Source organism: Pseudomonas sp. SA195, assembly GCF_054131565.1.
The window spans coordinates 4,080,520-4,191,778 of the sequence record NZ_CP096392.1 but is presented as its reverse complement, the minus strand read 5'-3'; the positions used below and the strand labels follow the sequence as shown (position 1 = coordinate 4,191,778).

Sequence of the window (111,259 nt, the reverse complement as noted above, 5' to 3'; positions counted from 1 at the left end):
CACAGAAGTCACCACCGGCAAGAAAGCCGAGCTGGATTCGACCAAGCAGCGGGCCAACAACTGATGCAGTAGGAAGGATAGGTCCGTCCGCCAGATCTCAATCGCTGGGTGAGCGATGGATCTGGCTGGCGGCGATACACTGGTAAGTGTTATCGAAACTTATTCTCAATAACGGCTTTCTGTTCTGCTGGCTGGCTCCTTATAATACGAACGATTCTCAGAAACGTTCATCGTTATAAGGAAGCCAAGACAGATGTTCTTCTCGCCCCGCCAGCCGGATGCTTCGGCTGTTCGCTCTACATTTACGCTGCGCCCTTTGGTGCTGGTCATTCACCTGCTTTCTGCGGGCGCGCTCGCGACGGGTCTGCCTGCCTATGCGCAAGATGCCGTTGCGACGGATGCTGCCGAAGCGACCACGCTTGAAGCGGTTACGGTAACCGGCGAGGCCGTCACCGACGTGACCGAAGGCACCGGGTCCTACACCACCGGCGCTGCGCGTACCTCCACGCCGCTGAGCATGTCGCTGCGCGAGACGCCGCAGTCGGTCAGCGTGATCACTCAGCAGCGCATGGAAGACCAGGACATGCAAACCATCCTGGATGTGGTCGACAACACCACCGGTGTGTCCGTAACCCGTTACGAAACCGACCGAGCGCAGTTGAATGCCCGCGGCTTTGCGATCAATGCGCTGATGATCGATGGCGTACCGACGATCTGGGAGCAGCCTTGGAGTTCGGGGGAAATCTTCAGCAGCCTGGCGATGTACGACCGCGTCGAAGTGGTGCGCGGCGCCAATGGCTTGATGGCCGGCGCCGGTGACCCCTCGGCCTCGCTCAACCTGGTTCGCAAGCGTGCCAGCAGCCGAGCGTTGACCGGCTCGGTAGAAGTCAGCGGCGGTAGTTGGGATACGTACGGCACCGAAGGCGACCTGTCGTTCGCGGTCAACGAGGCGGGCACGGTTCGGGCGCGGCTGGTGGGCGAGTACAACGAAGGCGACAGCTGGATCGACATGAAGTCAGGGCAGCGCGAAACCTTCTACGGCACCATGGACATCGACCTCACACCCGACACCACACTCTGGTTCGGCTTGAGCCGCCAGGAGAACGACTCCGACTCGCCGATGTGGGGTGGCCTGCCGATCTGGTACGCCGACGGCAGCCGCACAGACTGGAGCCGCTCGAAAACCACCTCTGCCGAGTGGAGCAAGTGGGACAGCAGTTACGAAACCTACTTCGTCAATCTTGATCACCGCTTCGCCAACAGCTGGGAGCTGAACCTCAGCTACAACCGCGGCGAGCGCACCTCGGACTCCTACTTGCTCTACCTTTCCGGCAACCCGGGGCGTGACGGCAGCTCGGCGATGAGCTCCTTCCCCGGCTCTTACAAGACCAAGACCGTGCAGGACGACTACAGCATTCGCCTCGGCGGGCCGGTGATGCTGTTCGGGCGCGAACATGAGGTCGCCTTTGGTTACATCTATAGCCAGCAGGACTTCGAGGCCGACAGACGCCTAGCGCAGGGCGGTTCTGGCGGCGTTGCCAATTTCGATGCGTACGACGGCGATTTCCCGGCTCCGGTCTGGGGGGCGTTGACGCCTTACAGCTACGGCGACCTGACGCAGAAAGGCCTGTACGCAGTGACCCGCCTGAGTGTGACGGATGAACTCAAGGTCATCCTCGGTGCGCGAGACAACCGCTACGAGAAGACCAGCGACGACACGCCGTTCAACACGCCATCGCGAATCGATGAGCACGAACTGACGCCGTACGCCGGTATCGTCTACGACCTCACCGAAAACCTGTCGGCCTATGCCAGCTATACCGACATCTTCCAGCCCCAGGCCCGCAGGGACATTACCGGGCAGCAGCTGGCATCGATCATTGGTGAAAGCTACGAAACGGGCCTCAAGGCTGAATTTTTCGAAGGCCGGCTAAATGCCTCCGCCGCGATCTTCAAGATCAAGCAGGACGGCCTTGGCGAGAGCACAGGTGTACAGGTTCCCGGCGGGATAGCGGGTGAATTTGCCTACGAGGCCATCGACGTGACCAGCGAAGGCTTCGAGCTGGAGGTGTCCGGTGAGCTGGCCCCAGGCTGGAACCTCATGGCTGGGTATACCCAGTTCGAGGTCGAAGACCCGGACGGCAACGCCCGCAGCACGCGCTACCCGACCAAGCTGCTTCGCACCTTCACCACTTATCGTCTGCCGGGCGCGTTCAACAAGCTCACCGTTGGCGGCGGGGTGAACTGGCAGGACAGCATCTACACCTACGCCACGAATCCGGCCGGTAACCGCGAAAAAGTCGAGCAGGAGGCCTATGCGCTGGTCAACCTGATGGCGCGCTACGAGGTCACCGAGAACCTCAGCGCGCAGCTGAACGTCGACAACCTGACGGACAAGAAATACTTCGACATGTTCGAAGCTTATGGCGCGCTGACCTATGGCGCTCCGCGCAGCGTGACGGCGTCTGCCAAGTACCGCTTCTGACGGGATCGCGAGGCAGAAACAGAAAAGCCCCGGCTGCATAGGCCGGGGCTTTTGCGTTCAGATACGCAGGGCTCAGGTAAAGAACACCGGTACCACCACGCTGGAGATCAGCAGGATCAGCGCGCCACCCAGGCGCGAGGAGATCTGTGCGAAGGGCATCAACGACATGCGGCGCGCGGCGGAGAGCACGGCGACATCGCCCGTGCCGCCCATGTTGGCCATGCACAGGCCTGCAGTGATCGCCGATTCGATCGGGTAGAAGCCCACCAGCTTACCCACCAACCCCGCACCGAAAGCCGCCCCGGCAACCACCGCGAAGACGATCAGGACGTAGGTCAGCGAGATGGCGTCGATCACCTGGCCTAGGTCGGTGAAGGCCACGCCGATGCCGAACAGCAAGGCGAAGGTCCAGTTGCGGGCGACGAAGCGGAACCACTGTGAGGCCGCATCATTGATCGACTCCGGCACCAGGTTAGTCACCTTGAGTACCGCCACCAGCACGATCATCAGCGCGTAGGGATGCAGCGGCACGACCTCACCGAGGATCTGACCTGCAACGAAGAAGCTCAGCGCTGCGACCAGGCCGATGCCCAGCGCTGGCAGGGTGACAGGGCCTTCCTTCTCGGCGACGTCCACGCCCGGCATCATTTGGCCGTTGCCAGTCAGCGACGGGTAGCGGTTACCCAGCCCGTTGAGCAGCCCGGCAATGATGATGGCGAAGACGTTGCCCAGCGCCAGCGCCGGCACCAGGATGGAGATGTAGTAGCTGGCCGGCTGGCCGAGCAATTGTTCGTAGATCTGGCTCATCGGCACCGCACCGGCGCCCATGCCGCCGCCCATGATGGGCATGGCGATGACGACCACCGCATCCTGCGCCGAGAAGCCGAGCAAGGCGCCGACTGCCATTGCAAAGAGCGCGGCGAACAGCACGGAACACAGCAGCGGCAACGCGTAGCGCGAGCCGACCTTGACCAGCACCTTGGCGTCCATGCCGAGGATGCTGCCGGTGATCAGCGCGGCGATGTAGAAATCGAGGAAGCCACCGCCTTTCATGAAGGTCGCCACGTCGTCCGCAACGGCCGTGGGCAACCAGCCGAAATAGACCATCGCCGCGGCGCCGAACAGCGCCAGGATCGCACCGCCGCCAAGGTAGGTTTTGACGATGGGCAGGCGGTCACCTGCGAACCCGAGTAGCTCGCCGAGCAGCATCATGACCATCAGCGCACCGATCATGCCGGTCGGCAGGGTGTCGGTAGCGATGGCGCCCGCCATCACGATCAGCGCAATGGCGAATAGCGGCAGCGGCAGGTTGAAGATGCGCTGGGAAAGCAGCGAAGGGTGCGTGCTGCCGTCAGGCAGGGCAGCGCTCAGCGTGGTCCGGCTCATTGTTGTACTCCTTCGAACGTGGCGCCCCGGGGGCGCACGTACGGGTATTGTTTCGCGGAATAGCCCTGTTTCGGGCGCTGTGCCCGGCGGTGCGCGTCGTGAACGAGGCGGGGCCGGGTGCCGGGCGAGCTTAAGCACAGACGCTTCGCGGCCAATGTTTGGCGAAGTTTAAAAAGCGTTACGAAACTAAAAAAAGCGGGTGGGCGCTTGACCCGGCGCGGCCGCGCTGGCTCGATCCGGCCATTGCGGCGGCCAGCCGCGCGTCCCCTGTTTCTGGAGAACAGCCTTGCGCTTGCGCCTCAACACCCTGATCTCGCTGCTGGTCGCCGTCATGGTGGTGCTGGCGCTCGCGCTTGCGCTCTGGCTGTTCAACGTCCAGCTGCGCGCCACGCTCGAAGAAGGCCAGACCTTGCGCGTGACCAACCTTGCGCAGACGGTGGCCCTGCGCGCCGACGTGCAGCGCGCCCTGACCGAGCCGTCTACCGGTGCACGGTTGCAGCAGGCGATCGACCCTTTGCGCCAGCGCCTCGGGGTCGACTTCATCGTGGTCATGGACCTGGATTCCAAGCGTCTTACCCATCCCGACCCTGCGCGCATCGGGCGGGCGTTCCGGGGCGATGATGAGGGCCCAGCACTGGCCGGCGAGACCTACGCGTCGCGCGCGGCCGGCAGCCTGGGCACGAGCATCCGCGGTTTCGCCCCGGTGTTCGATCAGCAGGGCGTAGTAGTCGGCGCGGTCTCGGTCGGCGTGACCCTGGCCTCGCTGGGCGAGTTGCTCGCCGAGCATCGCCGCGATGTGGTCCTTGGTGTGCTCGCGCTGATGATATTTGCGGCCTTCGCCGCGCACCTGCTGGCGCGCTACATCAAGCGTGTGCTGCTGGGGCTCGAGCCCTACGAGATCACCCGGCTGGTCGAAGAGCGCCAGGCGATGCTGGCCTCGGTACGCGAAGGGGTGCTGGCCGTGGATGACCAGGCGCGTATCACGCTGGCCAATCCCGCTGCCGAACGCCTGCTCGCGAGCACCGGCCTGGGCACGCCGCCGCTGGGGCGGCCCATCGCTGAATACCTGCCAAACAGCGGCTTGCCTGAAGTGCTTAGCAGCGCTACCGAGCAGCGCGACCGGGAATTCAGCCTCAACGGCCTCGCCATCCTCGCCAACCGTGCACCAATCCGCCACGAAGGGCGGGTCATCGGTGCCATTGCCACTTTTCGCGACAAGAGCGAGGTCAATGCCCTGGCCGAGCAGCTGACCGGCGTGAGCCGCTACGCCGAGGCCCTGCGTGCCGCAACCCACGAGTTCAAGAACAAGCTGCACGTATTGCTGGGCCTTGCCCAGATGGGCGACCTCGATGCGCTGCGCCTTTATCTGCGGGATCTCGCTGACCATCAGTTGGCCCCGGCCACCGCGTTGGTTGAGGGCATCGGCGAGCCGGTCCTGGCGGGTTTCCTGTTGGGCAAACAGAGCGAAGCGCGTGAGCGCGGCATCCTGTTTCAAGTGGTTGTCGAACACCCGGTGCCGGCTGCCGCGCCCGATCAGGTGCATGGCCTGGTGACCGTGCTCGGCAACCTGCTGGAGAATGCTTTCGAAGCTGTGGCCGAGCGCGACGAGCGCCGCGTCAGCCTGACGCTGGACCACGACGAGGCGCTGCTCTCGCTGCATGTGCAGGACAGCGGCGCCGGGATCGAAGCAGCAGTGCGTGAGCAGATCTTCGAGCGCGGCGTGTCCACCAAGGGTGCTCAGCGGGGCATTGGCCTGGCCGCCGTGCAGGAGCAGGTCGAGGCCTGGGGCGGCAGCCTGGCGGTGTATTCCGAGGCCGGACGTGGCAGCCTGTTCGAGGTCGAATTGCCCTACCGGAGCGCCGCGGGAGCCATCCAATCATGAAAGCAGCCATGCGCGTGCTGATCGTCGAAGACGACCCGATGGTCATGCGCCTGAACGTCGATTACCTGTCGCGCCTCGAGGGTGTCGAACTGGTCGGCCAGTGCGACAACGTGGCGTCGGCGCTCGAGTATCTGGCGCAGGCGTCCGTGGACCTGGTATTGCTCGACATCTACCTGCGCAACCGTTCGGGGCTTGAGGTGCTGCGCCAGTTGCGTGCCGAGGACCGCAACACCGACGCCGTGCTGATCACCGCGGCTTCCGAAATCGACACGGTGCGCGCCGCGCAGCGGCTCGGGGCGCGTGATTACCTTGTCAAACCCTTCAGCTTCGAGCGTTTCCGAGATGCCATCGAAGCCTGCCGCCGCGCTCGCGAAGGCTTGTCTCGGATGCCGGACCAGCTTGCTCAGAGCGACATCGATCGCGTCTTCGGCCAGGCTCCGCTCGACGAAACCCGCCGCCCCGGCGACCTGCCCAAAGGCCTTACGCCGGCCTCACTGGCGCAGGTCGCGCAGGCGATCCTGGCGCTTGACGAAGACGGCTTCACCAGCGAGACGCTGCTGCATGCAACTGGCATGTCGCGGGTCTCGGTGCGCAAGTACCTGAAGCATCTGAGCGATGCGCGGGTGCTGGAGGAATCCTTTCATTACGGCCAGATCGGCCGCCCCTCGTTCCGCTACCGCTGCCTGGATCGCGCGGCGCTGGTGCGGCTGGCCAGTCAATAACGCTCTACCGCCTCGATGATCTGCCCGAGCAGCCGATGCAGGGCGTCGCGATGGCCCATGGCGCCGCCTGACGGTTGACGGGTGTCGGAGGTCATCACCACCGTCATGTCCAGCCCGGGCACGACATAGACCATTTGGCCGCCATAGCCCCAGCCGTAGCGCACGGGCTGGCCGCTCAACTCGGTAATGAACCAGCCGTAGCCATAGCCGTGGCCCGTGTAGCGTGAGCGGGTGCGGGGCGTCCAGGAGGTTTCGATCCACGCTTCGGTGAGCAGCCGCTCCCCGGCAGCGTTGAGCCCGCCACGCCGGTAAAGCTCGCCGAAGGCCAGCAGCGAGCGCGGCGTCATCGCCATTTCGTTGCCGCCGAGGTAGATGCCTTGCGGGTCGCGTGTCCAGGCGCTGATGGCGAAGCCGTCGAGCGGCGCCAGCCATTGCCGCGCCAATTGGAGCGTCGAGCGCCCGGCTTTCCGCGTGAGGATCGCCGAAAGCAGGTGGCTGGAACCGGTGGAGTAGATCATCGGTCCGCCGGGATCGCCTTCGAACGGCCGAGCCAGCGCCGCGCGAACCCAGTTGCGGCTCGCCACCCAAGCGCCGTAGTGGCGCCCGGAGGTGGAACCGAGCCCGGCTTGCATGCTGAGCAGGTGGCCGACGGTGACCGCTCGCAGGCGTGGGTCCGGGTTGCTGGGCAGTTCGGCTTCCAGCAGCTCGGCGATCGGCTGATCGACGCTCTGGATGACGCCCTTGTCGATGGCGATGCCGACCAAGGCCGAGATCACCGATTTCGAAGCGGACTTGATGTTGGTCGGCGCGGTGACGCGATGGCCATGAAAGCCGCGCTCGAGCACCGTTTCGCCGCGGCGGGCGATGATCAGCGTCTGTAGCGGCGCCAGCCGTTCAGCCTGGTCGACCACCGCCTGCAGGTGCGCCTCGGCAGCCGCCAGCGAGCCGGAAAACAAGACGAGTGCCAGCGGCAGCAGGTGGCGCAGCGTGGAGGATCGGAAGAAAAGGGTCGAGGCCATAGCGCTTCGACCCCGGTGCTACACGGCCGTGCAGTCGGCGTTTCGCTGCATGCGCTCGCGACTGTGCAGCGGGCCGGTGATTACTGGCGAATCCAGGTCTGGGTGCGGCCCAACGCCTCGATGCCAATGTAGCCACGTACCTCCAGCTTGTTACCACCCTCGAGCAGCTTGGCCTTCGCGCGGTACGTTTTGCCCTTCGAGGGGTCGAGGATGGTGCCGTCGTTCCAGGTTTGCTCGCCATCCGGCTTCAGGTCCCAGAGGATGGTCATGCCGGTGATGGGCTGGTTCTTGCGCTCGCCTTCGCATTCGGTGCACAGCGGATTCGGGCCATGGTCCGACTGCAGAATTTGCGCGACCTTGCCGCTCAGGGTGCCATCGTCAGCCTGCTGGATTTCGACGATCGACTTGGGCTTGCCCGTTTCGTCATCGATGGTCTGCCAGCGCCCGGCGGGCGAATCGGCGGCGAAACCCAACGAGCTGAAAGCCAGGGGGAGGGCGAACATGAGGGCTTGAAGCGTGCGCATGGTATCTCCAGCAAATTAAGGGCCGCGACGACTCTACCACTGGCGCCCGCTGCGGCGATGCCACGAATGCCTGACCGGCCGGTTCTCATCCGCCGCTGTCAGTCGTCTTCTACCGGGCGTGCCATGCGGCCGACGACCGTGGCCAACTCCAGCGCTTCGATGGCGCTATGGAAGCTATTGGTGCCGTGGTTGGCATCGGGGTTGAGCACGAAGCGGACGTCCAGGCCCGGCACCGTGCTCAGGCGCTCGGTCAGGTCACGCGCGTGTCCGATCATCCGCCGCTCGGCCATGTGCTGCTGGCGTGGGTCGGTCAGTGGGTCGTCCACGGGCGGCTCTTCCGCACTGCCGGCCGTGACCAGCAAGCGTGCGGCGAGGCGCCGCTCGGCGGCGTGGCGTTCGAAGCCGGCCAGCGTACGGTCGATGTAGCCCTTGTACCACCAGATCGACGGGCTGGCCGCGACGTAACCCTGAAAGGTCTGTGGCTGGTTGAGCAGCGTATAGAGCGTGAACAGGCCGCCGTAGGAGTGACCGAACAACGTCTGCGCCTGTGCGTTGACCGGGTAGCGCCCGGAGATCAGCGGCTTGAGCTCGGTTTGGATGAAAGCGAGGAAGTCCTCGGCGCCACCCGCCGGCGGCGGCTCACGGCCGGGCAGGCGTTGACGGTCCTCCGCGTCGGGGGTGTAGTCCTCGGCGCGCGCCTTGAATTGATAAAGCGCTTCGCCCGGGTAGCCGATGCCGACCACCAGCACGGAGTCGCGCAGGTTCGGGTCGGGGCGGTCTTCCAAGGCTTGGGCCTGGATTGCCAGGCCGGGGAACAGGGCATTGCCGTCGAGCACGTAGAGCACTGGATAGCCACCCGGTGGCGGCGCCTGGCGCGGCTCGGCGATGTAGATACGGTAGTCGCGGTCCGTGCGCTGCGAGTGGATGTCGTGCTGCACCGCGTGCGGCAGCTGGACCGGCTGCCAGGCGTCATCGGCCGTGGCGTGGGCGGCGAGGCCGACGCAGGCGAGCAGGGCCACGAGCGAGCGCATCATGCGTCCGCCGCGCGCGTGGGGAGCGGCCCGTCCCGCCAATCGATCTGCAGCGCCTCTTCCCCGGAGAAGCGGTAGACGTGATCGGCGAGCACGAAGCGCAGGCGCTTTTGCGCCTCGTCGGTCTCGGCCTGGCAGTCGATCACGAGCTGATCTTCCGTGGCGTGCATGTCGCATTGCCCAAAGGCGAAGCTGCAGTGCGCGTCGGATCCGGTAATGGTGACGTCGGCCTTATGAGCGAAGTGCTTGCACAGCCGCGTCATGTTGCGCAGGGCGCGCGGCGTGGGCACCTGGGCATGGAACTGGGGCATGGGTATCTCCATGACGGGGCCGTCGGCACCCCATCGAGGGCCGACGGCCAGGTGGATCAGAACGCGTAGCGGGCGCCGACGGTAAAGCTGCGCGACGGGCCGTAGAAGTTGAAGGTGCCGACGCTGCCGACGCGCGAATAGTACTTGCGGTCGAGCAGGTTGTTGGCGTCGAGCGTTGCGGTCAGCTTGTCGGTTATCGGGTAGGACAGTTTGGCATCGACCACCGCGTAGCCGGGCGCGCTCAGGGTGATGTCGTTGCGGGTGACGGAGAAGTCGCTCATGGCCGTGACGCCACCACCGATGCCCAGGCCGTTCAGCGCGCCGCCATCAAGGGTGTAAGTGGTCCACAGCGAGGCCTGGTGGCGCGGCATCAGGGTGAAGATCGCGTTCTCGTCGCCCGACAACGTCTCGGTCTTCATGTAGGTGTAGCCGGCCAGCAGTTCCCACTGCGGAGTCAGGTAGCCGCTGACCTCGAATTCGCCCCCGCGGATTCGGGTTTTGCCGGCTGCAACATAGTCGATGGTGGAGGACTGGCCGTCGGCGTCGGTGGCGCGGTTCTTGTCGGTCATCTGAAAAGCGGTCACGCGGGCGTTGAGGTCGCCGCCGAAGTAGCTGCCCTTGATGCCCAGTTCGTACTGCTCGCCTTCGCGCGGATCGATGACCCGGCCATCGGCGCCGACCTCGGTCTGTGGCTTGAATACCTGGGAGTAGCTGGCATACAGCGCATGCCTGTCGTCCAGGTCGTAGACCAAGCCGCCGTACGGTGTAACGCGGCCGTTATCTTCGGATTGCCCGCTATTGACGCTGCCATTGGTCAGGCTGGTCGTGGTGCTTTCGCCCTCGTAGCGGCTCAGCCGCGCGCCACCGATGAGTGCCAGGCGCTCGACTGGGCGGAAGGTCAGCTTGGCGTAGAGGCCGGTTTCCTTTTCATCGGAGTCGACGCGGGTGCTGTAGGCCATGTCCGGTTCGGCGAACCGGCCCGGGTCGTAGGTGGCGACATCGATGTTGCCCAGCACCTGGCTGCCGTTGACGTACTTGCCGTCGTAGTGCTTGTAGTCGGTGCCGATGACAAACTCGCTGACCTGGCCGAGCAACTCGAACGGCTGGCTGTAGCTGGCGTCGATCGACAGGGTGTCCTGCTCGGTCTCGCGGCCGATGGCCACGGCTCGCGAAGTGCCCGTCGCGCTGACGCCGGTGCTGGTGTAGCTGTACAGGTAATCGGTGTCGCGCTTGGACCCACGAACGGCGACGCGGCCATAGCCGCCATTGTCGAAGCGGTGGGTCAGCTCGGCGATGACATCGGTGGTACGGCCGTTGAAGTCGTTCCAGTCCGAGCCGTAGAAGGATGAGCGGCTGTAGCTAAGCAGGTTGCCTTCGGCGTCGGTTGGGTAGCCGTTATGCGGAACGATGTCCTTTGTCTGGTGGATCAGCCCGAAGGACATGACCGTGGCGTCGGTCAGGTCGATGTCCAGGGCGCCGTAGAAGCTTTCGCTTGTATTGGCGTTGTAGTCGACCTCGCCATTGGTGTCGGCACGGGAGATAACGGTACGGCCGCGGATACGGCCTTGCTCGTCCAGCGGGCCCGAGAGATCGGCTTCGAGGTAGTTCGTGTCCCAGCTGCCGTAGCGGCCGGTGACGCTGCCTTGGAATACCTCGGTCGGGCGCTTGCGCACCATGTTGACGATGCCGCCCAGTTCGCTGGTGCTGTTGAACAGCCCAGACGGGCCACGCATCACCTCAACGCGGTCGAACGGCGACAGCGACGGCACGGTGCCGTTGATGCTGGCCATGGGTGCCGGCAGGCCGTCGATATTGAACTCGTCGTATTCGTAGCCGCGGGCGTAGATGGAGGAGCGGCCGCTGTCGTTGGTCAGGGTGCGCAGGCCCGTGGAGTATTTGGCCAGGTCGTCGAGGTTCACGAATTGGCGGTCGCGGATGTAGTCGCTGGTATAGACGCTGATCGACTGCGGGATATCGCGTAGCTCGGCGGGCGTCTTGGTCCCGACGGTGGCGGCCGGCACGGTGTAGCCGCCGCTCTGCTCGGAGGGCGGCATGTCGTAGAGGCGGTTGCCCTCGACAGTGATGCTTTCCAGCTGGACGGGTTCGTCAGCGTCCGCCACGCCTTGCGCTAATGCGCTGAGCGGGAAGGGCGCGAGAAGGCTCACGAGCAGCAGGGGGCGGGCGTGCTGGCCTAGGCGTGATGTGCGGAGGATTCTGTCCATGGGCGGCTCCTGGCGCAGCGGCGAGAACGCGGTTGGCAAGCGTTCCTGTCGCTTAATGATAATGATTTGCATCAAAAGATGTCGGCGCGTAGTCTGCCAGCGTCCGCTTGGCGAAACCTTTGCGTTAGCCAACATTTGCTTTGCGATCCATCGCGTTCGAGGCGCAGCACTGCATGAACCAACCTGATCACATCATCCGTGGCGATGAACTGCCGGCGGCAAGCCGCACGGGGCTTCGCCTGCCTAACAACAACGACGACGATCGATTGTTTTACGGTCGGGTGAAATGGGCGCATCTGCGCGACGGTTTGTCGCTGCACTGGGCCGATTGCGAGGAGCTGCAGGATTTCGTTACGGAGAACACCGTTGGGCCGCGGCTGTCGTTCGTGCTGTTCCTGCAGGGGCAGAGTCAGGTTCATTACGGCGATCTGTCGCTGACGCTCGGGCAGGCGACTGGCCGCCGCGCGCCGGAGGGCGTTGCGGTGTCGATGAACGAGCCGGTGCTGTTTCGCCGTCAGGCGCGGCGCGGCAGCCACATCCGCAAGTTGGTGGTGAGTTTGACACCGGAATGGTTCCAGGGCCGCGGCGAAAGCGGTTGCGCCAGTGACGGTGCGCTACGCCGATTCATGGACAGTCATCTCGCGCCACGCATCTGGAAGCCCTCGCCGCGGCTGCTGTCGCTGGCGGACCAAATGCTCAATCCACCGCGCTACGATGCGTTGCTCGCCGGCCTGTACCTGGAAAGCCGAGCACTGGACATCGCTTGCGAGGCCCTGGTCAGCCTCGGCGATGGCTCCACGGTTGAGCAAGGGCTGCGGCCGCAGGCATTCCGACGGCTGCAAAAACTTGTCGAGCGGCTCGACAGCGGCGAGGCAGACGGTTGGACACTCGATCAGATCGCGCGGGAGGTCGGCGTTAACGCGACGACGCTGCAGCGCGAGTTCCGGCAGTTCAAAGGGATGACCATCTTCGAATACCAGCGAGCGAGGCGCCTGCAGTCGGCACGTGAAGCGCTGGAGCGTGAGGGCGCTACCGTCACCGATGCGGCGTGGCGCGCGGGTTACAACAGTGCGGCTAATTTCGCCACGGCGTTCAAGCGCCAGTTCGGCATCAGCCCGCGGCAGGTGCGCGCCCGGATTTGAACGGCTGCGCCCTTTTTGCCCAACGGAGTGGAGGCGAGGGGGATTCCGACGAAAGGCAGCTCCGCGCATGACCGGCCGTCTGCTGACGCTGAAGAAAGGCAGATGTAACCCGATGTGTTTGGGGACGTCATTCCACCAGGAGCCCGCCCCCATGCAACTCGACGATCTGTTCGCCAATCTTCACCAGCTTCCCAACGTACCCAAGGTCGCCCAAGACCTGATCCAGCAATTCGACAACCCGAACACCTCCGTCGAGTCCGTCGCTCGCAACATTGCCTGCGACCCGGTGATTTCCGCGCGCGTACTGCGCCTGGCGAACTCGTCGCGCTTTCGCGGCGCGCGCGAGTCGACCAGCATCGAGGATGCGGCCATGCGCTTGGGCTTCAACACCCTGCGCACCCTGGTGCTGGCCTCAGCGTTCACCTCGGCATTCAAGCTGCACGCCGGCTTCGATCTCAAGGCGTTCTGGTACCACAGCTTTCTTGTCGCCAGCATCAGCCGGCTGCTGGCCAAGCAGGTGGGAGCCGACGTCGAAACCGCCTTTACCTGCGGCATGTTGCACGACATCGGCGAGCTGCTGATCCAGACCGGCGCGCCGCACCTGGCCGAATCCCTCGAAGGCGGTGCCACCTCCAGCCCGGGTCGCGCTGCCAACGAGACCCTGCAGCTCGGCTTCGGCTACCCGGAAGTGGGCGCCGAGCTGGCACGCCGCTGGCAATTGCCGAAGGTGCTGCAGGAGGCCATCGCCTACCAGGCCCGACCGCTGCAGGCGCCCAACGGCAGCACGCTGCCCTATGTCGTCGCGCAGAGCGTCGCCCTGGCGCAGGCGCTGCAGGCGAGCAACGGTGACATCGGCCTCGCACTTGAATCCGTCAGGGGGCCGCTGGCCGACAGCATGGACCGCACGGCGCTGAACAAGTCCCTGCCAGGCGCTATCGAGACGGCAAAGGCCTTCGTCGAGATGGTCTGACCAGCGAGGTGTCGCACGGCAGACAGGAAAGCGCCCTCGTGACGCTTTGCGTTTGATCTTATTCGGCCACGACCGTACCCAGCAGACGTTCCAGCAGCGGGGAAGTCGTCTGCTCGCCGGTGCGGTGCGCCAGCAGCAGGCGGCTGGCGGCGTCCTGTGTATCCAGGGGGCGGTAGACCACTCCGGGGATGCCCGTCCGTGCGTAGATGTCCGGCAGGATGGACACGCCCATGCCGGCAGCTACCAGGCCGAGGATGGTGGTGCCTTCGCGCACCTCGTGTTGCAGGCGCGGGGCGAAGCCGGCGCGGCTTGCCAGCGCGCTGACATGCTCGAAGAGGCCACAACCCAGTCCTCGCGGGAAGAGGATGAAAGGCGCATCGGCCAGGGCCCCGACGGCAACCGGCGACTGGCTGTCCCGCGCCAGAGGATGGTGTGCCGGCAGTACCGCCACCAGTCGATCCTTCCAGAGTTCATGCACGGTGATGCCCGCTGGCGGCGCGAACAGCATGGAGGGGCGCAGAAAGCCGACGTCCAGAGTCTTGTCTGCCAGGGCGCGTAGCTGTTCCGCCGTGGACAGGTGCGTCAGCAGCGTTCTGACCCCAGGATGTTGCGTCTGGTAGCGGCTGAGCATCGCCGGAAAAGCGTCGTACATGGGAACCGACGCCGTAAAGCCAATGCGGATGGCACCCAGGTCGCCGCGCACGGCCTGCCGAACCACATCGCCCGCGTGATCGAGCTGCGCCAGAGCGCGTCGTGCCTCGTCGAGCAGCAGCTGCCCCGCCTGCGTCAGCTCCACCCGTCGATTGGTGCGCTTGAGCAGGGGCGCGCCAAGCTCGTCCTCCATCGCCTTTATTTGCATGCTCAGCGGCGGCTGGCTGATGTGTAGACGTCTCGCGGCCGCGCTGAAGCTCAGCTCTTCGGCCACGGCGACGAAATAGCGAAGCTGTCGGAAATCCATTTATATGCTCATCGAATAAGTCGAGCCTGAAAAATGTATTGGACCCTATCAATTCGGGTCGCCCATGCTTTTTAGCACGGGGCGCACGTTCCGTCCCGCGTATAGGGAGAAAAATAACAATGCCAAATACCGTGAAAACCGTTCGCTTTCTTTCTCGCTCGCTCGCGGCTGCGCTACTGAGTGCCGCAGCGAGTATCGCGCCAACCTTCGCGGCGGAGCCGGTGCATATCGTCGTGCCCTACGCCGCTGGCGGTGGCGTGGACATCGTCACTCGCATGGTCAGCCCGAAGATGGAGGAGTCGCTCGGTACGTCGATCATTGTCGAGAATCGCCCCGGCGCGGCGACAAACATTGGCTCGGCCGCCGTGGCCACCGCGAAGCCGGACGGCACCATGCTGCTCACCGCTTCAAACACGCTGGCAAGCAATGCGGCGCTATATTCGAACCTGAGCTTCGATCCGGCGAAGGATTTCGTCACCATCGGCCAGATCGGTTACGCGCCGCTTGTCGTGGTGGTGCCGCAGGATTCGCCCTACCAGACTCTCGATGAGCTGATCGAAGCCGGCCGCAAGGATCCGGAAGCACTGACCTACGCCTCGGCCGGCAATGGCAGCTCGGGCCACATGGCAAGCGAGTTGCTCAAGCAGGACGGCGGCTTCGAGGCGCTGCACATTCCTTACAAGGGCGGTTCGCCCGCGATCACCGACCTGATTGGCGGACGGATTTCGTTCATGTCGATCAATCCCACCGAAGTTGTCGGCCACATCAAGGCGGGCAAGCTGCGCGCCCTGGCCGTGCTCGACGACAAGCCGAACGCCCTGCTGCCAGACCTGCCGACGGTGACTTCGCTGGGTCACCCCAACAGCACGGCCGCCGTCTGGTGGGGGCTGGTCGGTCCCAAGGGCATTCCCGTCGAGACCATCGCGCAACAGAACGCCGCGCTGCAGGCCGCCTTGAAGGACGATGCGACGCGCAAACGTCTCGATGAACTGGGCGTGGTCATCGCCTCCGGCTCGCCGGAGGAATTCCAGCAGTTCGTGGAAGCCGAGCGAGACAAGTGGACCGCTGTCATCAAGAAGGCCGGCATCCGCGCGGATTGACCGTCCTGCGGTCGGCCCGTGATGGGCTGGCCGCTGCCATGGCCAGCCGGTCTTCGACCGCTGCGCCCCTCGATGCGAACAGACGAGGCTCCGATGAATCTGCTTTCCAACCGGCGGCAGCTGGCCTCCAGCGGCCTGGTCCTGCTGATCGGGCTGGGCACTCTGCTTGGCTCGCTGAATTATGACGCCGGCTCATCCGCCCGGATGGGCCCTGGCTATTTCCCGATGGTGCTCGGGGCGCTGCTGCTGTTCATCGGCGCGCTGCTGCTGGTAACGCCTGGTACCCAAGAAGATGAAGACACCGGGCCGCCGCAGTATCGGGGTTGGGCCTGTGTAATCGGCGGCATGCTTGCCTTCATCGTGCTGGGCGCCTATGCCGGGCTGGTCCCGGCGACCTTCGCCCTGATCTTCATTTCGGCCCTGGGCGATCGCGACAATTCGCCCCGAGCCGCCGCCGTGCTCGCCCTGTGCATGACGGTCATCGCGGTACTGGTGTTCGCCTACGGGCTGCAGATCCAGTTCCCCTTGCTGCGCGGGTTTTGAGCATGGACATTCTCCAGAGTCTGTTGGGCGGCTTCGGCGTCGCGCTGCAACCCACCAATCTGCTGTACTGCTTCATCGGCGTGTTCATTGGCAACCTGCTGGGTGTGCTGCCCGGTATCGGGGCGCTGGCGGCGATTTCGATGTTGCTGCCGATCACCTACACGCTGGACCCGACCGGCGCACTGATGATGCTCGCCGGCCTTTACTACGGCGCCCAGTATGGCGGCGCGACTACCTCGATCCTGCTGAACTTGCCGGGTGTGGCCTCGCACGCCGTGACCTGTCTCGACGGCCACCCCATGGCCAAGCAGGGCAGGGCAGGGCAGGCCCTGCTGACGGCGATGCTCGCTTCTTTCCTCGGCGCATCCTTCGGCATCGTGCTGATGACGCTGTTCTCGCCCTACCTGGCGCAGGTTGCCTTCGAATTCGGTCCGGCCGAATACTTCGGCCTGATGTTGCTCGGCCTGATCGCGGCGTCGACGCTCTCCAGCGGCTCGCCGCTCAAGGGGATCGCCAGCGTTCTGATTGGCCTGGTGTTCGGTCTGGTGGGCACCGACGTCAATTCCGGCGTGATGCGCTTTACGCTCGGTCTGGAGCATCTGAGTGACGGTATCGCGCTGGTTGCCCTGGCCATGGGGCTATTCGGTATCGCCGACGTGCTGCGCGGCGTGAACCGAATCGGCACGGGCGAAGCGGTGGGCGGAAAAATGTCGATGCGTCTGTCCGGTGCCGAGGTGAAGCAGGCGGCGTTGCCAGTGGTGCGCGGGGCAGGGATCGGCTCGTTCTTCGGCACCCTGCCGGGCACCGGGTCGGCAGTGGCCTCGTTCATTTCCTACGCGGTGGAAAAGAAGCTGGCACGCGACCCATCACGCTTCGGCAAGGGCGCCATCGAAGGTGTGGCAGGCCCGGAGTCCTGTAACAACGCGGCGGCGCAGACGGCCTTCATTCCGACCATGACGCTGGGTATTCCGGGCGACGCGACCATGGCGCTCATGCTCGGCGCATTGATGATCCACAACATCCAGCCCGGCCCACAGCTCATCAGTGAGCACCCGGATGTGTTCTGGGGCCTGATTGCCAGCTTCTGGGTCGGCAACCTGCTCTTGCTGGTACTGAACATCCCGCTCGTCGGTATCTGGACGCGCCTGCTTTCGGTGCCGTACCGCATCGTCTTCCCCTGCGTGCTGTTCTTCATTTCCATCGGCGTGTACAGCACACACAACAGCCTCTTCGATGTCGGCGTGGTGCTGGCGATCGGTTTGTTCGGCTACCTGGCCGTGCGACTCGGCTTCCAGCCCGCGCCGATCCTGCTGGGCTACGTGCTCGGGCCGATGGTGGAAGAGAACTTCCGTCGCGCCATGCTGTTGTCGCGTGGCGACCCGCTGACCTTTTTCGAAAGGCCCATCAGTGCAACCTGCCTGGCCATCACCTTCCTGTTGCTGGCCTGGATCGGCGCCAAGCAACTTCGTCGCCGGACCCGGCGGACGCCGCTGCCCGACCAGGCCTGACGGGCCTCGTGCCTTCCCAGCCCTGCGCGTCGAGCGCGGGGCGAGCCTCCACAACAACAACCACAGGAGCTCATCATGCCCCGCTTTGCCAAGCCGTTCGTTGCCGCTGCCGTGCTGTCGCTACTGCCTTGTCTCACCTACGCCGAGGAGATCAGGGTGATGATCTCCGGTGGGTTCCATGCCCCGCACCAGCAACTCTCGCCTCGTTATGCCGCGCATGAGGGCGACACGATTACCACCGTACGCGGCCCGTCGATGGGCGCGTCCGAACAATCCATTCCCAACCGACTCGCACGTGGCGAACCGGCCGATTTAGTGATCATGGTGGGCTATGCCCTCGACAAGCTGATCGAACAGGGCGTCGTGCGACCAGAATCCCGCGTGGAACTGGCCGATTCGCGGATCGGTGCGGTCGTACGGGACGGTGCGCCCGTTCCTCGGATCGACACCGAGGCGCAACTGCGAGCGGCCTTGCTTCAAGCCGACTCGGTGGCTTATTCGGACAGTGCGAGCGGCGACTATATCGAACGCGAGCTGTTCAAACGGCTTGGTATCGAGGCGCAAATGCAAGGCAAAGGGCACCGCGTACGAAACAAGCCGGTGGCGACCGCGGTGGCCGATGGCGACTACGCACTGGGTTTCCAGCAGGTCAGCGAGTTGCTGGCCGAGCCACGTGCTCATTTCATTGGCAAAATTCCCGAGTCGCTGCAATCGGTGACGCGTTTTGCCGGTGGCGTGGTGAACAGGGCCGAGCACCCGCAGAAGGCGCAGGCGCTATTGGATTATCTGGGTTCGGAGCAGGCACTCGAGACGGTCAAGGCAACGGGCCTCGAAAAGCCGCAGTAAAGTGCGGCTAGCTTGTTCGGTTTCCTTCCTCGCGTCATGCTCGCCGTCTTATCCGAACACGGGAGTGTTGCCATGACGCAGGGAAGATTGGTTGTAGTGCTGCTAGGCCTGTTGGCCACGCAGGCGCAAGCGGGGTTTCAGAAGGATCGGGATGCATTCGACACGCGCCAGGCCGAACTGGATCAGCGCTGCGAGGCCGCTCGGGAGGTCAAGCTGGCACCGCTGCGCGAGGCGGCGTTCGAAGATTGCATGAGGAGTACGCGCAACAGCCGAGCCGATACCGAATGCCAGCGCAAGACAGTTGGCGAAAATGGCAACCGTGCCGGCGGTACGCCTCGCTTCTACGATCTGCCCGCGTGTGTCGAAGCCTTCGAGCACAAGCGTCAGCGCCCCTGAGTCGTTCTGGCCGGCAACGCCCCATCGTGCCAGGGTGCCTTTCCCCTCCTTTCAACCCGTGCGCGAGGTGCCACCGGTACCGCCGGCGTGCCTGAAGACATGCCGTACGTCGGACTGCGGCGAAAGCGGCCGCACCGGGTTCAAGTCCGCATAGGTGGCGCCGAAAAAAGACTGATGAAGCAAATCCGGAGGATGGCAGTATGGTGGCCGGTATCCAGGTTGCACGCCCGGGTTTCGACAAACCCCTCGAGGTTGCCCCATGAGTTCTCGCCTGCTCCGCCGTCTGAGCGTCGCCCTGGCCCTGCTGGCCTCGACGGGCTATGCCACCTTGGCATCCGCCCACACCATCACGGTGGTGACCGAGGAGTTGCCGCCGTACAACATGACGGTCGATGGCAAATTGACCGGTATGGCGACCGAGATTGTAGAGGCGACGCTTGCAGAGGCCGGGGTGCAGGCAACCATTCGCGCGATGCCTTGGGCACGGGCGTATGACCTTGCGCTTCATGGCGAGAACGTTCTGATCTATTCCATCGCTCGCACTCCCGAGCGCGAGGCCTTATTCAAGTGGGTCGGACCCTTCTTCGAAATGAAGATGCACTTGTTCTCGTTACCCGGTACCGACTACCACCTCAAAACACTCGACGACGCTCGCCAGTATCAGATCGCCACCGTGAAAGACGATGTCGGTGAGCAGTACCTGATCGCTCACGGTTTCGCGATCGGCAAGAATCTCCAGTCGAGCAATAAATACGAGCACAACTACGCCAAGCTCAAGGAAGGGCGTGTCCAGCTGTGGATTTCCAATGACCTGAACGCTCACTGGCTCGTTCGGCAGGGCACTGGCGACCCGGAACAGCGGGCCGTGCCGCAACTGGCTGTTGACCTCGGCGGGCAACGGAATTCATTGGGAATGGCCTTCAGCCGCCAGACGGATGATGTGTTGGTGCAACGGATGAGCCAAGCGCTCGAACGAGTGCGGGCTGATGGCCGCTACGAAGCAATCATGCGCAGGTGGCAGTGACGTGGGCACCGCACCCGGGCCGGAGTTGATCGACTCCACGCATGGAAGCCATTCGCTCGGCCGGCGTTTAGTACTCGCGACGCTCGGTTTCTGCTTGTTGTTCACCCTGGTGACCGTCGGGGTGCGCACCTGGTCGGCCTGGCATAAGAGCCTGGCCGCGATGAACGCCGAACTGGTGCTGATCGATCAGGTGTTCCAGAGCAACCTGGCGAAGGCCATCTGGGAAATGGACAGCGACGCGCTGCAGACCCAGCTCGACAGCGTCGCCAGGGCCGCGCCCATTGGGCGTGTGGAGCTGCAGATCATTCGCGCCGGGCGTGCTCCGGAAATCATCGAGCGGCAGCGGGCCGTTCAGCCGGGCGACCATCGCGCGCCGCGGCTGCGGCATCCGCTGACTTATGAACCCTACGCCGGTGCACGCGAAACGGTCGGCAAGCTGACGCTGGAAGGGCACGAAGGCGTGCTCTGGGAGCGGTTGCTCGCGGAAGTCACCGATATCGTCATCACCCAGCTCATCCAGTCACTGTTGCTGGCGGGGCTGATCATGTGGATGTTCAACCGCAGCGTGACGCTGCATGTGCGCCGGATCGCCCGCCACCTGACCGCGCTGGCGCCGGAAAACCTCGACCAGCGCCTGCGGCTGGATCGCTCGCCCAGGCGCCGTGACGAGCTGAGCCTGCTCGAAGAGGGCGTCAACGGCCTGCAGGCCAAGCTGTCAGCGTACCTCGAGCGACAGCATCAGGATGAGCAGGCGCTGGCTGCGCACCGCGACCGGCTGGCCGAGCTGGTGGAAGAACGCACCGCCGAGCTGCGCGCGGCCAATGTACAGCTCGAAGAGCTGTCGCGTAGCGATCCACTTACCGGCCTGGCCAATCGCCGGCATTTCGACGAGATCAAGGAAGTCGAGTTTCGCCGCGCCATGCGCCTCGGCCAGCCGCTGACGGTGCTGATGTGCGACGTGGATTTCTTCAAGCGCTACAACGACCACTACGGCCATGCACAAGGCGACCAGTGCCTGCGCGTGGTCGCTGACACCCTCAAGTCGGTGTTTGCCCGCGCTGGCGAGGTGGTTGCGCGGCTGGGCGGCGAGGAGTTCGTGGTGCTTCTGCCGGGTGTCGATCTTGAGGCTGCGCATCGCGCGTCCTCGCGGCTGCAGCACTGCCTGGCGGAGAGGGACGTGCCGCACGCCGCGTCGGACGTCTCGCCAAATGTGACGCTGAGCGTCGGCCTGGCGGCATTCGATGCCAGCGCCATGGACCAATTCGATCAACTGTTGCGCCAGGCGGACGAGGCCCTTTACCGGGCCAAGGCCGGCGGCCGCAACCGCATTGCTTACTAGCTGCCGAGGACCGCACGATGCACCCGTTCGCCTGGATCGCACTTTCCCTGGGGTTGCTTGGTAGCGCGGCGCAGGCCGGCCCATTGCGCGTGGTCACCGAGGAAACCGCCTACAGCTACCTGCAGAACGGGCAGGTGGCCGGCTCGGCCAGTGCGGTCGTGCGTGCCACGCTGGAGCGCGCAGCCGTTGGTGACTATCAGATGACGGTCTACCCCTGGGCGCGCGCCTATGACATGGCGCTGCGCGAGCCCGGCGTGCTGATCTACCTGATCGCCCGCACCTCCGAGCGCGAGCCGCTGTTTCGCTGGGTCGGCGAGATCATGCGCATCGAATATCACTTCTACAAACTGCGCGACCGCAAAAACATTCAGGTGCCGGACCTAGACGCCGCCAAGGCTTACCGCATCGGCGTATTGCGTGACGACGTTCGCCACCAGTACCTGCAGGCCAATGGCTTCAGCAAGATCGTGGTGACGGCGCACAACAGCGACAACTTCCGGCGCTTGCTCAACGGCCAGGTTGATCTCGTGCCGATGCCCGAGCGAGACATGCTCAGCCTCTGCCAGGAGGCCGGTATCGACCCCGCCAGCGTCGAGAAAGTCTTCACGCCCGACGCCGCGACGCGGCTGTATATGGCTTATAGCCCGAAGACCGACGACGACACCGTGCTACGCACTCAGGCCGCCTTCGAGCACCTGCAGGCCGAAGGCACTGTTGAGAGGCTGATGACCGAGCCGCACTGAACGGCGCGAGAAAGTTTTCGCTCAGTTGCGCTCGAATGCGTTCAGGGCTTTTCGACATCCCATGCCTGAGCCCTCGCCCAAACCGGGCTCGACCCAAGGCAGGATCGCCAAGGGCGGAGTCACTACCGCACCCACGACACTGGCTACGGCCTTGGCAACAAGTTGATCGGTCACGACGCTGACCTGGGGATCGCTGAGCGTGCCCTTCAACTGCACGGGTGCGTTTCCGGATAGCGGGCTGAAATCCTTGGAGTGGGTTTCGAATACGAGGTCCAACGCCTCGGTGCCGAGCTCGATTTCACCTCCTCCGGTGATGTTGCTGTCAGTCGTATTCACGAAGAAATGCGCGAGCTTGGCTATGCCCTGGTTCGCATCGAAGTGCAGGTAGGCACAGTTCATCGCGACCTGGTCAGCATCGACCAGTGCAGCAACCGCCGATTCGCCAGCATCAAGACCGAGTAATTCAACCGCCAGCCAGTCGAGACGGCCACCCGACATCGCTAACTCGAATTTACCGCGCAAATCCGCGGCCATTTCACCCAGGGATGCGCCGGCAAAATCGATATCCAGCCGGCCACCGAGGGTGCCAGCCGAGTCCTGTGCGACCTTTGAAAGATCCACGTGCTTGAGTACTGGAGTGAGATTGACGCTGTCGATCGACAGGTGCAGCTCGCCGGTCGGTTGGTCCGGTCGGGCATCGATACGCAGCCGGCCTTCCGCGGTGCCCTTGCCAATCGCCAGGTGCAAAGGCTCGATCACCAATACGCCGTCGTCTAGTTCGGCCTTCAGCTCCACCGCATCCAGCGGAACGTCTCGGGCTATCACTTCTTCAGCTTTGTAGCGAATGATCGCGTCTCGGCCTCGCAGCGCATCGAGCCCCAGCGGCTTGCTTGAGAACACCTGCCCGTCTGACGACGTTTCCGAGTTGTCGGGCGATTTGAGATCGCGGATGCGCAGGGTGTTGGAGTACAGGTTGGCCCAGAGCATTGGCCGGCCCGCCAGGCTCAGGCGGACATCCCCGCTCAGGTCGCTTCTACCCCAGCGCCCGTCGAGCGACTGTAGGCGCAGCTGGTGATCTTTCCAGCTCAGTTGGCCGTTCAGCGAGTATTGGCCGAGTGAGGGAAGATTCAAGCCGCTCAGCGCATCGAGGCGGGCCAGGTCGGCGCCCTCAAGCGACACCCTGGCCTCTGCAGCCTCGAACTGAAGAGGATCCCGAATATGGCCGTCGAGGCTCAGTTGGCTCTCGCCTGAACGCACCGTGCCTCCGACAGGAAAGGACCCGTCGTCGAAAAGCGTCTGCAGCGCGCCCGTGTTCAATTCGAAATGCAGCGGCACCTGGTTGCGCCAGGCGTCGCCTGTCAGGTGCAGGCCCGAGTCGGTCGACTTGGCGTCGAGTTCGACACCTAGACTTTGCGCGGGGGCGTCGTAGCGCAGATGCGTGTCGCTCAGTTGGGCGGCAGCATCGGCCACGCGGGCATGCAGCTCGCCATCCAGCGTACCGAGCCCCGGATACCCCAGTGGTGCGAGGGCCTGGCCGAGGTCGAACGCTTCCAGGGTTAAATCGATTTCCCCACTGAGCGAGGCCTTACTGGCGTCAAAGGTACCGCTGGCACTGATGGCGCCTTCAGCTTGGGCGGCACGCAGCTGTTTGACGTCCAGCTGTAATTCGGCCAGCGAGCCCTTGAGCGCCAGGCCAGTCAATGAGGTATCGCCATAACGAAGCCGATCCAGGCGGATATCGGCCTCGCCACGGTAGCGGCGCAATGGCTGCAGAAGATCCTGTATCTGCTGCTGCAAGGTTCCATTCGGTTCGGCGGCCGAGCCGTTTCGCTTGGCTTCCAGCAGGCGCATCACGCCCCATCGATTGAGATCCAGTTCATCGCCCTGAAGCTGGACGTTCAGCGCTGGAGGCTCCCCTAGCTCGGCCATTAGGGATCCACGAAGCTGGCTGCCGCCGGTACGCAGATCGATATCATCCAAGGCCCAGCGCTGGTCGTCGTGCCGCAGAGCCGCCGTAAGCTCGAATCCCGGTACGTCAAAAGCGGGGTTGTCGAAGCTGATCAGCTCGGCAGAGTCCGGTGCGCTCAGGCTCAGCGTGCCATTCAGGCCGTCCATCTGCGGAACCTGCTCGGCCTCGCCGTCGAAATGTGCGCGGATCTCACCCAACCGGGCATTCAACGTTACGGCATACGGCCTGCCTTCGGCCAAGGCTTTGGCCGGCGGCGCGCCCGTCAGGCTCAGCTCCAGGGGTTTGCCCTGCACCTCGCCGCTGCCTTCGATCGCCAAGGCCCCTTTGGCACCGTCACCCCGCGTTGAGATATCGAAGGCCAGGTCGGCATTCAGAGCCTCGTCGTCATAGGTCAGCCTGCCGTTGTCGATTTGGATGGTGTCGGGGTGGAGAGTGGTTTGCTGTTCTTTGGAGTCCGTGTTGCTCATCAGCACCGACCAGTTGGACTGGCCGTCGGCTCGCCGGGAGAGGTGGACCTGCGGCCGATTCAGCGCGACCAACTGCAAGCCCAGATTGCCGGTCAACAGCTCGCCTACGGCAAGCTCGGCTCTCAGCGCGTCGAGTTCCAGTAGGTAGCGTTGCTCTGCCCACTCGGGGTTGGCGATCTTGATATCGCTGGCGCGGATGACCAGCGGCGAGCCCCAGCCGATGTCGAGACTGCCGATGTCCACTGACCGACCGTCCAATCGCTGACTCAACTGATCTTCGAGCTGGTTACGGGCCCATTGCGTCTGGATCAGCATGGCCGCCCCAGCCAGAAACAGCACAAACACTGCCAGCACGATCCCGAGGATCTTTGCTGCTTTCGCCACCTTTCGCCTCCCGTTTCGTCTCGTTTCGGCGGTTTGCTGCGGTCCGCCGCGTCGGGAATGTCTATGAAAGGGTCGACATGCCTCGGCCGAAAACGATCACTGTTTTATTTATGGGGCGGATGAGGCGGGGGGCGTTCGAAACCGGAACACGCTGATTTAGCGGTGGAAAAGGCATCGGTCAGAAACGGGCGAAGGGCATCGCCATTCGCCCGTGACGGTCAGGCTTCGAGATCGGCCAGCATCGCCGTGGCGACGGCTTCGGCGACCTTGATCCCGTCGACGCCGGCCGAGAGGATGCCGCCGGCGTATCCGGCTCCCTCTCCGGCTGGGTAAAGGCCGCGGGTGTTGAGGCTCTGTAGCGACTCGTTGTCGCGCTTGATGCGTACCGGCGAAGAGGTGCGCGTCTCGATGCCGGTGAGTACGGCATCGGCGCGATCGAATCCGCGGATCTGTTTGCCGAAGGCCGGCAACGCTTCGCGGATGGCCTCGATCACGTAATCGGGCAGCGACGGCGCCAGGTCGCCCAGCTTCACGCCGGGCTTGTAGGACGGCTCGACGTCGCCGAATGCGCTCGACGGCTTGCCCCGAATGAAGTCGCCCACCAGCTGCCCCGGCGCGCAGTAATCGCGCCCGCCCAGCTCGAAGGCGCGCGATTCCAGCCGTTCCTGCAGCTCGACACCGGCCAGCGGGCCGCCGGGGAAGTCCTCTTCCGGGTTGATGCCGACGACGATGCCGGCGTTGGCATTGCGCTCGTTGCGCGAGTATTGGCTCATGCCGTTGGTCACCACACGCTCCGGCTCGGAGGTCGCCGCCACCACGGTTCCGCCCGGGCACATGCAGAAGCTGTAGACCGCGCGGCCGTTCTTGGCGTGGTAGACCAGCTTGTAGTCGGCGGCGCCCAGTTCCGGGTGGCCGGCGTACTTGCCCAGGCGCGCCTGGTCGATGAGCGATTGCGGGTGCTCGATGCGAAAGCCCACGGCGAAGGGCTTGGCCTCGATATAGACGCCGCGCTCTTGCAGCACGCGGAAGGTGTCACGCGAGCTGTGACCGAGGGCGAGCACCACGTAGCGGCTACGCAGTTCCTGGCCATCGGCCATGCGCACGCCCTGAATGCGGCCGCCCTCGATGATGAAGTCGACCACCCGGCTGTCGAACCGAACCTCACCACCCAGCGCCTTGATCTCTTCGCGCATGGTCGAGACCACGCCGGTCAGGCGGAAGGTGCCGATGTGCGGCTTGCTAACGAACATGATCTCTTCCGGCGCGCCAGCGCGGACGAACTCGTGCATGACCTTGCGGCCGTAGAACTTTGGGTCCTTGATCTGGCTGTAGAGCTTGCCGTCGGAGAACAGCCCCGCACCGCCTTCGCCGAACTGCACGTTGGATTCGGGGCTCAGTACCTTCTTGCGCCACAGCGCCCAGGTGTCCTTGGTGCGGCTGCGCACGTCACGGCCGCGCTCCAGCACGATCGGGCGGAAGCCCATCTGCGCCAGCGTCAATGCGGCGAACAGGCCGCAGGGACCGAAGCCGATCACCAGTGGCCGTTCGCTCAGCCCTTCCGGCGCCCGGCCGACCGGGTAGTAGCCGGTGTCCGGCGCCACGCGGATGTTGCGGTCGTCCGCCAGGCGCGCCAGCACCTTGGCCTCGTCCGCCACGCTGGCGTCGATGATGTAGACGAAGGTGATCTCGCTGTTCTTCTTGCGCGCGTCGTAGCTGCGCTTGAATACGGTGAAGTCGAGCAGCTCGGCATCCTTGATACCCAGGCGCGCGGTGATGGCGTGGCGAAGGGCCTCGGCGGGATGGTCGAGGGGCAGTTGCAGTTCGGTGATGCGAATCATGACAGGTCCTGGCCGGTGGCCCCGGCAGAGGTAAGGTGGCGACGCGGCGAAACCGGGTGGCTCGCGCGGCGCGCAGTGTAGCGGTGGCCGGCGGGGCTGTCATGAAGCCAGGGTGTGCAGGGTACACCGACCGCCGCGGGTGCGACGGCCGGTCGGTTCAGGCCGGTTATTGCAGAATCGGGCGCGCGTTCACAGGTTGCAGTGGGCGATTGTTGGCATGGCCGACGGCCTTGGTCAGGGCGTCGATCTGCTCATGCGAGGCGATGACAGGCTGCTTGAGCACAAGCCAGCGGACACCTTCGGAGCAAGGCGGCGTGGTGAGCGAGCCGTTGAAGCGGTAGTAATCCAGGCTTTTCGGTAACAGATCGCGAATGTTGACGCGGGGCGATACCGGTTGTTTCTGACCTTCGGCAGGCGGTGCTTTCCAGAGGCTGGCCAGCACCGGGTTCAGCTTGCCCTCCTTGAACATCACCGCCAGCACGGCCAGGTTGCCTGACTCGTCTGAATGCACGAGATGCCCTTCCAGCGGATAGGACTGGCCCTTGATCAGGTTTTCGCTGGGCATGTGGAAGTGAAACTGGATCAGCTGATAGGGCTTGCCGTCCAGGGTCAGGGTGCTGCCGGGCTCGTAGGCCACCTGGACGGTATGGCCGTTATTGGCCGCCTCGCTGGCGCCGGCGGTATAGCTGAGCTTCAGCGGTGTGAGCTCGGCTTCGATGAAGCCGTCTAGGTCGACCGGCGACTGGTTCTTGCCGGCACAGGCTTGGAATTCGGGGGTCAGCTTGGCCCAGTTGTCCGGCCCGGCCTCGCCTGAGTAGTCCCAATGCGTGCCCGGGGTTATGGCCCAGGCGTGGCTGCAGGCAAGCAAGGCGCCAACGGCGAGTGTGGTTCTCTTCACGGTCATGTCCTCTTCGGAGCTTGGCGGATCCGGGGTAGATTCCGTCTTGTTGAAATACTTTGAAACACAATCTTGCAAGCTTAGTCGCGTGATTACCGAGGGCCAGTCGCGATTTGCCGAAATCAACGAGCGTGCCCAGCGCCTCTCTCCTCGCTCGTGGTGTCTGGTAAAGCCCAAGGATGACGCTACGCTCAGGGAGGGCTCAGGCTCGTTTGCGCAGCCGCAAAGGCGAGGTCGGGCACAACAACAATAAACGTCGTCCCGCGAGACGACTTCTCATGAGGTCGATACCCATGAAATACGTTCCCTTTGCCTTGAGCGCAGCGAGTGCCCTGATCTTGTCTCTGTCCGGACTTGCCCAGGCCGCGCCGACCAGCGACGAAGCGCTCGAGCGGATGCGCGCGATGAAAACCACCGGTCAGTCGCTGGAAATGGAGACCGTCCCGCAAACCGGCGAGGTCGCTGACGCCATTCGCGCCAATCTTGAACGGATCAAGCTGCCGGAGGGCTTCAAGATCGAGCTGTACGCCGTGGTGCCGGACGCGCGGCACATGGCGGTGGGGCCGTCCAGCGGGGTGGTGTTCGTTGGTACTCGCAAAACCGATCTGTGGGCGGTCACCGATCGCACCAAGAATCGCAAGGCTGATGAAGTGAAGCGTTTCGCGCCGGCCATCGATTTCACCCAGCCAGGCCCGTGCTTCAGCCCTGATGGTTTCCTCTTCGTGGCCGAGCACAATCGAGTGCTGGTCTTCCCGGCTGCCGAGTTCTTTTACGAGGGGCCGGACGTGGCTGCCGATATCGTAGTGCCCACCGGCAAGCTGATCCCGACCGACGAAGAAAGCTACAACCACGGCGCGCGCGTCTGCGCCATCGGCCCGGACAACAAGCTGACCATCTCGCTCGGCCAGCCACACAACGTGCCGCCCAAGGACAAACTGGAGTTGTACGAGAAGCATGGCATCGGCGGCATCGTGCGCATGGAGCGCGACGGCAGCAAACGCGAGGTATACGCCACCGGTGTGCGCAACTCGGTGGGCATCACCTACCACCCGCAGACCAAGGAGCTCTGGTTTACCGACAACCAGGTCGACGGCATGGGCGACGACATCCCGCCTGGTGAGATCAACCATGCGCCCAAGGCGGGCATGCAGTTCGGCATGCCCTGGTACGGTGGCGGCCAGGTGCGTACCAACGAATACGCCGATGACACCCCACCGGAGGGGTTGACCTTCCCGGTGGTCGAAACGGTGGCCCACGCCGCCGACATGGGCCTGACGTTCTACACAGGCAAGCAATTTCCCGAGCAATACCGGGGTGGGCTGTTCAGCGCCCAGCGCGGCAGCTGGAACCGCACCGAGCCAGCCGGCGCACGGGTAATGTTCACGCCCTTCAAGGCCGACGGGAGCGGGCCGAGTGGCGAAACCATCCCCTTCGCTGAAGGCTGGCTGGATGAGGACACCGGCGAATACTACGGGCGCATCGTCGATGTGGCGCAGCTCAAGGACGGGTCGCTGCTGGTCAGTGACGACACCGCCGGCGCCATCTACCGGATTTCCTACCAGGGCGGCGCGGACTGATTGGCCCGTTGGCCGGGCCTCGCCCGGCCTCGATAGCCCTGTCTGCAATCGAGAGGAGTGCTCGCATGCGCAGAGATACCCGCCATCGGCTGATCCCCTGGCTGGCGTTGCTGACCCTGGTCTTCGCGGGCGAGGCCAGAGCCGCGGACCTCGAGGCAGGCCGCACCAAGGCGAAGATGTGCGCGGCCTGCCACGGGCTCGACGGCCTGAGCAAGGTTGCCGATGCGCCGAACCTGGCGGGCAATGGGCAGCTCTATCTGGCCCGCCAGCTCAAGGCGTTCCGCTCCGGCGAGCGCAAGCATCCGCAAATGAGCGTGATCGCCGCCGCCCTCAGCGACGAGGACATCGCCGCGGTGACGAGCTGGTACTCGGCGATCAAGGTGTCGGTCGAACTCCCGCAGTAGGCGGCAGACCGGCTGCTTTTCATGATCAACGCCCAATCCCCTATACTCGCGCGCCACAACCGTGCCCAGGCGCACGGCGCCAATTCCGGCGACACTCGGCAGGCGGTGCCGCAAGGTCGGCCATCAATGAAGGACTGTTCATGCTCAACAACGATGTGATGCGCAGCGTGCGCTACATCCTCAACGTCAACGACGCGAAGATTGCCGAGATCACCCGGCTGACCGGTTGCGAGATTCCGGACGCCGAAGCCTTCGCCTATCTGAAAAAAGATGACGAGGCCGGTTTCAAGCCCTGCCCGGACCGGATCATGGCGCACTTCCTCGATGGGCTGGTGATCTACAAGCGCGGCAAGGATGAAAGCCGGCCGACGCCGCCCATCGAGCTGCCGGTGACCAATAACATGGTGCTGAAAAAGCTGCGTGTGGCCTTCGAGCTCAAGGAAGACGACATGCACGCGATCCTCAACTCAGTCGACTTCCCAGTTTCGAAGCCCGAGCTCAATGCGCTGTTCCGCAAAGCCGGGCACAGCAATTACCGGGTCTGCGGCGATCAGCTGCTGCGTAATTTCCTCAAGGGGCTGGCGCAGCGCAGCCACTGATACGCGCTAGCCAGATATGAAAAAGCCCGGCTGAAGAGCCGGGCTTTTGCGTTTCGACGAGCCTTAGCTCTGGATCATCGAAATGACCTTGTCGCGCAGCTTCGGATCGTTCTGCACGGCCTGGTTGATCGCGTTGTACTCCTCGATGCTCAGGTCGTTGTCCTGCACGGTGTTCATCATCTTCTCGTTGGCTTCCTGCTGCAGCTGCTGCGCTTCGGCCGGGTCACCGGTCTTCTCCAGCTTGGCGGTGAAGTCCTGACGGATCTCCATGATTTCGCCCAGCGAATCGGCGAACTTCTCCAGCTTCTTGTCGCTGATGTCTGCAGCTTGCATCGAGGGCGCCTGCTGCGGTGCCGGGGCCTGGGTGGCTTGCTGAGCCGAAACCTGAGAGGCGCCAGCGGCCATCAGCAGGGCGAAAAGGCTGGCGGAAACGACGCGGGTGTTCAGCTTGGTCATGTTCATATCCTTCGCTTGGAAAATGCATCGAGCGAGTTGCAGTCTCCATGCCAGGACCGTACCGATCCACTAAATAGCTGAAATACGGCCGATTTTGCCGTTTGTCTCGGTAAGGTCGACGCAATGTACCGCTTCTATTAGAGTGCCAAAATGGCACATGTAGCACTTTGGCAGCGGTTGCCCAGCTTGCGCGGCGCGCTGGTACTCAAAGTGGTCGTCCCGCTGGTGGCGATCATGTTCGGTTTCAGTTACCTCATGCTCTGGACCGTCGAGCGCAACAGCGAGCGGCGCCTGCAGGAAGAGGTCGAGCTGGTGGCGCGTGCCGTGCGGCTGCCGCTGAGCGACAGCCTGGAGCGCAAGCACGACCGCACCATGCAACAGGTGCTCGAATCCGTGCTCGGTGTGGGCCGGGTCTACGGCGCCTACCTGTACGACGATGACGGCGAGCTGGTCGCCTATGCCGGTGCGGTGGAGCCCGACCAGGACCAGTCTTCGATCCAGGCACTGACCGCCGACGGACGGCGGCGCGGTGGCTACCAGCGCATCCGTGGGCAGGAGGTGTACTCCTATTTCCTGCCGTTGGAGCAGAGCGGCGGGCGGATCAACGGGCTGTTGCAGGTTACCCGGCGCTGGAGCGACTTCGAGCGCGACACGCGGCGCCTGCGGCTGATCGCCGGATTGTCATCCGCGCTGCTGTCGCTGCTGGCGGTGGGCATCGTGCTGTTCGGCCACTGGTCGGCGGTTGGCCGGCACCTGCAGCGGCTCACGCAGAGCATGGCGCGGGTCGCCCGTGGCGATCGCCAGCACCGCGCGCCGTACACCGGGCCGGCGGAAATCGCCGCGCTCGGCCAGTCACTCAACCAGATGCTCGACAGCATCGCCGAAGCCGAACAGCAGATGGCCGAGCAGAAAGCCCGCGAGGCTGAGCTCGAAGCGCGTTTGCGCCGCTCGCAGCAGTTAGCCGCGGTGGGCCGACTGGCGGCGGGTGTGGCCCATGAACTGGGCAGCCCGCTCAGCGTGATCGACGGCAAGGCCCAGCGCGTATTGCGCAGCGAGACGTTGGACGATGGCCAGCGCAAAGGCCTGCTGCAGATCCGCAGCCAGGTGCAGCGCCTGAGTGGCATCGTGCGCCAGTTGCTCGACTTCGGGCGGGCCGCGGGCCGTCCGGTGCGGCGCATGCCGGCCGAGGTGCTGGCGCATTCGGCGGCCGCCGCGGTTGCCGATGAACTGGCCAGCCTCGAGGTGCGGTTGCAGGTTGAGGCACCCGCCGAGGCGCTGCATTGCGAGGTCGATCCGCCACGCTTCGAGCAGGCGCTGACCAATCTGCTGCGCAACGCGGCGCAGGCCAGCCCCGGCGGGCAGGTCCGGTTGCGCTGGTGGCAGGAGGCCGAATGCCTGCTGTTTCAGGTTGAGGACGATGGCCCCGGCGTCGCCGAAGCGGACCGCGCTGCGCTGTTCGAGCCCTTCTTCACCACCAAGCCGGTAGGCAAGGGTAGCGGGTTGGGTCTGGCGGTAGCACACGGCGTGGTCGCCGAAAGCGGCGGTCGCATCGAACTGGTCGATAGCCCGCTGGGCGGCGCGGCGTTTCGTATTTATCTGGCCTTGGCCAGTGAGGAAGGACCTGATGCAAACGGATGACAGCGCCCCGCAACGGGTGCTCGTGGTGGAGGATGACGACGGGCTGCGGCAGTTGCTGGTCGAGGAGCTGGAAGACCGGGCGCTGCAGGTGCGTGCGGTGCCGAGCGCCGAAGAGGCCGTGCCGCTGCTCGAAGGGTGGGAGCCGGATCTGGTCGTCAGCGACCTGCGCCTGCCGGGCGCTGATGGCATGGCGTTGCTCAGGCGGGTCAAGGCGATGCAGGCGGCACCGGCGTTCCTTGTGGTCACCGCGTTCGGCAGCATTCAACAGGCGGTCGCGGCCCTCAAGGAAGGTGCGGACGAGTTTCTCACCAAGCCGCTAGACCTGGATCATCTCGGCCTGGCCGTCTCGCGTGCGCTCGAAACGCGGCGGCTGCGTGATGAAGTGCGACGCTTTCAACAGCTGCTCAGCGATGACCGCTTCCACGGCATGCTCGGCCGCAGCCGGGTCATGCGCAGCCTGTTCGACCAGATCCGCCAACTGGCGCGTGCTGCCGGCCCGGTTCTGGTGATTGGCGAGAGCGGCACCGGCAAGGAGTTGGTCGCCCGCGCTGTGCACGCCGAGAGCGACCGGGCCGGGCGGCCCTTTCTCGCGATCAACTGCGCAGGGCTCCCGGCGGAGCTGCTGGAAAGCGAGTTCTTCGGTCACACCGCCGGCGCTTTCACCGGTGCCAACCGGGCGCACAAGGGGCTGTTCCAGCAGGCCGACGGCGGCACCCTGTTCCTGGACGAAATCGGCGAAATGCCCATGCCGCTGCAGGCCAAGCTGCTCAGGGTATTGCAGGAGGGCACTATCCGGCCGGTTGGCGGCGAGCGCGAACTGAGCGTCGACGTGCGCATCATCGCTGCTAGCAACCGCCCACTGGAGACTGCCGCTGGGCGTGCTTCCTTCCGCGAGGACCTGTTCTTCCGTCTGGAGACCTTCATCCTGCAGGTGCCCCCACTGCGCGACCGCGAGGAAGACCGCGAGCTGCTCGCCGCCGGCTTCGTCGCGCATTTCGCTGCGCGCGACGGGCGCCCGGTACGTGGCCTGTCGCGCGCGGCCCTGGAGCAACTCAAGCGCTACCCGTTCCCGGGCAATGTGCGTGAATTGCAGAACGCCATGGAGCGCGCCGTGACCTTCTGCCACGGGCGCAGCATCGAGCTGGAACACCTGCCGGCGCGCATCGCCCAGTACCAGGAAAGCCCGCCCGAAGCGCGCGCCGACGCTTTGCTCGAACAGATGATCGACGGCCCGCTGCTGCCCACGCTCGAAGAACTGGAAATGCGCTACCTGCGGCATGTCCTCGAGCGCGTGGATGGCAACAAACGCCGCGCCGCTGCCTTGCTCGGCATCGGCCGTCGCACGCTCTATCGCCGCCTCGGCGAACAAGAGCAGGACGGCGACGAGACCTGACGCGCCCCCCAGCAGGCGAATCAAATGGTGCCGTACACAGGCCGTCAATCTGTCGGGGCGACCTCCATCGCTCCGAAACCGCTCTGCTATTAACAGGACAACGGCTCTACGCGCGGCGGCAATTGCTCCAGGCGCAGCGCGCCGTCGGCACGGGCGCGTACGGCGACCCAGTCGTGCAGGGCCGCAAGCGAGCGCGGCGGGGAGATGAGGTAGCCCTGGAACAGGTCACAGCCGGCTTGCAGCAGGGCGGATTGTTTCTCGAGGCTGTCGACCCCTTCGGCGTTGACCCGCTTGCCCTGTGCCTGGCAGAACGCGACGAGCGCGCCGAGGCTTTCCTGTGTGTCCGGCCGGGTCAGGCGGCGGACAATGGCCATGTCGAGTTTGATGGTGTCGGCCGGGTATTCGAGTAATTGCTGGATCGAGGTATAGCCCACGCCAAAGTCATCGATCGCGACCCGGAAACCCGCCTGGCGGATGGCCTCGACCACCACCATGGTGTCGTTGCAAAGCTCGGCGGCGTAGGTCTCGGTCAGTTCGATCTCGATGCGACCGGTCGGCACGCCATGGTGGCGGGCGCGCTCGACCAGGTAGCGGCAGATGCGATCATCCGCCAGCTGCGCTGACGAGACGTTGATGGCCAGGATCACCTCGTTGCCGAAAAGCTCGACCAGCTTCGGATAGTCAGCCAGGGCATGGTCGATCACCCAGCTGTCGATCTTCGGAAACAGCCCGGCGCGCTCGGCGATCGGGATGAATTCGCCGGGCGAGACGGTCCCGAGCAGCGGTGAGTGCCAGCGCAGCAGAACCTCGCAACTGACCACCGCGCCTTCGCGGTCCAGCGCCGGCATGTAGACGAGCCGCCATTGTTCATCGCCGTCGAGCGCGCGTAGCTCATCCTCGATCAGGCGCATGCGATCGTTGCGCTGTTCGAGCGAGGCGCTGAAGGCGACCGCCGTGCTCTTGCCCTCGGCCTTTGCCTGATACATCGCGGTATCGGCGCGCGTGAGCAGATGGGTGATGGAGTCGGCGTCGTCCGGGCACCAGGCCGTGCCGATGCTGACGGTGATCGGGTAGAGGCGCTCTTCCAGGCGGAAGCCGCCGCGGCACAGATCAAGCAACGCCTCACACAGTGCCGGCAGGCCACCGTCGCCGCTGCCGGTCAGCAGGAGGATGGCGAATTCGTCACCGGAGAGCCGCGCGAAGGCGGTTTCGGTTTGCGGGTGCCCGGCCTGGTGCTGGTGAAGCAAGCCCTGCACGCGCCGGGCGAACATGCGCAGCAGCGCATCACCGGCGTCGTGGCCGTGCTGGTCGTTGACCTGCTTGAAGTTGTCCAGGTCGATGAACAACAGGGCCAACCGCTGGTGCTGCCCCACGGATCGTTCATACATCTCGCTGGCGAGGACGCCGAAATGCGCGCGGTTACTGATCTGCGTGAGGCTGTCCGTCCAGGACATCTCCTGGATTCGCTGCAGCGCCGCGGTGTTGCGCTCGTGCAGGGTCTTCATGTTGGTGGTCAGGCGACCAATCTCGCCGCCGTCACCAGGTTCGTCGAGCGCGTCGCGCCGGCACAGCAGCAGGTCGGTGAGCTGGTTGTCGAGCTGGCTGATGGGGCCGGTCACATAGCGTCGGATCAGCCAGAGCAGCAGGGCAATGGAGATCAGACACATGAGCGAGCCGCCGGCGAGAAACGCCAGCCCGAGGGTGCGCAGGCGGTCGGCAATGTACTGCGGCGCCGGCGTCAGGCGCGCATAGAGCGAGCGTGAGAGCAGGATGTCGGCCGATAGCGCCGGCTCGATGGGAGTCAGTTGCGGGGCGATTTCCACGGGCGCGCCGTATTCGCTTTCCAGGTCGCGCTTGAGGGCGATGAAGCGCTCCGGGCGTACCGCCAGTTGCAAGGTGAATGCGTCTGCGCGCTGGCTTGGCAGCGGCCGGCTGCTGGAGGCAGGCAGGATGAAATCCGTGTCGAGCAACAGTGGCCCGCCTTCGGCCTGCTCGACATACAGCATCTCGCTGGCGGCTGCAGAATGTTTGGCCTCCTGCACGATCCGCTGCTGCGTCGGGCTCATGATGGCGAAGGGCGACAGGCTGCTCTCGAAGTAGTAGGCCGGTGTGCCGTCCGGCTGGATGATCGCGAAGGAAACGAATGACAGCTTGGTGTTCGACAACGAGCGGATGCTCTGCTGGATGCGCAGGCCCAGCGTCTCGTTGCGGAAGGCCGTGTCCGACTCCCGCAGGAACAGCAGCAGCGCCTCGCTATCGATGATCGAGTAGAGCACGCTGCGGTTGAAGGCTTCGTAATCCAGGTAGGCGGACTTTAGCGCTGACAGTTGCTGCGCCAGGCGTGCCTGTTCCAGGCCCAGTAGCGAAGCGCGCTGGGTCAGGTAGGCGGTGGTCGCGGCGGTGAGCTGGACGATCAGGATGACCGGAAAGATCACCAGTAGGGCGCGTTTACCGAGCGTCATGAGCGTTGATCAGTGCGCTGATGATGCGCCGGCGGGTCTGCGTGGCTTGCGACGGCCGCGGCTCGTAGACCTGGCTGCGCGCAAGGACTTCCTCCGGCGGATAGATGGTCGAGTCTTGGCGAATGTCGTCCGGCAGCAGGTCGCGCGCGGCGCGGTTGGGTGTCGCCACGCCCAGGTCGGCAGCGTTCAGTGCCGCAATGTCGGGCTGGTTGAGGAAGTCGAGGAAGCGATACGCCAGCGCCTTGTTCGGCGTGATGCTCGGCACCGACAGGCAGTCGACCCACAGCAATGTGCCTTCCTCCGGCACCACGTAGCGCCAGGGCTCGCCGTCAATGCCCTCCACCTCGTTGAGCACCTGCTGGTCGCCGCTGTAGGCCAGCGCCATGTCGGCCTGGTCCAGGTAACGCTGGCTGCGCAGGGAGGTGATTACGTATTCGTAGGTCAGCACCGCCGGCGCCTGCGCGAGGAGCAGTTCGTAGGCCGCTTTCAGCTCGTTGTTGTCTGAGGTGTTGATCGAATGTTGCTGGAGGATCAGTGGGCTGGCGAGGATGTCTTCGTGATCTTCCATCATGATGATGTGCGGCTCGTCATGCCGTGCCGGCTTCAACAGATCCGCCCAGGAGCGCGGCGGCTGGGCGATGCGGTCGCTGCGGTAGGCGATGCCGAGCGTGCCCCATAGATACGGCACGCTGTAGCGACCGCAGCTGTCGCGCCAGCGCTGCGACAGGTGGCGCAGCTGCGGAAGGGTCTGCTCGTCCAGCGGGTCGACCAGGCCGCGCGTGCCGAAGCGCGATGAACTGATCAGCTCGGTCAATACCACGTCGATCTGGTGGTCGGGCTTGGCGAGGATTTCGTCGCGCTTGTCACCGCTGTCGAAGTAGATCTGTTCGATGCGAACACCCGTTTCCGCCTGCCAGCGTTCAATGACTGCTTCGCTGAGGTATTCCTCCCAGGTCAGCAACGTCAAGACGCGCGCCTCGGCATGCAGGGCCGTGGAGGGAAACAACAGCCCGAGCGTGAGCAGCAGCAGGCTGCACGGGCGCCAGGGGGCGAGAGCGTTCGTTGAGTTCATAGGGGTGTCCATCCGCTGGCAATAACCGACTCGCGACCAGCGCGGCCGTAGTCGAATACGGTCGCGCCTCCGATCAATGATATCGGCGCGCAGAGATGGCACTTTAATGGCGCCATAGGAATGACGGCAACGCTTTTGTCGAGGCTGCCGTCGCCCTTCCGATCAACGGGCAGTAAGTGGCAGCTTCCCAGGGCGGCTGCGGTTGCGCAGCGGGGCATTCAGCCAGCCTGCCAAGAGCCGAGTGGACAGTGGGATGAACAGGTAAGTCATCAGCGGCGTCAGCGCCAGGGTCGAGAGCAGGATGCGCATGACTAGGCTCAGTTCGCTCAGCACGTCCCCAAACAACAGGTTGAACAGCAGCGAGACGGGAAAGAAGGCCAGCCAGATAGCGACGCTCTGCTTCCAGCGCGGCGGTGGTGGGCTGTCGGCGCCACCGAACCAGGCGTCGATGCCGCGCGCTCGGTGCTCATGGGGTTGTCCGCAAAGCTCGCTACCGCGCTGCAGCCAGGCACGTCGGGACGCGGAGTGCGCCCAGGTATCGAGGGTCTGTTCGTCAGCGAAACGGAAGATGATCTGGAATTCGTCGTCGCCAGGTGGAGGCGCCAGGACGCCCGAGCCAAGGTAGCCGGGAAAGTCCGCGGCCAATTGCTCGCCTTCGTGCAGCCAGGCGAGAAGGTCATGGTAGCGGCCGTCGCGCACACGGCGGGCCACCATCAGGGTGACGGGTTCGGTAGACATCGTGTATCTCCAGCATCAGGCCGGCCACCCGGGTAGGGCTTCGGCAAACGCAGCACCGGGGTAATGGGCTGCGGAACAAAGCAGGCAAAAGTCATGCCCTCGCCCCGTGCCGCACCTGACCTGGATAAAGGCGGCGCACGCAGGGCGATGCGCACTATACGGGGATTCGATGCACTTGGAAGGGGCGGCCGCTTGGCGTTAAGCAAACGGTTGCGGTCTAGCGAATGCGGCTTGGTCTAATCCGACACCGTTAGACGGGCTGCCAGAGTGGCCAACGTCACGGCCTGCGGTTGATAACGCAGAACCGCAACGCCAGATCCGCACTCTGTGAACGACGCGCTTGAAACAACCCCGGCGGTCGGCCCTACTAGCGCCCCATGGCGGAGCACCTGTGGAGCACCGGTGCCCACGTTTATGCAGCTACACATTTCCAACCAAGGATGGTGGAACGATGAGCGGTTACGTACCCAATATTCCCAGAGCCAGGCGCGACGCCGAGCTGAAGAACACCGAGCCGGTGGAGGTCCATGCCGAGCGCTGGGCCGAATATGAGCGCCACAGCAGTGAGCCGGCAAAAGCACCTGAGAAGATCAAGCTGGCCTTGCGTATTGGCGTGTTTTTCGATGGCACCCTTAATAACTCCACTAATGCCGCACTAGGCTTGGCATGCGGCGCGCATCATCCAATAGCGGTCGAGGATCTTGATTCCAACTGCAAGCCCTATATGGCCGAGCCGGATAGCAGTTATGGGAATGATCTGACCAATGTGCGGAAGCTGATGGACTTATATTGGGTACCCGCCACGCTCGAAGGAAAAGGTTCAAACAAGCTGGGGTATCGCAAACTATATGTAGATGGAGCGGGCACCCGGGCCGGCATAAAGGACAGCATTTTGGGCGCTGCGGCGGGCCGCGGCGATACAGGCGTCGCGGAACAGGTCCAGGACGCGTTTGACCGGATCAGCGAACTCATCCAAACCACACATCAGGACTATCCGGACCTCGAGATCAGCTCGTTGACCTTCGATACCTTTGGCTTCAGCCGCGGTGCTGCAGCGGCTAGGCACTTCGCCAATGAAGTCGTCAAAGGCAGGCAAGGCCGTCTTGGTGCGTCATTGCAGAGCAACGCGCGCGTCCTCAGCAAACATTTCATCGACCGCTATGGGCGAGATATCAACGTTGGCTTTATCGGTCTGTTCGATACCGTCGCCTCTGTTGGTGGTTTGAAGAACCAAGGCAATATCCGAAGCTCTATCACGCCTTGGCTGAATCTCCATCTACCGCGTAAATACTTCACAAATGTGGTTCAGTTGGTTGCGCGCGATGAAATACGCGCCAACTTTCCACTGAGCGAAGTCCGTCCGGAGCATCCTGAGGTTGTCCTGCCGGGCGTGCATTCGGACATCGGCGGAGGCTATCTGGATGAGGCGGAAGAGCGTGTGTTGGTCAGTCCGATGCAGGCGCTAGTAGTTGGTCAGCGCGTCGATGTCACGACGACGTCTATTTTTAAGGACGCAGCGAAGACCAGGCAAAAGATGATCGCAGAGGGTTGGCCGGCAGACATGCTTGAGCTCGTTACCCCAGCGGCACAGCTGCTGCCCGCCGACCCGCAGGATCGCTTGGCACCGCGGCAAAAACGTGTATATGCCGGCCTACAACTTAAGCGCCGCGTCAACAACGGGCTATCGATTGTGTGCTTTCGTGTTATGTACGAACTAGCAAGAAAGAATGGCGTAAGGTTTGAAGATATACCTGACGTGTCAGGCTATGCAGTCCCGGATGAACTCACCGATTTGTGTGAGCGATTTATTCAGGGTGACTACAGCTTGAGCGATGATGAAGAAGCTCTGTTGAAAAAGCGCTACATACATGCTTCTGCACACTGGAATAATCCGCAGGGAAAAAGGACTACGAGCGGCCTGAAGATATTGTATGTCAATGCCCCAGATGCTGCGGGCGTTCGCAATCGACATCCGCATGCTCCTAACTGGACTCTATTTTGAAAAATCTGATTTTTATAATTATTACCGCGCTGTTGCTGACTGGTTGTAAGGCGGGGGTTCCAGTAAACGAATCGAACGGTTCGAAGTCTTCATGGTGGAGCTTGGAGTTTGTCGCTCCCGCTTACATGGTAGGTTTGATTGAAACAAGCATCATAGAGGATGTCGAGGGCAGGCTTTTTGATCATGGTGGAGGCGGTGTTGTTGGGAGCGCTGATTCTGGATACGAAACCGACGTAGCCCGCGGGTGGCCCCAAGGGCTGGCGGGCGGTCAGCGAGCAGTGGTGGGCGCTCGCTTGCCCAAACGAATCTTTGTCCGCTGGCAATCGGTGGTTGAGCCGCAGACGTACCGAGGGTGGATTGATATCCCTGACGATGCTCGGCAAATCATGTATGACTCGACACATCTTCGGTGTTCCGCCGAACGCCCCGGGCGCTATATGGCTTCGCTTTATATAGGGCTTGCGCCAGGAGGAATAATGCAGGCATGGATCCGGGACCAATGTCACAACGCCGTCAAAGTAGCCCGCGCGCAAGCTGAAATCGAGCCACTCGGCCCTTCACAAGGAAAAACTGACGGGCGCTATGCTTACAAAATCAATGAGGACACCAAGCGTTATATAGACAAGTACGGAATCCCTTACGAGAGTTGGTAGTAACATCAGATTGATGAAGTCTTTGCGGGTGCTCAAGGCTGATCTTCACCTGCCGATATCGTTCTTCTCTAGTGCTCCGCCCGTGCTTAGCTGAATGGATTCGCAGATGAAAATTATGTTTGTTCTGATCGGGCTCTTCTTTTTATCAGGCTGTCGGTCAGTAGATCCGCTATCAGGTGAACACGATCCAAAGGATCCGTGGTGGAGTTTGGAGTTCTTTGCTCCGCTTTATATGACGGGTTGGGTTGAGGCGAGCTGGGTTGAAGATATCCACGGCAACCTCTTCAATCATGGTATGGGCGGGATTATCGGTACTGGCAATTACGGATACGAGACTGAGCTGGCCAGAGGGTGGCCTAGGGGCAAGTCAGGTGGCATCCATGGAGTTGTGGGTGCAGATCTGCCCAAGCGGGTCTATGTCCGTTGGCAGTCCATAGTGGAGCCGCAGACCTATCGGATATGGATCGATATCCCTGTGCAGGCTCGGCAACTCATGCACAGGTCCACTCATCGGCGCTGCCCGGAAACGCCCGATCAGCCCGCCCTTTATATCGCAGCTCTTCATTTGGGGTTGGCTCCGGGCGGTGTTGTACGGATATGGACGAGGAATGAGTGCAACAGGCCGATCGAAGTAGCCCGCGGGCAAGCTGAAATTGAGCCACTCGGCCCTTCGCAAGGAAAAACTAGCGGGCGCTATGCTTACAAAGTTAATGAGAACACCAAACGTTATATAAAAATATACGGCATCCCTTACGGAAGTTGGTGAGAAAGAGTAGGGGCGCCTATTTTGCTAAAGCATGTCATCACGCTGCTGGGTATATTTATTTTGGGTGGCTGCCAGACCGCTGACCCCCTATCCGGTGAAAAGGACCCGAAGGATAAATGGTGGAGTTTGGAGTTCTTTTCACCGCTCTACATGGTGGGGTGGGTCGAGGCGAGTGTGGTCGAAGATATCCAGGGTAAAGTGTTTAATCACGGCGCTAGCGGAATCGTCGGGACTGGCATCGACAATTTGGAAACTGACTTCGCGAGAGGTTGGCCACGTGGAAAATCGGGTGGAATCGATACTGTAGTGGGTGCGGACCTGCCGAGGCGCGTCTATGTGCGGTGGCAGTCGGTAGTAGAGCCGCAGACCTATCGGGCATGGATAGATATCCCTGAAGAAGCTCGGCAGCTCATGCATATATCCACCCATCGACGCTGTCCGGAAACGCCGGACGTACCGGCTCTATATCTAGCGGCATTGCATGTAGGACTGGCGCCGGGTGGCGTCGTCCAAGTCTGGACTCGTAATGAATGCAACAAGCCAGTTGCAGTCGCCCGGGCTCAGGCGGAGGTAGAACCGCTTGGCCCACATCTTGGAAAGTCAGGTGGCAACTATTATCCGTTGCCCATTGAGTCGAAACGCTATATCGAAAAATACGGCATTCCCTACGGAAGTTGGTGATGTCTCAGGTGTACGTTAAAAATACGCGCCAAGCTACTTGAAATAACGAGCTGGAGTGAGCGTAAGCTGCCGTTCAAGAGAAACAGGGGACACCCCCTGGTGCTAATTTGAAAAATGGTAACAAACAGGTGAGGGAACGCCATGCAAGACAACCGAAGACCCATTGCATCTCGATCTAAACGCTGGGCAATGGAGCTAACCACGTTTTTAATTAACCGTAATATCTCGCCTAATCAGATTTCAGTAGCCAGTATCGGGTTTGCAGCCATGGCGGCGACAAGTATGGCAGCGTCCACTGGCGCACTTGCCTCTCTTTCGGCAATTGCATTCATCCAGCTCAGGTTGATATGCAACCTGCTTGACGGGATGGTGGCTATCGAGGGCGGGAAGCAATCGGCATTGGGTAGCCTGTATAACGAATTTCCCGATCGCATCGCAGACAGCTTGTTGATCGTGGCGCTTGGTTATACGGCAGGTGATGCATCCCTGGGTTGGTTCGCAGCACTCGCCGCGGCGTTGACCGCCTATGTTCGAGTCTTCGGCGGATCGCTAGGGCTCCAGCAAACCTTCGTCGGGCCCATGGCCAAGCAGCACCGGATGGCCGTAATGACGGCCGGCCTGGCGCTGAACATTCCCGAGTCTCTGCTCTTCGCGACGCACCATACCTTGTACTTCGCGCTGGTCGTTATCGCGGCTGGGTCCGTTGTGACCTGCATTACCCGCACCCGAATGATTGCGCGCCAATTGAAGGAGGCCGTGTGATGTGGCTTTCCACCCTATTGATATCTGTTTTGCGGCTATTGCTGGGCGCCAGCGCTCGTTTTGAAAGCACGCCTGATCTGTCCGGTCAGCGCATCTATTTCGCTAATCACACGAGCCACATCGACACGCTCGCGATCATGGCGGCCCTGCCCCGGGAGGCCAGGCTCAACACCAAACCCCTTGCTGCAGCTGATTACTGGGGCAAGAACCGGTTTCTGAGATACATCGCAACGCGTGGGCTCAACTCGGTGCTGATCGAGCGTAAACCCAAGGAAGGCGAGGACGCTCTGGCGCCCGTGCATCAGGTAATGGCCCAGGGGGCTTCGGTCATCATTTTTCCAGAAGGGACGCGTAAGTTTCAGGCGCTTCCTGGCGAATTCAAATCCGGGCTTTACCGGCTGCATAAGGCGTTCCCACAGGCGCGACTGGTGCCAATCTATCTGGATAACCTGTATCGCTCGATGCCGAAAGGGAAGCATGTACCGCTGCCGATTATCTGCACCATTCGGATCGGCGATCCGCTTGAAGTTATCGACAACGAAGAGATTGGCCCTTTTCTGAGCCGGGCCCGCGACGCTGTAGTGAGGCTCGCCGAATGATGATCGAGAACAAGTTCTATCTGTTGATGGCCGGGGTCATCGCATTGCTCGCGGTCGCCAGCGTCACAGGGCTTCTTTTGAAGCGCTTCGTCAAAACGGAAGGCGCGATCGCGACAGTCGACAACCTGATTCTCCGGGTGAATGCCTGGTGGTCGATGATTGCAATATTCGTCGCGTCGTACCTGTTGGGTAGCACGGCGACGGTGGTGTTGTTCGCCTTCGTTTCGCTATTTGCGCTGCGGGAGTTCATCACCCTGACCCCGACCCGGTTAGGTGACCACAACGCGCTGTTCGCCGCCTTCTTTATCCTCATACCGCTGCAATACCTGTTCATCGGCATTCACTGGTATTCGATGGTCACGCTGCTGATCCCGGTTTATGCGTTTCTGTTCCTGCCGTCGATTGCCGTGCTGTCACAGGAGACCGAAGGGTTTCTAGAACGCGCCGCGAAGATTCAATGGGGCGTCATGATTACGGTGTACTGCATCAGCCACGCACCGGCACTGCTCATCCTCGATTTGAAAGGCTTCGAAGGGCAGAACGCCTTGTTGCTGTTCTACCTGATGTTCGTCGTTCAAATCAGCGATGTTTTGCAGTACGTATTCGGCAAGCTGTTCGGCAAGACTAAAGTTGCGCCTATCGTCAGCCCTTCGAAAACAGTCGAAGGGTTGGTAGGTGGCGGCCTGGCGGCGGTGCTGGCCGGTGGCTGCATGTACTGGCTGACGCCGTTCAGTTTCTATCAGTCTCTGGCGATGTCCTTCGTGATCGTGGTGATGGGGTTTCTCGGTGGGCTGACGCTCTCGGCGATCAAGCGCAGCCTGCAGGCGAAGGACTGGGGCACCATGATCAAAGGCCATGGCGGCATGCTGGATCGGATGGACTCGGTGTGCTTTGCCGCGCCGGTGTTCTTTCATCTCACCCGTTATTTCTTTTCGGCGTAGCGGTCGACCAACCGTCGAATGGGCGCTGCCGGCAGCTGGGGCGCGGGAGCTTTGCGCTATCCCAACCGCTCCCCGAACGCCGCCAGCGCCGCTTCACCAACGACGTCTTCGGCCAGTAGCGGCAGCTGTTGAATTGGCAGCTCAGCGAGCGCTTGCTGCAGCGTTTCCAGATGCCGCTGTTCCTGGGCATGGCGTTCGGCAAGGAAGGCGCCGGCGTCGGCGGGAGAACGTTTGTTCACGATCAGCCCGGCCACATCGATGCCGCTGCGTTTCAGCTGTGCGTGAAGCTCGATGGTTTCCAGCACCGGTAGGCGCTCGGCGGCGAGCACGATGACAAACGCACAGCGTTGGCGATCCTGGATCAGGTCGCGCAACTGGGCGAAGCGCTCGCGGCGGCGGTAGAGCAACTGACGTACACGCTGTTGACGATCTTCGCCGTCGCCGTTTTCGCGGCCGAGGATGCTTTCGCCCAGCCCGCTATCGTCCTTGCCGAAGTTGCGCAGTACGTCGCCGAAGCGCTTGCTGCGTTCCTGGCGCTGCAGCAAGCCTTCGGTCCAGGCGGTCATCATTTCCGGCAGCGCCATCAGGCGTGAGGTGTGGCCGGACGGCGCCGTGTCGAAGACCAGCAGGTCGTAGCGGTCCAGGCCTTCTATGACGGTGTCGGCAATGCGCTCCAGCAGCGCGGCTTCGTGCATCCCGGGTGCGTCGCGAGAGAGCGACATATGTTTGTCGACCTCACCGGCCAGATGTGGCGGCATCAGGCGGCGCAGGGCGCTGCCGACTTCGTTGAGGTGCTGACGTACCGTTTCGTCGGGGTCGAGCTCCAGTCCGTCCAGGCCAGCGGCCAGGCGCACGGTGTTCGATCCGATCGCGCGATTCCAGAGATGCCCGAGGTTGTGCGCCGGGTCGGTGGAGACCAGTAGCACGCGCCGTCCGGCCCGCGCCTGCTGCAGCGCAGTCGCGGCGGCAACCGTGGTCTTGCCTACACCGCCTTTGCCGCCGATGAACAAGACGCGGCGTTCAGCCGCCAGTGCTAGCAACATCCGATGTGATCCAGTGGCGAGTGCTCCATGCCCATGCGCAGGTGCCAGTCGTGGAAGCGTTCGTAGAGTTCCGGCATCAATTCAAGGGTGTACCAGGCGGCTGGGTTCGGCACGCCCAGCGCTTCGGAAAAGACCAACAGCATGAACAGGTCGTCCTCGTCGCGCCGGGCTCGGGCGAAGGTACGTCGGTAGGGCGCGACGTAGAATTCCTTCAGCCCGTCCGAGAGGCGTTCGAAGAACGGCCGTTGAGTCACGGCAGCGGCTCGTCGGTGGTCATGTCGGCCGCCGGGTCGCGGCCCTTACGCATGGCAATCACCGCTTCCAGCGTAACCCACAGCGCGGCGATCAGAATCACCACGTCCATGCCCAGCAGCAACCAGTTCTCTGCACGGTAGAACTGACCCATTTGCACCAGCAGCGCATAGATCGACATCGCCAGCAGGAATACCAGCGGCACCAGGGTGTACATCGCCGGGCGGCCCTGCTTGATCAGCAACACGGTGATGATCGACAGGGTCAGCCCCGCCAGCAGCTGGTTAGTGGTGCCGAACAGTGGCCAGATCGCCATACCGCCGCTGCCCTCGGAACCCGCGCCAAAGGCCAGCGCCATGCACACACCAACGGCTATGAAGGTGCCGACCAGGGTGTTCACCTTGAGTCCGGCCAGCTCACCGGCTTCCTGAATGACGAAACGCTGCAAACGCAAGCCGGTGTCCATGGTGGTGCCGGCAAAGAGGATCGCCATCACCGCAAGAATGGTGGAGCCGAGTTCCGCCGGCAGGCCAAGGCCGTTGGCGAGCAGGGTGCCGCCGCCTTGAACGAACGCATTCACGCCGCCCTGACCGAACGCGGTATAGACCTGTTGCCAGTCGAGCAGGGTGGCGAAACCGGCGGTGCAGCAGATGATCGCGGCCAGCGACAACATGCCTTCGCCCACTGCGCCGAAGTAGCCGACGAAGCGGGCATCGGTCTCCTTGTCCAGCTGCTTGGAGGTCGTGCCCGAGGCGACCAGCCCGTGGAAGCCGGATATGGCACCGCACGCGATGGTGACGAACAGGAGCGGAACAATGCTCGGGCTGTCGGCGGGCAGCTCGGCGTTGTACGCCGGCGCGACCAGCTCCGGCGCCCCGAACAGCACGGCCAGGTAGAGCAGGCCAAGGCCGACGAACAGCTGCAGCCCGTTGATGTAGTCACGCGGTTGCAGCAGCACCCACACCGGCAGCAGCGAGGCGATAGCGGCGTAGGCGAACAGCAGCAGGATCCAAAATGACTTCGCACTCAGCCCCAGCACCGTCTCCGGCAGGGTAATGGGGTAAGCGCTGCCCAACAGGATCAGCAGATAAAGCACGATTACGCCGCCCAGCGAAGGCCAGAGCAGCTTGACGTTGTAGCGGTAGATCAATTGACCGATCACCAGCGCCACGACAATCGCACCCCATACCGGAATCACCGATGTCGGCGTCGAGGCCAGCAGGTTGGAAATCACCGCAGCGAAGGCACCGTTGACCATCAGCAGCACGAGGAAGATCACGACCAGGAACAGGCTGCGCCCGCGCGAACCGATCAGCCGGCCGCTGAGCATGCCCACTGACTGGCCCCTGTTGCGCGCGCTGGCCCACAGGGCGCCGAAGTCATGAATACCGGCGAAGAAGATCGTACCCAGCACCACCCACATGAACGCCGGCACCCAGCCCCAGATCACCGCAATCGCCGGGCCGACGATGGGCGCGGCGCCCGCGACCGAGGTGAAGTGGTGGCCCCAAAGAACAAACTTGTTAGTGGGCACGTAATCGACGCCGTCGCGCATGGTATGGGCGGGGGTCTGGTAGTTCGGGTCGAGGCGGTAGATCTTCTCGGCGATGAACTTCGAATAGAACACATAGCCCAGCGACATCGCCGCCAGGCCCACAATCATCAACGCAATCGCACTCATCTAAGGCTCCTCGCACGCGTGCCCGGTACAGGCATCACGCAGGCTTGGGCGGCTGCCCACTTATCGTTCGGCTACCTCCGGGGCGCCATGCTGCTTGCCAGGTGTGTTTGGAGCGCGCATCAGCCCGCTTCGCCCGGTCTGGCATCGGAGTTTCGAGCGGTGTAGGTGCGAAAGGTTTCCCGCTATTCGCTCATCGCAGGCGTTGCTGCGCGCTTTTGGTGCGTGCGCCTGAGCGGGTTAGGGCAGATCCAGCGCGCAACTTTCGGAGCAGCATCTAAGCTTGCTTGATTCGCGTAATGGCGTAGTGCCTCTATTGGGCTGTTGATGTCATTGGCGGGAGGCATGGCGCGCGTATTGCTTAGCCTCCTTCTCGGCACGCGGGTCGTGGCCGCTATCGTAATGGATCAAGGAGAAGGCGATGAACGCCCTGTTGCTACCCGGCGTAAGGACACTCGAACGGTTCAGTTTCGCTCGCAAATTCCAGTTGCTGGCGCTGATGTTCATCCTGCCGCTGGGCTATGCGGTCTGGGCAATCGGCGAGGGTTACCTGGACAAGCTTCAGCTGGTCGCGAACGAGCGTGCCGGCGTGCGCCAGTTGGACGCCCTGGACGGGGTCGAGCTGCAGCTGATCGCACAGCGCAATCTCACTGCGCGCTGGAAGGCCAGTGAGAAAGGCCGTGAAGTGACGGACGAGACCCGCGCGCTCATGGCCGCAGTGCGGGCGAGTGAGGCTGGGCTGGATGCGAGCCTGGCTGCACTTGCAAGCCGACTCGCTGAGGAGGAGGTGAGCGAGGAGGTGCGGGCCGGGTTGGCGCGTCTGCAGGCCCAGCGCGAAGGCCTGCGTACCGCGGCGCTAGCTGAAACCGCCTGGTGGCCTGATGCCTATGACCGTTTCACTCAGGCGCTACAGGACGTGGTTTCGGTACGGGAGCAAATTGCCACCGAGAGCGGGCTGATTCTCGACCCCTGGCTGGAGACCTATCTGATGATGCAGCTGACCACGCAGGCTGCGCCGAGTATGGCGCAGCAGCTCGGCGTGCTCGCCAGCGTCGGGCAGGGAGTCGTCGCGTCCGGGCAATTCAGCATGCAGAGCCGTTTACAGCTGCGCGAGATCCGCACCGCCAGCGGCGCGCAGCGCGCGCAATTGGGCAAGTTCGCCGATCACCTGCAAGGCAAGCTGCCCGCCTCGCTGGGCAACTGGGAGCAGGGGTACCGGACCCGTCTCAAGGCATTGGATGGATGGCTCGAGCGGCTCGACCGCGACCTGTTCGCCGGCACTGTGCAACTGGACCGCACGACATTCGAGCAAGGCATGGACGCGGCGCTCGGCGAGGTCAGCCAATTGCAAACCGCTACGCTCGCTGGGCTCGATCAGCGCCTGGGCGAGTATCGGCAGCAGGCGCTGCGTGCGTTGACGATCACTGCGACGGCGTTCGGACTGCTGGTGCTGCTGGCGCTGTATACGCTGGTCTGCCTGCAGGCATCGATCCGCGCGAGTACCGCGCGGATCACCACGATGGCGCAGGCCCTGCGTGACGGTGATTTGCGCTGCCGGACCCAGACACACGGCCGAGACGAGCTCGCGATGATCGGCACGGCCCTCAATGAGGCGGTAGGGCAGCTGCGCGACTCCCTGGAGGGGGTCAATCAACAGAGCGCAAGCCTGGGTGGCACGGTGCAGCATCTGTCCGAGCGCGCTCAGCAGTCGCTGCGTTCAGTGGAGGATCAGCAGGTCCAGGTCAGCCAGATCGCCACCGCGGCCACCGAGATGGCGGCGACTGCCCAGGCCGTTGCCGAAAGCTGCGAGCAGGCCTCACAAGATGCGGCGCAGACGCGCCGTATCGCCGAGCAGAGCAACGCGCAAAGCGTGCAGACAACCGCCAGCATGCGGGAATTGACTGGGCGTATGGGTGAGGCGGCCGCCGTGCTTGGGCACTTGCGGGAGCAGGCGCAGCAGATCGATCGCGTCATCGAAGTGATCAAGGGCATCGCCGAGCAAACCAATCTGCTGGCGCTCAATGCGGCCATCGAAGCGGCGCGTGCCGGCGAACAAGGGCGCGGTTTCGCGGTGGTGGCCGATGAGGTTCGCAGTCTTTCACAACGCACGCAGGCGTCCACCCGCGAGATCGCAGACACGGTTGAGGCACTGCAGCAGGTGGTGCAGCAATCGGTCGACCTGATGGAGGCCGCTTGTGGCCAGGCCACGCGAGACGCCGGCGCGGTGACGGCGCTGGGTGACAACCTGGGCGAGATTGCCGGCGCGGTACAGCGCGTCAGCGACATGATTGTGCAGATCGCCACAGCCGTGGAGCAGCAGGCCGCTACCGCCGAAGATGTCAGCGGCAACATCCAGCGCGTCGATCAGGCTGCCCTAAGCCTGCTGGAAGGCGCTCAGGCGGTTCATGGGGTAGCCGATCGGCTGGGCGACGGCACGCGCAAGCTGGCGCAGAACACGGCCCGCTTCAGCCTTTGATCGTCAGCCGCCCGCAACGGCTGGAAACACCCTGCGGCGCCATTACACGGAACGCCTGAGCGCGCCTCACTTCCAATCATGAGATGAGGTGGACGACGAAGGGAGCCGACATGGAGCGGACAGAATCGCGACGGCGTTGGCGCGATGGGCCGGGCTGGGCGCTGATCTATGCCGCGCTCTGGCTGTCGTTCAGCGGCGGCGAGGGCTGGTCGCTGGGCATCCCGAGCGTCCTGCTGGCTACCCTGGTGTCGCTCTGGCTAGGGCGGCGGCCGTGGCATCCGGCGCTCCCGGCGTTGCCGGGTTTCATTCTCTTCTTTCTGATGCGCATGCTTGCCGGCGGCTGGGACGTGGCCGTTCGCGCTCTGCATCCGCGCCGCCCGTTGCAGCCGGCCTGGCTCGACTACCCGCTGCAATGCTCGTCACCGCAGGTCCGCCTGTTGTTGTCGGCGCTGGTCGGGCTGCTGCCCGGCACCCTCTCTTCGCGCGTCGACGGTGATTGCATGCGCGTCCATGTGCTCGACGAGCGCCAGGCGTGGCAGCCGACCGTGGCGGAACTGGAACGGCGGCTGCAGCGCCTGCTGGCTAGAGGAGCGCACTGATGGGCCTGTATCTGGCGCTGCTGTTGCTGACGGTCGTCGTCGGCCTGGGCCGCGTACTACTCGGGCCCGGGCGAGTGGATCGCCTGCTGGCCGTGCAGTTGTTTGGCACCTCGGGCACGGCGCTGTTGCTGGTCATGGCGCAATGGCAGGCGCAGCCGGCGCTGCGCGACGTGGCGCTGGTGCTGGGCCTGCTTGCCGCCGTGGCCAGTGCCGCGCTGGTACAGGTGTTGCGGCGGGGGCGCCATGATTGATCTGGTGCGTGACGGATCGAGCTGGATCCTGTTGATCGGCGGGCTGATGTTCTTCGCTGCGGGGAGCGTCGGTCTGCTGCGCTTTCCCGATGCTGTCAGCCGTCTGCATGCACTGACCAAGGCCGACACGCTGGGTCTTGGGCTGGTGGTGCTGGGATTGTCGCTGCGGGCCGATAGCGCCTGGGCAGTTATCCAGATGGTGTTGATCTGGCTGTTGCTGCTGGCGTCCAGCGCGACCGCTTGCCAGTTGCTCGGTCGCCAGGCCGAGGAGGAGGTGGGCGATGACTGAATGGCTGCTCGACGGCGTGCTCGGCCTGTTGGTCTTGCTGCTGGCCTTCGGCGCGCTGCATGGTCGCGACCTCTACGTCAGCGTACTGCTGTTCATCGCTTTCGGCCTGGCCTTGGCACTCGTCTGGGCGCGGCTGGGTGCGGCGGACCTGGCGCTGGCTGAGGCGGCCATCGGTGCGGGATTGACTGGCGTGTTGCTGTTCGCGGCGCTGGCGAACCAGCCTGCCGAGGCGCCGCGCCAGCGTCGCGGCCGATTTCTGGCCTCCGCAGCAGTGGTGTTGCCGCTGCTCATGCTGCTTGTGCAAGGCCTGATGCCGCTCGCCGAGCAGCGCTCCAACATGCCGGCGATGATCGATGCGGCATTGCCGCACAGTGGCGTCAGCCATCCCGTGACGGCCGTACTGCTCAATTTCCGAGCCTGGGACACCCTGCTCGAGCTGGCTGTACTGCTCCTGGCTTTGCTGGGTGCGCGCCAGCTCGGGCCACGGCGGTTGGAGCTGGCCGAGCCCTGGCCTTTGCTGCGCAGTTGGGCGCGGGTGCTGGCGCCACTGCTGGTACTGGCGGGCGGCTATGTGCTGTGGCGCGGTGCGAGCGCGCCAGGCGGCGCATTCCAGGCCGGCTCGCTGCTGGCCGCTGGGGTCGTGCTGCTGCGGCTCGCCGGGCTGTTACCGATGCTGCGCTGGTCATCTGCGCCGCTGCGGCTGGTTGTGCTGGGCGGATTGCTGGTCTTTATCGGAGTCGCCCTGGTGACCGCCTGGCTGGGTGGGGGCTGGCTGTATTACCCCGATGGCGCGGCCAAAGGCGTGATCCTGATGATCGAAGCCGTGGCCACGCTGTCGATTGCCGCCAGCCTGAGCCTATTGGTGGTCGGCGAGCGCGAGGAACCAGCGGCATGAGCGCGACGGTATTCTGGTCGGCCATCGGCGCCGGGCTCTGGCTGCTCGGCTTGCACGGGCTGCTGAGCGTGCGCCACGCGCTGCGACGGATCATTGCCTTCAACCTGATGGGCAGCGGTGTATTCCTAGTCATGGTGGCGCTGGCATCACGAAGCCAGCCGACCGACCCGCTGCTGGTCGCACTGGTGGTCACCGGGCTGGTGGTGGCGGTGAGCGCAACGGCGCTGGCACTGCGGCTGGCGAGCGCAGCCGAGGGGCGCGGGGCGTCTCGCCGATGAATGCCGCGCTGTGGAGCCTGGCGCTGCCGCTGGTTGCGGGCCTGTTGCTGGTGTTGGTGCAACCGCGGCGTGCCGGCGTCTGGACGATCACGGCGACGCTGGGCAGCTTGGTCGCCGCCGCGCTGGCCTTGCGGTACGCGATAGAGACGGGGCCGACGCTGCTGCATATCGGTGGCTGGGATACGCCGCTGGCGATCCGCTTTCAGCTGACACCACTCACTGCACTGTTGCTGGTGTTTACGGCTGGCTTGCATCTGCTGGTCGCGCTCTACGCCGCGCGCAGCCCGCACGCCGGTGGCAGCGAGGATTACTGGCCGCTGTCCTGCCTGCTGCACGCGGCACTGGCCGCACTGTGGCTGTCGGCCGACTTGTTCAACCTGTATGTGACGCTCGAGCTGCTCAGCCTGGCTGCCGTGGCGCTGGTAGCCCTCGCGGGGCGGAAGGCCTACCGGCCGGCATTCAACTACCTGATGCTGTCGCTGGCCGGTTCACTGGCGTATCTGTTCGGCGTCGCGCTGCTATATGGCCGCTACGGTGTGCTGGACGTGCCGGCGCTGGCTTCGCTGGCTGAAGCCGACGCCAGCACTCGGCTTGCTCTGCTGTTGATGAGCCTCGGTTTGATGCTTAAGGCGGCGCTCTGGCCGCTGCACCTGTGGTTGCCGCCGGCGCACTCCGGCGCGCCGACCGCCGTAAGCGCGCTGCTTTCGGGGTTGGTGGTCAAGGGGCCGATCTACATCCTGTGGCTCGTCTGGAGCGAGATCGCACCGCCCGAACTGGGCCGCCAAGCGGGTGGGTTGTTCGCCGCAGCAGGCATCCTGGCGTTGCTTTCGGGCGGATGGTCGGCGTTGCGCGCGCCGCGGTTGAAGATGCTGGTCGCCTATTCGACGGTGGCCCAACTGGGCTATGCACTGCTTGCGTTGGGGCTGTTGCTGCGCTGGCAAGAGCCGCGAATGGAGGCGGCGTTGTGGCTGTTCATCATTGCCCATGGTTTGGCAAAAGTGTCGATGTTCCTTGCTGCGGGCGAGCTACAGCGGGTGCTGGGCACGCGACGCGTTCGCGCGCTCAAGGGCGCCAGTCAAAACATGCCGGTCGCGATGGCGACGTTCGCGGTCGCAGGCGGCAGCCTGATCGGGCTACCCCCCAGCGGCGGCTTTCTTGCCAAGTGGCTGCTCCTCGAGCCGCTATTCGCTCAGCCTGCGCACTGGCCCTGGGCCGTTGGCGTGCTGCTCGGCACTCTGATGTCTGCCGCCTATGTGTTCCGCGTCGTGGCGCTGGGTTTCGACCGTGCCCGGCCTAACCCGCCAAGCGTGGTGCCGGACCGCCTCGCGCAGTGGCTGGCGATGCTGCCGGCATTGCTGGTACTGGGTCTGGCGCTGATTAGCGAACCGCTACTGCTCTGGTTGGGAGGGGTTGCGCGATGAGCTGGACTACCTGGCTGCCCCTGGCCATTGTGCTCAGCTCGCTGCTGCCCGGCCTGCTGATCTTTACGCTGCGCGAAGACCAGCAACTCACGCGCGTGGCCCTGAATCTGTGCGGTGTGGTCGTAAAGCTGGCATTGGTCGCAGCGATGATCTGGGGCGTTAGCCGGGGTCTCGAGTTCCGCTTCAGCCTGCCGTTTCTGCCCGGTGCGCCTCTGGTGCTGCAGGGCGATGCGCTCTCGCTGTTATTTGTTGCCTTGTCCTCCGTGCTGTGGATGGCGACCACCGTCTATGCCATTGGCTACCTGGAAAAAAGCCCCCTGCGCTCGCGCTTCTTCGGCTATTTCAGCCTTTGCGTCAGCGCGACGGTAGGCCTCGCGCTGGCCGGAAACCTGGTCAGCTTCCTGCTGTTCTACGAAATGCTGACCCTGGCGACCTTTCCGCTGGTGGTACACCGCGGCACGCCGGAATCGCTGCGGGCTGGGCGCATATACCTGGCCTATACCGTGGGGGGCGGTGCGTTGGTGCTGATGGGCGTGGCGCTGCTGCACAGCCTTGCCGGCGGTCCCGACTTCCAGCCCGGCGGCTATTTGCTCGATGCCGTTGGTGAGCACGACCTGGCGCTGCGCGTAGCCTTCGTCCTGCTGGTAGCTGGGCTCGGCGTCAAGGCGGCGCTGATCCCGCTGCACGGCTGGTTGCCGCAGGCGATGGTCGCGCCAGCGCCGGTCAGTGCCCTGCTGCACGCGGTGGCAGTGGTCAAGGCCGGAGCGTTCGGCATCGTCCGGGTGGTCTATGACGTGTTCGGCGCCGAGGCCCTTGCCGAGCTGGACGTAGCCGGCCCGCTGCTTGGGCTGGCCGCGGCGACGATCCTCTATGGATCGCTACGCGCACTGCAACAACAGGAGCTGAAGAAACGCCTGGCCTATTCGACCATCAGCCAGGTGTCTTACGTCACCCTCGGGGTCGCCCTGCTCGGGCCGATTGCCGCGGTTGGTGGGCTGGTTCATCTGGTGCACCAGGGGCTGATGAAGGTGACGCTCTTCTATTGCGCGGGCAATTTCGCCGAAACGTTAGGTATCCACCGCATCCGCGAAATGGACGGCGTCGGGCGACGCATGCCGTTGACGATGACCGCGTTCAGCATCGGTGCGCTGGGAATGATCGGCATCCCGCCAATTGCCGGCTTCGTCAGCAAATGGGCGTTGGGCATGGGCGCGCTGGAAGTGGGGCAGGACTGGGTATTGCTGGTGCTGATGGGCTCGGCGCTGCTTAATGCAGCCTATTTCCTACCGCTGCTCTGGCGCGGCTGGTTCGCCGAACCGGCGCACTGGCACGAGGACAATTGGCGCGACGAGCGTTGGGAAACGCATTGGATGCTGCTGTTTCCAGCGTTGTTCACGGCGGCGCTGGCGGTGCTGGTCGGTCTGCTGGCTGGTACCGCACTGAGCCCACTTGGCTGGGCGCAACTGATCGTAGATCGGGAGTTCCGGATATGAGCGGCGCCTGGCTCTGGTTACTGGTGCCGTTGGCACCGCTGCTCATGCTCGCCTTGCTGGGCACCATGCCGCGGCGGGTGGTCAGCTGGCTCTGGCTGGGCTGCGTGCCTGCCTTGGTCGTCGCGGCATGGCCGCAGCCGCTGCTGGAAATGCCGATGCTCTGGGAAGGGGTGCGCTGGGGCGCGGCAGATGAGCTGAGTCGCGCCTGGCTTGGTTTCACCGCGCTGCTCTGGGGTTGCGCCGGGATCTATGCCAGCAGTAGCCAGCGGGACGACCCGGCGCGTCTGCGCTTCTGGACCTTCTGGCAGTTGGCTCTGGCCGGCAACCTGCTGCTGATCATCGCCACCGATGCGCTGAGTTTCTACCTCGGTTTTAGCGCCATGAGCCTGTCGGCGTATGGGCTGATCGTTCATCAGGGCGGACCGGGGCCGCGGCGTGCCGGGCGGCTCTATCTTCAGCTGGCGATAACGGGCGAAATGGCTTTGTTGGCCGGGTTGATGTTGCGCACCCATGCCGCCGCGGGGGACTTTGCGTTCGCTGCCTGGCAGCAGGTGCCAATGGATGAACTGACGCTCCTGCTCTTGCTGCTGGGCCTTGGGTTGAAAGCCGGTTTCTGGCCGCTGCACATCTGGTTGCCGCTGGCCCACCCGGCTGCACCGGCACCGGCGAGCGCCGTGCTGTCCGGTGCGATGCTCAAGGCAGGCATGCTGGGCATCTGGCGCTGCATGCCCGAAGGCGACCCGTTGCTGGCGAGCTGGGCCGAGGGGTTGCTGATCGTTGGCCTGTTCGGTGCCGTGTACCCGGCGCTCCTTGGCCTGGGCAGCAGCAAGGCCAAGGCCGCGCTGGCCTATTCCTCGGTGAGCCAGATGGGCTATCTGGTCATCCTGTTGGCATTGCTCTGGCGCCATCCAGAACAGCAGGCTGTGCTCACCGCCGTGCTCATGCTGTATGGCGTGCATCACGGGTTCGCCAAGGGGGCCTTGTTCCTGGCAGCCGGGCTGGTGCATGCGGGGCGGTTGTCGCGCTTCGGCTGGCTGTGGCTGTTGGTGCCGGCCCTGGCGCTTGCCGGCCTGCCTCTGACCAGTGGCGGGGCGGTCAAGACGGCCATGAAAGAGGTGTGGAGCGAGGGGATGTTTGCCCGCTGGCAGGTGGGCCTGACGATCGCCAGCTTCACGACCGCACTGTTGCTCCTCCGCGCGCTCTGGCTGATGCGCCGCGAAGCGCAGCACGCACCCGCCGAGTCACCGCCAACCCTGCAGCTGGGGCCGTGGGCGCTGCTTGGCGGCCTGTCGCTGCTGTTGCCCTGGGCCTGGCCGGCTATGCGTGAGCCGCTGCTGCACGGTTTCTATCCGAAAGGCATCTGGGCATCGACGTGGCCGTTGCTGCTGGCGCTCGGCATCGCCACAGCGGCGCTTCGCACTGGCCTCCGTGCTCCCGCCTGGCTGACGCGCCTACCTGAACGCGCGCTGCCGCCCTCGCTCGCGCTCAAGCGCGTATCGCAATGGCCACCCATCCCAGTGCCAAACGCAACGCCCGATAGAGGCCGCTGGCGGCACCGTGAGCGCCGCTGGAACCGCGCTTGGAATGCTCAGACGCTGGCACTCAGCGCGTGGCTACTCGCCGCGCTGTTGTGGCTGGGGTGGTTGTGGTGAGCAAGGACCACAGCCGCCCCCATGTCGTCAACGCCGGACACGGTGCGCTCGGTCAGCAGCTTCGACGCTAGCTCTCGGGCGATCATGCCGTGGCGCGACATCGGACCGCACCCGTTTCGCAGCGCTGTTAGGTCTTTTTTCCGGCAAAAAAAAGGCGCCAACGGCGCCTTGAAGGTGGAGCGGAACTTAAACAGTGCCTAGTCCGGTACGGTCGCTGCCGTCCTCGGCAATCAGCTGGCCGAGTGGGGTGCGGTCGAAACCGTCATCGGCGACGCGGTCAGCCTGTGGCGTCAGGTCAAAGCCGTCTTCGGCGAGCAGTTGGCCGAGCGGTGTGTGCTCGAAGCCGTTTTCGGCCAGCGTCGGGTCGGCAACAACGCCCTTGCGCACGGTCGCGGCGCTATGGGCTTCGCCCACTATCGGCTGCGGATGGCTCGGCGGCACGGCGAGGGCGGTCGAGGCGATGCTGGCGAGAATCAGGCTCGCGAATAGCGTTTTCATGAGAGGTCTCCTCTGTTTAGCGGGGTACGGGACCTATGCTACGAGGACGTTCCAAGGTGGCAAACGCGAGCGTGTCGATAGTGCTCATCGACCGTCTTGATACCGCTGCGGGCCGCGGCTGGCGTGGCCTAGCTAGTCCACTAGACGTTCGCCGGCTCGCTGGTTCAGCGTGTTGCAGGGGGCAGCCAGCGCGGCGAGGCTGCGGTTGTGCAGGGGCACCAGCACGGTCATGGCCGCGATAGAGCCGAGCAGGGCACAGAACATATCGGCCTGGGTATCCCACTCGTCGCCTTGCATGCCGAGAAACTCATCAGCGCCCTGACCTAGCGCGAGGGCGGCAGCCCACTCGACCAGCTCATACACGGCGCTGACCATCAGTGCCACGCATACGCAGAGGAACGGCAGCAAGTGACGGCCGTTGACGCGGTTTCCGCGTATCAGCCATTCACGTGCGAATAGCGCCGGAATGACCCCCTGCAAGACATGCCCGAGCCGGTCATAGGGATTGCGTGCCAGATCGAGCCAATCCTGCAGCCAGAACCCCAGCGGAACACGTGCAAAGCTGTAGTGGCCGCCAGCGATCAGCCCGAGCGCCATGATGCCGAGCAACAGGTACAGCAGCGAACTCAACGGAAAGCGTCGGTGGCTGTAAATCAGTAGGGGCAGCAGTACGGCTGCTGGTAGCACCTCCAGCAGCCAGGTGGTGCGGTCATGCGGGTCGACGGCCGAGAGGATCAGCGCGAAAACAATGAGAGCAACCAGCGTGGTGAGCAACAACGGCCGAAGCATTCAACCTGCCTTAGTTAACGGGGCGAATGCACGGTAGACCCTGAATCACGCCGGATGACTGCGCGCAGCGGAGCGGCACACCGCTGACGTCTAGGGCAGCGCCTTTTCGGCGTAGGTACGGGTTTGCAGGCCCAGCTGCGCGCGAAAGCTTTCCATGTCGAACATGGTGCAGATTTCGCGGATCTGCCCGCTCGGTGAAAGCAGCCAGAACGCCATCGCGGAAATGCTCAGCACCTTGTCACTCGGGGGGTAGCCGAGCGCGGGCGTCTCGATGGTGCCGATCAGGGTGCTCCAGGTCATGACCTTGTCGCCCTCCGCGACGCACTCCTCGATGACCACTTCCAGGTCAGGCATCGCCGTGCGGATCTGCCGGACCAAGGCGATGAAGGCGCTGCTGTCTAGCGCATGGCCGACGAACGAGCTCTTGTAGAGGAAATCCTTGCCATGCAGTTGTTCGGCGAGGGCCATGTGCCCGCGGTTCCAGGTGAGGTCGACGTGGTGTCGGACCAGCCGTTTTCGCTCTTCCAGTGACATACCGATGCGTCCGTTGCAGGGGAGGACTGCACTCTACCAGCGGCGCAGGAGGCGCGGACAGCAGGGCGCGCTGCCCTTCGTCGGCTCAGTCTGCCGGCAGGCGGACATGAAAGGCGGCGCCCCCAAGGCTCGAGTCATCGAGGCGTAACTCGCCGCCATAGCTATCGAGGATGTCCTTGACCACCGCCAGGCCGATCCCCTGACCCGGATGCTGGGCATCGAGGCGCTCGCCGCGGCGCAAGATGCGCGCGCGTTGGTGGGCCGGCACTCCAGGGCCGTCGTCCTCGATGCTCAGCACGCGCATGTCGCCGTCCTGGTGGAACCGGATGCGGACCCGACCCAGGCAAAGCCGGTAGGCGTTTTCCAGCAGATTGCCGAGCAGCTCCATGAGTGCGCCCTGTTCAAGTGGCAACGTGGCGCCGGGCGGCAGCTGGCTGTCGACCCGGACGCGCTTGTCCTGGTAGACCTTGTCCAGTGTCGAGCAGAGCCGTTCGAGCAGGTGGTCGAGCGCCACACGGTGCCGGACCAGGCCACTCTGGCCCAGGCTGGCGCGCTGAAGTTGGTAGCCGATCTGCTGGCTCATGCGCTCGATTTGCGCATGCATCACCTGCGCATGCTCGCGGCTGCCGGGTGCCGCACTGATCGTCTCGCCGACGCTCTGCAGCACCGCCAGTGGCGTCTTCAGACTGTGCGCGAGGTCGCCCAGTGAGTTGCGGTACCGTTCGCGCTGGCGCCGCTCGCCATCGAGCAGGCGATTGAGCGAGCGGGTCAGGCGCAGCAATTCGTGCGGGTGATGGTCGCTGAGGCGGTCCAGCCGGCCGGCTTCGACTTGGTCGAGCTCGCGGCTGAGCCGCTTCAGCGAACGGAAGCCCCAGGTCAGGCCAAGCCAGAGCAGACCCAGCAGGACCATCAGCCCACCGCCCAGCCAGCCGTACAGCTGGCGACGAAATTCATCGAACATGCTGCGGTATTCGCTGGTGGGCTGCATGGTGATGAAGCTGTAGCCTTCGTCCGAATCGCTGGGCAGGCGCAGCTCGACGTCATAGACGAAGTACTCGCGCCCGTCGCGGTCGTGCATGCGGCGAAACTCGGTGACGCCGCCGTCATAGCGCGGCTGATAGTCGATGTGCTCGTCGTCGGCCGAGCGCGACTGCCAGACCCGCGCCCCGGTGGGGTCGTGGATGAATCCGAGCAGGCCGGCGTCCGGCAGGTCGAATTCCTCGTCGGGCAGGCGTTCGGGCATGACCAGCCTGCCGCGCTCCAGCCGCGCCGCGGTGATCAGGGTATTGGCGTCGGCAGCGAGCCGCTGCGCGATGACGCGCTCGAACGCCACGCTGAACGCCGCTTGCAGCACTGGCAGCAACGCCAGCATGAAAAGCACGGCCAGGGTGGTTGCGCCCAGCATCAGCCGCAGGCGCAGCGACAGGCCGCCGTTGCGCCTGCCGCGAAGCTTCGCCAGCCCGCGCAAGCAGCGGCGCCTCACCGGCAGCGCTCGGTAAACAGGTAGCCGAGCCCGCGCACGGTGTCGATCGGCTTGAGCCCACCTTGGGCTTCGAGTTTGCGCCGCAGTCGCCCGACCAATACCTCGATGACGTTGATGTCGCGCTCGCTGTCGTCTGGGTAGAGCTGCTCCATCAGCCGCTCTTTTGCCACGACCTGCTGCTGGTGCCGCATGAGGTATTCGAGGATGCGGTATTCGAAGGCGGTCAAGGCCAATGGCTCGCCGGCCACCGTCGCCTGCTTGCGGTTGAGGTCGAGCTTTAGCGGGCCGGCCTCAATGCTGGCCTGGGTAAAGCCGGACGAGCGCCGCAGCAGTGCATTGAGGCGGGCTTCGAGCTCCTCGAACTGGAAAGGTTTGACGACATAATCGTCCGCCCCGGCAGCGAGGCCTTCGACCTTGTCCTGCCAATTGCCGCGCGCCGTGAGAATAAGGATCGGGAACACCTCGCCGTTGCTGCGCAGCTGCCGGATGAGGTCCAACCCGCTCAGGCCGGGCAACCCGAGGTCGATGATCGCTATGTCATGGTTGTACTCCCGCGTCTGATACAGCGCCTCCTCGGCATCGGCTACCGCATCGACCACATGGCCGCTCTCGCCCAGGCGGGTCTTGAGGTGGTGGCGCAGCAGCGCCTCGTCTTCCACCACCAGCACTTTCATTGACGGCTCCTGTATGCAAACGGCCGGGACCCAGGTCCCGGCCGCGTTTCCTTGTTAGCCCAAGCCGCGTGCTTCAGCACGGGAAAACGGCTCAGAAATGATAGTTCACACCGAGATAAGCCTGCCCGGTGCTGTGCAGATCGATCGAGCCGACCTTGCCGACGCCACGCTCGGCGACTTCGGTGCCAGCGTTACTGCGCAGATAGCGGTAACCGGCCTCGACCGACGCGTTTTCGTTGAGCTTTTGCAGCACGCCGGCTTGCAGGCCGACCAGATAGCCGATGTCGCTGTCACGGCGGTAGCCGCTGGATTCATTCTCCAGCTTGGTCAGGCCGGCGCTGGCACCGCCGAACAGGCGGGTGGTGTCGCCGATCGGCAGGAACAGGTCGTAGCTGCCGAAGAGGTTTTGCTGGCGCAGCTTAAGGCCGTTGCCGTAGTCATCCGAGACGTTTTCGTAGGTGGCGTAGTAACGCCCCTCGTCGGTCATCTGGCCGGCGCGAACGCCCCAGGTGCCGCTGTTCTTGATCACGTCATCGAAGCGGTTGGGGCCCGCCATGTTCTGCTTGAGCGTGCTCGACCGGTCGATGTTGGAGGTGCTTTTACCCCAGGTCAGACCGGCGAAGTTGTCGGCGGCGTGGGCGCCCAGGGTGATGAGGCTCAGGCTGGTGGCAATTGCCAGAGAGTGCAGCGTTTTCATGGTGTCGCTCCTGTGCAGCGATGGATAAGTGACGCATCCATCGTGCCTAGGGGCGCCTGAACATCGCCTGAACCCAGCCTGAACCTGGGCTGAACGAACCGGAGTCAGCGCCCGCGGCGGCCGAACAAGGCGACCAATGCTGCAGCGCCGACCGCCACGGCGGCTGTGGTCGCGACGGGGTGCTGCGTCGCTTGGGTATAGAGGCTGTGCTTCAGCACCCGGCCCGGATAGCGGCCGCTGGCCTGGCCGTCGCCGGCACGGCCGACGTCACTGGCATGCAGCGCCCCACGCGGATGGCGATCAGGCCGGCCGCTCTGGATGGCATCGTAGACGAAGGTGCGGTTGATCCAGTCGGCCAGGCGCGGCGCGTTCTGCGCCAGCTTGGAGAGCAGCTTGGCATTGCCGATGTAGACGTCGCGCTGCGGATGCTCGGCGGCGTCGAGAATGGCGTGCGCCACCACTTCCGGCGCGTAGACCGGCGGCGGGAAGACCGGCGCGCTGGACAGGTAGTTCTTGGAATGGTCCATGAACTGCGTATCGGTCGAGGATGGGCGCACCAGGGTCACGGAGACCGGTGTACCGGATTTCTGCAGCTCGACGCGCAGCACGTCGGTCATCGCCTTGATCGCGTGTTTGCTGGCGCTGTAGCTGGAATGGAAGGGCAGCGCATTGGCCGACTCGACGCTGCCGATATTGATCAGCGAACCGCCCTTGTCGCGCAGATGCTTGAGAGCAATGGCGCAGCCGTAGTGGGTGCCCCAGAAGTTGGTCTGCATGACTTGCTGATGGTCCTCATCGCTGACCTCATCGAAACGTCCCCACACCGAACTGCCGGCATTGTTGATCCAGGTGTCGAAGCCGCCAAAGTGCGCAATGGTTTCGCTGGCGACGTGCTCGAGTTGGGCGCGGTCGCCAACATCAGCCTGCACATGCAGGACGCGTTCGCCTGCGTTCAGCTGCTGCTTGATGTCCGTTAGTGCGTCTTCGTTGCGCGCCACCAGCACGACCCGCGCGCCGCGCTCGACAGCCAGGCGCGCGGTCGCCAGGCCGATGCCGCTGGACGCGCCGGTGATGACGATGACCTGTTCGTGCATGGGTTTCAGGGATATGCGCATCGAGAGCTCCTCGGTAATTGGAAAACGTAGCCGGGCTCGGTAGAAGCCCGTGCGCCGCTTGCGGTTCCGAGGAGGCGATGGGTGGTGTCAGCGCAATTCGATTCGGGTGGTGCCAGCCGGCAAGTGGCTGAGCAATAGGCGGTCGCCTTCGAGCTGTGCATCGACGCCCGCCGGCTCGGCGAGGGCCAAGCCGGCCGGCAACCGCAGGCTTAGCCCGTCGATAGAGACGGCTGTGGTGAGGTTCAGGACGGTTTTGCGTTTATCACGCGTGACATCGAGTTCGAGACCGTCGCGGGCAGCCCACCAGTCGCCCAGCTGCGCCAGCGTTCCGAACCAGGCGAACGGCTGTAGCCGGGGAATCGCCGCCTCCAGGAAGCGGTATTTGTGCTCGGCTTCGTTGGGGTGCACGAGAATGACGAAGCTGCCGCCGTACTGGGCCAGTTGCTCTGCCAGGCCAATGGCATCGTCGACACGCTGGTCCATCTGCGGTGGGATCTCGTCCTCGATGCTGATCGGAAACTCGAACACGGCCGTTTCACGCGCATAGAGCCGATCGTGGTTGGCGCGGTAGGGCAGGTGGGTGGTCAGGTTGCCGGCCGTTGCCGAGGAGCCGAAGCGGTAGCCGGCGGCCTCCATGGCCTGAGGCAGGCTCTGCGGTGTCGCCAGGTAACCTGGGCGAAATGAAACGACTTCGGCCTCGCCCGGCTGGTCGAGCAGAAATTTGCTGACGCGCAGTTCACCTAGCACGCTGGCATCGCGCGTGTCGCCCCGGGTGCGCACGCGCGGCTGGTAGTCCGGGTAGGTTTCCAGGCCGTCGCCGAGCGGTACCGTGGCGTACATGTCCGAATGGCTTACCGAGTGGCTGGCGATCTCCATACCGGATTGGCGCAGCCCGTCGATCGCCTGCAGTGTGCGGTCGTTGAAGAAGCCTTCGTCCTGGAAATCACGGTAGTACTTGGTCTGGATGAAGAAGGTTGCCGGCACGCCCAGGCGCAGGAGCAGGTCGCGATAGACCGCCAGGTGCTCCATCGACTGCACATAGTCGACGTCGAAGGTCACCACCGCGGCGAGCGATTTGCCCTGCGGGACCGTGTCCAGCGTTACGGCGAGCGGCTCACGCTGGCGATACAGCGCCTGCAGCCAGCGAAGCCAGACGTCCACGGCCGGCTCGTAGCCATTGGCATAGCTGCGATAGCCCTGGTCATTGCGGTCACCGTGAGCGCGCATGATGAAAAAGCCCAGGTCCAGGCCCACTGCATAGGTCAGGCCGCCACTGGCGTGCTGCTGGCGCGTGAGCGCCGGTGCGCCGTCCTCGAAACGAGCCAGTGCGGTTCGCGCGCCCTCGTAGGTTTGGGTGCCGATCCAGCTGTCGGGGTTGGCCGGGTTGCCGAGCAAGACCGAGCGCTCGTTGGGATGTTCGAGCCAGGCCAGCGTGGGTTCGGTCGTCGCCGCGGCCTGGTCGAAGTCGATGCGCTGGTGCCGCGATTCGCTGACCCGGTCGAAGCCGAACAGATCCTCCATGCCGCCGCCTAGCACCTGGGTGGCAACCAGCGTGCCGCCCTGTTCGGCGTGTTTGCGCAGCGCGAGCAGCGCCGGCTCGTCCAAGTGCCGCCCGGAGAGCGTCGGATACGCGAAGACCACGGTGTGCCGGGTCGCTTCGGCGGCGTCACGAGTGATGGTGAAAGGCACGCCGATACTCTTCAGCCCGTGCGCCAGCCCCAACCACGCCGAATTCTCGTCGGTCAGCAGGATCGCCAGCCGCGAGGTCTCGCCGCCTGCATAGCGGCGCCAGTCGGTGCGCGTGTCAGGCGCGACCTGGCTGGGCTTGGCAGGACCGTGAAGCGCGTCGAACCGGACAAAGGTATTGCGTGCAAGGAAGGCGCTGACGGCCCACGCCAGCAGCCCGGCGACAGCCAGCAATACGACGATGCGAAGCAGGTTGGAGGGATGTAGCCAGCGCGGCACTAAGCACCTCGGTTGGCGCGGGGCGTATCGGTTGTTCGCACCCTAAAGGCCCAGGCGAGGCACGTCCAGCCTGGTGCGTACACCGTGATCGACGAGACGGAACTTGTTTGATGGCCACTTGCTCTCATTTGAGTCAGTAATGCCCGGTAACAAATCCTCGGCCAGGACGGCCTGCGCAGTGGCGCAGCTGACATGCCTGGATGTCTAGCAAGGTGCAGGAATGAAACGTTTCGTTGTACTCGATGGTTTTCGCGGTATCTGTGCGGTCGCGGTGGTGTTGTTTCACACGCAAATCCTTCTGAGCTTTTCGGAGCTTGCTTTCCTCCGCCACGCGGACCTGTTCGTCGAATTCTTCTTCGTGCTCAGCGGGTTCGTCATGTACCACGCCTACGGCACGCGTACATTCGATAGCGATGTGCTCCGGCGCTTTCTGATCAGCCGGACCTTTCGCCTCTACCCGCTGCATCTGGTGATGCTGCTGGTCTTCATTGGCCTGGAGTTCGGCAAGCTGTGGGCCGAGCATCACGGCTTCGCCTTCAACGATCCGGCGTTCACCGGCAAGACGGCGCCGAGCGAGATACTGCCCAACGCGCTGCTGTTGCAGTCCTGGATCGGCGATTTCAACAGCCTGTCATTCAACACGCCGGCCTGGAGCATCAGCATCGAGTACTACCTGTACCTGCTGCTGGCGCTGGTGCTGCTGGTGGCGCCGCGCTACTGCGGGCCGATTCTGGCGCTGGCGACACTGGTGTCCTTCAGTGCGCTCTATGTCGAGCTGGACGTGATCAAGCCGTTCATCTGGCGTGGGGTGTCCTGCTTTTTCGCCGGGGCGCTGACCTACCGCCTGTACCGGGCGCTCGAGCCAGCTTGTTCCCGGTTCGACGACCGCTTGTTCTTCACTGGGCTCGAGGCGCTCTGCCTGTTGTTGGTCTACCGCACCCTGACCCACCCCAGCGCGCACCAGGGCATCGTCGCCAGCCTGCTGTTCTGCGCAGTGGTGCTGGTGTTCGCCGGGGAGCGGGGCGCCGTGTCGGTGTTGCTCCGGCGCAAGCTGTTTACGCGCCTCGGAGAACTGTCGTTCTCGATCTACCTGACCCATGCGGCAGTGATCTTTGCCTTCACCAGCGCGGCGGTGGTGCTGTCCAAGGTCACCGGGACGAGCTACACCGTGATACTCGACAAGCCGGGCACTGATCAGATCATGCGCTACATCAGCTCCGGCAACCGGATCGTCGACGAACTACTGACCCTGCTGGAGCTGGCGATGGTCTTTGCAGTCTCGACGCTGACCTATCACTGCATCGAGCTGAAAGGTATCGAGTGGGGGCGGCGGCTGGCGCGTAACGAGCCGTTGCGGTTGTCTCGTGTTTGACAGCAGGGCGCGCGTCTAGACGGCGTGCGGGCCCGGCCGCCCGTTGGTGTCCGACGGGCGGCCGGCATCGCGCTGGCGGGCCATCAACTCGCCGTCTTCCGCAGGCGCTTCGATGCCGGGAAGCGTTGGCTCTCCAGGTGCCGGTTCGGGCGGAGTCGGGCCGGCCGGCTGTGCCGTCGGGTATTGCTGCTGAATGGGCGGCTGCGGCTGGCCGTCGAGCGACCACTCCAGGGTTGCCTGGATCTGGGTGTCCGGGTTCAGGCCGAGGCGGTTGTTCAGCGGGCATTGCGGTGTGGGGCCGGAGGTCAGCTCGCCCGACTGGCTGCTGCGGCTGGTGCCGGCCTTGCCGCTGCTGCGAACCTCCAGTCGATAGCTCAGCTGATGCGCCTCAGCACCGCTGAAACAGAGCCGCAGGGCTAGTCGGTCGTCGCCGTCGGGTGCGAGTTCGAGGCGGGCGGTGACCGGTGGGTTGCCGGCGGCGAGCAGCACGCCGGCCAGAGTGACGACGCTCATCATCGCGAGGCTCCGCTCCGGTATCGCCCTGGCGCGCTAACGGATCATTGCTGGTTGATGGTCGCCAGGTTGCCACTACCGGTCTGCTGAATGATTGCACTCACCGTGGCCGCAGCCTGGTTGATGTAGGCCGCGTTGGCATCGCCGGATTGGGTGATGCGCGCCTCGCTGTATTCGCCGGTCTGACGGACGTCGGCCAGGTTGGCGTCACCGACCTGGACCACGCTCGCCTGGTTGCCTTCGAACGCCTGAACCAGCTCGACGCGGTTGTCGTTACCGGTCGAGGAGCCGCGGAAGGCGTGGCCGCGCCCGCTCTGCACCACGGCCAGAAGGTTACCGTCTCCTGCCTGGTTGAAGACGACCTCGCCGAAGAGCGCGTTCTGGTCGATGCGTGCGGTATTCAGGTTGCCATTTTGCGCCAGCTGCAGGTTGCCCGAGTCGCCCTGTACCAGCGCGGCCAGGTTCTCGTCGCCGACCTGGTACACGGCCAGCCGGGTGCCGTGGTAGATGCCGTCCTGCGATAGGGTGACGGAATTATCGTTACCGATCTGGTAGGCCTCGGCCTGGGCGAGCCCGCGCTGGGTCGCCGCGATGAAATTGCCGTCGCCGACGCTGCTCAGCTGCAGGTCATTGGCGTACCAGGTCTGCTCGACTTCTGCGCGGTTGCCGGTGCCCTGCTGATAGACGGTGGCGGTGGCGAAATAGCTGTCGGGAGACTGGTAGATGGAGGCCTCGTTGCCGCTCCCCAGCTGGACGATGGTGCCGACGTTCGATTCAGCGTTTTCGGCCTGGTAGATCGAGCCATTGTTGCCGTCGCCGTTCTGCCTGATGAGCGCCTCGTTGAGCGGCCCGCTTTGTTCGATGTTGGCGGTGTTGCTGTCGCCGGTCTGATCGACCTTGGCGGTGCTGTCGGCGTGGGCACCGATGGCAGTAGCCAGCAGACCGGTGAATACAAGGGCGGGCAGACTGCGCATGGGGTGTCCTTTTGTTGGAGCTAGTACTGGATGATCTCGACGTTCTGGCCGTTGCCATACTGGACGACGCTGCTGCTCAGCCCGCTGCCGAGCTGTTCGATGCTGGCGTTGTTGTCGTTACCGATCTGGGCGATGGCGGCCTGGTTGTCGCTGCCGACCTGGGTGATATCGGCGGTGTTGCCCTGGCCGATCTGAAGGATCGTGGCGTAGAGGTTGTCGCCCTGTTGGAGGATGAATGCCTGTTGTTCGCTACCCTGCTGAAGGATATTGGCGAGCTGGTGGGTGCCGACCTGGCTGACGTCGGCCAAATTGTCGCTGCCTTGCTGGAGCACCTGGGCGGTCTGGCCGTCCGGCAACTGCAAGGCCTGCACGGCCGGGCCTGTGGCGGCCACGGCTCCGCCGGCTAGGTCGGCGTTGTCCATCAGGTCATTGGCGTGGGCGGCATGCGCGGTGAGCAGGAGGGCGGCGAGCAGGCCGCGGCGAACGAGCGATAGACGATCCATGCGGGGCACCTCTGGATAGTGCTGGGATTCTTCACGGGCGAAGCGGGGCTGAACATCCATCCAATGGTGCAAATACCCTACGGCCCGTCGTATGGAACGGATTAAGCCATCGCGGCGTTACAGCTCGTCGCGATCCATATCGAAGGTGTCCAGCATCAGGCTCTGCAGCTTGTTGCGGCTGATGTCCTCTCGAATCTGCACGGCCGCCTCGTTGGCGATGGTCTCGATTTCCGCCACGTTGGGCTGCAGGAACCGTCGATAAACGATGCGCTGGCCATGCTCGACCCACACCAGGCTGCCCCAGCGGGCTGAAGGCCGTTCGCGCACCACCAGGTCGCCGTCCAGGTCGGTCGCGTCCTGCAGCGCGAAGCTGAGGTAGCGGTGGAAGTCATGGCCAAAGCGGGTAATCGCATTGTCGATGATCAGGCCGCTGAGCTCGGCCTCGCCTTTCGCTTGAGGGGATTCGATGGGCTCGTCCTGGGCCTGCGCCGTCAGTAGCGTAAGCAGCAGTACCGCTCCCAACGTCAGGCGTGACACGGTTCGGACCAGTCCAGCCGGCCGCGCAGCAGGAAGGCCGCTTCGGCCCGGTTGGAGGCACCGATCTTGCGCAGCAGGTTGTGGATGTGGCTCTTGATCGTGTGCGGGCTCAGGCACAGCTGTTCGGCAATCTCGGCGTTCGACAACCCGTTGCCGGCGAGGCTGAGAATTTCGCGCTCGCGCAGGGTCAGCGAGGGCTTGCTGCCAGCCATCTGCCGCATCCGCCGCCATTGGCTGAGCAGCCGCTCGGTCAGCACGCGCGGCAGCCAGTCGCCGCCGTCGAGCAATACCTGGATGCCATCGAGCAGGTGCTCGCGGGTAGCGTGGCTGTAGAACACGCCGCGAATGCCGGGGTGTTTGTCGACCAGCCGCTCGGCCTGGTCGGGCGCGATGTTGACCAGCGCCACCGGGGCGGCTTCATCGAGCTGGTCGAGCAGGCCGGACAACTGCTCGGCCTGGCTATTGCCGGCATCGACGAGGTAGAGGTCAGCCGTGGTCCGGCCCGCCTCGTCGAGGCGCGCGAGGGAGACGTCCAGGTGAGCCTGTTCGCCGAGAAAGTGGCGGAAGAACAATCCCAGCAGTTCGTTGCCGGTCAGAAGGGTGACAGAGGGTTGGCTGGGGTCCCGTAGGTTGAGGTCCGCGTCGTCCATGTTCGTTCCTTTGGCTGAATGCCCGTTTACTAGCGTTGAGTACTAGCGTGGAAAAGTTACTAAACGACCGGCGCAGCGGGGTGAAGTTCAGCGTAGCGGTAGCGAATGGGCCGGCATCTGCGGACTAATCCAAAACTGCCGACGGACGGTCGGCGCAACGGTAAATGGAATGAATGGACTAAGGTGAGTCAATCACCCATTCGATGGAGTCGGCATGAGCAGAGCCCCTCGCGAACTGACCGTCCGCGCGCTGATTACTGGCGTGCTGCTGGGCGCGGTGCTTACGCCGTCGAATGTTTACTCCGGGCTGAAGATCGGCTGGTCGTTCAACATGTCGATCATCGCGCTACTGGTGGGCTTCGCCTTCTGGCAGGGCTTGGCGCGCGTCTGGCATGCGCCGGCCTGGACGCTGCACGAGAGCAACATCAACCAGACCGCCGCCTCCTCGGCCGCCTCGATCATCTCCAGCGGCTTGGTCGCCCCGATTCCGACGTACACGCTCATCACCGGCGTGCAGCTCGATACCCTGCCATTGATCGCGTGGGTGTTGTCGGTCAGTTTCCTCGGCATCTGGATCGCGTGGTATCTACGCCCTTCGTTGATCGTTCAGGCCCAGCTGCGCTTCCCGGAAGGCATGGCCACGCTGGCGACCATGCAGCAGATCTACAGCCATGGCGCCGAGGCGCTTCGCCGCCTTGCCGTGCTGGGCGCGGCGGCAGTCGCGGCGGCGGCAGTCAAGCTGGTCGATAGTCTGCTTTGGGCCTTGCCGCGCTGGGCGCCGACGGCGCAACTGGAGCGGCTCACCTTCACTCTGGAGCCCTCACTGCTGCTGGTGGGCTTTGGTGGGATCATCGGTCTGCGGGTCGGCCTGTCGCTGCTGCTCGGTGCGGTGCTGGCGTGGGGCATGCTGGCACCTTGGCTGGTCGATCAAGGCCTGGTGCGCATGCCGGGCGATGCCCCGGGGCCGCAGTTCGCCCTGCTCATCGAGTGGCTGCTGTGGCCGGGGGTGAGCCTGATGGTTTGTGCCACGCTGACGTCGCTCGGCCTGCGCATGCTCGCCGCGCGGCGAGAGGAGGCGTCGCGTAGCCTGTCGCTGCGGCGCCCGGCGCTGATGCCCGCGGCCGGCTTGGCGCTGGCCGCGGCGCTGGTGGTGGCGTTGCAGGTCAGGTTGTTCGGCATTCATCCGGGAATGGCGCTGTTGTCGATTCCGTTGGCCGTGCTGCTGGCGATGGTCGCGGCGCGTGTTGTGGGTGCGACGGGCATCCCGCCAATCGGCGCTATTGGCCAACTGTCGCAACTCAGTTTCGGTGCGATTGCGCCGGGGCAGGTGGCGATCAACCTGATGAGCGCCAACACTGCGGGCGGTGCGGCAGGGCAGTGCACCGACCTGCTCAACGACTTCAAGGTGGGCCACGCGATCGGCGCGACGCCGGCGCGTCAGGTCGTTGCCCAGTGCCTGGGCATCTTCGCCGGTAGCCTGGTTGGCGTACTGGTCTACCAGCTGTTAATCCCCGATCCGGAGGCGATGCTGATCACGCCCGAGTGGCCAGCGCCGGCCGTGGCAACCTGGAAGGCGGTGGCCGAGGCGCTGACGGGCGGGCTCGGCTCGATCAGCCTGGATATCCGCTGGGCCATGCTGGTCGGGGCGCTGCTGGGCGTCGTTCTGGGCGCGCTCGAGGCCACGCTGCCTGCCAGGCGGATGCGCTGGTTGCCGAGCTCCGCAGCGTTGGGGCTGGCCTGCATCATCCCTGCGTCGATTTCGCTGATGATGGCCTTCGGTGCGGTACTTGCCTGGCTCGTCGCGGCGCGCTGGGGTGGGCTGGCCGAGCGTTTCGTGATCGTGGCCGCGGCAGGGCTGGTTGCGGGCGAAAGCATGGCGGGCGTGGGCATCTCGCTCTGGCAGCTGCTTGGCCAGGGCGGCACCTGAATTTCTCCAGCCCCGTCCGGTCCGAAACTGCATGACAGGTTCAGGGGAGGGCGGCATGAGCGACGGCGAAGCGGAAGGGGCGAGCACAAAGAAAGTGGCCCGTCGCGCCATGGTCCGGGTCAGCGTGCTGGCGGCGGTTGCGGTGCTGGTGCTGCTGGTGTGGATGGCCTTCGATTTCCTTCTGCTGCTGTTCGCCGCTCTCCTGTTCGGCGTGCTCATTCATGGTGTCAGTCGCTGGATCAGCGAAAAGACGCCACTGTCGCGAAACGTCGCGATGGCGCTGTTTTTCGTCGTGCTGATCGCCGCCACCGGCCTGTTCGGCTGGCTGGTGGCACCCAGCATCAGCGATCAGATCGACAAGCTGTCCGAGGCACTGCCGGAAGCGGTCGAGCGATTGCGCGAGCGTGCCGACAATTCGGCCTGGGTCAGTCGGCTCATGGAGTACCAGGGCAGCCTCAAGGAAAGCCTCTCGGCCGGGGATGGCTTCAGCGTCGTCACGGCGGTGCTGTCCTCGCTAGCCGGTGCGTTGACGAGCACAGTCGTGGCCTTCGCTATTGGCGTGTGCCTGGCCCTTGACCCGCGCATCTATCTGGATGGCTTCATCAAACTGATCCCGCTTGGTTACCGGGTGCGGTTGCGTGAGGTGCTGGTCGAAACTGGCTCGACGATGCAGTCCTGGCTGGTTGCGAAGCTCTACGAGATGCTGCTGATCGGCGTGCTGACTACGCTCGGGCTCTGGTTGCTGGGCATCGAGTTGGCACTGGTGCTGGGTCTGATCGCCGGCCTTCTGTCGTTCATTCCCAATATCGGGCCGGTGCTCTCGGTCATTCCGGCGCTGTTGCTGGCATCGCTCGAAGGCACGCGGACGATGCTCTACGTGGCCGGGCTCTACACGGTGGTGCAAATGCTCGAGAGCTATGTGTTCACGCCTTGGATGCAGAAGCGGATCGTCTCCGTGCCGCCCGCGCTGACGATCTCCGTTCAGCTGCTGTTCGGCCTGTTCGCTGGCACGCTCGGGCTACTGCTGGCGACGCCGTTGGCGGCAGTGGGCATGGTGTTGGTGCGCAGGCTCTACATTGAAGATGTGCTCGGCGATGGCGCCGATGAACGGTCAAACGGTACGGGCCGCGACGAACGGTGTGGCCGTGAAGGCCACGCGCCAGGCTGTCCGATGCCCGATGGAAAGATTTCGTAACCCGCACCGTGAAACCCCTGCGTGCGGGTGGTGCCCGAACTTATGAGTCCACTGAAACAGGAGAGCGCAAAATGCACACGAGCAAATTCGCGGCTTTGACCCTGGCAGGTTTGATGTCCACCGGCGTGTTCGCCGCCGGAACCTCGGGCGACATGCATGGTGATGATCACAAGAAAGACACGATGATGGATGGTCACACCACTGACGACACCAACCGTAACGGGATGGCAACTGGAACCGGAACTACCACCGGTAGCGGCATGGGCACCGGGACCGGCGGCGCGACTGGCGCTGGCGCCGAAACCGGCCCGGGTGCCGGCACTGGAACCAGCGTGGGCAATACCACCGGCACCGGCAACAGTGCGACTGGCTCCGGCACCGGCGGCGGCGCAGGTGGCTCCGGCGGCAGCAATTGATTACTGCCTCAGCCAGATGAGAAGCCCCGGCCCTGGTCGGGGCTTTTTCTTGCAGCATTGAGCGCCCACGGGTCCGTTGTCGCGAGGCGGCTCAGGACTGGTCAGCGTTGGAGAAGATCATGGATATGCGTGTTCTTTTACTGAGCATCGGTCTGTCGGTCACCGGCAGCGTACTGGCTGAAGGCACCGGGCCGACCCATCCCGAAAAGAGTCGAACCCATCCCCTTGATACCCGCGAGCCGCGACAGGACGTCATCGAGCAGCCTGGTGACAAGGCATCGTCGCCGCGGCCGCCCACCCTGGAGGCTCCGCCTGCGGTTCCTCCACCGGAGCCGACGGAGCGGCGCCAGCCAGGCGATACGACGCCGCCACCGCCAGGCGAGGCGACCGGAGCGGGTAACGCCTCTTCCGGCTGAACGGAAAACAAAAAGGGAGGCCGAGGCCTCCCTTGTTCACCGCGGTGAGCCTTAGAAAAGTACGCGGCTGCGGATGGTGCCGTTGACCTGCTGCAGTTTTTCCAGCGCCAGGTCCGAGTATTCGGCGTCGACGTCGATGACCACGTAGCCGACCTTCTCGTTGGTCTGCAGGAATTGGCCGCAGATGTTGATGCCGTTGTCGGCGAAGACCTTGTTGATCTCGCTCATCACACCTGGAATGTTCTGGTGGATATGCAGCAGGCGGTGCTTGCCCGGGTGCGACGGCAGGGCGACTTCCGGGAAGTTGACCGAGGAGACCGAGGTGCCGACGTCGCTGTACTTGACCAGCTTCTCGGCGACTTCCAGGCCGATGTTGGCCTGCGCCTCGGCGGTCGAACCACCAATGTGCGGGGTGAGGATGACGCGATCCAGGCCACGCAGCGGGCTTTCGAACTCTTCGTCGTTGGACTTGGGCTCGACCGGGAAGACGTCGATGGCCGCGCCGATCAGGTGCTCGTCCTTGATCGCGTTCGCCAGATGGTCCAGCTCGACCACGGTGCCGCGTGCAGCATTGATCAGGATGCTGCCCTTCTTCATCGCACGGATTTCCTTCTCGCCGATCATCCACTGAGTAGATGGCAGCTCGGGGACGTGCAGCGAGACGATGTCGCACAGGCCCAGCAATTCGTACAGCGAGCCGACCTGCGTCGCGTTGCCCAGCGGCAGCTTGGTCACCACGTCGTAGAAGAACACCTGCATGCCGAGGCTCTCGGCGAGTACCGACAGCTGGGTGCCGATCGAGCCGTAGCCGATGATGCCGAGCTTCTTGCCACGAATCTCGAACGAATTGGCCGCCGACTTGATCCAGCCACCGCGATGGCAGGACGCGTTCTTTTCCGGAATGCCGCGCAGCAGCAGGATGGCTTCGGCCAGAACGAGTTCGGCGACCGAGCGGGTATTGGAGTAAGGCGCGTTGAAGACTGCGATACCGCGTTCGCGGGCGGCGTTGAGGTCGACCTGGTTGGTGCCGATGCAGAAGCAGCCAACGGCGATGAGCTTCTTGGCCGCTTCGAACACGCCCTCGGTGAGCTGAGTGCGCGAGCGGATACCAATGAAATGAACGTCCGCGATCTTCTGCTTCAGCTCATCTTCCGGCAGCGCCGTCTTGAGGTATTCGATGTTGGTATAGCCGGCGGCCTTGAGGGTGTCGACAGCGTTCTGGTGGACGCCTTCGAGAAGAAGGAACTTGATCTTGCTCTTGTCGAGAGAGGTCTGGCTCATCTGCGTTAAAACCTTAAGGCCGAAGGATTGGACTGAAGTGTCCAGCGAAGGCTGGCCGACCCGGTTTGCACCGGTGTCGGGAGTCTGCCGAGGCACGTTTCAAAGGGGTGCGTATGCTAGCATACAGGCCCCTCGAAACACCCCATGTCCTGAGCTGAAGCGTTCTCAGGGTGACCATGAATCGAATGAGAGTTCCCATGATGACCGACCACGCCCTGATCGACGAGCTGAAGACCCTGGTCGAGCCTGGCAAGGTGCTGACCGATGCCGATTCGCTCGCTACCTACGGCAAGGACTGGACCAAGCAATATGCGCCGGCGCCGAGCGCCATCGTCTTTCCGAAGACGGTCGAGCAGGTGCAGGCCATCGTGCGATGGGCCAATCAGCACAGGGTCGCGCTCGTGCCATCGGGCGGCCGCACCGGCCTGTCCGCCGCAGCGGTGGCGCCAAACGGCGAGGTGGTGGTTTCCTTCGATTACATGAACCAGATCGTCGAGTTCAACGTGACCGATCGCACCGTTGTCTGTCAGCCGGGCGTGGTCACCGCGCAGCTGCAACAGTTCGCCGAAGACAAAGGGCTCTATTACCCAGTGGACTTCGCCTCGGCCGGTTCCAGCCAGATTGGCGGCAACATTGGCACCAACGCTGGCGGCATCAAGGTGATTCGCTACGGCATGACCCGCAACTGGGTCGCGGGTCTGAAGGTCGTCACCGGCAAGGGTGACCTGCTCGAGCTGAACAAGGACCTGGTCAAGAATGCCACCGGCTATGACCTGCGCCAGCTGTTCATTGGCGCCGAAGGCACGCTTGGCTTCGTCGTCGAGGCCACCATGCGCCTGGAACGCCAGCCGACCAATCTCACTGCGATGGTGCTCGGCACGCCGGACTTCGATTCGATCATGCCAGTGCTGCACGCCTTCCAGGACAAGCTCGACCTCACCGCATTCGAATTCTTCTCGGATAAGTGCCTCGACAAGATCCTCGGTCGCGGCGATATCCCCGCACCCTTCGAGACGCGTGCGCCGTTCTACGCGCTGCTGGAGTTCGAGGCGACCACCGAAGAGCGCGCCGAGCAGGCGCTGGCGACTTTCGAGCATTGCGTTAACGAGGGTTGGGTGATCGATGGCGTGATGAGCCAGAGCGAGCAGCAGCTGCAAAACCTGTGGAAGCTGCGCGAGTACATTTCCGAGACCATCTCGCACTGGACGCCCTACAAGAACGACATCTCCGTGACCGTCTCCAAGGTGCCGGCCTTCCTCGCCGACATCGACGCGATCGTCACCGAGAACTACCCGGACTTCGAAGTGCTTTGGTACGGCCACATTGGCGACGGCAACCTGCACCTGAATATCCTCAAACCCGAGGCGTTGCCGAGGGAGGAGTTCTTCGAGAAGTGCGCCGCGGTCAACAAGTGGGTATTCGAGACGGTCGAGAAATACAACGGTTCCATCTCAGCCGAGCATGGCGTCGGCATGACCAAGCGTGACTACCTGACCTATAGCCGGTCCGAGGCCGAGATCGCCTACATGAAGGCGATCAAGGCGGCATTCGACCCCAACGGCATCATGAACCCGGGCAAGATCTTTGCTGCCTGATGCGTTTTGTAGGCGCCGGCGAGCCGGCGCCATGATGAGTCGCCCCCGTTCTTGCTACGCCCCTGAGGATTCGCGATGACCTACAAGCACCAGTACACCGACGGCACCCCGATTCATTTCCCGCTGGGCAAGGCCGTGTGCATCGGCCGTAACTATGCCGAGCATGCGAAGGAGCTGAACAACCCGGTGCCGACCGAGCCGTTGCTGTTCATCAAGACCGGCAGCTGCGCTGTGCCGCTGGCCGGTGGTTTCTCGATACCGGCTGACCGTGGCGATGTGCATTTCGAGGCCGAGATCGCCGTGCTCATCGGCAAGCCGCTCTCGCGCAAGCCGAACGAGGAAGAAGTGCGGGATGCCATTTCCGGTTTCGCTCCGGCGCTGGACCTGACCCTTCGGGACGTGCAGGCCAAGCTGAAGGAGAACGGCCAGCCGTGGGAGCTGGCCAAGAGCTTCGACGGCGCGCTGGTGCTGGCGCCGTTCGTGCCGGGCGATGCGGTCAGCGACCTGAACGACATTGACGTTCGCCTGACCATCGACGGCGAAGTGCGTCAGGACGGCAACAGCAGCCAGATGCTCAACGCGATTCTGCCGCTGCTGCAGCACATCGCCGGGCACTTCAGTCTGCAACCGGGCGACGTGGTACTGACCGGCACGCCGGCCGGCGTCGGTCCGCTGAAGCAGGGCGCCTCGCTGGTGCTGGAGCTGGTTGGCCTGTCGCGCTTCGAAAGCCGCGTACTTTAAGCCTGTCGGCTCGGGTGCCTCAGCACGCCCGAGCCGTATCCTCCAACACCCGCTCGTGGTGTAATCCGGCTCCGCTTCCGGATCCTCTCTCGCATGTCAGCCAAGCCCCATTCGCGTTCCCGCCTGCGTTTTGCCCTGTTCGGCCTGTTTAGTTTTGTTCTGCTCCTCGTGTTCGTCGCCGGCACGCTGCTGCATTGGGACGACCAATTGCGGCTCCTCTGGCAGGAACAGCGCACCAGCGTCGAGCAACGCGCCGCGAGCGTTTGGTTGCCCGACTACGAGCTGGTGCTCCAGGCGCGGCTGCTGGGGCTTGAGGAAGATGAAACCTCCGGCCTGACCTGGAACCCGGCGACCGGCACCTTGTTCACCGTCACCGGCCAGAATCCCCAGTTGATCGAACTGACGCCGGGCGGCGTGGTGCTCCGGCGCGTCCGCCTGACTGGTTTTTCCGACCCCGAGGCGGTCGAGGCGTTAAGCGACGGTCGATTGGGTATCGTCGACGAACGTCGCCGGCTGGTCGCGGTGTTCAACTTGCCGCCGGGTGTCGAGTCGCTCGATCTGGACCAAATGGCGGCCTACGACCTGGGCTTCCCGTCCGCCGGGAATAAAGGCTTCGAGGGGCTGGCCTGGAACCCACGCACCCACCGCATGTTGCTGGCCAAGGAGCGCGATCCGCAGGGGTTGTACGAACTGCCGTTCCCCGGCGAAGACGGCGCCGCCGGCGTGCTAGAGGCCTTGCCTAGCCAGCCTTTACTGGTGCGCGACATCTCCTCGGTAACCATCGATCCGACCACCGGCCACACGCTGATGCTGTCGGACGAATCCCGTCTGCTGGTCGAACTTGATCTACTCGGGCGGCCGCGTAGTTTCATCAGTCTATTCGGCGGCCTTAATGGCCTGGTGGAGGGCATTGATCAGGCCGAGGGGGTGGCGATGGACGCGCGTGGCGATATCTATGTGATCGCTGAGCCAAACCTGCTCTATGTGTTCCGTCGCAAGCGGTAACGATCCACGCCGGTCGCTGTCCATGCCTGCGCGAAGGCGCACGCTGTTAAGTTTCGGCTAAGGTTGGCCGTGCACCCTGTCGCTCCCCGGGCTTTTAGAGAGTGCATGATGCGCCTTGCTTACAAATGGACACTGGCCGTGATGGTCAGCGTAGCCGTGATCCTGGCCGTCGCGGCCGGCCAGTACTTTCGCTTCTTCGAACAGACTTGGTTTCATTTCGGCCAGTGGCGAGAGGCCGACGCGCGTGAGGCCGCCTCGCTCTGGCTGCCGGATTACCAAGCGGATATCCAGGCAAAACCGGTCGAGGGCATCGAAGACGATCTGTCGGCCCTGGCCTTCGACCCAGACCGCAATACCCTGATCGCCATCACCAACGCCAACCCGCAACTGCTCGAACTCAATCTGGATGGCAAGCTGCTCCGGGCCATCCCACTGGTGGGCTTCGGCGACCCCGAGGCCATCGAGTACGTCTCACGCGGCGTTTATGTGGTGAGTGACGAGCGCCCTCAGCGACTGCTTCGCATCGAGGTGAACGACCAAACCCGGCAGATCGACGCGGCTGCCAGCCAGCAGCTTTCACTGGGCATCGGGCAGAACGGTAACAAGGGATTCGAGGGCCTGGCCTATGACGTGGCCGGCAAGCGCCTCTTCGTAGCGAAGGAGCGCGACCCGGTGCGCATCTATGAAGTGCAGGGTTTCCCTTACGCCCGGGGCGATCAGCCGCTCGCCGTGCACGTCACCGAAGACCCCGAGCGCGACGCCGACCTGTTCGTGCGCGACCTTTCCAGCCTGCAGTACGACGAACAGACCGGGCACCTGTTAGCACTGTCCGACGAGTCGCGGCTGGTCGTCGAACTCGACATTCACGGCAAGCCCATCAGCACCCTGTCGCTGCGAGCCGGAGACCACGGCTTGGACGCTGACGTGCCACAGGCGGAGGGCGTCGCCATGGCGCCGGACGGCACGCTCTATCTGGTCAGCGAGCCCAACCTGTTTTACCGGTTCCGCAAGGGCGGCTGACCGGCCTCAGCGCTTGAGCGACTGAACGCCATCCTTGGTGCCGAGCAACAGGATGTCGGCCGGACGCATGGCGAACAGGCCGTTGGTGACCACGCCGACGATGTTGTTGATCTGCGCTTCGAGTTCCGGGGCGAAACCGATCATCAGGTTGTGCACGTCGAGGATGACATTGCCGTTGTCGGTCATCACGCCGTCGCGGTAGACCGGATCTCCACCGAGCTTCACCAGCTCGCGCGCGACGTAGCTGCGCGCCATCGGGATGACCTCGACCGGTAGGGGAAAGGCGCCAAGGCGCTCGACCAGCTTGCTGCCGTCGGCGATGCAGATGAAGGTCCGGGCAACGGCCGCGACGATTTTCTCGCGCGTCAGGGCTGCGCCGCCGCCCTTGATAAGTTCGAGGTGGCTATTGGCTTCGTCCGCGCCATCGACGTAGAACTCGAGTTCCGCCACTGAATTCAGGTCATACACGGGAATGCCGTGACCCTTGAGACGCTCGGCGGTCGCTTCGGAGCTGGCGACGGCGCCGTCGAAGATGCCCTTGTGCTTGGCCAGCAGATCGATGAAGAAGTTAGCGGTGGAGCCGGTGCCCACACCGACGATGCTGCGGTCGTTGAGCTGCGGAACGATGAGGTCGACAGCGGCCTGGGCAACGGCCTGCTTGAGTTGGTCCTGGGTCATGGCATGGGTCCGGGCGGAGACAGGGGGCGAAGTATAGCGGGGCCTCGTCGGCGGGTCTTGTGCGGGCAACTGTACCGGTGCCTGGCGCGGCCGATTGTCTGTGGTCGGCGCCAGCCCTGCGGGGTAGACTCGTTGGCCCCGCAATGCCCGCAGACCAGCCCACGATGCTCGAAAACTACGTCAAGAAGATCCTCACCTCGCGCGTCTATGACGTCGCGGTGGAAACCCCGTTGCAGCCCGCGCGCCAGTTGTCCGAGCGGCTCGGTAACCAGATTCTGCTCAAGCGCGAGGATCTGCAGCCGGTGTTTTCCTTCAAGATTCGCGGCGCCTATAACAAGCTGGCGCAGCTGTTGGCCGAGGAGTTGGCGCGCGGTGTGGTGACCGCATCGGCAGGCAATCATGCCCAGGGTCTGGCGCTGGCGGCCAAGCACATGGGGGTCAAGGCGACCATCGTGATGCCACGCACCACGCCGGAGCTCAAGGTGCAGGGCGTGCGTTCGCGGGGCGGCAAGGTCGTGCTGCATGGGGATTCGTTTCCCGAAGCGCTGGCGCATTCGCTGAAGCTGGTCGAGGAGAAGGGCCTGGTCTACGTCCATCCCTACGACGACCCGCACGTGATCGCCGGGCAGGGCACCGTGGCCATGGAAATCCTGCGTCAGCACCAGGGGCCGCTGCATGCGGTGTTCGTTCCGGTCGGCGGAGGCGGCCTGATTGCAGGGATCGCTGCCTACGTCAAATACCTGCACCCGGAAACTAAAGTCATCGGTGTCGAGCCGGACGACTCCAACTGCCTGCAGCAGGCGCTGACCGCCCGCGAGCGCGTGGTGTTGCCTCAGGTCGGCATCTTTGCCGATGGCGTGGCCGTGGCGCAGATCGGCCAGCACACGTTCGACATCTGCAAGGATCATGTCGACGAAGTCATCACGGTCAGTACCGACGAGATCTGCGCCGCGATCAAGGACATCTACGACGACACCCGCTCGATCACCGAGCCAGCCGGTGCCCTGGCCGTGGCTGGCATCAAACGTTACGTCGAGCGCGAGGGGATCGAAAACCAGGTGCTGGTGGGCATTGACTCGGGCGCCAACGTCAATTTCGACCGTTTGCGCCATGTCGCCGAGCGCGCCGAGCTGGGTGAGAAACGTGAAGCGATCATCGCGGTGACCATTCCCGAGGAGCCGGGCAGCTTCAAAGCGTTCTGCGAGGCCATCGGAAAACGTCAAATCACGGAATTCAATTACCGCTACCACCAGGATCGTGAAGCGCACATCTTCGTCGGTGTGCAGACCCACCCGGAGAACGACCCGCGCGCGGCGCTGGTCGATGGGCTCCGGGCTAAGGGATTTCCGGTGCTTGACCTGACCGACAACGAACTGGCCAAGCTGCACATCCGCCACATGGTGGGCGGGCATGCCTCGGGCGTGAGCGACGAAGTGGTTTATCGCTTCGAGTTTCCGGAGCGGCCAGGCGCGCTGTTCAACTTCCTCAACAACCTCGGCGGACGCTGGAACATCTCCATGTTCCACTACCGCAACCATGGTGCGGCGGACGGGCGTGTGGTCGCTGGCCTCCAAGTACCCGCCGAGGAGCGTCATCTGTTACCCGGCGCGCTGGACAAGATCGGCTACCGCTACTGGGATGAGACGGACAACCCTGCCTACCGACTTTTTCTCGGCTGACTGCCGCACTGCGAGGCTCGATGGAACACTACACGCTGCTCAATATCGTTCATGCCGCCCTGGCAATTCTGCTCACGCTCGGGCTGATCGCCCACGTCGTGATGCTCTGGAAGGCGTGGCGCAAGGCGGACCCGGCCGTGCTGCAGAAAAAGCTGCGCCGGACTCGCACGATGTCGCTGCCATTGCTCGCGGCGTTGGGGCTGCTGCTGCCGGTCACTGGCTGGTGGCTGGCGCACCTGGCAGGCTTCCCCTTGGGCCAGCTATGGTTGCTGGCCAGCTCGATCCTCTTCCTGATCCTGGTGCCGCTGACCTTGCTGCTCGGCGGCCGTCTGCGCGCCTGGCAGGCGCTGGGTGACACCCCGGCGCCGGCGAAGTTGCCGCGCTTCGCGCTGGTCTACGCCGGGCTGATTTTGCTGATTCTGGTGGCGATCATGGGGCTGATGGGCGCCAAGCCGGTCTGATGCGCAGCCTGTCAGGGGACAGCAGTTTCTTGCTGACCGTCCCCAGCGGCTTCGCCTGGCATCATGCGCGTGCTGCTATTGGCGGGTCTCGCCAGGCTGGTGGGTTACGCTGGGCCACCGGTGCCCGCCGCTCAGCGCAGCGAAATGACTTTCCAGCCGCGCTGCTCGGCGATTTGCCGGAGCGTTGGGTCCGGGTCGACGGCAACCGGATGGCTGACGCGTTCGAGCAGTGGCAGGTCGTTGCGCGAGTCGCTGTAAAAGTAGCTGTCGTCCAGGCTCTGGTCGTTCTCGACCAGCCAGCGCTCGAGCCGCGTGACCTTACCCTCCTGGAAGCAGGGGACGTCCATCATCCGGCCAGTGTAGCGGCCGTCCTGCATTTCACATTCCGTCGCTAGCAGGGTGTCGACACCCAGGCGCTTGGCGATGGGTCCGGTGATGAAACGGTTGGTCGCGGTGATGATCACCACCCGGTCGCCAGCCTCGTGATGCTGGCGCACCAGCGCCTCGCCTTTGGCTAGCACGATGGGTTCGATGTGGTCACGCATGAACTCGGCGTGCCACAGCTGCAGCTGCGCCAGTTCGTTGCGGCCCAGTGGTTCCTGGCAGAAGTCCTGGTAGGCCTTCACGTCCAGCGTGCCGGCCAGGTAGTCCTGATAGAAAGCATCATTGCGTGCGCGGTAATCGCTGGCATCGACCAGACCGCGCTGGCAGAGGAATTCGCCCCAGGCATGGTCGCTGTCGCCGGCCAGGAGGGTGTTGTCGAGATCGAAAAGAGCCAGGCGCACGCTGCGTCCTCCGGGCTGAGGGTGGGGGCGCAGCATAGCGGGATTAGCACCGCGGCGGCACCTGCCAGGGTGCTGTTCGAGGCGCTGGATCAACGGCCACCACGCGTGCTTTCTGCTTTTCTGTTTTTTGTGGAACAATGCCGCGACATGCGTTTGCGAGGTTGTATGCCGTGATCGACTCCGATGGTTTTCGCCCCAATGTCGGCATCATCCTGACCAATGACATCGGCCAGGTGCTCTGGGCCCGGCGGATTAATCAGGACGCCTGGCAATTCCCACAGGGCGGCATCAATCCGCGCGAAACACCCGAAGAAGCGCTCTATCGCGAGCTCAACGAAGAAGTCGGCCTGGAACAGCAGGACGTCAAGATCCTCGCCTGTACCCGTGGCTGGCTGCGTTACCGCTTGCCGCAGCGTTTGGTGCGCACGCACAGCCAGCCGTTGTGCATCGGTCAGAAGCAGAAATGGTTCCTGCTGCGCCTGACGGGTGCCGAGGAGCGAGTGCGCATGGACGTCACCGGCAAGCCCGAGTTCGACGGCTGGCGCTGGGTCAGCTACTGGTACCCGCTAGGCCAGGTGGTCACCTTCAAGCGCGAGGTCTACCGTCGCGCGTTAAAAGAACTCGCCCCGCGCCTGTTGGTGCGGGACTGACGGGAGAAAGCCCCTGAGCATGCTCGGCACGCTGCGCAAGATCGTCCAGGAAGTCAACGCTGCCAAGGACCTGAAGACGGCCCTGGGCATTATCGTGTTGCGGGTCCGGGAAGCCATGGGCAGCCAGGTCTGCTCCGTCTACCTGCTCGACCACGAGACCGGCCGTTTCGTCCTGATGGCTACCGAGGGTCTGAACAAGAAGGCCATCGGCAAAGTCAGCATGGCACCCAACGAGGGTCTGGTCGGCCTGGTCGGCACGCGGGAAGAACCACTCAACCTCGAGCACGCCTCCGAGCACCCGCGGTATCGCTATTTCGCCGAGACGGGCGAAGAACGCTACGCCTCCTTTCTCGGTGCGCCGATCATCCACCATCGCCGGGTGATGGGCGTTCTGGTCATTCAGCAAAAGGAGCAGCGCCTGTTCGACGAGGGCGAGGAGGCCTTCCTCGTCACCATGAGCGCGCAGCTCGCCGGCGTCATTGCGCATGCCGAGGCCACCGGCTCCATTCGCGGGCTCGGCCGGCAGGGTAAGGGCATTCAGGAGACGCGCTTCATTGGTATCCCCGGCGCGCCGGGCGCTGCGGTCGGCAAGGCCGTGGTGGTGCTGCCGCCCGCCGACCTGGATGTGGTGCCGGACAAGACCGTCGATAACATCCCCGCCGAGCTGGCGCTGTTCGAGTCGGCGCTGGAGTCGGTACGTGCCGACATGCGAACGCTCTCGGAAAAACTCGCCCACCAGATGCGAAAGGAAGAGCGTGCACTGTTCGACGTCTACCTGATGATGCTCGACGACTCCGCCCTCGGCGGCGAGGTGACCAAGGTTATCCGCACCGGCCAGTGGGCGCAGGGTGCGCTGCGCCAGGTGGTCGGCGACCACGTTGCGCGCTTCGAGATGATGGACGACGCCTATCTGCGCGAGCGCGCCTCCGACGTCAAGGACATCGGTCGCCGCCTGCTCGGCTACCTGCAGCAGGCCCACCAGCAGACGCTTACCTACCCCGACAACACCATTCTGGTCAGCGAAGAATTATCACCGGCGATGCTCGGCGAGGTGCCGGAGGGCAAGCTGGTGGGCATGGTCTCGGTGCTTGGCTCCAGCAACTCGCACGTGGCGATCCTGGCGCGCGCGATGGGGATCCCGACGGTCATGGGCGCGGTCGACCTGCCGTACTCGAAGGTCGACGGCATCGAGATGATCATCGATGGCACCCGCGGTGAGATCATCACCAACCCGGCCAAGGTATTGCGTGAGCAGTATCTGGTGCTTGCCGAGCAGGAGCGGCAGCTGTCCGAAGGGCTCGACGTGCTGCGTGAGCTGCCCTGCGAGACCACCGATGGCGTGCGCATTCCGCTGTGGGTCAATACCGGCCTGCTCGCCGACGTGGTGCGTGCGCAGGAGCGGGGAGCCGAGGGCGTAGGCCTGTACCGTACCGAAGTGCCTTTCATGATCAAGGAGCGCTTCCCCAGCGAGAAGGAGCAGATGGCGATCTATCGCGAACAGCTGCAAGCCTTCCATCCGCTGCCGGTGACCATGCGTAGCCTGGACGTGGGCGGCGACAAGAGCCTGCCGTATTTCCCGATCAAGGAAGAGAACCCGTTCCTGGGCTGGCGCGGCATCCGCGTGACGCTGGATCACCCGGAGATTTTCCTGCTGCAGACCCGTGCCATGCTCAAGGCCAGCGCCGGGCTGAACAACCTGCGCATCCTGCTACCGATGATTTCTGGCACGCGCGAGCTGGAAGAAGCGCTGCACCTGATCCACCGCGCCTGGGGCGAGGTGCGCGACGAGGGCACCGATGTCGAGATGCCGCCGGTCGGCGTGATGATCGAAGTGCCTGCCGCCGTGTATCTCACGCGCGAATTGGCGCGCCAGGTCGACTTCATTTCGGTCGGCTCCAACGACCTGACGCAGTACCTGCTGGCCGTGGACCGCAACAACCCGCGCGTCGCTGATCTTTACGACTATCTGCATCCCGCTGTGCTCGAGGCCCTGCAGCGCATCGTTCGCGAAGCGCACGACGAGGGCAAGCCGGTGAGCATCTGCGGCGAGATGGCGGGCGATCCCGGGGCGGCCATCCTGCTGCTCGCGATGGGTTTCGACAGCCTGTCGATGAACGCCACCAACCTGCCGAAGGTCAAGTGGATGCTGCGCCAGATCAGCTCGGCCACCGGCCGCGAGCTGCTGGCCAAGGTCATGAAAATGGACAGCCCGCAGGTCATCCACGCCACCGTACAGCTGACGTTGCGCAACCTCGGGCTGGACCGCATGGTGAACCCCGCCGCGGCGATCTAGCGGCGCGGTGTCTCGTTCAGTCGCGAAACGGCGGCAGGACGATGCGGGTTTCCCCTGCTGGCCCTTGAGCGTTGAAGCTGCGTTCGACCATTTCTGCTGCGCCATTGGCGTGACGGATGATCACCGTACTCGCCCGCGTGCCATAGTCGTCGCTGGTGATGAAGACGCTCGACAGCAACCGCTCCAGTTCTCTCGAGACGCCTGTTTCGGGCAATTCCTCATCCTCGGCGGTGTGCGGATCGCTGAGCAACTCCAGCAGCGCTTCGCAACTGGCCGTGTCGAGGCAGCCGTGCAATGCCGCACGTGCCCGACGTAGCTTCGGCCAGGGGCTGTCCAGCGCTGCGTTGGAGAGGCCATAGACTCCGGGTGAAAGCTGGCGCGGCGTGGCCTCGCAGGAATTGAGATACCACAGCGCGTCGCGGTTGCCGACCAGCAGGTTGAACCCTGAGTAATGCTCGATAAAGCCCGAGACTTCGTTCAGGTAGGCCTCTGGTGACAGGTCGCCACGCAGGAATTGAGCGGGCAGCTCGCCGCGTGAACGCGTTCCTGTCGGGGCGCTCGGGTCGCGGATGTTCGTCAGGGCGGCGAAGCGGCCGTTCTCGGTGACGGCCGTCCAGGTGCCGCCCCCCTGTAGATCGATGCCGCCAACGACGTAAGGCGCGTCCTGCCAGTGTCCGAGTGGCAGGCTGGGGCGGTCATAAAATTCGTCACGATTGGCCGCGACGATGAGAGGCACCGCGTGTTCAGGGCGCCAGGCAAAAACGATAAGACACATAGGCGGTCGGGTAGGCAGCTGAGATTCGAGGCTAGACGAAAGGCCGGCCTGCCTACAAGCAAGCGAGCCGACACCTATCAGGTCTGACCGCCATCGCTTGCGGGCGATCCCTTAGTCGCGGCCGTGTCACCTCCGGTCGCGGCCCGCGTCAGCCTCCCGCGCTGTTTTCCGCTACCATGCCGCTTTGTTTTCAGGGTGGTCCGATGGAGTTCGCGCTTTATCTGCTGCTGGGCGGCTTCGCGGGCGTGCTGGCGGGGCTGTTTGGTGTCGGGGGTGGGCTGATCATCGTGCCGGTGCTGGTGTTCAGCTTTACCGCGCAGGGCTTCGACCCGCAGGTGCTGACCCACCTCGCGGTCGGGACATCGCTGGCAACCATCGTCTTCACCTCGCTCAACTCGATCCAGACGCACCATCGCAAGGGTGCGGTGCGCTGGCCGGTCGTCCTGTGGATGACGGTCGGCATCCTGGTCGGCGCGGCGCTTGGCAGCCTGACCGCGGCGGCAATACAGGGCCCGCTTCTGCAAAAGATCATTGGTGTGTTCGCCATCGCCATGGCCGTGCAGATGGGTTTCTCACTGCAGCCCAAAGCCAGCGCGGGCGTGCCCGGCAAGCCGGTGCTAACGCTCGCCGGCGTGGTGATTGGCTGGGCATCGGCGATCTTCGGCATCGGCGGCGGCTCGCTCACGGTGCCCTTTCTCAGCTGGCGCAGTGTGCCGATGCAGCAAGCCGTCGCGACATCCGCCGCCTGTGGTTTACCCATCGCGATCGCCGGTGCGTTGAGTTTCGCCGTGGTGGGCTGGCAGGATGCGCATCTGCCGGCGTGGAGTGTCGGTTTCGTATACCTGCCGGCGCTGGCCGGCATTGCCATCACCAGCATGTTTTTCGCCCGCATCGGCGCGCTGCTCGCGCATCGCCTGTCACCTCAGGTGCTGCGCAGGCTGTTCGCGCTGCTCTTGTTGGGCGTAGGTATCAATTTCTTGATCTGAGGGAACCTGGATGCTGCCTTATCCGCAGATTGACCCCGTCGCCGTGTCGCTGGGGCCGTTGCAAATCCACTGGTATGGCTTGATGTACCTGATCGGCATCGGCGGCGCCTGGATGCTGGCCTCGCGCCGGCTGCACCGCTTCGACCCGACCTGGGACAAAGACAAGCTCTCCGACCTGGTCTTCTGGGTGGCGATGGGCGTCATCGTCGGCGGGCGACTGGGCTATGTGCTGTTCTATGACCTGGCGGCCTATCTCAACGAGCCGACTCTGATCTTCCAGGTCTGGAAGGGCGGGATGTCCTTTCATGGCGGGCTGATCGGCGTGCTTCTGTGCACCTGGATATTCGCCCGTCGCAACGGCAAGCGTTTCTTCGAACTGATGGACTTCATCGCGCCCTTCGTGCCGATCGGTTTGGGTGCCGGGCGCATTGGCAATTTCATCAACGCGGAGCTGTGGGGCAAGGCGAGCGACGTGCCCTGGGCGATGGTGTTTCCCACCGACCCGCAGCAGCTGGCGCGTCACCCATCCCAGCTCTACCAGTTCGCACTTGAAGGCGTCGCGCTGTTCGTCATCTTGTGGCTTTACTCGAGCAAGCCGCGGCCGACGATGGCCGTTTCCGGCCTGTTCGCCATCTGCTACGGCATCTTCCGTTTCATCGTCGAGTTCGTCCGGGTGCCGGATCCGCAATTGGGCTACCTAGCGTTTGGCTGGCTGACCATGGGCCAACTGCTGTGCGTGCCGATGATCCTGATCGGCTTGGGGATGATGCTGTGGGCCTACCGCCGTGAGCCGCGCAAGGCGGCCGCCTGACCGCTGCTCCGCCCGGCGCGACAAGCCGGGCGGCGAGCCTTTACTATTGCGCCACTTCTGATCGACGAGCCCGCGATGAAACAGTACCTCGACCTGATGCGCCACGTGCGTGAGCACGGCACCTTCAAAAGCGACCGCACCGGCACTGGCACCTATAGCGTGTTCGGCTACCAGATGCGCTTCGATCTGGCCGATGGCTTCCCGTTGGTGACGACCAAGAAGTGCCACCTCAAGTCCATCATTCATGAGCTGCTGTGGTTCCTCCAGGGCGACACCAACATCGGCTACCTGAAGGAAAATGGCGTGCGCATTTGGGACGAGTGGGCTGACGAAAACGGCGAGCTCGGGCCCGTCTATGGTTATCAGTGGCGCAGCTGGCCGGCGCCCAACGGCGAGTCGGTCGACCAGATTGCCAACCTGTTGGCGATGATCAAAAAGAACCCCGATTCGCGGCGGCTGATCGTCTCGGCCTGGAACCCGGCACTGGTCGACCAGATGGCCCTGCCGCCGTGCCATGCGCTGTTTCAGTTCTACGTCGCCGACGGCAAGCTCAGTTGCCAGCTCTACCAACGTTCGGCGGACATTTTCCTCGGCGTGCCCTTCAACATCGCCAGCTATGCGCTGTTGACGCTGATGGTCGCTCAGGTCTGCGACCTGGAGCCCGGCGAGTTCATCTGGAGCGGTGGTGACTGCCATCTCTACGCCAACCACCTCGAGCAGGCGGACCTGCAGCTCACCCGCGAGCCGTTGCCGCTCCCGACCATGAAGCTCAACCCGAACGTGAAGGACCTGTTCGCCTTCCGCTTCGAGGATTTCGAGCTGGTTGACTACGAAGCCCATCCTCACATCAAGGCACCTGTCGCCGTCTGACCGCTAAGGCTTGCCGAGGTAGCGTTCCAGCAATCGCTGCCAGGCCGGCCCGGCGGTGATCTCGAGAATCGCCTGGCTGACTGGCTCGCGCAATCGGCTCCCGCCAGGCACTGCAAAGGCGTACGACTGGTTCTCGAAGGTGCCGGGTAGCAGGCGCAGCCCGCCGTTGTTCAGCTCACCGTTGCGGAACTGCAGGATCGGCAGGTCGTAGACCACCGCCTCGGCTTCGCCGGCCTGCACCGCGCGCATGGCCTGGCTCAGGTCAGGGTAGCGGCTGGCGCGGATGCGCTCGCCGTCCAGGTAGCGTTCGCTGACCGTGCCGGTTACCGTCGCCACATGGGCGCGACGCAGGTCGTCCGGGCCTTCCAACCCGCCTTGCAGGTTGCCGACCGTCAGGGTGGTCGTCACCGCCGCGGTGAAGGTCGAGACCATGATCAAGGCCGTGAACATCCAGATGATCGCCACCAGCCGCCCACCGAACGTCACCGGCGACTTGTCGCCATAGCCGACCGTGGTCATGGTCACTGCCGCCCACCAGAAGCCGTTGCCCATACCGTGGAGTGAACTGTCGCCGAACTGTGCGCGGTTGTGCCGACGCTCGAACAGCCAGAGCACGGTACCGACGACGAGCAACAGCGCGGCGAGCCCCATGACCAGGCTGAGAAACTGCCACGAGACGAGCGCACGCAGGGCGGCCCAGCCGCTGCCTGACTGCGCTGGCACACCAATCGCCAGCCCGGTGCGATAGAACGGGTGGGTAAAGTCGATCTGCTCCTCGCGTTCGGCGGTCATCGTCAGCGCGCCAACGACGAGATCCAACTGGCCGCCCTGTAGCCCTGGCAGCAACTGGTCGAACGCTCGGGGTTCGAATTCGTAGTTGTAGCCATTGCGTTCGGCAACCTGCTGCCAGAGTTCGATACTGATGCCGCTCCAGCCGCCGTCGGCTTCCTGTATCACGAAGGGCGGCACTTCGGTGATGCCCACGCGTAGCACCTCGGGTGCCGGCTGGGCCAGCAATGGCGAGGCGAGCAGGGTGATCAGCAAACCGATGAACAGTCGGGCCATGGGGTACTCCTGGGTCGTTTCTTTTGGCGCAGGGTAGCAAAGCGCCACCGAACGGCCTCGCCGAAAGTAGTCATACCCTTGCCGCGTGCGTTGTATAGACTCCAGCGAGACCAGACAGAAGGGACGGACCATGCGAAGGGTGGTGTTCAACCAGAAGGGCGGTGTGGGCAAGTCCAGCATCGCCTCGAACCTGGCCGCGGTCAGCGCTGCGCAGGGCTATCGAACGTTGTTGATCGACCTCGACGCCCAGGCCAATTCCAGCCATTACCTCACCGGCCTGAGCGGCGACGCATTGCCCACCGGCATGGCCGACTACTTCAAACAGATCCTCACGGGTGGCCTTGGCGGCAAGAAAGCGCGGCCGCCGATCAGCGAAACGCGCTTCGACAATCTGCATTTGATCGGCGCGACGCCTGAACTCGCCGACCTGCAGTCCAAGCTTGAGGCCAAGCACAAGATCAACAAGCTGCGAAAGCTGCTGTTGACGCTCTCCGAAGAGTACGAGCGGATCTATGTCGACACGCCCCCTGCGCTGAACTTCTATACCGTCTCCGCGCTCATCGCCTGCGACCGTTGCCTGATTCCCTTCGATTGCGACAGCTTCTCGCGCCAGGCCCTGTACAGCTTGCTCGATGAAATCGAAGAACTGCAGGAGGACCACAACGAAGCACTCGAAGTCGAGGGCATCGTCGTCAATCAGTTCCAACCGCGTGCCGCCTTGCCGCAACAGATGATCGATGAATTGATTGCCGAGGGGTTGCCGGTGCTACCGGTGCACCTGATGAGTTCGGTGCGCATGCGCGAGTCCCACCAGGCCTGCACGCCGCTCATTCATTTCGATCCCAGACACAAGCTCAGCCAGCAGTTTGTCGAGCTACACGGGCATCTGGAAAGTGCCTGATCAGCCGGTACGGGACCGCGCAAGACGTTTGCCGAGGCGAGAGGCATAGAACTCGCCAAGAATGCCGCGGCGAAAGATCAGCACGCACGCCATGAAGATGATGCCGGTGACCAGCGTTACCGGCAGCTCCGAGGTCGCGAAGTAATTGCCCAGCGTGGTCACCAGCGCGGCGCCGAACACCGGCCCGACCAGCGTGCCGATGCCTCCTAGCAGGGTCATCAACACCACTTCTCCGGACATCTGCCAGCTGACATCGGTGAGGGTCGCGAACTGGAACACCAGCGCCTTGAGCCCGCCAGCGAGCCCGGCGAGCGCCGCCGACATGACGAATGCGCCGAGCTTGTATCGCGAAACCGTGTACCCCAGCGAAATGGCGCGGTTTTCGTTCTCGCGGATCGACCTGAGGATCATGCCGTAGGGCGAGTTGATGATCCGCCAGATCGCCAGCATGCCAAGCAGGAACACCGTCAGCACGAAGAAATACATGTTCAACGGCTCTTTCAGGTCGATCAGGCCGAACAGGTGGCCGCGCGGGATGCCCTGGATGCCATCCTCGCCATGTGTGAAGGGCGCCTGCAGGCAGAAAAAGAAGAACATCTGCGACAGAGCCAGCGTGATCATCGTCGAATAGATGCCCTGGCGGCGGATCGCCAGAAAGCCGATCACTAGCCCGAGCAGCGCGGCACCGGCCACGCCGACCAGGATGCCCAGCTCGGGCGTCAGTCCCCATTCCTTGACGGCATGAGCGGTGAAATAAGCCGCGCCACCAAAAAACGCCGCATGGCCGAACGAGAGGATGCCGGTGTAGCCCAGCAGCAGGTTGAAGGCACAGGCGAAAAGTGCGAAGCAGAGCACCTTCATCAGGAACACGGGATAGAAGTACAGGGGGGCGAGCGCCAGGGCGAGGACGCCGAGCAGGATCAGCGTCGTCTCGGTGTTCCAGCGCTTGCGTTCGGTTGCCGGGGTTGCGGTTGTTCGCTGCATGTCAGCCGTCCCTTCCCATGAGGCCCGCGGGGCGCACCAACAGTACGATCGCCATGATCACGAAAATCACGATATTGGACGCCTCGGGATAGAACACCTTCGTCAGCCCCTCGAGGATGCCGAGCATGTACCCGGTGATGATGGCACCGAGGATCGAGCCCATGCCGCCAACCACCACTACGGCAAACACCACGATGATGAGGTTCGAACCCATCAGCGGGCTGACCTGATAGATCGGCGCCGCGAGGATGCCGGCCAGCCCGGCCAGCCCGGCGCCGAGGCCATAGGTGAAGGTGAGCAGCAGCGGCACGTTGATGCCAAAGGTGCGTACCAGCGTCGGATTTTCGGTCGCGGCGCGTAGGTAGGCGCCGAGCTTGGTCTTCTCGATCAGCAGCCAGGTACTCAGGCAGATCAGCAACGACGCTACCACCACCCAGGCGCGGTACTTCGGCAGGAACATGAAGCCCAGGTTATAGCCGCCGGACAGCAGACTCGGCACCGCGTAAGGCTGGCCGGACGAGCCGTAGTAGTAGCGGAAGGCGCCCTCCAGCGCGAGCGCCAGGCCGAAGGTGAACAGCAGTCCGTAAAGGTGATCGAGGTTGTACAGCCGCGACAGCGCCAACCGTTCGACCGCCGCGCCGGCCAGCCCGACAATCAGCGGCGCCAGGATCAGCGCCGGCCAGTAGCCGATGCCGAGCACCGCCAGCAGCAGGTAGCCGGCGAAGGCACCGGTCATGTACTGCGCACCGTGGGCGAAGTTGATCACCTTCAACAGCCCGAAGATGATAGCCAGCCCCAGGCTGAGCATTGCGTAGAACGAGCCGTTGATCAGGCCGATCAGCAGTTGCCCGAGGAAAGCCTGAATGGGTACGCCGAAGATCTCCGTCATCAGACCCCCAGGGTTTCGTTGAGGATGGCCATGCGGTCGGCCAGCGCGTCGATCGGAAAACTGTCGACGATCCGGCCGTGGTCGACCAGGTAAAAACGATCGGCCACCTTGCTGGCGAAGCGGAAGTTCTGTTCCACCAGCAGGATGGTCATGCCGCGTTCCTTGAGCGTGAGCAGCACATCGCCGATGCGCTGGACGATCACAGGCGCGAGCCCTTCGGTGGGTTCGTCGAGCAAGAGCAGCTTTGCCCCGGTACGCAATATCCGGGCAATCGCCAGCATCTGCTGTTCGCCACCGGATAGCTTGGTGCCCGGGCTGTGGCGGCGTTCCTTGAGGTTCGGAAAGAGCGTGTAGATCTCCTCCGTGCTCATCCCGCCCTTGGCAACGACAGGCGGCAAGGTCAGGTTTTCGTCCACGGTCAAGGTCGCGAAGATGCCGCGCTCTTCCGGCACGAAACCCATGCCGGTATGTGCGGTGCGGTGCAGCGGCACGCGCATCATGTCGCGGCCGTCGAATTCGATGGTGCCGCTGCGCGAGCGGATGATGCCCATGATCGAGCGCAGCGCGGTGGTCTTGCCTACGCCGTTACGGCCGAGCAACGTCACCGTCTCACCCTGGTGCACGTCCAGGTCGATGCCGTGCAAAGCGTGGCTCTCGCCGTACCAGGCGTTCAGCTCGCGTACGCGCAGCAGGGGCGTGGCCTCACTCATGTTCGGTCCCCATATAGGCCTCACGTACCCGGGCGTCCTGGCTCACGCTGCGGTAGTCGCCGGAGGTGAGGATTTCGCCGCGCTGCAACACCGTGACTTGATCGCAAAGGTCGGCGACCACCTTGAGGTTGTGCTCGACCATCAACACGGCGCGCTCACGGGCGACTTCGCGGATGAGTTCGGAAACGATATGCACGTCTTCGTGGCCCATGCCCGCCATGGGTTCGTCGAGCAGCAGCACCCGCGGTTCGAGCGCCAGGGTGGTGGCGATCTCCAGTACCCGCTTGCGGCCGTAGGACAGGTCCGCCGCCACGCTGTTGCGCGCATCCTGTAAGCCGACCGATTCGATCAGCGCCATGGCCCGCTCGTTGAGGCGCTCGAGCGAGCGCAGCGGAAGCCAGAACTGCGTCGCCAGCCCGCTCGGGCGTTGCAGCGCCACGCGGACGTTCTCCAGTACGGTCAGATGGGGAAACACGGCTGATATCTGGAACGAGCGCACCAGGCCCATGCGCGCTACCCGCGCCGGGTCGGTGCGGGTGATGTCCTGATCGAGCAGCGTGATGGTGCCCGCCGATGGCTGGAGAAACTTAGTCAGCAGATTGAACACAGTGGTCTTGCCTGCACCGTTCGGCCCGATCAGCGCATGGACACGCGCATGATGGACGTCCAGGTCGACGTTGTTCACCGCGACGAAGCCTTTGAAGTCGCGGCGCAGGCCGCGCGCCGAAAGCACCACGCGGGGTGCTTCGGCAGCGGCTGCGTTGTGGCCGTTAGGCGCCATGTCGGTCACTTCGCCAGGTCACAGCCGCTCTTGGCGGGGTCGATGTAGGCTTCGGCGCCGGGCACGGTGGCGAGCACCTTGTAGTAGTCCCACGGCTCCTTGCTCTCGTCCGGCTTCTTCACTTCCATCAGATACACATCGCTGATGAGGCGGCCGTTGGCGCCGACCTTGGCATTGCGCGCGAACATGTCGTCCACCGGCATCTCGTGCATGGCCTTGGCGACGGCCTCGGTTTCGTCGGTGCCCACCTTGTCGATCGCCTTGAGATACTGCATGACGCCGGAATAGGTGCCGGCATGAACCATGTTCGGCATCCGCCCGGTGCGCTCGAAGAAGCGCTTGGCAAATTCGCGGGACTTGTCGTCACGGTCCCAGTAATAGCTTTCGGTCAGCGTCAGGCCCTGGGCCGCTTCCAGGCCCAACCCATGGACCTCAGACAGGGTGAACAGCAACGCGGCCAGGCGTTGGCCGCTGGCGACGATGCCGAATTCCGCCGCCTGTTTGATGGCATTGGCGGTGTCCAGGCCGGCATTAGCCAGTCCGATCACTTCCGCGCCAGAGGATTGCGCCTGCAGCAGGAAGGACGAGTAATCGTTGGTTGCCAGCGGATGGCGCACCGAGCCCTTGATTTCGCCGCCTTTGGCTTTGACGAACTCGCTGGTTTGCTCTTCAAGCGAATAGCCGAAGGCGTAGTCGGCGGTGAGGAAGTACCAGCTGTCACCGCCCTGCGATACCAGTGCGCCACCGGTGCCGACAGCGAGTGCATGGGTGTCATAAGCCCAGTGGAATCCGTAGGGCGAGCATTGTTTGCCGGTCAGTTCGGTGGTGGCCGCGCCCGTCACCAGATCGATTTTTTTCTTGTCCTTCGAAATGCCCTGCACGGCCAGCGCCACGGAGGAGGTGGTCAGCTCCATGATCGAATCGACCTGCTCTCGGTCATACCATTGCCGCGCGATGTTCGAGGCGATGTCCGGCTTGTTCTGGTGGTCGGCCGTGACAATCTCGATCGGCGCGCCCTGCACCTTGCCACCGAAGTCCTCGGCCGCCATCTTCGCCGCCTCGTAGGACCATTTGCCGCCGAAGTCGGCATACACGCCCGATTGGTCGTTGAGGATACCGATCTTCACCTTGCCGTCGGATATCTCCGCGGCTGACGCGGGTATCGCCGTCGCTGCGCTCAGTACTGCCGTTGCAATTGCCAGACGCTTCATCGCCTATCTCCTTGCAGGTGTCGACCGCCAGCACGACGCGGGCAGTTCGCCCGCGGCGGGCGGCCGCGGTTATCGAGGGGGACGGAACGGATCGGGTCGGGTAACCCGGTGCGAATGAAATGGGAAGGGGCTGTAATGGCCAGGCGATCAAAGCGGAACGGCATCGCGCCGACGCGGGGCGTTAGGGGCCGGACTGGGCGTATCGATCGCTTGGGGGGCATGGGGCGTTCATCTAATTCTTATTGTTGAACTAACCCTAGCAGGGGTTTGGCCATGCGCAACCGGCCGAGGGGCTGCGAGATCCGGCCTTAGCGTGCGATGAGCACGTCGCACGGAGGTTGGTCGAGGTACGCCCGGGTCAGGCTGCCGAGCAGCGCGTCGCTGATCTCGCCTCGGCTGTGCCCGCCCAACGCCAACAGCTGAGGACGGAATTCGGCGATGGCGGCATCCAGCCGCAGGCTGCGCTCGCCTTGGCGCAGGCAGCTGACGAGGCGGGCGCCATTGGCCGGCAATTCGTGGCGCAGGTCGGCAAGCAACTGGTCGAACAATTCCTGCTGCAACGCCAAGTCCGCCGGGTCGGCACCGAGCACTTCGGCCACTTCATGGATGTTCAGCGCGGTCAGCTCGCCGCTCGGAGCCATCAGCTGCCAGGCGCTATGCAGGGCACGGCTGGCGCAGCGTGAAAAGTCCAGTGCGGCCAACGCGCGGGTGTATGGCTGCGGAGTGTCGACAACGAGCAGCACGGGCATTGGGCAGGCCAGCAGGATGCGCTCGAGCGTGGTGCCAGCGAAGCCGCTGGGCGAATGCCGGTGGTGGCGTCCGAGCACCAGCAGGCCGGCCTGCAGTCCTGTCGCCTGGGTGAGGATCGCCTCCACCACGCGCCCTCGACGTATCCAGGGCTGCACCTCGCCGAGGCCAAGCGTGTCGAGCTGGCCTTCAAGCGCGTCGTGGGCCTGCTGCGCCTGGTCGTCCCCGGCGTCCTCGTCGAGCACGTGCACGACGTCCAGGCGCAGGCCGTGCAGGCGTGCCAGGGCCGCACCGCGCATCAGCGCCAGGTCGGCCTCGGGGCTCAGGTCGTGCGCAACGAGTAGCGAATGCATGGCGGGCCTCAGGTTGGTAGCGAGCGGGCAGTATGCGCGCCGTTAGATGGCGTGTCGTGCCGCCTAGCATGCAAACCGCCGGGATGAGCGCTGTGATCTGAGGCAGTAAAAAACCGGATTGGCCGATCACCTGCGCTTTTTTTAATCGCGCCGCTGCCGCTATGCTGGCGACCAGACAGTCAGGAGCTATCAATGAGCAAGGTCAACGTGCTGGTGGTGGATGACGCGCCCTTCATTCGCGATCTCGTGAAGAAGGGGCTGCGCAGCCAGTTTCCAGGCATCAACATCGAGGACGCCGTCAATGGGCGCAAGGCCCAGCAAATGCTCGACCGCGAACGCTTCGACCTGATCCTCTGCGACTGGGAAATGCCGGAGATGTCCGGCCTCGAGCTGCTCACCTGGTGCCGTGCACAGGAGCGCCTGAAGACCGTGCCCTTCATCATGGTGACCAGCCGGGGCGACAAGGAGAACGTGGTGCAGGCGATCCAGTCCGGCGTGTCGGACTTCATCGGCAAGCCCTTCTCCAACGAACAATTGACCACCAAGGTGCGCAAGGCCCTGGCGCGTGCCGGCAAGCTCGACGCTCTGGCCGCGAGCGCGCCGGTGAAGAACGTTGTCACCGGCATGGCCAACGACTCACTGGCCGCGCTGACTGGCGGCAAGGCCGAGGTCATCAAGCCGGCGCCCCAGGCAGCGGCGCCTGCCGCACCGCTGGTCCAGCCATCGGCCGCCAAGCCCAACGCGGCCAGCGGTGGGCGCGGGCAGGGGCAGCTGCGGTTGGCCTCCGGTACTCAGGCCTGCGTAATCAAGGCGCTGAGCCTCAAGGAAGCTCTGCTGGTGGTCAAGCGCAGCGATACCCTGCCGCAGGTACTGGAAAGTGCCGTGCTCGACCTGGAGCAGGGCGAGGGAGGGGAAGTGGCGCGACTGAACGGCTACCTGCATGCCGTCGCCGCGCTGGAGCCCAAGCCGGACAGCGAATGGCTGCAGCTGACCTTCCGCTTCGTCGACCGTGACCCGCAGAAGCTCGATTACCTGTCGCGCCTGATCGCGCGCGGCACCGCCCAGCGGCACTTCTCGCCCGGCGCCTGAGGCCAGCAAGGCAGGCCTGGCCTGCCGCTTGTCAGAAAGCGACGTCAGGTGAGGAACAAAATCACAGGCCGACAGTCGGTGACTCGCGCCTGTGTGCTTGCACTGCTAGTCTGCCGGCCTCTGAACTCATGAAGTTTGCGGTTATGTTCGGGCGCATCCTCCTTGCTCTCGGGTCGTTCTGGCTGGCCACGTCCGCCTCGGCCCTGACCATCTACAAGTACACCGACGCCAACGGCGTGGTCACCTACAGCGACCAGGCCGCTCCGGGCGCGAAGGTGTTTACCTTCAGCGACCGCATGGTCGAGAAGCTCGACAACCAGGTGAAGCTGGAAACGCGCAAGCACGCCGCGGGCGAGACGCTGATGGTGCGCAACGACCTCTTTGCCCCGGTCGACATCGAGCTCAAGCTAAGCGGTGTGCAGAATGCCGTCGGCGCGCCGGACAAGCCGATCCGCTGGGTGCTGCCGCCGCGCAGCCAGATCCGCCTGGCGACACTGGCCCCGCTGGACCCCTCCAAGCCGCTCCGATACACCCCGAAGCTGCGCCACGCCCTTGGCGACCCGCGCCTGCTGCCCAAGCCTTACAAGTACCCGCTGCCCTGGCGTGGCGGCCCGTTCCGCCTGACCCAGGGCGCCAACGGCAAGTACAGCCACTTCACTCCGAAAGGCCGCTACGCGGCCGACATCGCCATGCCCGAAGGTACGCCTATCGTCGCGGCGCGCGGCGGGATGGTGGTCAAGGTCGAGAACGCCCAAAGCGGTCGTGGTAACAACCCCGCCGGCAACTTCGTCCGCGTGCTGCATGACGACGGCACCATGGGCGTCTACCTGCACCTGATGCAGGGTTCGGTCAGCGTCCGCGAAGGGCAACGTATCGAGACGGGCAGCCTGCTGGCGCGCTCCGGCAACACCGGTAACAGCACCGGCCCGCACCTGCACTTTGTGGTTCAGCGCAACGTCGGCCTGGCTGTCGAGTCGATCCCCTTCGACTTCGCCCAGCCGGTAAACAGCCTGCCGAACTTCGCGGTTGGTGGCGATTGAGGGTGATCCTCACCCTCGATTTGCACCAGCTGGCGCTTATTGCTTCAACACCTTGGCCAGCACGATCTTCGGTCCGCGCATCTTCTTGATCACGATCTGCAGGCCCTCGACCTGCATGACTTCGTTCTCCTCCGGCACGCGCTTGAGGCTTTCGTAGACGAGGCCCGCGAGCGTCTCGGCCTCGATATGATCGAGGTCCAGGTCGAGCAGGCGTTCGAGCTTGAATAGGGGCGTGTCGCCGCGGACCAGCAACTTGCCGGGCTGGTAGGCGAGGATGCCGCGCTCGGTCTTGCGGTGTTCATCCTGAATGTCGCCGACCAGCACCTCCAGCACGTCTTCCATGGTCAGGAAGCCGATGACCTTGTGGTCGCCTTCTTCGACCAACACGAAGTGAGCGCCGCCCTGGCGGAACTGGTCGAGCAGTTCGCTCAGCGGCATGTGCTTGGACACGCGCTCCATTGGGCGCAGCAGATGGTCGAGATCGAAATGCTCGGCGAGTTGCGGGTCCCCGGCCAGGGCCAGCAGCAGGTCCTTGATGTGCAGCAGGCCGATGTACTCACCTTGTTCGGCGTCATAAACCGGATAGCGGCTGTACTTGTGTCGGCGCACCAGTTCGAGGATCTCCGCCAGGCTGGCGTCGTGGTCGAGTTGCAGCAGGTCCTCGCGTGAGTTGGCCCAGTCGACCACTTCCAGTTCGCTCATCTCCACCGCCGAGGCCAGCACCTGAATATGGCTATTGCCCGGGTCGAGCGCGCGGTTGGAATGCAGGATCAGCTTCAACTCCTCGCGGCTGTAGTGGTGCTCGTGGTGGCTGTCGGGCTCGCCCTGGCCTGCGATGCGCAGGATGGCGTTGGCGCTGGCGTTGAGCAGGTAGATGGCTGGGTACATCACCCAGTAGAACAGGTACAGCGGCACCGCCGTCCACAGCGACAGCAGCTCCGGCTTGCGAATCGCCCACGATTTAGGTGCCAGTTCGCCAACGACGATGTGCAGGTAGGAAATGATGAAGAACGCGGTGAAGAAGGCCACGGCATGGACGATGGCTTCTGATTGCACGCCCGCAGCCGCCAACACCGGCTCGAGCAGGTGCGCGAAGGCCGGCTCGCCCACCCAGCCGAGGCCCAGCGAGGCCAGGGTAATACCGAGCTGGCAAGCCGAGAGGTAGGCGTCGAGCTGCTCGTGCACGGTGCGCAGGATGCGCCCCCGCCAGCCGTGCTGCTTGGCGATGGCCTCCACCTTGGTCGCGCGGAGCTTGACCATGGCGAACTCGGCGGCCACGAAGAAACCGTTGAGTAGCACCAGGAAGAGAGCGAAGAGAATCATGCCGACATCGGCGAAGTAGGAAGAAGCGGCGTAGCTTTGAGATAACGCGGGGGAAGGGTCCATTGAGGCGTCGGGTAGTCGAAGACGGCCCCAAGGATGAGGCCGGGTCGGGGTTATTTCAAGGCGATGGCAAATGCCGGCGCCGATTGGTCGTACTGCCCTAGCGCACCGTGGCCTGGGACAGCGGGAAGTGGCATGTGAACGTGCTGCCCTTGCCAAGGGTGCTGTTGACGTCGAGCCGGCCCTGGTGACGCAGCAGCACGTGTTTGACGATCGCCAGTCCGAGGCCGGTGCCGCCGGTGCGGCTGGCGCGGCTGGAATCGACCCGATAGAAGCGCTCGGTCAGGCGTGGCAAGTGCTTGGCCTCTATGCCGATGCCTGAATCCTGGACCGACAGATGAGCGCCATGCTCATTGCACCACCAGCGAATATGCACTTCGCCGCCATCCGGGGTGTATTTCACGGCGTTGAAGACCAGATTGGAAAAGGCACTGCGCAGCTCGGACTCGGCGCCCTTGAGCAGCAGAGTCGGGTCGGCTTCGAGGCTGATCCGGTGGTTGTGTTCGCCTGACAGCGCCTGCGCATCGCCCTTGATCGACTGCAGCAACGCGGTGACGTCGATTGGCTGTGTCGTGGTCAGTGAACTGGTGGCTTCGAGCTTGGCCAGCAGCAACAGATCGGAGATCAGGTGCTGCATGCGCCCGGCCTGCTGATTCATCTGATTGAGCGCCCGCGACCAGCGCGGCGGCATTTCGTCGCTGTGTTCGAGCATCGTTTCCAGATAGCCGGCGATCACAGTCAGCGGCGTGCGCAGCTCGTGTGACACGTTGGCGACGAAGTCCTTGCGCATCTGCTCCAGTTGATGGAGGCGGGTGATGTCACGCGCGACCATCAAGTGCTCGCTGTTGCCGTAGCGGGTGATGGTGATCTGCAGCCAGAGGCGGTCGTTGACCGGCGAAGACAATTCCAGCGGCTCGTCATGGCGGCCGCTGTCAAAATATTCCTTGAATCGCGGGTGGCGGACCAGGTTGGTCACTGGGTGCCCGGTATCCTGCGGCTTCTTGAGCCCCAGCAGGCGCTCGGCGGCGGGGTTCCACCATTCCAGGTTGCTATCGCTGTCGAGCATGATGACCGCATCGCGCAGCGCGGTGGTCGAGCCTTGCACACGGTCGATCACTGACTGCAGCTGGCCACGCAGGCGCAGGTCACGGCGCTGAAGCTTGTAGAGGCTATCGAAGATCTCGCCCCACAGCCCATGGCTGTCGGGCGGCGGCTGGTCGGCCGGTTCGCTGGCGAGCCAGATCAGCAGCCGGCGCGCCTGGTAGAGCGTCCAGCCGAGGTAACTGCCCAGGCCAGCCACCAGGGCCCAGGCGTATTCACCCGTGATCAGGCCGATCAGCAGGCATCCTGCCAGTATCAGAAGCAGGCGGCGCACCATGGCGCCTTGCCAGTCTTGATTCACCGCTAACGCTCCTCGAGGCAGCCCGTGGCCGACCGGAAATCACTATGAACGCCCACTGACACCTGGCGGTTGCGGCTTGTTCAGCTCTTGGTGGAGAACCGGTAGCCGGTGCCGCGCACAGTCTGCACCAGGTTCTCATAGGTTTCGCCAAGCGCCTTGCGCAAGCGCCGGATGTGCACGTCGACTGTGCGCTCCTCGACATAGACGTTGCCGCCCCAGACCTGGTCGAGCAGTTGCCCGCGGGTGTAGGCGCGCTCTTGGTGGGTCATGAAGAATTGCAGCAGCCGATACTCGGTAGGGCCCATGTCGGCCGGCGTCCCGTCGATGGTCACGCGATGGCTGATGGGGTCGAGCAGCAGCCCACCAATTTCGATGGGCGTTTCGTTGTCAGCCGGCGCCGCGCGGCGGAGCACAGCTTTCAGACGTGCCACCAATTCACGTGGCGAGAAGGGCTTGGTGATGTAGTCGTCGGCACCGACCTCCAGGCCCTGGATCTTGTTGTCCTCGGCATCCTTGGCGGTGAGCATGATGATGGGCGTGCCGGCCGTCATCTCGTCACGCTTCAAGCGCCTTGCCAGCTCGATGCCGGAAGTGCCAGGCAGCATCCAGTCGAGAAGGATCAGGTCGGGCTGACGATCAATGATCAGCGCGTGGGCCTGCTGCGTATTTTCCGCTTCCAGGCACTCGTAGCCGGCCATCTCCAGCGCCACGACGATCATCTCGCGAATCGGCGCTTCGTCATCGACGATCAAAATGCATTTGCCGTTCATGTCCGCTCTCAGTCCGTTTCTTGTCGCTCGGCATTAGATAACGGAAATGTTGCAACGATGTGACAAATGAGCATGCGTTGTTTTTGTCCCAGAATGTGGGAGTGTAACTCGCATATTGAGACGAGGAAGATTACGGCCTATCGTACGGGTCGTAGGAGATGCTCATGACCCAAGATAAAAACAAAGAAGCTCCCCTCGGTGCTCAGGCACTTTTCCGAGGTTTGGCCGTTATCGACGCGGTTTCTCAAGGAGCGGATTCGCTGGCAGCGATCGGCAGCGCTATTGGCTGTACGCGCAGCACAACTCACCGACTGGTGGCCGCACTGGTTCAGGCGGATTACTTGCGCAGCGAGGCCCAGGGCTATCGCCTTGGCCCACGGCTGATCGAGCTCGGCTACAAAGCTCGCGCCGAAATGCCGCTCATCAACCTAGCGCGACCCCATCTGCAGCGGCTTGCGGACCTGACGCAGGACACCATTCATCTCGGTGTGCGTGAGAGTGGTGACGTCCTCTATATCGACAAGCTGGCGAGCACTCGTGGCCTTGAGATGCGCTCTCGTATTGGTTTGCGTATGCCGCTCGCGCTGACGGGGATCGGCAAGTCGCTGATGCTCGATCTGCCTGCGACGGAATGGCGAATGCTTTACGACGAGGGTCTGCAGCGTCGCGCTGGTCAGAGCGGCCTTCGTGAAGAATTTACGCCTTGGCACGAGTACCACACCCAGATGGCTGAATACGCCGCTGGCGGGTTCAGCTTCGACCTCGAAGAAAACGAGCTGGGCGTACGTTGCGTCGCGGCTCCGGTACGAGACGCAGGCGGCGAGATCGTCGCTGCACTGAGTGTCGCTAGCGCCATTCCCTATATGCCGGAAAGCCGTCTGGAGGAGCTGCGCCCGCTTGTGATTCGCTGCGCTGCGGACGTTTCCGCTGAGCTGGGTTGGAGGGGGCGATGAGCGAGCCATGTCTGATCGGGATTGACTGGGGAACTTCGTCTTTACGGGCCTACCTGCTCGGCCAAGACGCGTCGTTGCTCGACTCTCGGGCGCAACCCTGGGGGATCCAATACACCCCTGACCGCGATTTTGCCCGCGCCTACCGGCTACTGCTGGAAGATTGGCTAGCTCAATGGCCCGGCTTGCCTGCGATCGCATCCGGCATGATCGGCAGCCGCCAGGGTTGGTGCGAGGTGCCGTACATGGATTGCCCGGCAGATGCCTCGGCGCTTGCTGCGGCAATGGTCTGCCTCGAAACCGGCGTTGGCCGCTTGCACCTGGTGCCAGGCGTCCGGCAACTCGGCAGCCGGCCCAACGTGTTGCGGGGTGAGGAGACACAAATCGTCGGCGCCATAGCGCTCAAACCTGAACTGGCTGACGACGCGTTGCTGTTATTACCTGGCACTCACAGCAAATGGGTCGAGGTTCGTGACGGACGGCTTCAGGCGTTTTCCACCTTCATGACCGGTGAGCTCTTCGCCGTGTTGCGGGACCACTCAATTCTGGGGCGTCCGGCGCTTGAGGCGGGAGCGATCAGCGATGCCGACACCTTCGCTCGCGGCGTGCAGACCGCTCGTGATAGCGGTTATCGCGGGATTGCTGATCGCCTCTTTGGCGTGCGCAGCCTGGTGCTCTGTAACGAACTCGAACCTAACCAAAGCCTCGAGTACCTATCCGGCCTGCTGATCGGAGAGGAATTGCGCAGTGCGCTTGGTGGAATAGCGTCTGCGTCCGTACCGGTGTTGCTGGGGGATCCATCGCTATGCGCGCGCTATCGCCTGGCCATGGAGTTCTTTGATGTCCAGACGGCTGAACCCATCAAGAACCCTGGCACGGCTGGTCTCTGGCAGATCGCTGAGGCAGCCGGGCTGGTTGACGCAAAGGGGGTGCAAGGTGTTTGACGCCTATATGGATCGCTTACCGCTCATTGCCATTCTGCGAGGCGTTACACCCGATGAAGTCGTTCCGGTTGGGCGAGCGCTTCATGACGCAGGTTTCCGTCTGATCGAGATCCCTCTGAATTCTCCGGAAGCGGCGGTCAGCATCTCGAGGCTTATCACTGACCTCGGCTCCGAGTGCCTTATTGGAGCCGGTACGGTGCTGGATGTAGCTCAGGTGGAAGCGGTAGCGGCAGTTGGTGGTCGGCTCGTCGTGTCACCAAACATGAACCCAGCCGTCATCCGAGCCAGCCGCGCGGGTGGTTTGGTCAGCGCGCCTGGCGTTGCAACCCCCACTGAAGGGTTCGCTGCGCTAGAAGCCGGGGCTCAGTTGCTCAAGCTGTTTCCCGCTGAGCAATGCGGTCCTGCTGTGGTGAAAGCCTGGCGGGCCGTTTTCCCGAAGGATTGCCCGCTCGTCCCGGTCGGTGGAATTACGCCGCAAAACATGGGCGCTTACGTTGAAGCGGGTGCTACAGGTTTCGGTTTGGGCTCGGCTTTATACAAGCCGGGCCTTGAAGTCGGTGAGGTCGCAGAAAACGCTGCTGCGTATGTGGCGGCCTGGGAGCGGCTAGTAATCGAGCGGAGCAACTAAAAGGCCGGTGAGGCCGTGCAGCTGTACTCAACAACAATAAAAGGAGAGCTGAAATGTCTAAGACTACCCCGCATTGGGTTCGTAAAGGTTGCCGGGCCATGGCGCTGCTGTTGGGTCTGAGCGCCATGCCGGCGATGGCCGCTGAGTGGCCGACTCGTCCCGTTACAATCGTTGTCCCGGCCGGTGCCGGCGGCGGCTCTGACGGCACCGCGCGCATTCTCGCCAAATACCTTAAGGACGAGTTTGGCCAGCAGTTCAATGTGCTCAACCTTGGCCAGGGCGGCGGTGTCGTTGGAATCAACCGCATCGTCAATTCGAAGCCGGACGGCTATACCCTTGGCGTGCTGTTCAATTACGCGCATTACAAGGAAATGGGGCAGGCCGACTTCGAGCTAACGGATTTCACCCCCATCGCTCAGTACAACTTCGATCCGGCGGGATTCCAGGTTCGTACCGATTCACCGTTCAAAACGGTTAACCAAGCATTGGATGCCATCAAGGCCGAGCCAGGCAAATACACCATCGCTTGCGCGGGTGGCTGCGGCGGCTCTTGGCCGGTCGCGGTGGCTACGCTGCTAGACCGCTGGGGTGTGGATATGGCCAAGGTACGCATGATTCCGGGGCAAGGGGCGGCCGCCGCCATGCAGGATCTCGCCGCGGGTGGAGTGGACTTCGTTCCAAGCTCACTGCCTGAGGCCGATGCCATGCTTAAGACCGGCACCGTACGCAGCCTGGCGGTGTTCGGGCCTGATCGGCAGGAAAACTTTCCGGAAGTACCGTCGTTAAAGGAAGCCACGGGATTGGAGATGGAGCTCGGCTCCTTCCGCGGTCTGGTAGCCCCGGCCGGGTTGCCTGATGACGTGCGCGCTAAGCTCGAAGCGGCGATGAAGGAAATCTACGCCAATCCCGAATGGCAGGCCGACATGAAGGCAAGGGGCTTCAACCCGCAGTGGCGAGACTCCGAGGCGTTCGCCGAGTACCTGAAGCAGCACACAGGTGACGTCCAGGCGCTGTTCGCCAAGATGGACATGTGATCGCAGCCGGCACGGAGTCGCAGCAATGAAACTGTCCGACCTGTCTTGGGGAATCCTTTGCCTGGCGCTCGGCCTCGGTGTGCTCGGGGTGGCCAGTGGCATGGAGAAGTCGCCGTACTTCCAGTACGGCGCTGGCTTCTACCCGTCCATCATCGGAGCGCTACTCGCGCTCAGCGGACTGACGCTAGCGGCCAAGGGAATCGCCGCGGCCCGAGCCGAACGGGCGCCGCTCTGGCTCGGGCTGTGTGCCTGGTGTCGCGAGCCTGCACGCTGGTTCAACCTGGCGCTGGTAATCGGCGGGCTCCTGGGATTTTTATTGTTGGTCGAGCCGTTGGGCTTTCTGCCCACGGGTTTGCTGCTGATCGCTGTGCTGGCGCTACGTTTCACGGGGCGCCCCATGCTGGCGCTGACCAGTGCCGTCGGTGTGGTCGCCTTCCTCTATGTGTTCTTCCAGCAGGTCATGGGCGTGCCCTTGCCGCAAGGCTTGCTGGCCAGCCTCGGAGGGCTTTGACATGGACGTAATGTTCGATGCCTTTGGCCAGGTGTTCACTTTCAAGGTGCTGGCCGTCATGGTCGTGGCTGCGCTGTACGGCCTGATGGTCGGCGCGATACCTGGCCTGACCGCGACGCTTGCGGTGGCCCTCATGGTGCCCATTACCTTCTTCATGGACCCGGTCCCCGCGATTGCCGGCATCGTGACGATGGCTGCAATGGCCATTTTCGCGGGCGATTTGCCCGCTGTGCTGCTGCGCATGCCTGGTACGCCGGCGTCCGCTGCCTATACCGACCAGGCCTACCGCTTCACGCAGGCCGGGCGAGGTGAGTACATCCTTGGGATGAGCGCCTGTACCTCGGCCATCGGCGGCGCGATTGGCGTGCTGGCGCTAATGTTCGGTGCGCCGCTGCTGGCCCGTTTTGCGCTCAACTTCAGTTCGTTCGAATATTTCTGGCTGGCAACCCTAGGCCTCACCGCCGCAATCATGGTCGGCGGCACGCAGATCACCCGCAGTGCAGTGTCGTTGCTGATTGGCCTGTTGGTGGCCGCGGTCGGAATTGACCCCGTATCTGGCGAGACCCGTTTCACCTTTGGAAGCGATGCGCTGCTTGGCGGCTTCGGCTTCATACCGGTCATCATCGGTCTATTCGCAGTGGCAGAAATCCTGCGCTACTGCACCCGCAGCGCCAGCGAAAGGGAGTTGCCTCAGGTTGCGCAGCAACCATTGTATTGGCGGGCTCTGCGTGATGCGCTCAGCAATAAGCTCGGCATTCTTCGCGGCTCGGTGACCGGCACGCTGATCGGTGCGCTGCCGGGTGCCGGAGCTGATATTGCGGCCTACATCGCCTATGCGATGGGACGACGTAAGGGTTCAGCTGGCGCTGAGCAGGACGACGACGCGGTCTCACAGATTGCACCGGCGACTGCCGCCAACAACGCCGCGGTCGGCGGCAGCTTCATCCCGGCAACCGTGTTCGGTATTCCGGGTGATTCGCTTACCGCCATCGTCATCGGCGTGTTGCTCATGAAGGGCCTGAACCCCGGGCCGACGATATTCACGGACAACGCGGGGATGATCAATGCGGTGTTCGTGGCGTTCCTGTTGGCCAACCTGCTGCTGATCCCGTTTGGTTTCATTGCGGTACGTCTATTCAAACAGGTGCTCCGTATACCGCAGGGCGTCCTCATGCCCTCGATTCTGCTGTTTGCGATGGTCGGTGCCTATGCCGTCGAAAACAGTCTGTTCGCCGTAGTGACCATTCTCGTGTTCGGCGTGCTCGGTTTCCTCCTCGAGGAAAACGACTTCCCGCTGGCTCCGATGATTCTCGGAATCGTGCTTGGGCCTCTGCTCGAGGAGACCTTCGTGACCTCGATGATGCGCTCGAACGGCAGCTTTGTTGCCTTCATTGAACGGCCCGTTTCGCTGGTGCTTGCGCTCACCACGCTGGCGGTCTGGCTGATTCCACCGCTGCTGCGCCTCTGGCGCGAGCACCGTGTTCCCCGTCCCGCACTGACTGACTAAGGAGTCTCCAATGTATTTCAACGACCTCAAGGGCAAACGTATCCTGATCACCGGTGCCACCATGGGCATCGGTCTGGCGACCGCCAAGGCGTTCGCCGCGCTCGGTGCGCATGTCGGCATCACCGCGCGCAACCAGCCGGCAAACCTCGACTCACTGCTAACCGAATTGTCTTCCAATGGCGGCGAAGCGGCTTTCTTCGCAGGCGACCTGAGCCGCAGCCAGGACTGCATCGACACCGTTGCGGCCTTCGTCGAGCGCTTTGGTGGCCTTGATGTGCTCGTCAATAACGCGGGTGCGCTGCTGGAACGGCGTGGGCTTGAGAAAATTGATGATGCCTTCTTCGACGCGATGGTCGACGTGAACCTGCGCTCGGCGTTGCTGGTGACGCGAGAAGCGATCCCGCACCTGCGAGCGTCGACGAAGGCCAGCGGGCAGAGCGCCTCTGTCATCACCACGGGCTCGATCGCTGCCTACAACGGCGGTGGTCCGGGCGCTAGCCTCTACGCGGCGGCCAAGGCCTGGCTGCATAACGTGCAGCGCAACTGGGTGCGCGAGTTCGCCGGTGACAACATCCGCTTCAATGTCGTAGCGCCCGGGACCGTCGACACTGCCTTCCATGCCGACAAAGACGACGCTGCAAGGGCGCAGGTCAACACCACCATTCCGCTCGGCCGTTTCGGCACATCCGAAGAAATGGCCCCGGCTTATCTGTTCCTCGCTTCGCATGCCTGCAGCGGTTACATCACAGGCCAGACACTGGACGTCAACGGCGGCCAGGCGATGCCTTGAGGAGCGCAGCATGACTACTCAGGTTGTAGCTCCTCCGTTGGCCTATGGGCCGCCGATCAGTCTGGAGGCAGCCAGCCGCGTTGCTGAGGCTGCGCGCGCTCATGCACAGGCAAACGGTTGGGCAATGGTCATCGCTGTGACGGACGCAGGCGGGCATCTCGTGTTGCTGCTGCGGATGGACCACGCCGCGCACGGGAGTGTCGAAGTGGCGCAGCGCAAGGCTGCCACGGCAGCGGCCTTCAAGCGCACCACCAAAGGCTTCGAGGAAACGCTTGCGACTGGCGGGGCTACCTTGCGGCTGCTGTCGATGCACAACGCCATCCTCATGGATGGTGGCGTCCCGCTGATTGAAAACGGAAAGCTGATTGGCGCGATCGGTGTGTCCGGCATGCATCCGACCCAAGACGGCCAGACCGCAGAAGCCGGCGCGCGCGTGGTGAACGGCTGAGCATTGTCACCAAACCGCAGCCCGTCCCGGCACGCCGCGACGGGCTTTTTATGATCGATTAGCGTAATCGAGGATGATCCCCGCCAGGATCGCGAGCCCCGCCCAGTGGTTGTGCAGAAAAGCCTTGAAGCAGACCTGTGGCTGGCGGGAGCGGGTTTTCCAGAATTCCCAGACGAAGCAGCACGCGGCGATGAACAGGCCCAGATGGAACCACTGGCCAAGCTCGAAGCGCACGCCGGCGAGGATCAGGCACAGCAGCGCCATGCCCTGCAGGGTGGCGATGATGACCCGGTCGGCGTCGCCGAACAGAATGGCGGTGGAGCGGATGCCGATTTTGAGGTCGTCTTCGCGGTCGGCCATGGCGTAGTAGGTGTCGTAGCCGACCGTCCAGACGACATTGGCGATAAACAACAGCCAGGCTTCGGGCGGCAATTCGCCGCGTTCGGCGGTGAAGGCCATCAGCATGCCCCACGAAAAGGCCGCGCCGAGTACGACCTGTGGGTAGTAGGTGTAGCGCTTCATGAACGGGTAGAGCGCGGCGACGCCCAATGCGCCGAACGACAGCCAGACGGTCATGGCGTTCGTCAGCAGCACCAGGCCGAAGCTCAGCGCGACAAGGACGGCGAACAGTATCCAGGCTTCCTTCGGGGTGACTTTGCCGGTGGCCAGCGGGCGGCCCTTGGTGCGCGAGACGTGGCCGTCGAAGTTGCGGTCGGCAAAGTCGTTGATCACGCAGCCGGCGGCGCGCATGAGGATGACGCCCAGCACGAAGATGACGATGTTCTTCACGCTCGGCGAGCCTTCGCCAGCGATCCACAGCGCCCAGAGTGTCGGCCACAACAGCAGGTAGGTTCCGATGGGGCGGTCCAGGCGCATCAGCTGGATGAAGTCCCAGGCGCGCGGATGCAGGCGATTGCTCGATTGCAGAAGCTTCTGGAACATCAGCAGGTCTCCGTGTGGGTTGGCGTGTTGGCAGTCTGGGCGCTGTTCAACCGTCGATCCGTGCCGCGCGCCACAGCTCGGGCAGGAACACTTCGGCCACCAACACACGCAGCGTGCCCTGGCTGAAGCAGGAGCGGCGCGCCCAAAGGCCGCCTTGGCGGATCGGCTCGGGCAGCCAATCGGTTGGGTAGTGGCGGGCTTCCAGCGGGCCGCGGGTGAACGCTGGGTCGCTGAACAGCAGTTCGCCGAGCGAGCGGCTACCCAGATGCGGTAGATCCAGCTCGGAACGCATCAGCGCACTGCGCGCCGCAACACTGCGAGCGAATACCCACGGCTGCTCGTGGCCGCATAGATAGACCTCACGCACCCAGCCCTCGCTCCCCTCGGCCACGCCTAGCGCGGCACATTCATCGCTGCGCAGTACACGCCAGCCCTCATCAATAGGCACCACACTGAATGCTCCTCCGGCCTGCACAGTAAGGCGGCGCGTCAGTGAGCCACGATCGGTGTAGAGCCAGTCATGCAAGTCTGCAGGCAGTGGGGTGGGGCGGCGGTCGGCGGGCAACCAGGCGTGGTAATCGGACACGAGCGGTTTCGAGCAACGAAAAGAAGCGGCGAGTCTAGCATGAGGGTTGGTGCCCGCTTGGATCGGTCACCGGCGACAGCAGCCTCCCTTATGCCCACCCCTCCAGCCGCATCGTCGCGCGCACCAGTCGCTGCTCTTCCTGTTCGATCTCTTTGAGGTTGTCACGAATGCTGTGGATATGGTCGCGGGCCGCGCGCTGAGCCTGGTCTGGCAGGCGTTCGGTAATGGCGTGAAACAGCCGTGAGTGCTGGCGATCGATCTGCCGTTTCTGCATGGGCCGGTGGTAGAGGTTGTTTACCGAGGCGAAAACGGTGGAGAGCATTAGGTCGGTCAGCGACTGCAGCGTGTGCACCAGCACCGGGTTGTGCGAGGCCTCGCTGACGGCTAGGTGGAAGGCATGGTCGAGGCGCGCATGCTCACGCGGGTCGGCCTCTTCGGCGGTATGCGCGGCGAGCATTTCTTCATAACGTCGGCGCAGCAGGATGAAGTCGGCCTCGGTGCCGCGCAGCGCGGCCAGCCTGGCCGATTCGCCTTCGAGCAGGGCGCGCACTTCGAGCAAGTCGTAGAGCGTGCGCGGCTGCGAATTGAACAGGTGCATCAGCGGACTGGCATCCTGCTCGCCGGAGAGCTTCGCCACGTGCGAGCCGCGTCCCTGCGCGGTCTCGATGATGCCGCGGCCGCGCAGCACGCGCAGCCCTTCGCGCAGGGCGGAACGCGAGATGCCGAGCTTCTCGCACAGGCGCCGTTCCGACGGCAGCGCCTGGCCGACCTTGAGTACGCCGTCGACGATCAGGCGCTCGATGCGCTCGGCGACCACATCCGCCAATTGGCGCCGTTCACCCTTATTCTCACTCAACATCAAAGTCTCCGAGACTGGTAGGACCAGTTGGGTCGGATCTTAACTCAATCACCGCATCCAGCGCTGAAAC

Annotated in this window: 109 protein-coding genes and 1 pseudogene (1 of these 110 cut by a window edge); 63 read left to right on the top strand and 47 right to left on the bottom strand. The window is 63.8% G+C overall.

Going from position 1 to position 111,259, the window contains the following annotated elements:
- Together M1D78_RS19655 and M1D78_RS19650 are read left to right on the top strand one after the other, a co-directional pair.
- Positions 1–64, top strand: partial view of a hypothetical protein gene (locus M1D78_RS19655; RefSeq protein WP_437421631.1) — the 3' portion only. Its footprint begins 401 nt before the window's first position; only the last 64 of its 465 coding nucleotides appear in the window; its start codon lies off the left edge, out of view; the stop codon is at positions 62–64.
- Positions 65–253: 189 nt separating this feature from the next.
- On the top strand, positions 254–2,485 hold the full coding sequence (locus M1D78_RS19650; RefSeq protein ID WP_437421630.1) for a TonB-dependent siderophore receptor: 2,232 nt from the start codon (positions 254–256) through the stop codon (positions 2,483–2,485).
- Between the two features lie 72 nt (positions 2,486–2,557).
- Here M1D78_RS19650 and M1D78_RS19645 read toward each other — a convergent pair whose 3' ends face one another.
- Entirely contained in the window at positions 2,558–3,871 is a 1,314-nt protein-coding gene (locus tag M1D78_RS19645) for a 2-hydroxycarboxylate transporter family protein (RefSeq protein ID WP_437421629.1), read from the bottom strand.
- A gap of 286 nt (positions 3,872–4,157) precedes the next feature.
- Here M1D78_RS19645 and dcuS point away from each other — a divergent pair, with 286 nt between their 5' ends.
- Together dcuS and M1D78_RS19635 are read left to right on the top strand one after the other, a co-directional pair.
- The gene (gene dcuS, locus M1D78_RS19640; protein ID WP_437421628.1) at positions 4,158–5,753 is read left to right on the top strand and encodes a DcuS/MalK family sensor histidine kinase; all 1,596 of its coding nucleotides are present in this window, start codon (positions 4,158–4,160) and stop codon (positions 5,751–5,753) included.
- Entirely contained in the window at positions 5,750–6,475 is a 726-nt protein-coding gene (locus M1D78_RS19635) for a response regulator (protein ID WP_437421627.1), read from the top strand. The genes dcuS and M1D78_RS19635 overlap by 4 nt, the downstream gene beginning before the upstream one ends.
- On the opposite strand, the gene M1D78_RS19630 is transcribed toward M1D78_RS19635, so the two are convergent.
- The 5 genes from M1D78_RS19630 to M1D78_RS19610 all read right to left on the bottom strand — a co-directional run bounded on the left by M1D78_RS19630 (position 6,469) and on the right by M1D78_RS19610 (position 11,582).
- Entirely contained in the window at positions 6,469–7,494 is a 1,026-nt protein-coding gene (locus tag M1D78_RS19630; protein WP_437421626.1) for a serine hydrolase domain-containing protein, read from the bottom strand. The genes M1D78_RS19635 and M1D78_RS19630 overlap by 7 nt on opposite strands.
- An 80-nt stretch (positions 7,495–7,574) precedes the next feature.
- On the bottom strand, positions 7,575–8,018 hold the full coding sequence (locus M1D78_RS19625) for a DUF2147 domain-containing protein (protein ID WP_437421625.1): 444 nt from the start codon (positions 8,016–8,018) through the stop codon (positions 7,575–7,577).
- A 98-nt stretch (positions 8,019–8,116) separates the two neighbouring features.
- Positions 8,117–9,052, bottom strand: coding sequence for an alpha/beta hydrolase (locus M1D78_RS19620; protein WP_437421624.1), 936 nt, complete (start codon positions 9,050–9,052; stop codon positions 8,117–8,119).
- A complete protein-coding gene (locus M1D78_RS19615) occupies positions 9,049–9,360 on the bottom strand; it encodes a DUF2218 domain-containing protein (RefSeq protein WP_437421623.1) in 312 nt (103 codons plus the stop codon). The genes M1D78_RS19620 and M1D78_RS19615 overlap by 4 nt, the downstream gene beginning before the upstream one ends.
- A 56-nt stretch (positions 9,361–9,416) precedes the next feature.
- Positions 9,417–11,582 (bottom strand): TonB-dependent siderophore receptor, encoded by a 2,166-nt coding sequence (locus tag M1D78_RS19610; RefSeq protein WP_437421622.1) that lies wholly within the window; start codon positions 11,580–11,582, stop codon positions 9,417–9,419.
- 173 nt (positions 11,583–11,755) lie between these two features.
- Between M1D78_RS19610 and M1D78_RS19605 the strand changes: the two genes are divergently transcribed.
- Both M1D78_RS19605 and M1D78_RS19600 read left to right on the top strand, forming a co-directional pair.
- Positions 11,756–12,724: a helix-turn-helix transcriptional regulator gene (locus tag M1D78_RS19605; RefSeq protein ID WP_437421621.1), complete on the top strand. Its 969-nt coding sequence runs from the start codon at positions 11,756–11,758 to the stop codon at positions 12,722–12,724.
- 151 nt (positions 12,725–12,875) lie between these two features.
- Positions 12,876–13,694, top strand: a complete 819-nt coding sequence (locus M1D78_RS19600; RefSeq protein WP_437421620.1) for an HDOD domain-containing protein — start codon at positions 12,876–12,878, stop codon at positions 13,692–13,694.
- Between the two features lie 58 nt (positions 13,695–13,752).
- Here the strand turns inward: M1D78_RS19600 and M1D78_RS19595 are convergent, their stop codons facing one another.
- A complete protein-coding gene (locus tag M1D78_RS19595; protein WP_437421619.1) occupies positions 13,753–14,652 on the bottom strand; it encodes a LysR substrate-binding domain-containing protein in 900 nt (299 codons plus the stop codon).
- Between the two features lie 119 nt (positions 14,653–14,771).
- Here M1D78_RS19595 and M1D78_RS19590 point away from each other — a divergent pair, with 119 nt between their 5' ends.
- The 8 genes from M1D78_RS19590 (at position 14,772) to M1D78_RS19555 (ending at position 22,151) form a co-directional block, all read left to right on the top strand.
- Complete coding sequence (locus M1D78_RS19590; protein ID WP_437421618.1) at positions 14,772–15,752, top strand: Bug family tripartite tricarboxylate transporter substrate binding protein; 981 nt, start codon at positions 14,772–14,774, stop codon at positions 15,750–15,752.
- 93 nt (positions 15,753–15,845) lie between these two features.
- Entirely contained in the window at positions 15,846–16,295 is a 450-nt protein-coding gene (locus tag M1D78_RS19585; protein WP_437421617.1) for a tripartite tricarboxylate transporter TctB family protein, read from the top strand.
- A gap of 2 nt (positions 16,296–16,297) precedes the next feature.
- Complete coding sequence (locus tag M1D78_RS19580) at positions 16,298–17,803, top strand: tripartite tricarboxylate transporter permease (RefSeq protein WP_437421616.1); 1,506 nt, start codon at positions 16,298–16,300, stop codon at positions 17,801–17,803.
- Between the two features lie 75 nt (positions 17,804–17,878).
- On the top strand, positions 17,879–18,649 hold the full coding sequence (locus tag M1D78_RS19575; protein ID WP_437421615.1) for a substrate-binding domain-containing protein: 771 nt from the start codon (positions 17,879–17,881) through the stop codon (positions 18,647–18,649).
- A 72-nt stretch (positions 18,650–18,721) separates the two neighbouring features.
- Positions 18,722–19,045: a hypothetical protein gene (locus M1D78_RS19570; RefSeq protein ID WP_437421614.1), complete on the top strand. Its 324-nt coding sequence runs from the start codon at positions 18,722–18,724 to the stop codon at positions 19,043–19,045.
- 259 nt (positions 19,046–19,304) lie between these two features.
- A complete protein-coding gene (locus M1D78_RS19565; RefSeq protein ID WP_437421613.1) occupies positions 19,305–20,069 on the top strand; it encodes a substrate-binding periplasmic protein in 765 nt (254 codons plus the stop codon).
- A 1-nt stretch (position 20,070) separates the two neighbouring features.
- A complete protein-coding gene (locus M1D78_RS19560; RefSeq protein ID WP_437421612.1) occupies positions 20,071–21,408 on the top strand; it encodes a diguanylate cyclase domain-containing protein in 1,338 nt (445 codons plus the stop codon).
- 17 nt (positions 21,409–21,425) lie between these two features.
- Positions 21,426–22,151 carry a substrate-binding periplasmic protein gene (locus M1D78_RS19555; RefSeq protein ID WP_437421611.1) on the top strand — a complete coding sequence of 242 codons (726 nt, stop codon included), beginning with the start codon at positions 21,426–21,428 and terminating at the stop codon, positions 22,149–22,151.
- Between the two features lie 21 nt (positions 22,152–22,172).
- Here M1D78_RS19555 and M1D78_RS19550 read toward each other — a convergent pair whose 3' ends face one another.
- The 3 genes from M1D78_RS19550 to M1D78_RS19540 all read right to left on the bottom strand — a co-directional run bounded on the left by M1D78_RS19550 (position 22,173) and on the right by M1D78_RS19540 (position 27,713).
- Positions 22,173–24,971: an AsmA family protein gene (locus M1D78_RS19550; RefSeq protein WP_437421610.1), complete on the bottom strand. Its 2,799-nt coding sequence runs from the start codon at positions 24,969–24,971 to the stop codon at positions 22,173–22,175.
- A gap of 218 nt (positions 24,972–25,189) precedes the next feature.
- Positions 25,190–26,809, bottom strand: coding sequence for an NAD(P)/FAD-dependent oxidoreductase (locus M1D78_RS19545; RefSeq protein WP_437421609.1), 1,620 nt, complete (start codon positions 26,807–26,809; stop codon positions 25,190–25,192).
- Between the two features lie 166 nt (positions 26,810–26,975).
- Positions 26,976–27,713, bottom strand: coding sequence for a carbonic anhydrase (locus M1D78_RS19540; protein ID WP_437421608.1), 738 nt, complete (start codon positions 27,711–27,713; stop codon positions 26,976–26,978).
- Between the two features lie 287 nt (positions 27,714–28,000).
- Between M1D78_RS19540 and M1D78_RS19535 the strand changes: the two genes are divergently transcribed.
- From M1D78_RS19535 to M1D78_RS19525, 3 genes are all read left to right on the top strand, one after another.
- Positions 28,001–29,284 carry a PQQ-dependent sugar dehydrogenase gene (locus M1D78_RS19535; protein ID WP_437421607.1) on the top strand — a complete coding sequence of 428 codons (1,284 nt, stop codon included), beginning with the start codon at positions 28,001–28,003 and terminating at the stop codon, positions 29,282–29,284.
- A 65-nt stretch (positions 29,285–29,349) separates the two neighbouring features.
- The gene (locus M1D78_RS19530) at positions 29,350–29,688 is read left to right on the top strand and encodes a c-type cytochrome (RefSeq protein ID WP_437421606.1); all 339 of its coding nucleotides are present in this window, start codon (positions 29,350–29,352) and stop codon (positions 29,686–29,688) included.
- Positions 29,689–29,828: 140 nt separating this feature from the next.
- On the top strand, positions 29,829–30,287 hold the full coding sequence (locus M1D78_RS19525; RefSeq protein WP_437421605.1) for a YehS family protein: 459 nt from the start codon (positions 29,829–29,831) through the stop codon (positions 30,285–30,287).
- Positions 30,288–30,350: 63 nt separating this feature from the next.
- Here the strand turns inward: M1D78_RS19525 and M1D78_RS19520 are convergent, their stop codons facing one another.
- A complete protein-coding gene (locus M1D78_RS19520) occupies positions 30,351–30,743 on the bottom strand; it encodes a DUF4168 domain-containing protein (protein WP_437421604.1) in 393 nt (130 codons plus the stop codon).
- Positions 30,744–30,893: 150 nt separating this feature from the next.
- Between M1D78_RS19520 and M1D78_RS19515 the strand changes: the two genes are divergently transcribed.
- The gene (locus M1D78_RS19515; RefSeq protein ID WP_437421603.1) at positions 30,894–32,381 is read left to right on the top strand and encodes an ATP-binding protein; all 1,488 of its coding nucleotides are present in this window, start codon (positions 30,894–30,896) and stop codon (positions 32,379–32,381) included.
- Positions 32,368–33,774: a sigma-54-dependent transcriptional regulator gene (locus M1D78_RS19510; RefSeq protein WP_437421602.1), complete on the top strand. Its 1,407-nt coding sequence runs from the start codon at positions 32,368–32,370 to the stop codon at positions 33,772–33,774. Before M1D78_RS19515 ends, M1D78_RS19510 begins: the two co-directional genes overlap by 14 nt.
- A gap of 89 nt (positions 33,775–33,863) precedes the next feature.
- Here the strand turns inward: M1D78_RS19510 and M1D78_RS19505 are convergent, their stop codons facing one another.
- The 3 genes from M1D78_RS19505 to M1D78_RS19495 all read right to left on the bottom strand — a co-directional run bounded on the left by M1D78_RS19505 (position 33,864) and on the right by M1D78_RS19495 (position 38,046).
- Positions 33,864–36,236, bottom strand: coding sequence for a putative bifunctional diguanylate cyclase/phosphodiesterase (locus M1D78_RS19505; RefSeq protein ID WP_437421601.1), 2,373 nt, complete (start codon positions 36,234–36,236; stop codon positions 33,864–33,866).
- Positions 36,223–37,308, bottom strand: coding sequence for a polyamine ABC transporter substrate-binding protein (locus M1D78_RS19500; RefSeq protein ID WP_437421600.1), 1,086 nt, complete (start codon positions 37,306–37,308; stop codon positions 36,223–36,225). Before M1D78_RS19500 ends, M1D78_RS19505 begins: the two co-directional genes overlap by 14 nt.
- A gap of 162 nt (positions 37,309–37,470) precedes the next feature.
- Positions 37,471–38,046, bottom strand: coding sequence for an antibiotic biosynthesis monooxygenase (locus M1D78_RS19495; protein ID WP_437421599.1), 576 nt, complete (start codon positions 38,044–38,046; stop codon positions 37,471–37,473).
- Between the two features lie 451 nt (positions 38,047–38,497).
- Between M1D78_RS19495 and M1D78_RS19490 the strand changes: the two genes are divergently transcribed.
- The 7 genes from M1D78_RS19490 (at position 38,498) to M1D78_RS19460 (ending at position 44,450) form a co-directional block, all read left to right on the top strand.
- Positions 38,498–40,048, top strand: coding sequence for a T6SS phospholipase effector Tle1-like catalytic domain-containing protein (locus tag M1D78_RS19490; protein WP_437421598.1), 1,551 nt, complete (start codon positions 38,498–38,500; stop codon positions 40,046–40,048).
- Positions 40,045–40,701, top strand: coding sequence for a DUF2931 family protein (locus M1D78_RS19485; protein WP_437421597.1), 657 nt, complete (start codon positions 40,045–40,047; stop codon positions 40,699–40,701). Before M1D78_RS19490 ends, M1D78_RS19485 begins: the two co-directional genes overlap by 4 nt.
- 106 nt (positions 40,702–40,807) lie before the next feature.
- Positions 40,808–41,467: a DUF2931 family protein gene (locus M1D78_RS19480; RefSeq protein WP_437421596.1), complete on the top strand. Its 660-nt coding sequence runs from the start codon at positions 40,808–40,810 to the stop codon at positions 41,465–41,467.
- 21 nt (positions 41,468–41,488) lie between these two features.
- A complete protein-coding gene (locus M1D78_RS19475) occupies positions 41,489–42,148 on the top strand; it encodes a DUF2931 family protein (protein WP_437421595.1) in 660 nt (219 codons plus the stop codon).
- A 141-nt stretch (positions 42,149–42,289) separates the two neighbouring features.
- The gene (locus M1D78_RS19470; protein ID WP_437421594.1) at positions 42,290–42,910 is read left to right on the top strand and encodes a CDP-alcohol phosphatidyltransferase family protein; all 621 of its coding nucleotides are present in this window, start codon (positions 42,290–42,292) and stop codon (positions 42,908–42,910) included.
- Positions 42,910–43,509, top strand: coding sequence for a lysophospholipid acyltransferase family protein (locus M1D78_RS19465; RefSeq protein ID WP_437421593.1), 600 nt, complete (start codon positions 42,910–42,912; stop codon positions 43,507–43,509). Before M1D78_RS19470 ends, M1D78_RS19465 begins: the two co-directional genes overlap by 1 nt.
- A complete protein-coding gene (locus M1D78_RS19460; RefSeq protein ID WP_437421592.1) occupies positions 43,506–44,450 on the top strand; it encodes a phosphatidate cytidylyltransferase in 945 nt (314 codons plus the stop codon). The genes M1D78_RS19465 and M1D78_RS19460 overlap by 4 nt, the downstream gene beginning before the upstream one ends.
- A gap of 56 nt (positions 44,451–44,506) precedes the next feature.
- Here M1D78_RS19460 and M1D78_RS19455 read toward each other — a convergent pair whose 3' ends face one another.
- Genes M1D78_RS19455 through M1D78_RS19445 form a run of 3 tightly spaced genes read right to left on the bottom strand, consistent with a single transcriptional unit; the run spans position 44,507 to position 47,426 of the window.
- Positions 44,507–45,493: an ArsA family ATPase gene (locus M1D78_RS19455; protein WP_437421591.1), complete on the bottom strand. Its 987-nt coding sequence runs from the start codon at positions 45,491–45,493 to the stop codon at positions 44,507–44,509.
- Positions 45,484–45,747 (bottom strand): cory-CC-star protein, encoded by a 264-nt coding sequence (locus tag M1D78_RS19450; RefSeq protein ID WP_437421590.1) that lies wholly within the window; start codon positions 45,745–45,747, stop codon positions 45,484–45,486. Before M1D78_RS19450 ends, M1D78_RS19455 begins: the two co-directional genes overlap by 10 nt.
- The gene (locus tag M1D78_RS19445; protein ID WP_437421589.1) at positions 45,744–47,426 is read right to left on the bottom strand and encodes a carbon starvation CstA family protein; all 1,683 of its coding nucleotides are present in this window, start codon (positions 47,424–47,426) and stop codon (positions 45,744–45,746) included. The genes M1D78_RS19450 and M1D78_RS19445 overlap by 4 nt, the downstream gene beginning before the upstream one ends.
- Positions 47,427–47,844: 418 nt before the next feature.
- Here M1D78_RS19445 and M1D78_RS19440 point away from each other — a divergent pair.
- From M1D78_RS19440 to M1D78_RS19395, 10 genes and pseudogenes are all read left to right on the top strand, one after another.
- Positions 47,845–48,996: pseudogene (locus M1D78_RS19440) on the top strand (methyl-accepting chemotaxis protein); the annotation flags it as partial.
- Positions 48,997–49,011: 15 nt separating this feature from the next.
- Positions 49,012–49,899 carry a methyl-accepting chemotaxis protein gene (locus M1D78_RS19435; protein WP_457933602.1) on the top strand — a complete coding sequence of 296 codons (888 nt, stop codon included), beginning with the start codon at positions 49,012–49,014 and terminating at the stop codon, positions 49,897–49,899.
- 110 nt (positions 49,900–50,009) lie between these two features.
- On the top strand, positions 50,010–50,498 hold the full coding sequence (locus M1D78_RS19430) for a Na+/H+ antiporter subunit E (protein ID WP_437421587.1): 489 nt from the start codon (positions 50,010–50,012) through the stop codon (positions 50,496–50,498).
- On the top strand, positions 50,498–50,749 hold the full coding sequence (locus M1D78_RS19425) for a monovalent cation/H+ antiporter complex subunit F (RefSeq protein WP_437421586.1): 252 nt from the start codon (positions 50,498–50,500) through the stop codon (positions 50,747–50,749). The genes M1D78_RS19430 and M1D78_RS19425 overlap by 1 nt, the downstream gene beginning before the upstream one ends.
- Positions 50,742–51,038, top strand: coding sequence for a cation:proton antiporter (locus tag M1D78_RS19420; RefSeq protein WP_437421585.1), 297 nt, complete (start codon positions 50,742–50,744; stop codon positions 51,036–51,038). Before M1D78_RS19425 ends, M1D78_RS19420 begins: the two co-directional genes overlap by 8 nt.
- Positions 51,031–51,933 carry a Na(+)/H(+) antiporter subunit B gene (locus tag M1D78_RS19415; RefSeq protein WP_437421584.1) on the top strand — a complete coding sequence of 301 codons (903 nt, stop codon included), beginning with the start codon at positions 51,031–51,033 and terminating at the stop codon, positions 51,931–51,933. Before M1D78_RS19420 ends, M1D78_RS19415 begins: the two co-directional genes overlap by 8 nt.
- A complete protein-coding gene (locus M1D78_RS19410; protein WP_437421583.1) occupies positions 51,930–52,211 on the top strand; it encodes an NADH-quinone oxidoreductase subunit K in 282 nt (93 codons plus the stop codon). Before M1D78_RS19415 ends, M1D78_RS19410 begins: the two co-directional genes overlap by 4 nt.
- Positions 52,208–53,632, top strand: coding sequence for a complex I subunit 5 family protein (locus M1D78_RS19405; protein ID WP_437421582.1), 1,425 nt, complete (start codon positions 52,208–52,210; stop codon positions 53,630–53,632). The genes M1D78_RS19410 and M1D78_RS19405 overlap by 4 nt, the downstream gene beginning before the upstream one ends.
- Positions 53,629–55,125 carry a complex I subunit 5 family protein gene (locus tag M1D78_RS19400; RefSeq protein WP_437421581.1) on the top strand — a complete coding sequence of 499 codons (1,497 nt, stop codon included), beginning with the start codon at positions 53,629–53,631 and terminating at the stop codon, positions 55,123–55,125. The genes M1D78_RS19405 and M1D78_RS19400 overlap by 4 nt, the downstream gene beginning before the upstream one ends.
- Entirely contained in the window at positions 55,122–56,777 is a 1,656-nt protein-coding gene (locus M1D78_RS19395) for a proton-conducting transporter transmembrane domain-containing protein (protein WP_437421580.1), read from the top strand. Before M1D78_RS19400 ends, M1D78_RS19395 begins: the two co-directional genes overlap by 4 nt.
- Before the next feature lie 186 nt (positions 56,778–56,963).
- On the opposite strand, the gene M1D78_RS19390 is transcribed toward M1D78_RS19395, so the two are convergent.
- The 8 genes from M1D78_RS19390 to M1D78_RS19355 all read right to left on the bottom strand — a co-directional run bounded on the left by M1D78_RS19390 (position 56,964) and on the right by M1D78_RS19355 (position 64,532).
- Entirely contained in the window at positions 56,964–57,275 is a 312-nt protein-coding gene (locus M1D78_RS19390; RefSeq protein WP_437421579.1) for a hypothetical protein, read from the bottom strand.
- Positions 57,276–57,407: 132 nt separating this feature from the next.
- The gene (locus tag M1D78_RS19385; protein ID WP_437421578.1) at positions 57,408–58,064 is read right to left on the bottom strand and encodes a DUF2238 domain-containing protein; all 657 of its coding nucleotides are present in this window, start codon (positions 58,062–58,064) and stop codon (positions 57,408–57,410) included.
- A gap of 90 nt (positions 58,065–58,154) precedes the next feature.
- A complete protein-coding gene (locus M1D78_RS19380; protein ID WP_437421577.1) occupies positions 58,155–58,598 on the bottom strand; it encodes a ketosteroid isomerase-related protein in 444 nt (147 codons plus the stop codon).
- Positions 58,599–58,683: 85 nt separating this feature from the next.
- Complete coding sequence (locus tag M1D78_RS19375; RefSeq protein ID WP_437421576.1) at positions 58,684–60,081, bottom strand: ATP-binding protein; 1,398 nt, start codon at positions 60,079–60,081, stop codon at positions 58,684–58,686.
- Positions 60,078–60,755, bottom strand: a complete 678-nt coding sequence (locus M1D78_RS19370; RefSeq protein ID WP_437421575.1) for a response regulator — start codon at positions 60,753–60,755, stop codon at positions 60,078–60,080. The genes M1D78_RS19375 and M1D78_RS19370 overlap by 4 nt, the downstream gene beginning before the upstream one ends.
- 91 nt (positions 60,756–60,846) lie before the next feature.
- Complete coding sequence (locus M1D78_RS19365) at positions 60,847–61,452, bottom strand: outer membrane protein (RefSeq protein ID WP_437421574.1); 606 nt, start codon at positions 61,450–61,452, stop codon at positions 60,847–60,849.
- 104 nt (positions 61,453–61,556) lie between these two features.
- Positions 61,557–62,567 carry an SDR family oxidoreductase gene (locus tag M1D78_RS19360; RefSeq protein WP_437421573.1) on the bottom strand — a complete coding sequence of 337 codons (1,011 nt, stop codon included), beginning with the start codon at positions 62,565–62,567 and terminating at the stop codon, positions 61,557–61,559.
- Between the two features lie 87 nt (positions 62,568–62,654).
- A complete protein-coding gene (locus M1D78_RS19355) occupies positions 62,655–64,532 on the bottom strand; it encodes a polysaccharide deacetylase family protein (protein WP_437421572.1) in 1,878 nt (625 codons plus the stop codon).
- A gap of 220 nt (positions 64,533–64,752) precedes the next feature.
- On the opposite strand from M1D78_RS19355, the gene M1D78_RS19350 reads away from it, so the two are divergent.
- On the top strand, positions 64,753–65,904 hold the full coding sequence (locus M1D78_RS19350) for an acyltransferase family protein (protein WP_437421571.1): 1,152 nt from the start codon (positions 64,753–64,755) through the stop codon (positions 65,902–65,904).
- Between the two features lie 15 nt (positions 65,905–65,919).
- Here M1D78_RS19350 and csgH read toward each other — a convergent pair whose 3' ends face one another.
- From csgH to M1D78_RS19325, 5 genes are all read right to left on the bottom strand, one after another.
- Entirely contained in the window at positions 65,920–66,417 is a 498-nt protein-coding gene (csgH, locus tag M1D78_RS19345; protein WP_437421570.1) for a curli-like amyloid fiber formation chaperone CsgH, read from the bottom strand.
- A 44-nt stretch (positions 66,418–66,461) separates the two neighbouring features.
- Positions 66,462–67,391, bottom strand: a complete 930-nt coding sequence (locus M1D78_RS19340; protein WP_437421569.1) for a hypothetical protein — start codon at positions 67,389–67,391, stop codon at positions 66,462–66,464.
- 20 nt (positions 67,392–67,411) lie between these two features.
- On the bottom strand, positions 67,412–67,894 hold the full coding sequence (locus M1D78_RS19335) for a curli production assembly protein CsgB (RefSeq protein WP_437421568.1): 483 nt from the start codon (positions 67,892–67,894) through the stop codon (positions 67,412–67,414).
- A gap of 117 nt (positions 67,895–68,011) precedes the next feature.
- Positions 68,012–68,431: a CsgE family curli-type amyloid fiber assembly protein gene (locus M1D78_RS19330; RefSeq protein ID WP_437421567.1), complete on the bottom strand. Its 420-nt coding sequence runs from the start codon at positions 68,429–68,431 to the stop codon at positions 68,012–68,014.
- The gene (locus M1D78_RS19325; protein ID WP_437421980.1) at positions 68,419–69,003 is read right to left on the bottom strand and encodes a helix-turn-helix transcriptional regulator; all 585 of its coding nucleotides are present in this window, start codon (positions 69,001–69,003) and stop codon (positions 68,419–68,421) included. The genes M1D78_RS19330 and M1D78_RS19325 overlap by 13 nt, the downstream gene beginning before the upstream one ends.
- Before the next feature lie 292 nt (positions 69,004–69,295).
- On the opposite strand from M1D78_RS19325, the gene M1D78_RS19320 reads away from it, so the two are divergent.
- The 4 genes from M1D78_RS19320 (at position 69,296) to M1D78_RS19305 (ending at position 73,035) form a co-directional block, all read left to right on the top strand.
- Positions 69,296–71,008, top strand: coding sequence for an OPT family oligopeptide transporter (locus M1D78_RS19320; protein WP_437421566.1), 1,713 nt, complete (start codon positions 69,296–69,298; stop codon positions 71,006–71,008).
- A 55-nt stretch (positions 71,009–71,063) separates the two neighbouring features.
- Positions 71,064–72,203, top strand: coding sequence for an AI-2E family transporter (locus M1D78_RS19315; protein WP_437421565.1), 1,140 nt, complete (start codon positions 71,064–71,066; stop codon positions 72,201–72,203).
- A 71-nt stretch (positions 72,204–72,274) separates the two neighbouring features.
- Positions 72,275–72,619 (top strand): hypothetical protein, encoded by a 345-nt coding sequence (locus M1D78_RS19310; protein WP_437421564.1) that lies wholly within the window; start codon positions 72,275–72,277, stop codon positions 72,617–72,619.
- A 119-nt stretch (positions 72,620–72,738) separates the two neighbouring features.
- Positions 72,739–73,035 (top strand): hypothetical protein, encoded by a 297-nt coding sequence (locus tag M1D78_RS19305; RefSeq protein ID WP_437421563.1) that lies wholly within the window; start codon positions 72,739–72,741, stop codon positions 73,033–73,035.
- Positions 73,036–73,086: 51 nt separating this feature from the next.
- On the opposite strand, the gene serA is transcribed toward M1D78_RS19305, so the two are convergent.
- Positions 73,087–74,316 carry a phosphoglycerate dehydrogenase gene (serA, locus tag M1D78_RS19300; RefSeq protein ID WP_437421562.1) on the bottom strand — a complete coding sequence of 410 codons (1,230 nt, stop codon included), beginning with the start codon at positions 74,314–74,316 and terminating at the stop codon, positions 73,087–73,089.
- A gap of 200 nt (positions 74,317–74,516) precedes the next feature.
- On the opposite strand from serA, the gene M1D78_RS19295 reads away from it, so the two are divergent.
- The 4 genes from M1D78_RS19295 (at position 74,517) to M1D78_RS19280 (ending at position 78,677) form a co-directional block, all read left to right on the top strand.
- Complete coding sequence (locus M1D78_RS19295) at positions 74,517–75,911, top strand: FAD-binding oxidoreductase (protein ID WP_437421979.1); 1,395 nt, start codon at positions 74,517–74,519, stop codon at positions 75,909–75,911.
- A 75-nt stretch (positions 75,912–75,986) separates the two neighbouring features.
- Positions 75,987–76,652 carry a fumarylacetoacetate hydrolase family protein gene (locus tag M1D78_RS19290; protein ID WP_437421561.1) on the top strand — a complete coding sequence of 222 codons (666 nt, stop codon included), beginning with the start codon at positions 75,987–75,989 and terminating at the stop codon, positions 76,650–76,652.
- Between the two features lie 93 nt (positions 76,653–76,745).
- On the top strand, positions 76,746–77,657 hold the full coding sequence (locus M1D78_RS19285; protein ID WP_437421560.1) for an SdiA-regulated domain-containing protein: 912 nt from the start codon (positions 76,746–76,748) through the stop codon (positions 77,655–77,657).
- Between the two features lie 105 nt (positions 77,658–77,762).
- Complete coding sequence (locus M1D78_RS19280) at positions 77,763–78,677, top strand: SdiA-regulated domain-containing protein (protein WP_437421559.1); 915 nt, start codon at positions 77,763–77,765, stop codon at positions 78,675–78,677.
- Positions 78,678–78,683: 6 nt separating this feature from the next.
- Here M1D78_RS19280 and rpiA read toward each other — a convergent pair whose 3' ends face one another.
- On the bottom strand, positions 78,684–79,355 hold the full coding sequence (gene rpiA, locus M1D78_RS19275) for a ribose-5-phosphate isomerase RpiA (protein ID WP_437421558.1): 672 nt from the start codon (positions 79,353–79,355) through the stop codon (positions 78,684–78,686).
- Positions 79,356–79,519: 164 nt separating this feature from the next.
- Here rpiA and ilvA point away from each other — a divergent pair, with 164 nt between their 5' ends.
- Both ilvA and M1D78_RS19265 read left to right on the top strand, forming a co-directional pair.
- Positions 79,520–81,034: a threonine ammonia-lyase, biosynthetic gene (gene ilvA / locus M1D78_RS19270; RefSeq protein ID WP_437421557.1), complete on the top strand. Its 1,515-nt coding sequence runs from the start codon at positions 79,520–79,522 to the stop codon at positions 81,032–81,034.
- Positions 81,035–81,054: 20 nt separating this feature from the next.
- Entirely contained in the window at positions 81,055–81,495 is a 441-nt protein-coding gene (locus tag M1D78_RS19265; protein ID WP_437421556.1) for a DUF2269 family protein, read from the top strand.
- Between the two features lie 131 nt (positions 81,496–81,626).
- Here the strand turns inward: M1D78_RS19265 and M1D78_RS19260 are convergent, their stop codons facing one another.
- Positions 81,627–82,280 (bottom strand): histidinol-phosphatase, encoded by a 654-nt coding sequence (locus tag M1D78_RS19260; protein WP_437421555.1) that lies wholly within the window; start codon positions 82,278–82,280, stop codon positions 81,627–81,629.
- Positions 82,281–82,450: 170 nt separating this feature from the next.
- Here M1D78_RS19260 and M1D78_RS19255 point away from each other — a divergent pair, with 170 nt between their 5' ends.
- Both M1D78_RS19255 and ptsP read left to right on the top strand, forming a co-directional pair.
- Positions 82,451–82,930, top strand: a complete 480-nt coding sequence (locus M1D78_RS19255; RefSeq protein ID WP_437421554.1) for an RNA pyrophosphohydrolase — start codon at positions 82,451–82,453, stop codon at positions 82,928–82,930.
- 19 nt (positions 82,931–82,949) lie between these two features.
- Entirely contained in the window at positions 82,950–85,223 is a 2,274-nt protein-coding gene (gene ptsP, locus M1D78_RS19250) for a phosphoenolpyruvate--protein phosphotransferase (RefSeq protein ID WP_437421553.1), read from the top strand.
- 16 nt (positions 85,224–85,239) lie between these two features.
- On the opposite strand, the gene M1D78_RS19245 is transcribed toward ptsP, so the two are convergent.
- Positions 85,240–85,998: an NRDE family protein gene (locus M1D78_RS19245; RefSeq protein WP_437421552.1), complete on the bottom strand. Its 759-nt coding sequence runs from the start codon at positions 85,996–85,998 to the stop codon at positions 85,240–85,242.
- A gap of 203 nt (positions 85,999–86,201) precedes the next feature.
- On the opposite strand from M1D78_RS19245, the gene M1D78_RS19240 reads away from it, so the two are divergent.
- The 3 genes from M1D78_RS19240 to M1D78_RS19230 all read left to right on the top strand — a co-directional run bounded on the left by M1D78_RS19240 (position 86,202) and on the right by M1D78_RS19230 (position 88,665).
- Complete coding sequence (locus M1D78_RS19240; RefSeq protein ID WP_437421551.1) at positions 86,202–86,984, top strand: sulfite exporter TauE/SafE family protein; 783 nt, start codon at positions 86,202–86,204, stop codon at positions 86,982–86,984.
- Between the two features lie 10 nt (positions 86,985–86,994).
- On the top strand, positions 86,995–87,795 hold the full coding sequence (gene lgt / locus M1D78_RS19235; protein ID WP_437421550.1) for a prolipoprotein diacylglyceryl transferase: 801 nt from the start codon (positions 86,995–86,997) through the stop codon (positions 87,793–87,795).
- Positions 87,796–87,870: 75 nt separating this feature from the next.
- A complete protein-coding gene (locus M1D78_RS19230; RefSeq protein ID WP_437421549.1) occupies positions 87,871–88,665 on the top strand; it encodes a thymidylate synthase in 795 nt (264 codons plus the stop codon).
- 3 nt (positions 88,666–88,668) lie between these two features.
- Here M1D78_RS19230 and M1D78_RS19225 read toward each other — a convergent pair whose 3' ends face one another.
- Complete coding sequence (locus M1D78_RS19225; protein WP_437421548.1) at positions 88,669–89,730, bottom strand: transporter substrate-binding domain-containing protein; 1,062 nt, start codon at positions 89,728–89,730, stop codon at positions 88,669–88,671.
- Positions 89,731–89,860: 130 nt separating this feature from the next.
- On the opposite strand from M1D78_RS19225, the gene M1D78_RS19220 reads away from it, so the two are divergent.
- The gene (locus M1D78_RS19220) at positions 89,861–90,631 is read left to right on the top strand and encodes a ParA family protein (protein WP_437421547.1); all 771 of its coding nucleotides are present in this window, start codon (positions 89,861–89,863) and stop codon (positions 90,629–90,631) included.
- Here M1D78_RS19220 and M1D78_RS19215 read toward each other — a convergent pair whose 3' ends face one another.
- From M1D78_RS19215 to M1D78_RS19190, 6 genes are all read right to left on the bottom strand, one after another.
- Positions 90,632–91,615: a branched-chain amino acid ABC transporter permease gene (locus M1D78_RS19215; RefSeq protein ID WP_437421546.1), complete on the bottom strand. Its 984-nt coding sequence runs from the start codon at positions 91,613–91,615 to the stop codon at positions 90,632–90,634.
- A gap of 1 nt (position 91,616) precedes the next feature.
- Positions 91,617–92,504 (bottom strand): branched-chain amino acid ABC transporter permease, encoded by an 888-nt coding sequence (locus M1D78_RS19210; RefSeq protein ID WP_437421545.1) that lies wholly within the window; start codon positions 92,502–92,504, stop codon positions 91,617–91,619.
- Positions 92,504–93,214 carry an ABC transporter ATP-binding protein gene (locus M1D78_RS19205; RefSeq protein ID WP_437421544.1) on the bottom strand — a complete coding sequence of 237 codons (711 nt, stop codon included), beginning with the start codon at positions 93,212–93,214 and terminating at the stop codon, positions 92,504–92,506. The genes M1D78_RS19210 and M1D78_RS19205 overlap by 1 nt, the downstream gene beginning before the upstream one ends.
- Complete coding sequence (locus M1D78_RS19200; protein WP_437421543.1) at positions 93,207–93,995, bottom strand: ABC transporter ATP-binding protein; 789 nt, start codon at positions 93,993–93,995, stop codon at positions 93,207–93,209. The genes M1D78_RS19205 and M1D78_RS19200 overlap by 8 nt, the downstream gene beginning before the upstream one ends.
- A gap of 5 nt (positions 93,996–94,000) precedes the next feature.
- Positions 94,001–95,206 (bottom strand): ABC transporter substrate-binding protein, encoded by a 1,206-nt coding sequence (locus M1D78_RS19195; protein WP_437421542.1) that lies wholly within the window; start codon positions 95,204–95,206, stop codon positions 94,001–94,003.
- 308 nt (positions 95,207–95,514) lie between these two features.
- Positions 95,515–96,306: a universal stress protein gene (locus M1D78_RS19190; RefSeq protein WP_437421541.1), complete on the bottom strand. Its 792-nt coding sequence runs from the start codon at positions 96,304–96,306 to the stop codon at positions 95,515–95,517.
- A gap of 192 nt (positions 96,307–96,498) precedes the next feature.
- On the opposite strand from M1D78_RS19190, the gene M1D78_RS19185 reads away from it, so the two are divergent.
- Both M1D78_RS19185 and M1D78_RS19180 read left to right on the top strand, forming a co-directional pair.
- A complete protein-coding gene (locus M1D78_RS19185; protein ID WP_437421540.1) occupies positions 96,499–97,395 on the top strand; it encodes a response regulator in 897 nt (298 codons plus the stop codon).
- A gap of 143 nt (positions 97,396–97,538) precedes the next feature.
- Complete coding sequence (locus tag M1D78_RS19180; RefSeq protein WP_437421978.1) at positions 97,539–98,435, top strand: peptidoglycan DD-metalloendopeptidase family protein; 897 nt, start codon at positions 97,539–97,541, stop codon at positions 98,433–98,435.
- Between the two features lie 36 nt (positions 98,436–98,471).
- Here the strand turns inward: M1D78_RS19180 and M1D78_RS19175 are convergent, their stop codons facing one another.
- The 3 genes from M1D78_RS19175 to phoB form a co-directional block, all read right to left on the bottom strand.
- Positions 98,472–99,821 (bottom strand): hemolysin family protein, encoded by a 1,350-nt coding sequence (locus M1D78_RS19175; protein WP_437421539.1) that lies wholly within the window; start codon positions 99,819–99,821, stop codon positions 98,472–98,474.
- A gap of 97 nt (positions 99,822–99,918) precedes the next feature.
- Positions 99,919–101,220, bottom strand: a complete 1,302-nt coding sequence (phoR, locus tag M1D78_RS19170; RefSeq protein WP_437421538.1) for a phosphate regulon sensor histidine kinase PhoR — start codon at positions 101,218–101,220, stop codon at positions 99,919–99,921.
- A gap of 80 nt (positions 101,221–101,300) precedes the next feature.
- Positions 101,301–101,990, bottom strand: coding sequence for a phosphate regulon transcriptional regulator PhoB (gene phoB / locus M1D78_RS19165; RefSeq protein ID WP_437421537.1), 690 nt, complete (start codon positions 101,988–101,990; stop codon positions 101,301–101,303).
- Positions 101,991–102,154: 164 nt separating this feature from the next.
- Here phoB and M1D78_RS19160 point away from each other — a divergent pair, with 164 nt between their 5' ends.
- From M1D78_RS19160 to M1D78_RS19125, 8 genes are read left to right on the top strand one after another with little or no spacing between them, the layout of a single operon-like run.
- Positions 102,155–102,943 carry an IclR family transcriptional regulator gene (locus M1D78_RS19160; RefSeq protein ID WP_437421536.1) on the top strand — a complete coding sequence of 263 codons (789 nt, stop codon included), beginning with the start codon at positions 102,155–102,157 and terminating at the stop codon, positions 102,941–102,943.
- Positions 102,940–103,884, top strand: a complete 945-nt coding sequence (locus tag M1D78_RS19155) for a 2-dehydro-3-deoxygalactonokinase (protein WP_437421535.1) — start codon at positions 102,940–102,942, stop codon at positions 103,882–103,884. The genes M1D78_RS19160 and M1D78_RS19155 overlap by 4 nt, the downstream gene beginning before the upstream one ends.
- Before the next feature lie 7 nt (positions 103,885–103,891).
- Positions 103,892–104,512, top strand: coding sequence for a 2-dehydro-3-deoxy-6-phosphogalactonate aldolase (locus tag M1D78_RS19150; protein ID WP_437421977.1), 621 nt, complete (start codon positions 103,892–103,894; stop codon positions 104,510–104,512).
- 53 nt (positions 104,513–104,565) lie between these two features.
- A complete protein-coding gene (locus M1D78_RS19145) occupies positions 104,566–105,546 on the top strand; it encodes a Bug family tripartite tricarboxylate transporter substrate binding protein (RefSeq protein WP_437421534.1) in 981 nt (326 codons plus the stop codon).
- A 25-nt stretch (positions 105,547–105,571) separates the two neighbouring features.
- The gene (locus tag M1D78_RS19140) at positions 105,572–106,057 is read left to right on the top strand and encodes a tripartite tricarboxylate transporter TctB family protein (RefSeq protein ID WP_437421533.1); all 486 of its coding nucleotides are present in this window, start codon (positions 105,572–105,574) and stop codon (positions 106,055–106,057) included.
- Position 106,058: 1 nt separating this feature from the next.
- Positions 106,059–107,564: a tripartite tricarboxylate transporter permease gene (locus tag M1D78_RS19135; RefSeq protein WP_437421532.1), complete on the top strand. Its 1,506-nt coding sequence runs from the start codon at positions 106,059–106,061 to the stop codon at positions 107,562–107,564.
- A gap of 10 nt (positions 107,565–107,574) precedes the next feature.
- Complete coding sequence (locus tag M1D78_RS19130; RefSeq protein WP_243606872.1) at positions 107,575–108,354, top strand: SDR family NAD(P)-dependent oxidoreductase; 780 nt, start codon at positions 107,575–107,577, stop codon at positions 108,352–108,354.
- Positions 108,355–108,364: 10 nt separating this feature from the next.
- Entirely contained in the window at positions 108,365–108,802 is a 438-nt protein-coding gene (locus M1D78_RS19125; RefSeq protein WP_243606871.1) for a GlcG/HbpS family heme-binding protein, read from the top strand.
- A gap of 48 nt (positions 108,803–108,850) precedes the next feature.
- Here M1D78_RS19125 and ubiA read toward each other — a convergent pair whose 3' ends face one another.
- The 3 genes from ubiA to glcC form a co-directional block, all read right to left on the bottom strand.
- Complete coding sequence (gene ubiA, locus M1D78_RS19120; protein ID WP_437421531.1) at positions 108,851–109,744, bottom strand: 4-hydroxybenzoate octaprenyltransferase; 894 nt, start codon at positions 109,742–109,744, stop codon at positions 108,851–108,853.
- Positions 109,745–109,790: 46 nt separating this feature from the next.
- Positions 109,791–110,330: a chorismate--pyruvate lyase family protein gene (locus M1D78_RS19115; RefSeq protein WP_437421530.1), complete on the bottom strand. Its 540-nt coding sequence runs from the start codon at positions 110,328–110,330 to the stop codon at positions 109,791–109,793.
- Positions 110,331–110,418: 88 nt separating this feature from the next.
- Positions 110,419–111,189, bottom strand: coding sequence for a transcriptional regulator GlcC (glcC, locus tag M1D78_RS19110; RefSeq protein WP_437421529.1), 771 nt, complete (start codon positions 111,187–111,189; stop codon positions 110,419–110,421).
- Between the last annotated feature and the right edge of the window lie 70 nt (positions 111,190–111,259).

Coding starts and splice junctions, on each gene's coding strand:
- M1D78_RS19315 (WP_437421565.1), top strand. CDS start 71,064: ATGAGCGACGGCGAAGCGGAAGGGGCGAGCACAAAGAAAGTGGCCCGT.
- rpiA (WP_437421558.1), bottom strand. CDS start 79,355: ATGACCCAGGACCAACTCAAGCAGGCCGTTGCCCAGGCCGCTGTCGAC.
- M1D78_RS19335 (WP_437421568.1), bottom strand. CDS start 67,894: ATGGATCGTCTATCGCTCGTTCGCCGCGGCCTGCTCGCCGCCCTCCTG.
- M1D78_RS19210 (WP_437421545.1), bottom strand. CDS start 92,504: ATGACGGAGATCTTCGGCGTACCCATTCAGGCTTTCCTCGGGCAACTG.
- M1D78_RS19190 (WP_437421541.1), bottom strand. CDS start 96,306: ATGCATTCGCTACTCGTTGCGCACGACCTGAGCCCCGAGGCCGACCTG.
- M1D78_RS19555 (WP_437421611.1), top strand. CDS start 21,426: ATGCACCCGTTCGCCTGGATCGCACTTTCCCTGGGGTTGCTTGGTAGC.
- M1D78_RS19460 (WP_437421592.1), top strand. CDS start 43,506: ATGATGATCGAGAACAAGTTCTATCTGTTGATGGCCGGGGTCATCGCA.
- M1D78_RS19535 (WP_437421607.1), top strand. CDS start 28,001: ATGAAATACGTTCCCTTTGCCTTGAGCGCAGCGAGTGCCCTGATCTTG.
- M1D78_RS19320 (WP_437421566.1), top strand. CDS start 69,296: ATGAGCAGAGCCCCTCGCGAACTGACCGTCCGCGCGCTGATTACTGGC.
- M1D78_RS19575 (WP_437421615.1), top strand. CDS start 17,879: ATGCCCCGCTTTGCCAAGCCGTTCGTTGCCGCTGCCGTGCTGTCGCTA.
- M1D78_RS19620 (WP_437421624.1), bottom strand. CDS start 9,052: ATGATGCGCTCGCTCGTGGCCCTGCTCGCCTGCGTCGGCCTCGCCGCC.
- M1D78_RS19180 (WP_437421978.1), top strand. CDS start 97,539: ATGTTCGGGCGCATCCTCCTTGCTCTCGGGTCGTTCTGGCTGGCCACG.
- M1D78_RS19585 (WP_437421617.1), top strand. CDS start 15,846: ATGAATCTGCTTTCCAACCGGCGGCAGCTGGCCTCCAGCGGCCTGGTC.
- M1D78_RS19500 (WP_437421600.1), bottom strand. CDS start 37,308: ATGAACTCAACGAACGCTCTCGCCCCCTGGCGCCCGTGCAGCCTGCTG.
- M1D78_RS19635 (WP_437421627.1), top strand. CDS start 5,750: ATGAAAGCAGCCATGCGCGTGCTGATCGTCGAAGACGACCCGATGGTC.
- M1D78_RS19125 (WP_243606871.1), top strand. CDS start 108,365: ATGACTACTCAGGTTGTAGCTCCTCCGTTGGCCTATGGGCCGCCGATC.
- M1D78_RS19150 (WP_437421977.1), top strand. CDS start 103,892: ATGGATCGCTTACCGCTCATTGCCATTCTGCGAGGCGTTACACCCGAT.
- M1D78_RS19590 (WP_437421618.1), top strand. CDS start 14,772: ATGCCAAATACCGTGAAAACCGTTCGCTTTCTTTCTCGCTCGCTCGCG.
- M1D78_RS19650 (WP_437421630.1), top strand. CDS start 254: ATGTTCTTCTCGCCCCGCCAGCCGGATGCTTCGGCTGTTCGCTCTACA.
- M1D78_RS19530 (WP_437421606.1), top strand. CDS start 29,350: ATGCGCAGAGATACCCGCCATCGGCTGATCCCCTGGCTGGCGTTGCTG.
- M1D78_RS19445 (WP_437421589.1), bottom strand. CDS start 47,426: ATGAGTGCGATTGCGTTGATGATTGTGGGCCTGGCGGCGATGTCGCTG.
- M1D78_RS19465 (WP_437421593.1), top strand. CDS start 42,910: ATGTGGCTTTCCACCCTATTGATATCTGTTTTGCGGCTATTGCTGGGC.
- M1D78_RS19200 (WP_437421543.1), bottom strand. CDS start 93,995: ATGGCGCCTAACGGCCACAACGCAGCCGCTGCCGAAGCACCCCGCGTG.
- M1D78_RS19520 (WP_437421604.1), bottom strand. CDS start 30,743: ATGACCAAGCTGAACACCCGCGTCGTTTCCGCCAGCCTTTTCGCCCTG.
- serA (WP_437421562.1), bottom strand. CDS start 74,316: ATGAGCCAGACCTCTCTCGACAAGAGCAAGATCAAGTTCCTTCTTCTC.
- M1D78_RS19305 (WP_437421563.1), top strand. CDS start 72,739: ATGGATATGCGTGTTCTTTTACTGAGCATCGGTCTGTCGGTCACCGGC.
- M1D78_RS19340 (WP_437421569.1), bottom strand. CDS start 67,391: ATGCGCAGTCTGCCCGCCCTTGTATTCACCGGTCTGCTGGCTACTGCC.
- M1D78_RS19610 (WP_437421622.1), bottom strand. CDS start 11,582: ATGGACAGAATCCTCCGCACATCACGCCTAGGCCAGCACGCCCGCCCC.
- M1D78_RS19540 (WP_437421608.1), bottom strand. CDS start 27,713: ATGACCGTGAAGAGAACCACACTCGCCGTTGGCGCCTTGCTTGCCTGC.
- M1D78_RS19280 (WP_437421559.1), top strand. CDS start 77,763: ATGATGCGCCTTGCTTACAAATGGACACTGGCCGTGATGGTCAGCGTA.
- M1D78_RS19470 (WP_437421594.1), top strand. CDS start 42,290: ATGCAAGACAACCGAAGACCCATTGCATCTCGATCTAAACGCTGGGCA.
- M1D78_RS19625 (WP_437421625.1), bottom strand. CDS start 8,018: ATGCGCACGCTTCAAGCCCTCATGTTCGCCCTCCCCCTGGCTTTCAGC.
- M1D78_RS19350 (WP_437421571.1), top strand. CDS start 64,753: ATGAAACGTTTCGTTGTACTCGATGGTTTTCGCGGTATCTGTGCGGTC.
- M1D78_RS19145 (WP_437421534.1), top strand. CDS start 104,566: ATGTCTAAGACTACCCCGCATTGGGTTCGTAAAGGTTGCCGGGCCATG.
- M1D78_RS19415 (WP_437421584.1), top strand. CDS start 51,031: ATGACTGAATGGCTGCTCGACGGCGTGCTCGGCCTGTTGGTCTTGCTG.
- csgH (WP_437421570.1), bottom strand. CDS start 66,417: ATGAGCGTCGTCACTCTGGCCGGCGTGCTGCTCGCCGCCGGCAACCCA.
- M1D78_RS19580 (WP_437421616.1), top strand. CDS start 16,298: ATGGACATTCTCCAGAGTCTGTTGGGCGGCTTCGGCGTCGCGCTGCAA.
- M1D78_RS19400 (WP_437421581.1), top strand. CDS start 53,629: ATGAGCTGGACTACCTGGCTGCCCCTGGCCATTGTGCTCAGCTCGCTG.
- M1D78_RS19545 (WP_437421609.1), bottom strand. CDS start 26,809: ATGATTCGCATCACCGAACTGCAACTGCCCCTCGACCATCCCGCCGAG.
- M1D78_RS19430 (WP_437421587.1), top strand. CDS start 50,010: ATGGAGCGGACAGAATCGCGACGGCGTTGGCGCGATGGGCCGGGCTGG.
- M1D78_RS19290 (WP_437421561.1), top strand. CDS start 75,987: ATGACCTACAAGCACCAGTACACCGACGGCACCCCGATTCATTTCCCG.
- M1D78_RS19380 (WP_437421577.1), bottom strand. CDS start 58,598: ATGTCACTGGAAGAGCGAAAACGGCTGGTCCGACACCACGTCGACCTC.
- M1D78_RS19605 (WP_437421621.1), top strand. CDS start 11,756: ATGAACCAACCTGATCACATCATCCGTGGCGATGAACTGCCGGCGGCA.
- M1D78_RS19160 (WP_437421536.1), top strand. CDS start 102,155: ATGACCCAAGATAAAAACAAAGAAGCTCCCCTCGGTGCTCAGGCACTT.
- M1D78_RS19310 (WP_437421564.1), top strand. CDS start 72,275: ATGCACACGAGCAAATTCGCGGCTTTGACCCTGGCAGGTTTGATGTCC.
- M1D78_RS19360 (WP_437421573.1), bottom strand. CDS start 62,567: ATGCGCATATCCCTGAAACCCATGCACGAACAGGTCATCGTCATCACC.
- ubiA (WP_437421531.1), bottom strand. CDS start 109,744: ATGTTCCAGAAGCTTCTGCAATCGAGCAATCGCCTGCATCCGCGCGCC.
- M1D78_RS19240 (WP_437421551.1), top strand. CDS start 86,202: ATGGAGTTCGCGCTTTATCTGCTGCTGGGCGGCTTCGCGGGCGTGCTG.
- M1D78_RS19405 (WP_437421582.1), top strand. CDS start 52,208: ATGAATGCCGCGCTGTGGAGCCTGGCGCTGCCGCTGGTTGCGGGCCTG.
- phoB (WP_437421537.1), bottom strand. CDS start 101,990: ATGAACGGCAAATGCATTTTGATCGTCGATGACGAAGCGCCGATTCGC.
- M1D78_RS19565 (WP_437421613.1), top strand. CDS start 19,305: ATGAGTTCTCGCCTGCTCCGCCGTCTGAGCGTCGCCCTGGCCCTGCTG.
- M1D78_RS19265 (WP_437421556.1), top strand. CDS start 81,055: ATGGAACACTACACGCTGCTCAATATCGTTCATGCCGCCCTGGCAATT.
- M1D78_RS19435 (WP_457933602.1), top strand. CDS start 49,012: ATGATCGGCACGGCCCTCAATGAGGCGGTAGGGCAGCTGCGCGACTCC.
- M1D78_RS19225 (WP_437421548.1), bottom strand. CDS start 89,730: ATGGCCCGACTGTTCATCGGTTTGCTGATCACCCTGCTCGCCTCGCCA.
- M1D78_RS19195 (WP_437421542.1), bottom strand. CDS start 95,206: ATGAAGCGTCTGGCAATTGCAACGGCAGTACTGAGCGCAGCGACGGCG.
- M1D78_RS19390 (WP_437421579.1), bottom strand. CDS start 57,275: ATGAAAACGCTATTCGCGAGCCTGATTCTCGCCAGCATCGCCTCGACC.
- M1D78_RS19490 (WP_437421598.1), top strand. CDS start 38,498: ATGAGCGGTTACGTACCCAATATTCCCAGAGCCAGGCGCGACGCCGAG.
- M1D78_RS19140 (WP_437421533.1), top strand. CDS start 105,572: ATGAAACTGTCCGACCTGTCTTGGGGAATCCTTTGCCTGGCGCTCGGC.
- M1D78_RS19215 (WP_437421546.1), bottom strand. CDS start 91,615: ATGCAGCGAACAACCGCAACCCCGGCAACCGAACGCAAGCGCTGGAAC.
- M1D78_RS19600 (WP_437421620.1), top strand. CDS start 12,876: ATGCAACTCGACGATCTGTTCGCCAATCTTCACCAGCTTCCCAACGTA.
- M1D78_RS19630 (WP_437421626.1), bottom strand. CDS start 7,494: ATGGCCTCGACCCTTTTCTTCCGATCCTCCACGCTGCGCCACCTGCTG.
- M1D78_RS19130 (WP_243606872.1), top strand. CDS start 107,575: ATGTATTTCAACGACCTCAAGGGCAAACGTATCCTGATCACCGGTGCC.
- M1D78_RS19285 (WP_437421560.1), top strand. CDS start 76,746: ATGTCAGCCAAGCCCCATTCGCGTTCCCGCCTGCGTTTTGCCCTGTTC.
- M1D78_RS19410 (WP_437421583.1), top strand. CDS start 51,930: ATGAGCGCGACGGTATTCTGGTCGGCCATCGGCGCCGGGCTCTGGCTG.
- M1D78_RS19570 (WP_437421614.1), top strand. CDS start 18,722: ATGACGCAGGGAAGATTGGTTGTAGTGCTGCTAGGCCTGTTGGCCACG.
- M1D78_RS19370 (WP_437421575.1), bottom strand. CDS start 60,755: ATGAAAGTGCTGGTGGTGGAAGACGAGGCGCTGCTGCGCCACCACCTC.
- M1D78_RS19175 (WP_437421539.1), bottom strand. CDS start 99,821: ATGGACCCTTCCCCCGCGTTATCTCAAAGCTACGCCGCTTCTTCCTAC.
- M1D78_RS19525 (WP_437421605.1), top strand. CDS start 29,829: ATGCTCAACAACGATGTGATGCGCAGCGTGCGCTACATCCTCAACGTC.
- glcC (WP_437421529.1), bottom strand. CDS start 111,189: ATGTTGAGTGAGAATAAGGGTGAACGGCGCCAATTGGCGGATGTGGTC.
- M1D78_RS19510 (WP_437421602.1), top strand. CDS start 32,368: ATGCAAACGGATGACAGCGCCCCGCAACGGGTGCTCGTGGTGGAGGAT.
- M1D78_RS19185 (WP_437421540.1), top strand. CDS start 96,499: ATGAGCAAGGTCAACGTGCTGGTGGTGGATGACGCGCCCTTCATTCGC.
- M1D78_RS19385 (WP_437421578.1), bottom strand. CDS start 58,064: ATGCTTCGGCCGTTGTTGCTCACCACGCTGGTTGCTCTCATTGTTTTC.
- M1D78_RS19615 (WP_437421623.1), bottom strand. CDS start 9,360: ATGCCCCAGTTCCATGCCCAGGTGCCCACGCCGCGCGCCCTGCGCAAC.
- M1D78_RS19395 (WP_437421580.1), top strand. CDS start 55,122: ATGAGCGGCGCCTGGCTCTGGTTACTGGTGCCGTTGGCACCGCTGCTC.
- M1D78_RS19455 (WP_437421591.1), bottom strand. CDS start 45,493: ATGTTGCTAGCACTGGCGGCTGAACGCCGCGTCTTGTTCATCGGCGGC.
- M1D78_RS19295 (WP_437421979.1), top strand. CDS start 74,517: ATGACCGACCACGCCCTGATCGACGAGCTGAAGACCCTGGTCGAGCCT.
- M1D78_RS19595 (WP_437421619.1), bottom strand. CDS start 14,652: ATGGATTTCCGACAGCTTCGCTATTTCGTCGCCGTGGCCGAAGAGCTG.
- M1D78_RS19365 (WP_437421574.1), bottom strand. CDS start 61,452: ATGAAAACGCTGCACTCTCTGGCAATTGCCACCAGCCTGAGCCTCATC.
- M1D78_RS19230 (WP_437421549.1), top strand. CDS start 87,871: ATGAAACAGTACCTCGACCTGATGCGCCACGTGCGTGAGCACGGCACC.
- M1D78_RS19495 (WP_437421599.1), bottom strand. CDS start 38,046: ATGTCTACCGAACCCGTCACCCTGATGGTGGCCCGCCGTGTGCGCGAC.
- M1D78_RS19135 (WP_437421532.1), top strand. CDS start 106,059: ATGGACGTAATGTTCGATGCCTTTGGCCAGGTGTTCACTTTCAAGGTG.
- M1D78_RS19645 (WP_437421629.1), bottom strand. CDS start 3,871: ATGAGCCGGACCACGCTGAGCGCTGCCCTGCCTGACGGCAGCACGCAC.
- ilvA (WP_437421557.1), top strand. CDS start 79,520: ATGCTCGAAAACTACGTCAAGAAGATCCTCACCTCGCGCGTCTATGAC.
- M1D78_RS19220 (WP_437421547.1), top strand. CDS start 89,861: ATGCGAAGGGTGGTGTTCAACCAGAAGGGCGGTGTGGGCAAGTCCAGC.
- M1D78_RS19420 (WP_437421585.1), top strand. CDS start 50,742: ATGATTGATCTGGTGCGTGACGGATCGAGCTGGATCCTGTTGATCGGC.
- ptsP (WP_437421553.1), top strand. CDS start 82,950: ATGCTCGGCACGCTGCGCAAGATCGTCCAGGAAGTCAACGCTGCCAAG.
- M1D78_RS19480 (WP_437421596.1), top strand. CDS start 40,808: ATGAAAATTATGTTTGTTCTGATCGGGCTCTTCTTTTTATCAGGCTGT.
- M1D78_RS19245 (WP_437421552.1), bottom strand. CDS start 85,998: ATGTGTCTTATCGTTTTTGCCTGGCGCCCTGAACACGCGGTGCCTCTC.
- M1D78_RS19505 (WP_437421601.1), bottom strand. CDS start 36,236: ATGACGCTCGGTAAACGCGCCCTACTGGTGATCTTTCCGGTCATCCTG.
- M1D78_RS19155 (WP_437421535.1), top strand. CDS start 102,940: ATGAGCGAGCCATGTCTGATCGGGATTGACTGGGGAACTTCGTCTTTA.
- M1D78_RS19515 (WP_437421603.1), top strand. CDS start 30,894: ATGGCACATGTAGCACTTTGGCAGCGGTTGCCCAGCTTGCGCGGCGCG.
- M1D78_RS19205 (WP_437421544.1), bottom strand. CDS start 93,214: ATGAGTGAGGCCACGCCCCTGCTGCGCGTACGCGAGCTGAACGCCTGG.
- M1D78_RS19425 (WP_437421586.1), top strand. CDS start 50,498: ATGGGCCTGTATCTGGCGCTGCTGTTGCTGACGGTCGTCGTCGGCCTG.
- lgt (WP_437421550.1), top strand. CDS start 86,995: ATGCTGCCTTATCCGCAGATTGACCCCGTCGCCGTGTCGCTGGGGCCG.